The sequence below is a fragment of the Rhizomicrobium sp. genome (assembly GCA_037200385.1).
Taxonomy (GTDB): Bacteria; Pseudomonadota; Alphaproteobacteria; order Micropepsales; family Micropepsaceae; genus Rhizomicrobium.
Genome location: JBBCGL010000001.1, coordinates 1 through 115,343, shown reverse-complemented (window position 1 = coordinate 115,343; position 115,343 = coordinate 1). Strand labels below are relative to the sequence as shown.

Annotated in this window: 75 protein-coding genes (1 of these 75 running past the window's edge); 21 read left to right on the top strand and 54 right to left on the bottom strand. The window is 65.1% G+C overall.

Annotated features, from left to right (window positions below; translation table 11 throughout):
• From WDM91_00375 to WDM91_00345, 7 genes are all read right to left on the bottom strand, one after another.
• On the bottom strand, nucleotides 1-949 hold the start of the coding sequence (locus WDM91_00375) for a prolyl oligopeptidase family serine peptidase (GenBank protein ID MEI9993018.1). The gene continues 1,571 nt to the left of window position 1, outside the view; the window shows 949 of its 2,520 coding nt (coding positions 1-949); it begins with the start codon at nucleotides 947-949; the stop codon falls past the left edge of the window.
• Nucleotides 946-1,500: an FKBP-type peptidyl-prolyl cis-trans isomerase gene (locus tag WDM91_00370; protein ID MEI9993017.1), complete on the bottom strand. Its 555-nt coding sequence runs from the start codon at nucleotides 1,498-1,500 to the stop codon at nucleotides 946-948. Before WDM91_00370 ends, WDM91_00375 begins: the two co-directional genes overlap by 4 nt.
• 5 nt (nucleotides 1,501-1,505) lie before the next feature.
• The gene (locus WDM91_00365; protein ID MEI9993016.1) at nucleotides 1,506-4,031 is read right to left on the bottom strand and encodes a prolyl oligopeptidase family serine peptidase; all 2,526 of its coding nucleotides are present in this window, start codon (nucleotides 4,029-4,031) and stop codon (nucleotides 1,506-1,508) included.
• 76 nt (nucleotides 4,032-4,107) lie between these two features.
• A complete protein-coding gene (locus tag WDM91_00360; GenBank protein ID MEI9993015.1) occupies nucleotides 4,108-6,639 on the bottom strand; it encodes a TonB-dependent receptor in 2,532 nt (843 codons plus the stop codon).
• A 94-nt stretch (nucleotides 6,640-6,733) separates the two neighbouring features.
• Nucleotides 6,734-7,696 (bottom strand): FecR domain-containing protein, encoded by a 963-nt coding sequence (locus tag WDM91_00355; protein ID MEI9993014.1) that lies wholly within the window; start codon nucleotides 7,694-7,696, stop codon nucleotides 6,734-6,736.
• Nucleotides 7,693-8,181 (bottom strand): sigma-70 family RNA polymerase sigma factor, encoded by a 489-nt coding sequence (locus tag WDM91_00350; protein MEI9993013.1) that lies wholly within the window; start codon nucleotides 8,179-8,181, stop codon nucleotides 7,693-7,695. The genes WDM91_00355 and WDM91_00350 overlap by 4 nt, the downstream gene beginning before the upstream one ends.
• Before the next feature lie 133 nt (nucleotides 8,182-8,314).
• Nucleotides 8,315-10,612, bottom strand: coding sequence for a TonB-dependent receptor (locus WDM91_00345; GenBank protein ID MEI9993012.1), 2,298 nt, complete (start codon nucleotides 10,610-10,612; stop codon nucleotides 8,315-8,317).
• A gap of 161 nt (nucleotides 10,613-10,773) precedes the next feature.
• Between WDM91_00345 and WDM91_00340 the strand changes: the two genes are divergently transcribed.
• Nucleotides 10,774-11,490 (top strand): TetR/AcrR family transcriptional regulator, encoded by a 717-nt coding sequence (locus WDM91_00340; GenBank protein ID MEI9993011.1) that lies wholly within the window; start codon nucleotides 10,774-10,776, stop codon nucleotides 11,488-11,490.
• Nucleotides 11,491-11,508: 18 nt separating this feature from the next.
• On the top strand, nucleotides 11,509-12,651 hold the full coding sequence (locus WDM91_00335) for a DUF3089 domain-containing protein (GenBank protein MEI9993010.1): 1,143 nt from the start codon (nucleotides 11,509-11,511) through the stop codon (nucleotides 12,649-12,651).
• A 90-nt stretch (nucleotides 12,652-12,741) separates the two neighbouring features.
• Here the strand turns inward: WDM91_00335 and WDM91_00330 are convergent, their stop codons facing one another.
• From WDM91_00330 to WDM91_00270, 13 genes are all read right to left on the bottom strand, one after another.
• On the bottom strand, nucleotides 12,742-13,818 hold the full coding sequence (locus tag WDM91_00330) for a TIGR03032 family protein (protein MEI9993009.1): 1,077 nt from the start codon (nucleotides 13,816-13,818) through the stop codon (nucleotides 12,742-12,744).
• Nucleotides 13,815-14,276, bottom strand: a complete 462-nt coding sequence (locus tag WDM91_00325) for a hypothetical protein (GenBank protein MEI9993008.1) — start codon at nucleotides 14,274-14,276, stop codon at nucleotides 13,815-13,817. Before WDM91_00325 ends, WDM91_00330 begins: the two co-directional genes overlap by 4 nt.
• Nucleotides 14,277-14,278: 2 nt before the next feature.
• Nucleotides 14,279-15,070 (bottom strand): SapC family protein, encoded by a 792-nt coding sequence (locus WDM91_00320; GenBank protein MEI9993007.1) that lies wholly within the window; start codon nucleotides 15,068-15,070, stop codon nucleotides 14,279-14,281.
• On the bottom strand, nucleotides 15,067-15,702 hold the full coding sequence (locus WDM91_00315) for an OmpH family outer membrane protein (GenBank protein ID MEI9993006.1): 636 nt from the start codon (nucleotides 15,700-15,702) through the stop codon (nucleotides 15,067-15,069). Before WDM91_00315 ends, WDM91_00320 begins: the two co-directional genes overlap by 4 nt.
• A 34-nt stretch (nucleotides 15,703-15,736) precedes the next feature.
• Nucleotides 15,737-28,807, bottom strand: coding sequence for a filamentous hemagglutinin family protein (locus WDM91_00310; protein MEI9993005.1), 13,071 nt, complete (start codon nucleotides 28,805-28,807; stop codon nucleotides 15,737-15,739).
• 58 nt (nucleotides 28,808-28,865) lie between these two features.
• Nucleotides 28,866-29,336: a hypothetical protein gene (locus tag WDM91_00305; GenBank protein MEI9993004.1), complete on the bottom strand. Its 471-nt coding sequence runs from the start codon at nucleotides 29,334-29,336 to the stop codon at nucleotides 28,866-28,868.
• A 45-nt stretch (nucleotides 29,337-29,381) separates the two neighbouring features.
• Nucleotides 29,382-31,160, bottom strand: coding sequence for a putative porin (locus WDM91_00300; GenBank protein MEI9993003.1), 1,779 nt, complete (start codon nucleotides 31,158-31,160; stop codon nucleotides 29,382-29,384).
• Nucleotides 31,161-31,226: 66 nt separating this feature from the next.
• Nucleotides 31,227-31,907 (bottom strand): TonB C-terminal domain-containing protein, encoded by a 681-nt coding sequence (locus WDM91_00295; protein MEI9993002.1) that lies wholly within the window; start codon nucleotides 31,905-31,907, stop codon nucleotides 31,227-31,229.
• 4 nt (nucleotides 31,908-31,911) lie between these two features.
• Complete coding sequence (locus WDM91_00290; GenBank protein MEI9993001.1) at nucleotides 31,912-32,322, bottom strand: biopolymer transporter ExbD; 411 nt, start codon at nucleotides 32,320-32,322, stop codon at nucleotides 31,912-31,914.
• A 3-nt stretch (nucleotides 32,323-32,325) separates the two neighbouring features.
• A complete protein-coding gene (locus WDM91_00285; protein ID MEI9993000.1) occupies nucleotides 32,326-34,071 on the bottom strand; it encodes a DUF2341 domain-containing protein in 1,746 nt (581 codons plus the stop codon).
• Between the two features lie 21 nt (nucleotides 34,072-34,092).
• A complete protein-coding gene (locus WDM91_00280; GenBank protein ID MEI9992999.1) occupies nucleotides 34,093-35,736 on the bottom strand; it encodes a ShlB/FhaC/HecB family hemolysin secretion/activation protein in 1,644 nt (547 codons plus the stop codon).
• Between the two features lie 281 nt (nucleotides 35,737-36,017).
• Nucleotides 36,018-36,983: a FecR domain-containing protein gene (locus tag WDM91_00275; GenBank protein MEI9992998.1), complete on the bottom strand. Its 966-nt coding sequence runs from the start codon at nucleotides 36,981-36,983 to the stop codon at nucleotides 36,018-36,020.
• A 99-nt stretch (nucleotides 36,984-37,082) separates the two neighbouring features.
• A complete protein-coding gene (locus WDM91_00270) occupies nucleotides 37,083-37,565 on the bottom strand; it encodes a sigma-70 family RNA polymerase sigma factor (GenBank protein ID MEI9992997.1) in 483 nt (160 codons plus the stop codon).
• Nucleotides 37,566-37,928: 363 nt separating this feature from the next.
• On the opposite strand from WDM91_00270, the gene WDM91_00265 reads away from it, so the two are divergent.
• The 3 genes from WDM91_00265 to WDM91_00255 all read left to right on the top strand — a co-directional run bounded on the left by WDM91_00265 (nucleotide 37,929) and on the right by WDM91_00255 (nucleotide 39,697).
• Complete coding sequence (locus WDM91_00265) at nucleotides 37,929-38,633, top strand: hypothetical protein (GenBank protein MEI9992996.1); 705 nt, start codon at nucleotides 37,929-37,931, stop codon at nucleotides 38,631-38,633.
• The gene (locus WDM91_00260) at nucleotides 38,602-39,378 is read left to right on the top strand and encodes an energy transducer TonB (GenBank protein MEI9992995.1); all 777 of its coding nucleotides are present in this window, start codon (nucleotides 38,602-38,604) and stop codon (nucleotides 39,376-39,378) included. The genes WDM91_00265 and WDM91_00260 overlap by 32 nt, the downstream gene beginning before the upstream one ends.
• A gap of 154 nt (nucleotides 39,379-39,532) precedes the next feature.
• Complete coding sequence (locus WDM91_00255; protein MEI9992994.1) at nucleotides 39,533-39,697, top strand: hypothetical protein; 165 nt, start codon at nucleotides 39,533-39,535, stop codon at nucleotides 39,695-39,697.
• An 82-nt stretch (nucleotides 39,698-39,779) separates the two neighbouring features.
• On the opposite strand, the gene WDM91_00250 is transcribed toward WDM91_00255, so the two are convergent.
• On the bottom strand, nucleotides 39,780-41,696 hold the full coding sequence (locus WDM91_00250) for an asparagine synthase-related protein (GenBank protein MEI9992993.1): 1,917 nt from the start codon (nucleotides 41,694-41,696) through the stop codon (nucleotides 39,780-39,782).
• A gap of 123 nt (nucleotides 41,697-41,819) precedes the next feature.
• On the opposite strand from WDM91_00250, the gene WDM91_00245 reads away from it, so the two are divergent.
• A complete protein-coding gene (locus tag WDM91_00245) occupies nucleotides 41,820-43,496 on the top strand; it encodes a tryptophan halogenase family protein (GenBank protein ID MEI9992992.1) in 1,677 nt (558 codons plus the stop codon).
• Nucleotides 43,497-43,502: 6 nt separating this feature from the next.
• Here WDM91_00245 and WDM91_00240 read toward each other — a convergent pair whose 3' ends face one another.
• From WDM91_00240 to WDM91_00215, 6 genes are all read right to left on the bottom strand, one after another.
• Entirely contained in the window at nucleotides 43,503-44,780 is a 1,278-nt protein-coding gene (locus WDM91_00240; protein MEI9992991.1) for an MFS transporter, read from the bottom strand.
• A 76-nt stretch (nucleotides 44,781-44,856) separates the two neighbouring features.
• Complete coding sequence (locus WDM91_00235) at nucleotides 44,857-47,334, bottom strand: TonB-dependent receptor (GenBank protein MEI9992990.1); 2,478 nt, start codon at nucleotides 47,332-47,334, stop codon at nucleotides 44,857-44,859.
• Between the two features lie 116 nt (nucleotides 47,335-47,450).
• On the bottom strand, nucleotides 47,451-48,464 hold the full coding sequence (locus WDM91_00230; GenBank protein ID MEI9992989.1) for a FecR domain-containing protein: 1,014 nt from the start codon (nucleotides 48,462-48,464) through the stop codon (nucleotides 47,451-47,453).
• A complete protein-coding gene (locus WDM91_00225) occupies nucleotides 48,461-49,009 on the bottom strand; it encodes a sigma-70 family RNA polymerase sigma factor (protein MEI9992988.1) in 549 nt (182 codons plus the stop codon). Before WDM91_00225 ends, WDM91_00230 begins: the two co-directional genes overlap by 4 nt.
• A 208-nt stretch (nucleotides 49,010-49,217) precedes the next feature.
• Nucleotides 49,218-50,651 (bottom strand): DHA2 family efflux MFS transporter permease subunit, encoded by a 1,434-nt coding sequence (locus WDM91_00220; protein MEI9992987.1) that lies wholly within the window; start codon nucleotides 50,649-50,651, stop codon nucleotides 49,218-49,220.
• 13 nt (nucleotides 50,652-50,664) lie between these two features.
• Nucleotides 50,665-51,675 carry an LLM class flavin-dependent oxidoreductase gene (locus WDM91_00215; GenBank protein ID MEI9992986.1) on the bottom strand — a complete coding sequence of 337 codons (1,011 nt, stop codon included), beginning with the start codon at nucleotides 51,673-51,675 and terminating at the stop codon, nucleotides 50,665-50,667.
• A gap of 256 nt (nucleotides 51,676-51,931) precedes the next feature.
• Here WDM91_00215 and WDM91_00210 point away from each other — a divergent pair, with 256 nt between their 5' ends.
• Nucleotides 51,932-52,210 (top strand): PqqD family protein, encoded by a 279-nt coding sequence (locus tag WDM91_00210; protein MEI9992985.1) that lies wholly within the window; start codon nucleotides 51,932-51,934, stop codon nucleotides 52,208-52,210.
• A gap of 42 nt (nucleotides 52,211-52,252) precedes the next feature.
• Here WDM91_00210 and WDM91_00205 read toward each other — a convergent pair whose 3' ends face one another.
• Genes WDM91_00205 through WDM91_00190 form a run of 4 tightly spaced genes read right to left on the bottom strand, consistent with a single transcriptional unit; the run spans nucleotide 52,253 to nucleotide 59,561 of the window.
• The gene (locus WDM91_00205; GenBank protein ID MEI9992984.1) at nucleotides 52,253-52,927 is read right to left on the bottom strand and encodes a 4'-phosphopantetheinyl transferase superfamily protein; all 675 of its coding nucleotides are present in this window, start codon (nucleotides 52,925-52,927) and stop codon (nucleotides 52,253-52,255) included.
• Nucleotides 52,924-53,739 (bottom strand): thioesterase domain-containing protein, encoded by an 816-nt coding sequence (locus WDM91_00200; protein MEI9992983.1) that lies wholly within the window; start codon nucleotides 53,737-53,739, stop codon nucleotides 52,924-52,926. Before WDM91_00200 ends, WDM91_00205 begins: the two co-directional genes overlap by 4 nt.
• Nucleotides 53,740-53,742: 3 nt before the next feature.
• Nucleotides 53,743-57,750, bottom strand: a complete 4,008-nt coding sequence (locus tag WDM91_00195) for an amino acid adenylation domain-containing protein (GenBank protein ID MEI9992982.1) — start codon at nucleotides 57,748-57,750, stop codon at nucleotides 53,743-53,745.
• Nucleotides 57,747-59,561: a non-ribosomal peptide synthetase gene (locus WDM91_00190; protein ID MEI9992981.1), complete on the bottom strand. Its 1,815-nt coding sequence runs from the start codon at nucleotides 59,559-59,561 to the stop codon at nucleotides 57,747-57,749. The genes WDM91_00195 and WDM91_00190 overlap by 4 nt, the downstream gene beginning before the upstream one ends.
• A gap of 16 nt (nucleotides 59,562-59,577) precedes the next feature.
• Here WDM91_00190 and WDM91_00185 point away from each other — a divergent pair, with 16 nt between their 5' ends.
• Nucleotides 59,578-62,319, top strand: coding sequence for an AMP-binding protein (locus WDM91_00185; GenBank protein MEI9992980.1), 2,742 nt, complete (start codon nucleotides 59,578-59,580; stop codon nucleotides 62,317-62,319).
• 209 nt (nucleotides 62,320-62,528) lie between these two features.
• Here WDM91_00185 and WDM91_00180 read toward each other — a convergent pair whose 3' ends face one another.
• Nucleotides 62,529-62,696: a hypothetical protein gene (locus WDM91_00180; GenBank protein ID MEI9992979.1), complete on the bottom strand. Its 168-nt coding sequence runs from the start codon at nucleotides 62,694-62,696 to the stop codon at nucleotides 62,529-62,531.
• 361 nt (nucleotides 62,697-63,057) lie between these two features.
• Between WDM91_00180 and WDM91_00175 the strand changes: the two genes are divergently transcribed.
• Nucleotides 63,058-63,948 carry an FkbM family methyltransferase gene (locus WDM91_00175; protein ID MEI9992978.1) on the top strand — a complete coding sequence of 297 codons (891 nt, stop codon included), beginning with the start codon at nucleotides 63,058-63,060 and terminating at the stop codon, nucleotides 63,946-63,948.
• 13 nt (nucleotides 63,949-63,961) lie between these two features.
• Here WDM91_00175 and WDM91_00170 read toward each other — a convergent pair whose 3' ends face one another.
• The 6 genes from WDM91_00170 to WDM91_00145 all read right to left on the bottom strand — a co-directional run bounded on the left by WDM91_00170 (nucleotide 63,962) and on the right by WDM91_00145 (nucleotide 71,950).
• Nucleotides 63,962-66,544, bottom strand: coding sequence for a TonB-dependent receptor (locus WDM91_00170; GenBank protein ID MEI9992977.1), 2,583 nt, complete (start codon nucleotides 66,542-66,544; stop codon nucleotides 63,962-63,964).
• Between the two features lie 198 nt (nucleotides 66,545-66,742).
• Nucleotides 66,743-67,378, bottom strand: a complete 636-nt coding sequence (locus WDM91_00165; protein MEI9992976.1) for a TetR/AcrR family transcriptional regulator — start codon at nucleotides 67,376-67,378, stop codon at nucleotides 66,743-66,745.
• 170 nt (nucleotides 67,379-67,548) lie between these two features.
• On the bottom strand, nucleotides 67,549-68,583 hold the full coding sequence (locus tag WDM91_00160; GenBank protein ID MEI9992975.1) for a hypothetical protein: 1,035 nt from the start codon (nucleotides 68,581-68,583) through the stop codon (nucleotides 67,549-67,551).
• Nucleotides 68,580-70,094: an MFS transporter gene (locus WDM91_00155; GenBank protein MEI9992974.1), complete on the bottom strand. Its 1,515-nt coding sequence runs from the start codon at nucleotides 70,092-70,094 to the stop codon at nucleotides 68,580-68,582. Before WDM91_00155 ends, WDM91_00160 begins: the two co-directional genes overlap by 4 nt.
• 38 nt (nucleotides 70,095-70,132) lie before the next feature.
• Entirely contained in the window at nucleotides 70,133-71,038 is a 906-nt protein-coding gene (locus WDM91_00150) for an SDR family NAD(P)-dependent oxidoreductase (GenBank protein ID MEI9992973.1), read from the bottom strand.
• A gap of 9 nt (nucleotides 71,039-71,047) precedes the next feature.
• Nucleotides 71,048-71,950: a phytanoyl-CoA dioxygenase family protein gene (locus tag WDM91_00145; GenBank protein MEI9992972.1), complete on the bottom strand. Its 903-nt coding sequence runs from the start codon at nucleotides 71,948-71,950 to the stop codon at nucleotides 71,048-71,050.
• 114 nt (nucleotides 71,951-72,064) lie between these two features.
• On the opposite strand from WDM91_00145, the gene WDM91_00140 reads away from it, so the two are divergent.
• From WDM91_00140 to WDM91_00125, 4 genes are all read left to right on the top strand, one after another.
• Nucleotides 72,065-73,810, top strand: coding sequence for a thiamine pyrophosphate-binding protein (locus WDM91_00140; protein MEI9992971.1), 1,746 nt, complete (start codon nucleotides 72,065-72,067; stop codon nucleotides 73,808-73,810).
• Nucleotides 73,811-74,104: 294 nt separating this feature from the next.
• Nucleotides 74,105-76,198 carry a serine/threonine-protein kinase gene (locus WDM91_00135; protein MEI9992970.1) on the top strand — a complete coding sequence of 698 codons (2,094 nt, stop codon included), beginning with the start codon at nucleotides 74,105-74,107 and terminating at the stop codon, nucleotides 76,196-76,198.
• A gap of 57 nt (nucleotides 76,199-76,255) precedes the next feature.
• Nucleotides 76,256-77,464 carry a protein phosphatase 2C domain-containing protein gene (locus WDM91_00130; protein MEI9992969.1) on the top strand — a complete coding sequence of 403 codons (1,209 nt, stop codon included), beginning with the start codon at nucleotides 76,256-76,258 and terminating at the stop codon, nucleotides 77,462-77,464.
• On the top strand, nucleotides 77,454-78,839 hold the full coding sequence (locus WDM91_00125) for a trypsin-like peptidase domain-containing protein (GenBank protein ID MEI9992968.1): 1,386 nt from the start codon (nucleotides 77,454-77,456) through the stop codon (nucleotides 78,837-78,839). The genes WDM91_00130 and WDM91_00125 overlap by 11 nt, the downstream gene beginning before the upstream one ends.
• A 4-nt stretch (nucleotides 78,840-78,843) precedes the next feature.
• Here WDM91_00125 and WDM91_00120 read toward each other — a convergent pair whose 3' ends face one another.
• The 3 genes from WDM91_00120 to WDM91_00110 form a co-directional block, all read right to left on the bottom strand.
• Nucleotides 78,844-79,860 (bottom strand): DUF4384 domain-containing protein, encoded by a 1,017-nt coding sequence (locus tag WDM91_00120; GenBank protein MEI9992967.1) that lies wholly within the window; start codon nucleotides 79,858-79,860, stop codon nucleotides 78,844-78,846.
• A gap of 148 nt (nucleotides 79,861-80,008) precedes the next feature.
• Nucleotides 80,009-80,545 (bottom strand): hypothetical protein, encoded by a 537-nt coding sequence (locus WDM91_00115; GenBank protein MEI9992966.1) that lies wholly within the window; start codon nucleotides 80,543-80,545, stop codon nucleotides 80,009-80,011.
• Nucleotides 80,542-81,441, bottom strand: coding sequence for a hypothetical protein (locus tag WDM91_00110; protein ID MEI9992965.1), 900 nt, complete (start codon nucleotides 81,439-81,441; stop codon nucleotides 80,542-80,544). Before WDM91_00110 ends, WDM91_00115 begins: the two co-directional genes overlap by 4 nt.
• A gap of 144 nt (nucleotides 81,442-81,585) precedes the next feature.
• Here WDM91_00110 and WDM91_00105 point away from each other — a divergent pair, with 144 nt between their 5' ends.
• A complete protein-coding gene (locus WDM91_00105) occupies nucleotides 81,586-82,134 on the top strand; it encodes an OmpA family protein (protein MEI9992964.1) in 549 nt (182 codons plus the stop codon).
• 18 nt (nucleotides 82,135-82,152) lie between these two features.
• Here the strand turns inward: WDM91_00105 and WDM91_00100 are convergent, their stop codons facing one another.
• The 4 genes from WDM91_00100 to WDM91_00085 form a co-directional block, all read right to left on the bottom strand.
• Nucleotides 82,153-83,676, bottom strand: coding sequence for a DUF4384 domain-containing protein (locus WDM91_00100; protein MEI9992963.1), 1,524 nt, complete (start codon nucleotides 83,674-83,676; stop codon nucleotides 82,153-82,155).
• A gap of 77 nt (nucleotides 83,677-83,753) precedes the next feature.
• Nucleotides 83,754-84,116 (bottom strand): hypothetical protein, encoded by a 363-nt coding sequence (locus tag WDM91_00095; protein MEI9992962.1) that lies wholly within the window; start codon nucleotides 84,114-84,116, stop codon nucleotides 83,754-83,756.
• Between the two features lie 55 nt (nucleotides 84,117-84,171).
• Nucleotides 84,172-84,696 (bottom strand): hypothetical protein, encoded by a 525-nt coding sequence (locus WDM91_00090; protein MEI9992961.1) that lies wholly within the window; start codon nucleotides 84,694-84,696, stop codon nucleotides 84,172-84,174.
• Between the two features lie 82 nt (nucleotides 84,697-84,778).
• Nucleotides 84,779-85,102, bottom strand: a complete 324-nt coding sequence (locus WDM91_00085) for a hypothetical protein (GenBank protein ID MEI9992960.1) — start codon at nucleotides 85,100-85,102, stop codon at nucleotides 84,779-84,781.
• 485 nt (nucleotides 85,103-85,587) lie between these two features.
• Here WDM91_00085 and WDM91_00080 point away from each other — a divergent pair, with 485 nt between their 5' ends.
• On the top strand, nucleotides 85,588-87,423 hold the full coding sequence (locus WDM91_00080) for a RiPP maturation radical SAM C-methyltransferase (protein MEI9992959.1): 1,836 nt from the start codon (nucleotides 85,588-85,590) through the stop codon (nucleotides 87,421-87,423).
• Between the two features lie 106 nt (nucleotides 87,424-87,529).
• On the top strand, nucleotides 87,530-88,978 hold the full coding sequence (locus WDM91_00075; GenBank protein ID MEI9992958.1) for a class I SAM-dependent methyltransferase: 1,449 nt from the start codon (nucleotides 87,530-87,532) through the stop codon (nucleotides 88,976-88,978).
• Nucleotides 88,979-88,985: 7 nt separating this feature from the next.
• Here WDM91_00075 and WDM91_00070 read toward each other — a convergent pair whose 3' ends face one another.
• The 3 genes from WDM91_00070 to WDM91_00060 are packed head-to-tail and all read right to left on the bottom strand — an operon-like array spanning nucleotide 88,986 to nucleotide 91,426.
• Nucleotides 88,986-90,920, bottom strand: a complete 1,935-nt coding sequence (locus WDM91_00070; GenBank protein ID MEI9992957.1) for an asparagine synthase-related protein — start codon at nucleotides 90,918-90,920, stop codon at nucleotides 88,986-88,988.
• A complete protein-coding gene (locus WDM91_00065) occupies nucleotides 90,917-91,255 on the bottom strand; it encodes a PqqD family peptide modification chaperone (protein MEI9992956.1) in 339 nt (112 codons plus the stop codon). The genes WDM91_00070 and WDM91_00065 overlap by 4 nt, the downstream gene beginning before the upstream one ends.
• A 21-nt stretch (nucleotides 91,256-91,276) precedes the next feature.
• On the bottom strand, nucleotides 91,277-91,426 hold the full coding sequence (locus WDM91_00060; GenBank protein MEI9992955.1) for a hypothetical protein: 150 nt from the start codon (nucleotides 91,424-91,426) through the stop codon (nucleotides 91,277-91,279).
• A 263-nt stretch (nucleotides 91,427-91,689) separates the two neighbouring features.
• Between WDM91_00060 and WDM91_00055 the strand changes: the two genes are divergently transcribed.
• From WDM91_00055 to WDM91_00035, 5 genes are all read left to right on the top strand, one after another.
• Nucleotides 91,690-92,550 carry a cupin domain-containing protein gene (locus tag WDM91_00055; protein MEI9992954.1) on the top strand — a complete coding sequence of 287 codons (861 nt, stop codon included), beginning with the start codon at nucleotides 91,690-91,692 and terminating at the stop codon, nucleotides 92,548-92,550.
• A 35-nt stretch (nucleotides 92,551-92,585) separates the two neighbouring features.
• Nucleotides 92,586-95,276, top strand: coding sequence for an alpha/beta fold hydrolase (locus WDM91_00050; protein MEI9992953.1), 2,691 nt, complete (start codon nucleotides 92,586-92,588; stop codon nucleotides 95,274-95,276).
• A 94-nt stretch (nucleotides 95,277-95,370) separates the two neighbouring features.
• Nucleotides 95,371-96,576 (top strand): putative 2OG-Fe(II) oxygenase, encoded by a 1,206-nt coding sequence (locus tag WDM91_00045; GenBank protein ID MEI9992952.1) that lies wholly within the window; start codon nucleotides 95,371-95,373, stop codon nucleotides 96,574-96,576.
• A 51-nt stretch (nucleotides 96,577-96,627) separates the two neighbouring features.
• Nucleotides 96,628-97,824, top strand: coding sequence for a putative 2OG-Fe(II) oxygenase (locus WDM91_00040; protein MEI9992951.1), 1,197 nt, complete (start codon nucleotides 96,628-96,630; stop codon nucleotides 97,822-97,824).
• 415 nt (nucleotides 97,825-98,239) lie between these two features.
• Entirely contained in the window at nucleotides 98,240-99,166 is a 927-nt protein-coding gene (locus WDM91_00035; protein ID MEI9992950.1) for a hypothetical protein, read from the top strand.
• Here the strand turns inward: WDM91_00035 and WDM91_00030 are convergent.
• The 6 genes from WDM91_00030 to WDM91_00005 form a co-directional block, all read right to left on the bottom strand.
• Complete coding sequence (locus WDM91_00030) at nucleotides 99,163-100,935, bottom strand: ShlB/FhaC/HecB family hemolysin secretion/activation protein (protein MEI9992949.1); 1,773 nt, start codon at nucleotides 100,933-100,935, stop codon at nucleotides 99,163-99,165. The genes WDM91_00035 and WDM91_00030 overlap by 4 nt on opposite strands.
• A 20-nt stretch (nucleotides 100,936-100,955) precedes the next feature.
• Complete coding sequence (locus WDM91_00025) at nucleotides 100,956-108,182, bottom strand: MBG domain-containing protein (protein MEI9992948.1); 7,227 nt, start codon at nucleotides 108,180-108,182, stop codon at nucleotides 100,956-100,958.
• A 507-nt stretch (nucleotides 108,183-108,689) separates the two neighbouring features.
• Entirely contained in the window at nucleotides 108,690-110,414 is a 1,725-nt protein-coding gene (locus WDM91_00020) for a CocE/NonD family hydrolase (protein ID MEI9992947.1), read from the bottom strand.
• Complete coding sequence (locus WDM91_00015; protein ID MEI9992946.1) at nucleotides 110,411-112,363, bottom strand: serine hydrolase domain-containing protein; 1,953 nt, start codon at nucleotides 112,361-112,363, stop codon at nucleotides 110,411-110,413. Before WDM91_00015 ends, WDM91_00020 begins: the two co-directional genes overlap by 4 nt.
• Before the next feature lie 55 nt (nucleotides 112,364-112,418).
• Nucleotides 112,419-114,572: a TonB-dependent receptor gene (locus WDM91_00010; GenBank protein MEI9992945.1), complete on the bottom strand. Its 2,154-nt coding sequence runs from the start codon at nucleotides 114,570-114,572 to the stop codon at nucleotides 112,419-112,421.
• 96 nt (nucleotides 114,573-114,668) lie between these two features.
• A partial coding sequence (locus WDM91_00005; protein ID MEI9992944.1) for a TetR/AcrR family transcriptional regulator occupies nucleotides 114,669-115,343 on the bottom strand: 675 nt, incomplete at its 5' end.

Genomic DNA, 115,343 nt, shown 5'->3' with positions numbered 1-115,343 from the left:
AGCGCGCGAAGAAGCTGACGCGATGGCCGGCCGGCCCCCAGGCGAAGTCGGCGCGGCCGCTGAGCTGGCAGCCCTGGCACATTGCGACCGCCGCGCGCCCATGCTGGAGATCGATCAGGAACGGTTCGAGCCGGTGCGGGTCATAGGTCTCCTTGCCGCTGTCGGGCGCGAATGGCAGATAGCGCCCCTGGCGGCCGACCGCGAGATAGCGCTTGTCCGGCGAAAGCGACGGCTCGACATAGCGGCCCTGTGCGAGCACCGCGGCCTTTCCGCTGTCGGCATCTACCCGCAGCAGCGTTCCCGGACGCCATTCGGGCAAGAAGCCCGTCGGGTGGTTTTCGAGAACGGACGCCGATACGCCACCATGCCAGGCGGTCTGCTGCCCGGCGCTCTCGATCAGCGCCGCGCGACGGCGGAAGTCGATGCGCGGCGAATAGGCGCCATCCGTATCGGTCGCATAAACCAGCTCGGTGTCCGAGATCCAGAGCGGCGCGCCGACCTCGAAATCATAGGCCGGCGTGAAAGCGAAGGGCGTGAGCTTGCCGCTGCCGAGATCGACGACGCCGGCCTTCACGTGGTCGTCGTCGAGCCAGTAGATCGCCAGCTTGCCGCCGCCCGGCGAGACCGCGCCGATCCAATTCGGAAACGCAAAACCCTCGAGCAGGCGCTTCACCGTCCCCAGCGTGCGGTCGAAGACATAGATGCGGCTCGACGCAGCCTGGTCGTCGATGCCGTAGTCGGAAAAGCCCTCCTTGGGTCCGCCTTTCTCGAACAGCACGAGCCGGCCGCCACCGCCGATTCCGACCTGTCCGAAGCGTTCCATCGCCAGCATGTCTTCGATGTCGAGCGGATGCGGTGGTGCTGGCGTATCCGCAGCGTTCGCCACGCAAGAAAACACGGCGGCGGCGACAAGCAAGACGCACTGGCGGATGGCCGAAGACAGTCTCATGGCGATTTCCTCTCGCTCTCGGGTGGCGGCTCGGCGACGGCGATCAACTCGATCTTGAACAACAATGCGGTCCCCGGCGGGATCGAGGGGATCGCGGCGGTGTGCGACGTCCAACCCTTCTCGCCGTAAGCGAGTTCGGGCGGCAGCACGAATTCCCAAGTCTCTCCCGCATGCATCAGCAACAGACCCTGCTGCCAGCCCTTGACGAGCTTGGCGAGCGGTCCGATCAGCGGCTGGTCGGGCGTGGTGGCGAAAAACAGCCGCCCGTCGAGGAAACGCCCCTCGCATTGCACGGTGACGATGGATCCGGGATGCGGCGACGCGCCGGAGGGATGCGGGTCGTCTATGCGGTGATAGCGCAGGCCGCTTGCCGTCACCCCCCATCCCGGCCGATGCGCGCTCCAGTCCAGATAGCGCTGCTGCATCGCCTGCGGCGCCTCGCCCGGCTGCGGCGTGAAGGAGTCGTCATGCGTACAGCCCGCCAGCGCGATACATGCAACGCCCACCGCCAGCCAACGTGCCGGACGGCTCTGCATTTCGGGCTTTCGCATCCGCATCATCGCGCTTGTAGCTTCTCGCCTTTGACGTAGTGGCCGAACCAGGTCGTCATCCGCAGCCACTGGTCGCGGATCGCCCAGTCGTCGCCGGCGACGTGGCCTTCACCCCAATAGCGCACCAGCGTCGGCGTCTTCCCGGCGCGCAGCATCGCGTTGTAGAGCCGTTCCGCACCCGACAGGCCCGTGACCGCGAGATCGAGGTCGCCGTGCAGCAGAAGCAATGGTGCGTCGATCTTGTCGACGCGGAAGATCGGGCTGTTGCGGATATAGGCGTCCGGCATTTCCCAGAACGGCTTGCCGAACCGTGACTGTCCGGATTCGAGCAGGAAGGTCTCGTGCGACAGCATGTTGCCGTCGTCGTCGAGCATGCTCTCCATCGCGCGCAGGCCATAGCCGTGGATGAAGTCGTAGACGCCCGCCAGCGCCACGCCGGCCCGGAACCGGTCGGAGCGCTCCGCCAGAACCGCCGCCGTGGAGAAGCCGCCGAAGCTCTGGCCGGTGATGCCGACACGCGCCGGATCGACGATGCCCTTCGCGGCCAGCGCATCGACGGCGGCGGTCGCCTCGCCCGCCAGCGTCGCCATCATGTCGGTATCGGCGCCGGCGCCCAGCGGCGTGCTGGGATAGATCACCGCATAGCCCTGCGCTGCCCACAACTGGCCGCTGAACAGCGGCAGCGGCATGTCGGTGCGCGCGTAGAACGGCGGCTGATCGCCGTACACCGAGCCGCCATAGATCGAGACGATGGCCGGCAATTTCGCGCCGGGCTGCGTGCCGGGCGGCAGGACCACCCACCCCGTCAACTGCGCGCCATTGTAGGGAAAGGTGAATTTTTCGGCCGGCGAGACTGCTTTCTCCTTGAGACCGGCATTCAGAACGGCAAGGTCGCGAACATTGGCGCCGTTGAAGTGCAGCGTCGTCGTCCAGGTCTCGATGCTCTTGCTGATCGTGGTGAGCTGATCCGGCGCCGTCGCCACGATGTCACCCGGCGGCGACAAGGTCTGCAGGCGTCCCGTCGCAAGGTCGAGCACCAGCCGCCCGACATGCCCATCGGCGACCGTCGCCAGGGAAATCCGCTCGACGCCGGCGGACCGGTAATAGGCCCGCTGCTCCGGCGTGGCGGGATAGCGGCTATCGGTACCGAAGCCCAGGACCGCCGTCCCGTCGGGCGACGCGCGCCGCGCCGCCGCGCCGGACTTGACGCTCCACAACGCGCCGTCGGCAACGACATAGGCGGCATCGCTCCCCTCGGGTACAAGGAAGCGATTGACCGACGCATGCGCGAAGGCGGTGAGATTTTCGCTGCGCTTGCCGTCGAAGGCGAAGAGGTCGAAGCGGATGTCGCGCGACTGGCCGTAGTCGAGACGGGTGTGCGTATCGACGCCGGCCGCGGCTACCGCACCCGCCACATGATGTGCCGCAATGGCGATGGGGCGCTCGCCGAGCCAGCCGGTCGGCAACACGGTAAGATCGTCCCAACTGCCATGCGACAGGCCTTCGGCCGACAGGAGGTGGGGCGACGCGCCCGTCGCGTCGGTCTCATAGAGGCGCATGCCGCCATGCAGGTCGCGGCCATAGGCGATCGGCTGATGCTGCGCATCGCGTAGCGGCCGCCCGACGAAGATCAGCCGCTTGCCGGACGGCGACCAGGACAGGCTGCCGTAAGGCGACAGGTCGATATCCGGAAACCGGCGCACCAGACGCGCCTTTCCGTCTTCCAGCACATAGATTTGCAGTTCGCTGCGCCGCCCCTCGCCCTCGACCGCATCGGGCAGGCTTTCGGCGGCGGTGATCACGGCGATGTGGCGATCGTCGCCCGAGGCCGCCAGGCCGAAGACATCGGCCCGCACCAAAGGCTGCGCCTTGCCGGTCTTGGGGTCGCCCAGCATCAGCGTGCCGGTCGGCGAAGCATCCTGCGGAAAAACGGGATTGGGCGTACTCACCGTCACCTGCGGCGCATGACCATTCCAGGCGGCGTGCCAACGCGTGTCCAGTCCGTCGAGCAGGGAACCGTAGAGGTCGCGCTGCCGCACCCCGTCGTCAAATACCGGGTAGAGGATGCGGCCGTCCGGCATCCAGGCGTTGAGCGAATAGCGTGTCCGTCCCGGCAGCGACGTCAGTGCGCCCGTCGCCAGATTGTAGGCCGCCAAGCCATAGCTCTCGCGCTTGGCGGCGATGAGAAGAAGATTCGTGCCGTCCGGCGACCAGGGCGTGCTGTATGGAAAGGAATACCGGGTGTCGGCCGGCCCCACAATCTCGCGCACCCCGCTTCCGTCAGCCTTGCCGACGAAAAGCCGCGTCCGCACCCGGCTCGGGTCCTCGTAGCCCCAGCTCGGCTGTCGGGTCGCCGGGACGCTCCGCGTGAAGACCAGCCATTTGCCGCCGGGCGAGAATTCGGCGGTTCCCAACGTCTCGGCGTTCAACAGATCGTCGAACGTGATGGGTGGCGCCGCGGCGGCAAAAGCTTCGAGGGACAGACCGCCGGCGACCACCACCGCAAGCAACCAGGAGATGCCAGTCTTCATGCCGTCCTCATACAATCGGGAAAGCCGGCGAGCGGGCGCAACCAAAGGGGACGCACGCCGCGCTCGCCGGGCAGGCTCACCAGCTCTTGGTGATCGAGAAACTCACGAACCGTCCGATGGCGGAGTAGTTCGTGGAGTCGTAGTTCACGATGTACGGATTTCCGCTCGAGAAGAACGGCGGCTTCTGATCGAACAGATTCGTCACCGAGAGGTTGAGTTCGAGATCGTCGATCGGCCCCCATTCGCCGATCTTGTAGTCGGCGACCGCATCGACGGTGGTCATGCCGTCGCCCGCGACATTGGGCATGACGGTCGTGTTCTCCACGCCGCCGATGTAGTTGGCGTATGCCGTCAGCGCCAAGCCGTCGCGCGTCCAACCGAATCCGCCGCGCGCGCGGAATTTCGGCGGATTGTAGATCGTGCCGGCCGTCTGGAGGAGGCCCGATGTCGGCGTGGTCAGCTGGTTGCCCTGCAGCCAGGCGAAATTGCCCGATGAGGTCAAGGTGCCGTCGAGCAAATCCATCGCATAGTTGAAGGCGAGGTCGACGCCGCTGACGCGCTGGCGCGTCGCATTCGTGTAGCGGTCGTCGGCGATGGCGACCACCGATGCCAGATTGAGTGGCGATACGCCTGTCTGGTTCAGCACGTGCTGTGCGCTCGCAACCAGTGATGCGACCAGCGCAGGTGCCGGTGCCAGGTTTATGAAGTCGGTATAGGCCGGATTGGTGAAGGCGAGGCCGGGATTGTCGATCGGCGCGAGCACGCGATTGGTATAGTTGACGCTGAAATAGTCCAAGCCGATGTGGAGGCCCGGAATCCAATCCGGATGGAATTCAACGCCTCCGCTGTAGGTGTTGGCGCGCTCCGGTTTTAAATTGACGCTGCCGCCCTGCAGCAGAAGGCCGGTCGCCCCCGCCGGGCCGGTGCCACCGAACAATCCGATGGGAGCGAGATCGACGACCGACGGCTCGTATTCCTGGAGCAAAGTCGGCGCCTTGAACGATTGTCCCCACGTACCTTTGAATTCGAAATCGGCAGCCGGGCCCCATACCACGCCGACCTTCGGCGTCACGACGGAGCCGAAATCGGAATAATTCTCGAAGCGCGCCGCGGCGTTGAGCTCCAGCCGGTCGACGAACGGGATGTTCTGGTCGGGCGACACGAACGGAAAGTTCGTTTCGGCGAAACCATAAAACGCATGACGCGAACCGCCGATGGAACCGGACTTGAAGCCCGTATTGCGATAGCCCGCGCCGACCGATGCCTGCGCCGGACCGCCCGGCAACGCGAAGAGCGGGCCTTCGGCATCGAGCTCCACCGACTGCGCGGTATTGCAATAGCAGGTCTCGATGTTCTCGAGCGGTATGCCGAGGTAGGATATGTTCTGCGCCGAGGTCGAACGATCCTCTGCCACGGACCCGTTCAGTGCCAGCGACCATTCGCCCGGCAATGTCAGGCGCAGGGTCGGCGACACCACCCAAGTTTCGCTGTTCGACGAAACCAAGCTCAACTCGCCATACGAATTGGCGGCGCTGTGCGAGTTGCGATAGCTGTAAGCCGCGTCGATGTCGAATTCGAGGTTCGAAGTGATCTCCTGATGACCGCTGATCAAGGCACTCTGGTGCATGATCGACGGAAAGATCGTGTTGTGCGGCGCGAGGAAGCTGGAGAACTCACGCTGCGGCGCGTCGATGCCGGAGTCCCATTCGCCGGTGTAGGTCGCGAGAAAGCCGCCGCCGTCCCAGGTCGTCCCCCCGACGGCCGAGAACTCGCCCTGCACGTCGCCGCCCTGGGTCGCCGCACCGTAGCGGCCGGTGACGGACACGCCGTCATAGTCGCGCTTGAGGATGACGTTCGCGACGCCGCCCACGGCGTCCGATCCATAGATTGCGGACGCGCCGTCCAGCAGCACTTCGAGCCGGTCGACGGCCGCGACGGGAATGACCGATATGTCGACCGCCTGCGTGAAGCCGTCTGACGCCAATCGGCGGCCGTCGAGCAGCGTGAGGGTGGCATCGGCGCCCAAGCCGCGCAGATCGACGCTCGAGCCCGAGGTCAGGTTCTGGTTGCTGAGCCCGGGCGAGCCGGGAACGACACCGGGATTCTGGCCGCCATTGTAGCTCTGCGGCAGGCTGCGCACGACGTCGCCCAGATCGTTATAGCCCTGCTTCTTGATTTGATCTGCTGTGACCGTGATCACCGGTGACGCTACGACCGCGCCTGGAATGCGCGAGCCCGTGACGATGACCGTCTCGGGTGCCGCCGCATCGGCGCGCTGCTGCGACCGCGGCGCGTCTTTCTTGCGCACGATCAGGCCGCCATTACCGTCCGAAACGACCTCGAGGCCGGAGCCCGAGAGAAGTTGCTCGACGGCGGACTGTGCACTCATCGTGCCCTGCAGCGCGTGGGATTTGAGTCCCTCGACCGCCTCGGGCGTAAAGAGAATATTGGTCCCGGTCTGGTTGGCGACGGCCCGCAAGGATAGCGCGAGCGGCTCTTCCGGTATGTTGATGGCCGCCGTTTGCGCCTGTGCGCCGGCCACAAAAATCGCCATCGCGGCCACGCCATTGAACAGCGCAGCGGTGAAACTCATACGCCTGTTACGCATACTGACCCCTCACAACTCCGCCCGACGAGCGGAGCGCCCCTTAGTGCCTCTTATGAAGGACGTATGAACGTGGTCGCGACCTCACTCCCTTTCGTCAGCTTCCTTGCAAGCGTGCCGGATCGGCAACAAGGCGCACCTGGTCGCCGACGATCTCCATCTGGACGGGCAGCAGCGACGCGACGGAGCGCGCGAACGCGGAGGTGTCGCCGACGCGATAGACGCCGGACAACCGAAACCGGGCGGCGAGCGGATCGTCGATCACGAGCTTGATCGTCGAATAGCGGTTCATCTCCGCCGCGGCGTCCGCGAGCGTCTCGTTCTCGAAGATCGCCTGGCCGAACTGCCAGGCGACCAGGGGCGTGAGATTGGGCCGGTCGGTGCGCACGGCATACGCGGTCGCGAGCAACCTCTCGCCGGCAGTCAGAGTTTTCGGCGTTGCGGTCTGCGCGGCCTTGTCGGCGACCGATGCACTGCCGCGCAGCAACACGACCGAAAGCCTGTCGCCGTCGCGATAGACGTCGAACGTGGTTTGCGATGCGATGATGCGGCGATCCGCGACGTCCACCACAAAAGGCCGGCGCGCATCCCGCGCGACGCGGAAATTGACCCTGCCGCGGTCCAGGCGCACCGCGCGAATTTCGTCCGAATAGGTCACGCGAATGCGCGTATCGGTATCGAGAAAAGCCTGGGTGCCGTCCTCCAGCGCCACATGCTCCTGCCCCCCGACATTGGTCTCATAGACGCCGGCATAGGCCGCGCGCCATCCGCCGATCGTGCCGCCGGCGAACACCAGCGTTCCGAGAGCCGCCAGCACCGCCCGGCGCCGGGGCCGGGCTGCATCCGCCCGCACGACCGCTGGAAACCCGCCGCGCAGGCCGCCGACCAAGTCCCAGGCCGCCGTGACGGAATCGAAGGCGCGGGAATGTTCCGGCGACTCCGCGAGCCAGGCCTGGAACGCGCGTTCGTCCGTCGCCGAACGATCGTCGGCGTGCAGGCGCGCGATCCACGCCGCGGCCTCGGCCTTCAGGGCCGATGGTATGGCGACCGGTTGCCTCATTCCCAGCCTTCCATCCATTCGGTCAGGAACAGGATCGCCTTGGCCATTTCCTTTTCGATCATGCTTTGCGACAGCCCGAACTCGGTCGCGATCTGACGGTAGGTGAGGCCTTCTATACGATTCATCAGGAAAATCTCTCGGCGCCGGGCCGGCATGGCCGCGAGACACGCCTTCACCCTCTCTAGACGTTCACGGGCGGCAAGTACCTCATCGGCCAGCGGTCCGTCGTCCACGACGGTGAGGATTTTGGCCTCGCCATCCTCCGAATTGCGGCGAGCCCGGCGGTGTTCATCGACGCTCAGATTGACGGCGGTCCGGACCAGGAAGCCGATCGGGTTGTCGACCGTCTCGCGCGTCCGGTACGCCTCCAGGCGCAAATAGGCGGAATGCAGCAAATCCTCGGAATCCGGGTTTCCGTGCGTGCGGCGCAGCACCTGTTTGAGCGCGCGCGCCCAAAATCCCGCCTCCGATCCGTCTTCCGCCATCGACCGCCCACTCCCGCCGCGACTGTAGCGGGCGCGAGGGACACTGGGGACGAAATAATTCGAGTCCGGACGTTGCGGCAGAGTCGACGCTTGTTCGTCTAGCACATCCGGGATCCGTAACCGCCGGGCACCCCTAAAGATCGAAATCCACGGAAATGCCCACGCGACGGAACGAGTCCGAGCCGAGATACTGGGAATGCGAACTCGGCGCGCCCAGATAGGATGCGATCGGCGTGTCGAACACCGCCACCGGCACGCGCTGATCGAGCAGGTTCCTGGCGAAGACCGCGACGCTCCAATGGCCGTCCGGGCTGCGCAAGCCCAGGCGCCCGCCGAGCAGCCAATAGCTCGAAGCGGTGTCGCCCGGATCGTACACTGCCGTATAGGTCACCGCGTCCGAGTAGACGAGGTCTGCCTGCAGGAAGCCTTCGGCGAAGCCGAGCGATCGATGGTACTGGCCGAAGCCGACCAACTTCCACTTTGGCGAACCCAGCAGCTGCCGGCCCCGGGCATCCGCGACCAAGGCCGCATTGCCGCCGCGCACGATCAAGTTGCAGCCCGCCTGACCGACGGCCTGCGTAGGCCCGCAGCCGAAGAAGGTGCCGGACCCGAATTTTCCGTCGCTGTAGTTGAGTCCGCCCGAAAGATAGAGAGTGTCGGTGACGTTGCCGAAGACGGATAGGTCCAGGCCGCGCACATTCACGGCCCTGGCGTTGCCGAAATAGGATCGCGCCGTCGCGGTGTCCTGTATCTGCATCTGATAGTCGCGGATGTCTTCGTAGAAGATCGTGGCAGCGACCTGCAAGCGGTCGCCCAGCAGGCTGCGCTTCGTGCCGATTTCGTAGTTGTAGACGAACTCCGGCTTCACGACGAGCGGCACCGTCGGGTCGGGCGCCTGGTCGTTGATCGCCGGCCCCTTATATCCCTTGCTTGCCGTGGCGTAGAACATCCAGTCCGAGTCGACCGCATATTGCACGCCCAACTTGCCGGACAAGTCCGAATGGCCGGCCGAACCCGCGAGCGGGTCGACGCTTCCGATCGCGCCGACGGAGCCGGGCGTCACGAACTTGGCATTATCGGCAGACACCGCATCGTGCGTGAATCGAAGACCGCCGATCAGTGAGAGCGCATCCGTCAGCGGGTATGTCGCCTGACCGAAGATCGCATAGCTCTCGGAGTTGCCGTGCATGGCGAAGCTGTTGCCGAACGTGTAACCGCAGCAATACAGATACGGCATGTTGAACGAGCCGGCCTGGTCGCCCGACGCGGTCAGGTGCGAGTCGACGAAATAGGCTCCCACGACATACGCGATCTTCGCGTCCGCGGGGGAGACCAGACGCAATTCCTCGCTGAAGCTGTTTTCCCGCGTGGCGGCGTCGTTCAGGTTGAAGATGTCGTTTATCGCGACGCTGTCGCTGTCGAACTGGTTCCGGGTCGCGTTCACGCGGTCGGCCGTGATCGAGGTCAGCGTGGCCCCGCTTGCAAATTGATAGTCGACCTGCGCCGATGCCCCGTAGTCTTCATATGCGATGAACGACGGCGCATCGACGCAGTCCCGGTCATTGTCGCGCGACGGCGTCACACCACACGCCGCCAGCGCGCCGTTCAGGAACGTTCCCACCGGCGCATCGACGACGGCCCAATTGGAGCCGCTGCCGTGGTCCTTGTTGTAGTCGACGATCAGATTCACCTTGAGCCGGTCGCTCGGCGCATAGAGAAAGCGCGCGCGGCCGCCGATATTGGCGCCGCTGTTCCATTTGTCGTTGAAATCGTTGCGAAGGACGCGCGGTTCGATCGTATCGTGGCCGCTGATGCGCAGCGCCGCATCATCGCCGACGGGGAGGTTGACCATGCCTTGTGCCGTGACCCCGCCGCGGTCGTCGGCGTCCAGATGCGCCACGGCCTGCAATCCGGAAGGATCGGGCGGGTTGGTGACGATATTGATCGCTCCCACCGCCGCGTTCTTTCCGAACAACGTGCTTTGCGGTCCTTCCAGGACTTCCACCTGCTGAACGTCGAACAGGCTCGCCGGGTCCTGGGGATTGGCGCCGCCCGAAAGCGCCACGCCGTCGAGCAGCATGGCGACGTCACCCTCAGCCGAACGCGCGAAAGATTGCGTGCCGACACCGCGGATCGTGAGATAGCCGCCATTGCCGGGATGGCTCGTGAATGCCGGCGTCGACAGCGACAGTTGCGAGATGTCGTCGATCTTCTGATCGTGAATTTGCCGGTTCGACACCACCGTCGCGGCAAGCGGCAGATCCTGGAACCGCTCGACTCGCTTTTCCGCGGTGACCACGACCGTCTCGATGGCCGTGTCGGCACCGGAGACCGCGTCTCCCGGCCCGTCCGTCGTCTGGGCGGCCCAAGCCGTCGACGCATGAAGCGCGAAGATCGCGCAAGAGAGCAGCACGCGGTTCGTGTAACGCATATTTCCCCCGTAATCCCGCCCGGCTCGAAACCGGATCGCGTTATCGTAGTTTGGATATACATGTGGATAATGAAAAACACAAGCCGACTCCGCCGCATGGACGGAGCGCTTGTGTTGTCGCCGGGATTTGTCCAAATACGCGCGTTGCCGCGGAGCCAGCCATGCCCCCATCGCCGAGCGAGAAATCGACGCGGACGCGTGCCGCAAAGCCTTCCGAAAAAAAGCGCAGCCTTGCGAAGACGCCGAAGCGGCCGCACAAGGCGCGCGCGCCGCTCAATCGCAAGCAAAAGCTCGATCGAACGCGCGTGGCGATCCTGCAAAGCGCGCTGGAGCATTTCGGCCGGATGGGATTCGAGGGGGTGTCGCTGCGCACCATCGCCACCGCCGCGGGCGTCAATCATGGGATGATCCGGCACATCTATGGCGACAAGGACGAACTCTGGCGCCAAGCGGTGACCTTTCTGTTCGAACGGACGAGCATCGAGCTGAGCCAGAATGCCGAAGTGCTCGCGGGACTGGACGATCGCGATCGCCTGAAGGCTTACGTAAGACGCTACGTCGAGTACTGCGCCCGCCACCCCGAACATGCGCGGATGATGATCCAGCAATCCATTCTCGCCGGCCCCGAGCTGACTTGGGCGGCCGAGCAGTTCATCCGCGTCCGGCACAGCCGCGACCTGCCCTTTCTCGAGCGGCTCAAGCAGGCCGGTGTGCTTCCCGATGTGGACACGATCGCGCTTCACTTCATCATCGTGGGCGCTTGCCAGATGATCTATCTGCTGGCGCCGGAAGTCCGAGCCGTGAATGGCCGCAATGTGTTCTCGCCCGATGCGGTCAAGAAGCATGCCGACGCGGTCGTCGGCATCCTGTTCCGGTAGTCATTCCCGAGGAGCCCCATGAGAATTTTCATATTGGCGGTTGCGGCGCCTGTCACGCTCGTCGTCGTGGCGCTTGCCGCCTTCTATTTCTCCGGCAATCTGCGCGTCATCCTGGGCTTGTTCGGACCGTGGCATGGCTGGAACCTGAGCCTGAAGGCGCCGGCGCCCGACTATACAGAAGAGCGAAACTGGGCGGCATTGCCAGCCAGGCCGGGCCTGGCCGCATCGGTGCCGGCGGGTGTGGATGCGCCGCCGGCGCATCCGCAAATCGATGTCTTCTTCATCCATCCGACCGGCTATATGGGCGGCGCGGATTGGAACTCGCCGCTCGATCCCGACAGCCAAACCGAGGAGAACACGAACTGGATGCTGGCGAACCAGGCGAGCGCCTTCAACGGCTGCTGCGCCGTCTACGCGCCGCGTTATCGCGAGGCATCGATCTTTCGCTATGTCAGCGCGACGCCCGATCTCTACGAGAAGTCCGGCGCGCTCGCCTATGCCGATGTCGACCGCGCCTTCACCTATTTCCTCGAACATTATTCCAAGGGCCGTCCTTTCATCGTCGCCGGCCACAGCCAGGGCACCGAACACGGCCTGAACCTTGTCAGGCGCCGGATCGACGGCACGCCGCTCGCGGACCGGCTGGTCGCCGCCTATTTGATCGGCGGCGCAATTACCGACAAGGACGTCGACGCCTTGAAGACCGTCCACGCTTGCACCTCGCCGACCGATCTGCATTGCATCATACATTGGGCGACCTACGGCGAAGGCAGCATGCCCGTGCGCGAAGACACGAAGGACAAGCTGCTATGCGTCAATCCGCTGACCTGGACGCGAGATGGCGGCCTCGCGCCGGCGAGCCTGCATCGCGGCGCGGTGCCAAGCAGCGGCGCGTTCCAGATCAAATTCTGGGGGCGTGACAAGCCTCAGGGGATGAGGTTTCCGCCGCTGGGAGCGCCGGTCCGGAAGTGGACGACGGCGGAATGCCGTGCGGGCTTCCTCTTCGTGCAAGAGCAGACCGACGGACGATTCGGCAGCACGACATTCGGGAACAAGAACTACCACGGCCTCGACTATCCGCTTTTCGCGATGGACATCCGCGAGAATGCGATCGCGCGTGCGGCGGCGTATTGGCGGCTGCGCGGCGGAACGATTCCCTGATCGGGTGCATCGCGCGCTTCTCGGTCCAGGATCGTGTTCCGCGATGCGAGTTCCGCTTGTGCGCGAGCGGGCCCGGCGGAGCTTAGCCGTTCATCGCACGATCGGTTCGTGCGCCCAAAACGCACTGTCGGGCAATTCGATCGCCTGCTGCTCTCTCCATTGATCGGAGTTCCGGATGTCCGCCCTGCGGACACCAGGCAAAAGCTGCAGATCGTAGATCTCGTGGATGCCGGTCCGGATTTCGAGTGTCCCAAGCAGCCGGAAGCTGGCGGCATCCAGCGCGAGGATGCCGCAGATGGGTTCTCCACCGCCGTCTTCGAGCGGAAGCCTGCGTTCGGGCCGGCGCGACCGCAGCTTGGACACGGCGATGAAAAGGACACCGCGATATTCGAGAAGTCCGTGCGCGAATCCTGGTAAGCGTGCCAGGACGGTGCGCTGTCCGTTTCCTGCGTCGATTCCGAGCAGTTCGCCGCGGCCGCTGTCCAGGCAGAACAGTCTGCCGCCGATGACACGCGGCGAATGCGGCAGCGACAGGCCGCTTGCGACGATGCGGCCGCTCGGGACTTCCACGACCAATCCTGCATCATCGAGATAGATATCGCGCCACCCCTCCCGCCGATCGGACTCTCCGAGCAGCGTCGCATAGCGGATCTGGCCGTTCTCGATCGCCATGCCGTTCAGATGGCAGCGATCCTCGGGCAGCAACTGCGTGATGAAGGGCGGCTTCCACAGCGGGGTGAAACTGTGGCGCCCGTCGACGGCGCAGATGCACGAATAATGCGTGTTTACGGCGACGATCGCGCCTCCGACGAACGCCATGTCATGGAAATCGCAACGACCGGTGAAATGCACGGCCCGCGGCATATAGACCGCGTCGAAGCGCTGGGGCGCATCGGGAACGAGCGGAGCGAGCCCAGGGACATCCTTGAAGACGACCACTGAACTGGCGGTGCCTGCAGCGATGTAGGAACCTTGCACGCCGACGCCGCGCAGAAATGGAAGGACCAGAGCGCGGAGCGTCGGTTTCCGCTCGCTGACCCCGATTGCGACAAGACGATAGTCGTCCGTGCTGAGGAGCAGCGAACAGCCGAAGCGATCGAGCAGTGCAAGAAAGGATCCGGTGCCGTCATGGAGGGTGGCGCTGGCGGCATCGTCCGGAATGTTCATCGCGGCCCCTGGCCAGCGCCCGCCGGCGGCAGGTCGCCGCCTATCGCGGACGGCGGCGCGGGCGCGACATGCAGGTTCAGATGGATCGGCAGGAGAATGCCCGACGGCGGTGACGACGGGAGCTTCGTGCCTTGTAGTATCTCGTTCAAATCCGCGTTGGCCTGGGAGTCGAGAAACGGCGCGAAGGCGACTTTGGAGACCGTACCGTCCGGGCGGAGCCATATGCTGGCGGCGATCGTAGCACCCGTAGCGTGCGTGCCGGCCAGATAGCTGCGCAGCCGACCGGCCGCGGCACCGCCGTCTGCGAGTCGCACTTCGAACTGATGCTGCAGCAGACCGGCGTATTGCACCCACGCGGCCGGCGCCTGTCTGGTGGATACCGGTGAACCTTGCTGCGCCTGCGCAGCCGAAAGGAGGCTGGCGAGCGCGGCGCCGAATGCGGCAAAGCGTTTCAACATGATCAGTTTCCCTCGCCGGATTTGACTTCACGCTCGCCGACACGGGCGACCAGATCATGCCAGCATGCAAGGGACGCGATGTGCGCATGGATCAGCGCGAGCCAGCCCCTTTTCTGCCAATCGATCACGACGGCGTCCGGCAACGCCGCCAGTTTTTTCGCATCGACGATACGGAAGCCTTGCAGATCGTAGTTGCGGCCGCTGCCCGAAACCGCCCTCGCCGATTGATCGACAAGAATCTCGTACGCCGCCAGCGCCTCGGCGAAGGTGCGCGTTGCGATCTGCTCGCCTTGCAAGGCGCCGCAGAAACGCAGCGCGTCCTGCGTGAAAGGCGTGGGCTTTCCATCTTCGAACAGGCGCCTTACGTCGTTGGAGGCCTCGCCGCCGGAAATCAGCCGGTCGCAGGCCATATCGATCCCCAGCGCAAACACGCCTTGCAGCGCGATGAAGGTGAAGGGATAGCGACGAACATAGGCGGGAATATAAGTGCGCGGGCCATCCCAGGCGCCCGCGTCGTCGACGAATACGTTTCTGCGTTCCAGGCCGAGCACCGCGACCGGCATGATGGGCTCTCCCGCGAACACCACCGGATAGAACCGCGCCGCCTGGACGAACTCGCCGGCCATGATGGGCACCGCATTGGTGTCGCGCGCAAAGCGAAAATCCGGCGTCATCAGCATGCGCAGCTTGCCGTGCCGTTCGGGCACAAGCAGTTCGGGCTCGCGATAGAAAAGCGGCAAGCCCGGCGGCAGCGCCTGTTTCGTGCTGCCCGTCGCGGCATCGGAGCCTGTCATTGTGCGGCCTGCGGCTGCGCCGCTGCATGCTCGAGGTTGAAAGCGAGCGTCGTCACCTTTGCGTCGAGACCCCGGACAACATCGGGTGTCAGATCCATGCCGGAATTCCCCGCCAACATCATGTCGCGCGAGAACAGGACACCGCAACGATGCGACTTGTAGACGTCCGCGATGACGGGATTGGCCAGAACCGCAATCTGCTTGAGTGCCTTGACGCGCGTAGCTTCGAGGTCGCGCGAGTCCTGTGCATTGGCGGCCTGGAGCGCGCGAATGCGTTGTGCGAGGTCCTGTTCGCGCTGCTGGAACTGGGCCGGCGGCATGGTGCTCCGCGCGGCTTCGAGGGTCTTGGCTGCATCCTGGATCGCCGCCTGCTCCGGCGCCAGTTGGCCGCGCAAATCGGCGGCCAGCTGCCTGTAACGCGCCGTCGCCGCTTGCCCCACGCGCGCACCGGCATAGACCGCATTCTGGCCGAGCACACACAGTCCCGGCACTGCCGGCCCGCCCGACAGCGACGCCACGCCTTGCGGCGACGGCAGCGCGTCGGCATAGGCCGCGGCATCGCCATGGCGGCCGAGATAGTAACCGCCGCTGACCGCCACACCGATCACCGCCACGGCGGCGAGCGCGGTCAATATCCTGTCACTGCGGAACATCATGTGTCCTCTCTTACGGGTTGGATGGCGGGCATGGGCTGGTCGCCGTCGGGATGCAGACATCCGGCTCGGCAGCGCTGCCGCCGAAGCCGGTCACCTCGACCGAGATCACCGATTGATGCTGCGCCGCCAGCTTCTTCACCACGGCCGCCGCCTCCGTGGCCGCATTGCTAGCCGTGGTCAGCGCCAGATTTGTGACAGGCTTCGGCGGCAAGCCGAAAGCCTTGCCCTGCACTTGGATATTGGCGGCATTCACGATCTGCAGCGCGGCGAGATAGGCATTGCCGGAGACGCGTACGCCGGCCTCTCCCGCATCAATGATGCCGAGCGGTGCGACCAGAAAGACGTCGCCCGGCGGCACTTGCGGAATGGGCGCCAGCGTGCCGATGCCCGCGCCCTGGCTCGGAACGGTCGGCGACAGGGTGATGTTGCCAAGATCGTCATAGCTCAGGAGCGGCGGGCTGTAGACCACGGCGGTCTTGGCGCCGCGGCCCGCATTGATGTCGCCGGTCGCCGACCAGATCGTGATGTCGCCACCGAACGTGGTGAAGACGCGGCTCTGGCCGAGCTCGACGCTGCCGAGGCTGTAGATGCCGATATTGCCGGAACCTTGCGTGATCACGCCGGCGGTCGGTGCCGGTGTCGGGCCCTCCACGCCGATGGTCGTGAACCCGCCCGGCGTCAGGATCGAGACGTCGCCGCCGAATTCGCTGCGGATTCCCGAGCCGCCATACATCGTTATGGCGCCGTCGTAACTGCCGGACGCGGGGAACAGCGTGGCGATGGCCGTGCGGCCGCGGACATAGCTCTGGAACAGCGGATTCGACGGGTCGTTGTACTCGACGTCCGCCTGGTTGAGTTCGTTGAAGAACGCCTGGCGCAGGAACACGTCCTGCTGCGGCTGCGACAAGGCATTGAAGAACGCCATCTCGTCCGCTTCCGTTCCGGCATAGCCATAGCTGCTCTTGAGCCATGCGTAGAGCTGGTCCTGGTAGGTCTGGACCACTTTCCCCTGGTTCTGCGGGAAGTCGAGCGGATAGGCGGGATCGGCCTGTTTGGCGGGGTCGAGATAAAGCGCCTTGAAGGCCGCATAGTCGGGCCCGTTCGCTCCCTGTCCCGCCACGACAGCGACATTCGCGCCGCCAGACACGGAGCCGGATTGTCCATACCAGAGGCCGGTGCTGGTGAAGCTGCTGCTGCTGGCGCCTTGCGTGAAGCCGAACACCGGGTCGGCAACAAATTGCGGCGCCTGCGGCCGCGTTCCCATGAAGATATTGCCCTGCGCGCTCACCGCCAGCGTGCCAGGCCCGCCGATCGCGACATCGGGAAAGATGATATTGCCGCCGGCCGCGATGATCGAAACGTCATTCGGCTTGTCGTTACCCAGTTGGCCGGTCAGATAATCGATGTCGCCGCCCGCCACGATATCCGTCGGCTTGGCCATGATATTGAGGCCGAGACTGGTGATGTCACCCGTTGCCGCATAGATGCGGTTGGGAACAGCGTCGCCCGCATGAACGTCGCTCGTGGGAACGTCGGATTCGAAGGCGAAAGGATTGAGATAATAGGAATTCGCCAAGCCCGACGGATCGGCCGGCCGGAACGGATTGGGCAGATCGTTGGGGCCGGCGCCGGCGCCGGACATGGCAAAGCTGAAATCGGGGAATTGTCCATAGGAGGTCTGGGCCGTGCCATCGGCATTCAGCAGGCCCTGTCCCTGAATCGAGCCTGCGGCAAGGAGCTGGAGTTCGCCATTGGGCGACGGCGCAAGCTCGACGACCTCTTGGTTGTAGTTGCCGAGATTGCTGGTCCCGCGCAGCAGGATGTCGCCATTCGCCGCGACCACGGAGTAGCTGCCCGGCGCCATATAGGCGGAGAGCAAACCGCCGCTCAGCAGGACATTGGCATCCTGGAGTTGGCCGATCACGGCCGGACTGACATTGCCGCCAGCGGACACCATGGCGATTGCCGTCTGCGGCGTCCAAAGGGAGAAGTAGCTGTCGGGCGCCGCAGCGACGGTGCCGGCTTGGGGTCCGGAATAGAAGATCGCCTCCGGCGTGCTGACCGAATTGAGATAGCCGGGATTGGCTTCGCCGGTCACCACGAGATCGCCGCGCGTGTCGATATTCGCAGCCGCATCGCCTTGAACGACCGTGAAGCCCATGGGAAGGCCGGCCCCGTCGAACTGCGGCGTCTGGTAGGCGTAAAGTTCGCTCGGCAAAGCACCTTGGGCGTTCGAGCCGGGATTCGCGAGGTCGCCGACGGTCTGGGCGTTCACAGCGATGGTGCCGCGGGTGTCGGTGACCGTGCCGAAGACGTCGCCGTCCGCCTTCACCGTGAGCAGACCGCCGCCGGTCTCCATGATCGCACCGCCGGTGACGACGTTGCCGGAATGCGTGACAGCGGTGACGCGCCCGGTGCTCGCGACGGCCGCATTGAGATAAAGGATGTTGTTGCCCGACAGGATGGTGGCATTGCCGCCACCCAGCGTGCCGATGCCGGTGAATCCGACCAGCTGCGGTCCGGCACCCTCGGGCGTTATGCTGCCGGGGTTGTTGACATAGGTGCCGAAATTGATCCACCACGCCGCGGGCTGCCCGGTGTCCGCGCCACCCTGCGTCCAAAGCCAATTGCCGACATTGTTGCTCGCCGGCGTGGTGAAGACCCCCCCTAAGGTGACCGGCGCCGGCGATACGATGTCGCCCTGTGCTTTCAGCAGCAGATCGCCGCCGCTCTGCGGATAGTAGGCGCGCTGCGCTTCGACCGCGGCTTCGAAGAGCTGCACCTGGTCCGCATCGATACTCGGATAGGACAACTGCCACTGGGCATTGTTGTCATACCAGTCGCCGAGGATCGTGCCGGAGCCGTCCGAAGAGCGGCTGCGTGGAATGTCGAAAGCGTTCACCATCTCCGGCTGGCCGGGCAGGTTCAGGCCGTCCGGACCCAGCGGATTGACGATCATTTGGTTCACGTCGGGCGACTGCGTGCCCGCCGTATAGACGCCATAGGGCGACTGCTCGCTGAAATCGCCGCCTGCCAGCAATTCGAGGTCGCCGGTGCCCGTGCGCAGCACGCTGAAGCCGGCCGTATCCTGCTCGCCGTAGAAGCTCCAGTTGAGGGCCAGCGCGACCGAGGGATCGTTGAGCGTGATGTTGCCGGCTTGCGAAGCGGGCGCGGCCGCCAGGGCCGCCTTGGTCTGCAGCGCGCGCGTGTCTGCGGCTTGCAGGTCGGCGCCGGCGGCGAACCGCATCGACCATGAGAGCGATCCCGGCGCCAGCATCTGCGCCGCCGCGGGAAGCGCCGTGACCACGGAGATGCTCTGCGTGCCGGTCGACGACGTGATCGTTTCGACGCCGTCTGGCGTATCGACCGTCGTGGTCGTGGAGCCCACCGGCGTGCCGGGCGCGGCGTGCTGCGACACGGTGGAGAGCACCCGCGACGACGACCCCGTGAACAAGACCGTGCCCTCGCTTTGTCCGGCAATCGCGATCACCGTTCCGGCGGCAAAGGTGGTACCGCCATAGCCATTCGCGGTGAAGTAGCCGATCTGGTCGCCGGGATTGAAGGTATGGCCGGTGACGTTGTCCTTGACCTGACCAGAGACGACCGTGGCGTCGCTGCAGAACGCGCCGCAATAGCCGGGGAAATAGAACCAGCCACCGCCGGAATTCACGCGGGTCCCGACGGCGTCGTTCGGCGTGGGCAGGTTGATGAACGTGAAGGAGTTCGCCAATGCCACGCCGTCCTCCAGCGCGGCTTCGGTCGCAATGGCGGTGGTGACCGTCGTGAGGAATTCTTCCTCGATGATCGGCACCTCCGGACCGGGCTGGAATCCGTCGCTGATATTGCCCTGTATATTGAGACTGCCGCCGGCACGGAAGATCACCGCACCCGGCTCGCCGGATCCGTAGATGCCGGTCTGCTGGCTGTTCGGATTGACGCTGGCATAGCGGAAGCCCGAGAAGTCCAGGTCGCCGACCGTGGTCAAATTACCGTCCGGCGTGGCGCTGTCGATCTCCACGCCGGGGCGCAGATGGAACGCGTCGCGATAGGCCGAAAGCCCCTGGATCCGGTTCATGAGATCCGGATTGGCGAGAGCCGCGTTGATGAACTGCCGGTTGCGCGCGTCGACCTGGTCGAGGCCGACATATCCGGCATCGTCGCCGGTCACGGCCACCGGCGCGCCGCCCGGATCGAGATTGTCCTGGATGATGCTGCCATTCGCATCGGTCGGGACATATGTCCAGAAGGCATTCACGGCGATGTTCTGCGCGCCCTTGATCGTCACCGGTCCCGCCGCCGAGATGCGGGCGTCGCCGCCGGTCTCGCTGTCGCGGCCGACGTTGATCTCGACGTCGCCTTGCGGCGCCGCCTCCGGCGAACTCACATCGATCGCCGCATGCGGCATGAGCGTCAGGGTACCGTTGTCGGAGGTCAGCTCGACATGGGCCCGGTTCTCGGCATCGATGGGATTGCCGTAGCTGTCCTTCTGCAGCACCGTGCCATGGGCGTCGAGCAGGCTGTTCGAACCCAGCGTCAGGTCGTCGGCCGCCGTCAGCCGGATCGTTCCCGGCGCCGGGCCCGAGGCGTCGACAAGGCCGTTCACCGTCAGGCTGCCGCCGTCCAGCGCGATCTCCACGTCGGACGCCTTGACCGTTCCCGCGATGACGAGATCGCCGCGCCGCAGGTCGAATGCCCGGCCGCCCGTGAAGCCGCCCGCGTCGAGCCTGCCGTTCACGTCGGCGAAGCCGGCATCGAGCGCCGCGGTGCCGAGCGTCTGTGCGTCGATGGTGGCGAAGCCGCCGGCATGGGCCGCCATGCCTGCTCCGGCGATCGAAGCGCCGCGCAGCGTGCCGTCCAGCGACACATTGCCGGCGTCGGCGCCGATGGCCTGAACGGTCACGCTCCCGGCGGTATTGTTCTGCGCCGAGACGTCGATGACGGATCCCACGGCCTGGCTGATATTGCCGTCCGCGCTGAGCAGAGAGAGATCGCCGCCCCAGCTATATTCGACGGTATCGAGGATCGGAATCGTCTGGCCGGAGAGATCGATGCGAGCCCCGGCGCCCAGCGCAATGTCGCCCTGGGCGGTCATCACGACCTTGCCGCTGTTGGCGACGATCGTGCTCGATACGTCGATCGCATGGCCGGAGAGATCGATCTCCGCGCCCAGGGCGTTCGGTGTCGCTGCGCTCGGCGCGGTCCCGGCCGGCGCCTCCAGCGTGAGCGTGCCACTCGCCGCATAATCCGCCACCGAACCGGCCGTGCCGGTCAGCAGCGGCGTGACGAGATCGAGATCCGCCGCCGAACCGTCGGCCTGGCTGACGGACAGCGAGCCATGGCTGTTCGATACGATGCTGTCGCGCGCGGTGAAGGTGACGTTCGCGAAGCCCGAAGCGACACGCGCCGTCGGTGTACTCTCCTCGAACTGCCCCTGCCCCGGATCGACGGTGCCGGACGGATAGAATGTGGAAGTCGACAAGGTCTTGAACGTTGCAGGTCCGTAGTAAGCGGTTCCCGGCGTCGCGGAGCCGAAAATGACCTCGTCGGCGGTGACCGCGAGACGCCCCGATCCGGTTCCCGGTCCTCCGGCCACGATGTCCGGCGCCGTCGCGGCGACGTTGGAAACGAACGGCATGCTCCAGATCAGCGTGCCGGCGTTGATGGCAGCCGTGTCGCCGGTCTCGCCCAGGCCGTAGATCGCGGGGGTGTCGATTTCCAGCGTTGCGAGCTTGGTCGTATCGAAATCGACCGTTCCCACCAGGTTCAGCGAGCCCGTCGCCGTGAGCGTCAGGGACTGCAATGCGGGGATATTGGCCGAAGCGTTGCCGGCGAGCAGCGCATTGAGCTCGGCCTGCGTCACCGAAAGGCCCTCCGGCAGCGCGCCTGCGCTTTCGGCGGCGGCCAGCGAATCCGCGGTTCCGATGTTGATCTCGGGCGCCGAGAGCGAAAGCCCCTTGCCGCCGATCAGGGCGCCGGAGTCGATATTGAGGTCGCTCGTGTCGAAATAGAGGGTGTCCTGTGCGATCGCCGTGCCGCCCGCGTCGACGAAGATCGAACCTCTCGCGTCGGAAAGGATCAGGTTGCCGCGCGCGTTCACTCCCGCGCCGCTTTCGATCGTGAGGTTGGGATGTTCGTTCAGCACGCCCGAGCCCGAATAGCCGGTGAACAGCGCGATTCCGTCGCCCGTCAGATAGGCGCCGGCGCGGACGGTGATGTCGCCCGCTCCATTGTTCCCTCCGACATCGGCATTGATGACCAGGTTCGGCGTGTTCAGTGCCGCGAGATCGCCGGTGCGCAGGCTGAGTTCGCCCTGCGTCGGTGTTCCGTCGTCGGCGATGATCTCGATGGGAACCATGCCGCTGATGCTGATGGTCGTGCCCCCGTCCTGCCCACCCTTGGCAGGGGCGAAGAGAGCCGTCCCGTCGAAGGTGAAGTTGAACTGCGGATTGCCGACATTGCCATACAGGAACGAAAGCGAGCCCGCATCCGCGAGGAATCGCGGCGTGATGACCGAGAACGGCAGCTTGACCTGGTCCGTTCCGGTCTGCGCGATCTGGTTCAGCAGCGTCGCGGTATAGGTGGTCTGGTCGTATTGCGAGTAGTCGAGCACCGCTTTGCCGGAGCTGATGACGATCTGGGTCGGCATGTCGGCCTTGATCGCGGTATTGGCGACGCCGGTGTAGCCGTCCACCAGGTAGCTGCCGTTGTTCAGCGCCGTCGCGCCGGAAGCGGCGCCCTTGGCCGGCCCCTGGAGCTCGACGCGATAGGCGCCGGGCAGCAGCGCATAGTTGGACGGCAGCAGGGTATAGGTGCCCGCAGGCAGGCCCGGCACGCCCTCCGGGATCGTGATCTGCTGGCCGACACCGGGCGCCGGATCGGGCGATCCATCGATCGTGCCGCCCGAGGCGGGCGCATAACCGGGCTGCGCCCCCGGCATGATGGCATAGACCTGGTTGGCGCTGTTGGTGCTGTAGGTTCCGGCCGTCGGATTGAACGTCAGGAACGGATTGAGCAGCGTATCCACCGAGCCGCCGCGGCCGCTGATGAAGCTCTTGCCCTGGAATTCCCCGCCGCCCGACACGTCGATGACGGCGCCTTTTTCGACGTCGAGATCCTGTTCCGCGCCGCTGTAGAAGTTCGCACCGATCGAGACGCCGACGGGCAGAACGACGTCGGCCAACGGCACGCCGTTGATGGTATAGTTGAGGTCGTCCGTCGTCCCACCGAAAGGCAGCAGGATGCCTGCGGCGCTCGTCGAGGTCAGGCTGCCTGGCTGGAGGTCGACGCTGCTGACCAGCGCCGCGCCGCTGGCGCTGAACGCGATCACGCCTAGCGGCGCGAAGATCGCGCCGCCCTGCTCGATCGTGCTCCCGGTCAGGGTCATCGTGGTGAAATAGCTGTCCGGGATCTGCGTGTCCGCGCTCGCGCCGTAATTGTGGATCGCCAGATCCCCGGTCGCCGTGACGCTGTCCTTCGCGGTGTAGATGATCGGCGCGCCGCCGCTGCCGCCGGGCTTGCTGACGAGGGTCGGAAGCCCATAGATCCGCGCGGCGGTCAGTGCGAGATCGCCGCTGGCGGACAGCGTGCTCTGATAGTTGTAGCTGGCCGAGGGCGCGAGGAAGCGAATGTCGCCCTGGCTTACGAGATCGACGGTGGCGAAACCTCCGAACCTTTCGGATTCGCCGAGCTCGATGAGACCGCCGCTCGTGTTCGGATCGCGCGAGGCGGCCGTGACGGTGAAGCTTCCCGCGTCGCTTGCGGACCCGATCGCGGCGCCGTGCGGCGCGTAGTGATAATCCCCCGCGGATACGAAGAGACCCGGCAGCAGCGCGACATAGGGCGCCGAAACATTGACCGCCGCGCCGGTCGTGGTATCCGAGAAACCACCGGCCAGCGAAAGGCTCCGCCCGACGTTCAGGTCGACGTCGCCGTCGAACAGCAAGCCGCCATTACCTTCGAGATAGACGCTGTCGAAGCCGCCCGTTGCGATCTGGGCGACGCTGACGCGCCCATGGCCGACCACCAGCGACGGATCGGCGGTTCCGGCCGCCAAATCATCGGGAAGCGTTCCCGCCGGCGTCTCCTGCGAGACGGTGAGGACTCGCGAAGACTGATCGTCCAACGGCACGTTGTCCGGCCCGGTCAGGGTCTTGATGCTATAGACCGGCGTCGACATCGTCACCGACAGAAGACCGCCCGCGGCGCCAGCGCCACCCGCGCGGGCCGTGGCGTCGCCATCATTGTAGATGCCGCTGAAGGACGTCAGCGTGATCGCCCCGCCATTGCTCGCGACAGGCTGCGGCAGCAAATCGCCCGTGCCGAAGGACGTCGCGTCCTGCGACGGGAATAGCACCAGATCGGCGCTGGCGCCGTCGGCGTCGAGCACCGCGCCGGGGCGGATGACGACGAATGCGGACGTGCTGGCCGTTCCGGTATTGCCCAGCACGATCGATCCACCGTCGGTCACGGTGCCGTAGGTCTGGCCTGCATGGTTGACCGCCGTGACCGCCTGGCCGGAGACATCGATGTCGCCGGCGATCCAGATCGAAAGGCCGTCGACGTCGGGCGTCGTATAGGAGTTGTCGCCGTTGATGAAGCTCAGCGGCATCGTGTTGGTGACCGTGACCTTCCCGGCATGGGCGGTCAGGTCGCCCGAGACCGTGATCTGCCCGGGCGAAGACAGCGTGATCGCCTGCTTGGGATCGACGGTGATGCCGCCGCCGGCGCCGATCAGGATGGTGCTGCGGTTGTATTCGTATTGGACGGGCAGCGGAAACGACGGGAAGACGGAGGCGGGCAGCACGGTGCCGCCTTCCAATCCGAAATAGGCATTGGCCGTCCAATCGCCGCCCGGGATCGAGTAGCCCGCCGGTATCGTGTCGCCTGCGCGGAAGTAATAGTCGTTCCCTTGCGGATCCTGGGCGTGCATGTAGTTCAGGCCGACGTAGAACGGATCATTTGGGATCGTCCAATCCGCCTTCAGCGTGATACCGGTGCCGCCGATGCTGGCGACGCTCGTGATGCTCACCGGCAATGGCGTGCCGGGGACGTAGTCTTCGTACAGGCCCTGTCGAGCGGCAATGGACGCCGTCTGCAGCGTGATGCTGGCGCCCGGCCGCTGGGTGATGGTGCTCTTGACAGGATTGTCGAGATAAAGCGGTTGCAGCCCGACGGCGAAGGCCGCCAGCGGATCGCTGCCGGTGGGCGTCATGATCGTCGCCGCCGTCACCTGGTAGGTCGGCTCGGTGACGTTCACCTGCGTTCCCGGCGTGATCGTGATGTTGCCGAGATTGGTGAGCGTGTAGTTCGAGAATCCCTGTGCGAAGAAGTCGGGCTTCAACTGCAAGGGCGCGCGCACCGTGACGTCGGCCGGCAAAAGGCTTCCCAGCGGAATATCCGTACCCGGAGCATAGGTGACGTCCGAGCCGAGAACGGTGCCGGCGGCATAGGTCGTGTTCACGGGCGTCGGCGGGATCGCCAGTCCGTGCGGGAATACATCGGCGGGCAGGACATAGCCTGCCGGAATGCTGCCATAGCCGCCCCAGAGGATGGCACCGGCCGGTATGATTTGGCCGGTCGTCCAGGACCTGTTGTAATTTGCGGAATCGATCGTGTAGAGGATGCCCGCGCCCGGCGGCACCGTCCAAGGCGCAGCGAGGACGATGCTGGTCGGCCCCGGCGCGCTGCCGCCAGGCGGAACGAGCGACACGGGCATCGCCATGCCCGGCGCGACCACGGAGATGACCGACGTTTGGGTCAGCGCCAGCGGCAAGGGCTGGCCCGCCTTGATCGTCAGCGACTGGTCCAGCGTGAGACCGGCCGGCGCCGCGGTACCGGCGGCAAGCGTCGAGCCGTTCACGACCGTCGTGTTGCTGACGATCAGATCCTGCGGAAACTGTAAAGTCAGCGCACCGCCGGTCGATCCGACCGAGCGCAGCGTTCCATCGATCGTCAGTGGCGCGTCGAAATTGGATACCACGCCCGTCGTGCTGCTCAGGAAATCGTATTGATCGGCGAGCAAGCTGATGTCGCCGCCCTTGCCGGCCGTCGCGGCGCCCGACGCCGATACGAAGCCGCCTCCCGACGCATCGATGACGCTGCCGGCGGCAAGGGTGATGCCGTTTATCGCGGTCAGCGAGACGCCGCCGCCATTGACGAACGCTTCGCCGGCCAGATCCGAAGGGTCGAGGAACGCGTTGGTGAACAGGCCCCTCGTGTCGATGGTCGCGCCGGCCTCCAGCGTGACGTCCACCCCGCCTTGCGGCTTCAGCGTGACGGCGCGCAGCACGCCGCCATTGATGGAAACGCTGCCGGCACGCGCCGTGACGTCCGCCGCGATGTCGGCGGTCGACGCGTTGACGATCAGGCTGCCGCCGGGCGCTAGGGTCAGCGGCGCGGTGATCGCGAAATCGCCGACCGTATTGATGCTGAGGCCGCCGAGCCCATCCGCATCGAGCGCGCCGGCATCGAGCCAGACCGTATCGAGCCGATCGCCGGGAACAAGCGACGCCGCGTCGAGGCTGCCCGCCAAGCCCGGCTGACCGGTTCCCACCACCACATCGGTCCCGGCGGGATTGAAGCCGCCGTTGAGCACGCTATCCAACGTCGTGTCGATCGCGAGCCGCCCGGGCAATGCGGCGACGTTCTGCGGAACGCCGTAGCCGTCGGCCACGCCCGCGGCGCGCTGTTTCACCTGGCCCGAGCCGGTGACGACGCCGGCGGCGATCTGGCCTTCGAATATCGCTGTCGGCGTGTCGATGATGAGCGTGCCCGCATCGCGGCCGTCGATATAGCCGGGCTCGTAGAGCTGCGATGGCGTGAGCAGTCCCTGGGAATAGTTGTCGGTTGTGACCCAGCGGCCGTGGTCGACCTGGAAGGTGTTGCCGAGCGCAGCGTACTGGATATCGGCCGGTGCGGTGTCGAGATTGTAGAAATTGCCGTCCGACCCGAGCAGCCACGTCGTGTTGACATACCCGCCCTGGTAGTCGATCGCGCCGCCCGAAAGATTGAATATGGCGTCGGGCTGCACGACGACATCGCCGGCGAAAGCCGAGACCGGCACCGGCGTGCCGTCGCGAAAATCGGCCAGCGGCCGCGACGGGTCGGACTGGACGGGAAGCCCGCTCGACAAGGTGATCGTTCCGCCTTCCGCCGTCCACTCGCCGATCGTATGGCCCGTATTGGCGAGCCAGCCCGACACTTCGAGCAGGCCGCCGGCGGTGTAGTACCGGTCCGTGGCATATCCGTCGGTGCCGGCCGGCACCAGGATGAGGTCGCGCGTGTCGACATAGACGTCGCCGTTCTTCAGGTCGCCGGCGTCGCGGTTGACCGGCGCGTCGCGCAGCTCGTTGCCCTGTATGTTGACCGTGATGATGTTGCCGGACACCGGCAGCAGGACGTCCAGCGAGCCCGACACGTCGAGATTGGCTGCGCTCTCCACCAGAGTGCGCGTGACGCCGGAAACGGCGATCTGTCCGCCCTGCGCCATCGTCAGCGAGCCGCCTTTGAAGTCGGCGACACCACCGGTCACGATCTCGACGCGCGATTGGTCCTCGCGGTCCGCCAGCAGGCTCAGATCGTCGAATTCGCCGAAGCGGTAAGAGCGGCCGCTGTCGGTTCCGGCATCGGCGATCAGCTGGAACAGGTAGGGATTCGAATAGTCGCGCAGCCCATCCTGCTTGGTGGAATTGGTTATCAGCGTCGCGCGCTGCGAATCAAGCGCCGTGGTCGTGTCGCTGAGATCGGGCTGGATCGTCGTCAGGCTGTCCGCCGTCAGGGTGACGCTGCTGGTCGCATCTTCTTGAGACGTCAGAAGATGGATCGTTCCCCGCGCCGCCACGGACGTCGTCGCGAAGGCAACACCGTCCTGCAGGACCATCTGTCCCGCCATCGTGATGTCGCCCGTGGTCGCCTCCAGCAGGCCGGTATTGCTCACCGTGCCGCTGCCGGAATTGGCATCGAGCGTGTAGGCGACCTCGTTGCCGCGCGTGGTCGACGTCGTGTTGTTGTCGGCGATGGAGCCTGCGGCGCTGCCGGTCGAAAAGCCCGGGCGGATGTAGAAGTTGTCGCCGGCGGCTAGCGTCACTTGACCATCAGGCGTCGCGATCGTTCCGGCATTGCTTACGTTCGCCCCAAGCAGAAGGACGAAGCCGCCGCCAGCCGTCACCGAAGCCGGCGCGGCCGTGGTGATTTGCGCTCCTGCTTGCACGACGACTGCGCCGCCAGAGCCGGTGAAGGCGGGCGTGTAATCGTAATACACGCCACTGCTTGGATCCGAGACGCTCGTGACCGGACTATAGAGACCGTAGGTCGAGAACTGCGCGGCAAAGGCCGCCGGGTCGTCCTGGATGTCGGGCGTACCGTAATTGGCGGCAGCCGCGACGAGGCTGTGGACGTTGACCTGCGCGGTTCCGCCGAAGATCACCCCGTTGCGATTGAGCACATATACCGAGCCCGGTGCGTTGATCTGGCCGAGGATCTGCGAAGGCCGCGCATTGGGATCGTTGACCTTGTTGATCGCCACCCAGGTCGACTGGTCCTTGCCGGAGGTGTCCTTCTGGACGAAGTTCACCGTCGTCTTGGCGCCGACATTGAACGTCTGCCAGTTCAGCAGCGCTTGCGACTGGTGCTGCGTGATCGTGACCGTGGTCTGCCCGTTCGCGGCAGTCTGCGTCGGCTGGTCGGCGCCCGACCAATAGAGCGGGCTGTAGCCCGGCGCATTGGGATCGGCGGCACGCGGATCGACCTGCAATCCGCCACTGCCCAGGCCGTTGGGCACGGTCGAGCTCGCCGCCTGGGCGGCGGCACGGGCACTTGCCTGGGCCGTCAGCGTCGCCTGGAGGCGCGCCGCGGCCTCGTTGAGATTGGCGGTGGTGCGCGCCTGCTGTGCCGCAACCTGTTGCGGCGTCGTCACGACGCCGGAAATGGTCGGTGCCGGCGTCGTCGGATTGACCTGCACGGCTGCACCTCCGACGCGCTCGCTCAGGGGACCGGCATAGGCGTTGTCGCCCATCACCAGGGCAAGGACGCTCGAGCTTGCGAGCAGGAACGCTCTGGCGTTCGGAAGGCGGATCGGGTTCATGACGTCCTCGCGGAGATGGCGGTATGGGTCGGGCGATGGCCCTTGGGATGCGTGGCGATCACGGCCGCGGCGCTCCCACTGGCTGTGCGTAAACGGATGACGGGCGTTGGGGCGTTGCAGACCTGCCGAAGGCCGCTCCCATGCGGATGGCCGTGCCGGCATGGCTGAATATGCCGACCCGGTTGGGTTCGGCATTGCCGACGACGGCGGCGATCGCGGCGGATGGGCCGCCAGCCGCCGATGCCTGTTGCAGCTGGCGATTGAGGCAATCGAGCGGTGGCCGTCGCTGCCCCTCGACCTCGACCTCGACGCAGGATTGCTGCGCCAGGGCCGGATGTCCCAGGAGACCAACGCAAGCGAAAAGGAGAACGGCAAGACGCGTCGCCGTCCCACGATGCGGCCGGTGCGGCGCGCCGGCGGCGGGCCGGCGCTGTGGCGTGCCGTACAGTTCCGTCATACTGCGCGGAGGAAGGGCCATGAGGAGCAATCCCGACCAACCCGCACGCGGCATCTGCGCGGACATGTCCATCACCCGTTCATCGATTGCTGGCGAACGCGACACAGGCCTGTGCCCTCAGAAACGGGTGTTGAGGTCGAGCTGGAAAACGTCCACCGAGAAGGGAGGGCCATAGACCGCATCGGCCGACAGCCATTTGGCCGCGAGCCAGCTGTCCTGCGCGACGCCGAGATTGGCGCCGAGGATCCATCCCTTGGAGTTCGTGCCGCCCAGGCGGAAGTCGCTGTCGTTGAAGGCGTCGACGACCGCATCCGGCTCGATATAGGCGTAGGCGAAATTGACGTTCCAGTCCCAGCGATTCCGCATGACCGGCGCGCCGACCTGAAAACGGGCGAGCCAGGCCGTGCTGCCGCTCTTGAAGACGTTTGTGCCGCCGCCGGCGACACAGCTCTGGCCGGGCGCGAGCGACGTGCCCGGCGGCAGGACGCAGGTCTCGTTGTTGTTGGCGAGCCCGCCGACGCCGCCCGCCTCCGCGAGAATGGCGCCGCGGTCGTAGCCGAGATTGTTGGCGTAGTCGCCAGTGAACGTCAGGTGCAGCCTGTCGCTGACCGCATAATCCGCGCGGCCGATGAGGTCGAGCACGTGAAACTGCGACGCGAGGCCGTAATATTCCGGCATCGCACCCGTGGTCGGGTTGGTGATGTCGGGATTGAGCGGGATGTAGGTGTTGCCCTTCTGCGCGAAGCCCGGCTTGGTGAAGTCGGTGAAGCAGAACGCGTCGGTGTAGACGCAGGGCGACGGCGTGCCCTCGGCGTTCTCGAACCAGTAGATCGCCGCATTGCCGGAAATCGTCCAGGACGGCGACGGATTGTAGTCAAGGCCGACCTGGCCGGCGAACAGCCACTTATCGTCGCCATTGCCCGCCTTGAGGTTCGACGGCGCATTCGTCGGATAGTCGTCTGGCGTGTATTGGACCGGGAAGGCGCCGGCGGTGGCGCTGAACGACAAGTCCGCCGCGACCTTGCTCGCATAGCTGGCGGAAATGCCGTCGAGCGCGAGGTCGTCCTGCTTCCATACGATCTCGGTGGAGCGGAACGGATTGTCCATGCGGCCGAAGGTCATGGACAGGCCACCGCCCGTCCATGGCGTCCAGCGCACATAGGCGCGATCCAGCCAGATGTTCTTCTTGCCGAAATCGTTGCCCAGGGTCTGGTTGGTCGAGACGGGTCCGTTGTCGTTGCCGCTCGCCAGACTGATCACCGTGCGGAAATTGTCGTTGATGTCCGCCGCGATGCCGAGGCGGGCGCGGAATTTGAGCAGGTTGCGGTCTTGCGTCGAGTTCAGCACCGGGAACGGACCGCTGTTCTGGTCCACCGGCGAGGAACCGGCATTGATCGCGGGGATGTTGACGAAGGTGTAGGCGTTGCCCTTGTCGAACAGGCGCTCCTCGTCGCGGAAGCGGAAATCGCCGAAGATGCGGATGCGCTTCGTCCAGCTCGGCACCGCCTCGGGCTTGGCATAGCCGCGGGCTTCTTCCTCGGCGAGAACGTCCTCCTTGACCTTCTTTGCGATGTCGGCGCGCACGCTCTCGGGCACATAAGGTACGCGCACCACGCCCGGCGCGACCGGCGTTTCCGCCGCCGGCACGGCGGCCGTCTGCGGCCGCGGTTCCGCGGCGCGAGCCCGCGCGGTGTCCGCCTGCGCCTGTGCGATGATCGCGTCGGCCTGTTTTTGCGTCAGGACGCGCTGGGCGACCAGGGCGCGCACGATGTTGATGGAGAGATTGTCGGACGGCGCCGCATCCTGGGCGATCGCCGCCGCCGGCAACAGCGCGGCGAACAGCGCAAGCGCCGATACGTGACCCAGCATACGCGTGCGGTGGAAATCAACTCGCATGGCATTCCCCTTCGGTGATTGAAACGGCGCGCACCCGGCGCACGTCCTTGTCGATGTGCGAGAGGCTCATAGATGCCTCTCGTCGATGGTGAACTGGATCGGCATCTGCGCGACCACTTCGGGCGACGGCGGCGTGAAGCCGGAAAGACCGTCCAGCACGTGCGCGATCTCGGCATCGTAAGTGTCGACGCCGGTCGGCCGCGTGATCTCGATCTTGGCGATGGTGCCTCGGGCGTTGAACCACAGGCGAACCACCGCGATGAAGTCCTTGTCATGCAGGACGTCGCTGCCCTTGACGGCCGCCATGATGCGGCCCCGCGCATACTGGCCGTAACTCGCCGGCGTTTCGGCGAATCCCGCGAGACCGGCGCCCCTCATGCCGCCGCCGGAGCCGGCACCGATATTGAAGGCGTCGGCCGGACCGGCCTGCGCGGGCGCGTTCTCGGTGATCGCATTGTTCTGTGGCGCCGCCGGCGCGGGCGGCGGCGGTGTGTTGGTCGGCTGCACGATCTGCTCGGGTACGGGCTTGGGCGGCTCGATCGGCTTGGGCGGAGGCGGCGGAGGAGGAGGCTGCTCGACGGGCAAAATCGTCGAGATGGTGCTGGCCTGCCGGATCACACCGGCCTGCTGGCTGGCGAACCACGCTATGGCAAGGACCAGCACGACGAGAACCGCGACCGGACCCGCATAGCGCAGGAACCGGCCGCCGCCGTCGTTGTCCTCATCCGGAGTGAACGCAGCCGTCATCGCCTCAGCTCTTCTGCGGCTTGCCGGTGACGAGACCGACCTTGGTCAGGTCGAGCCGGCGCAGCAGGTCCAGCACCGCGACGACGCGCTGGTATTGGACGGTGCCGTCGCCCTTCACCACGATCGGGAACTCCGGCGTCAACGCCTTCTGCTCGGTCAGCTTGAGATCGAGCTCGTCGAGCGAAACCGGGAACGCCTCGTAGTAGATCTGCCCGTCATTGGCGATCGTGATGGCCTTGGTCTTATCGGCCTCGAGATGGACCGCGGACGACGCCTTGGGCAGATTCACCTTGATGCCCTGGACCTGGGCGGTGGTCATGATGATGAAGATCACGAGCAGGACGAAAGCGAGGTCCAGCATGGGCGTGATGTTGATGTCGTCGTAGCGCTTGCCGCGCGCGGCCTGGATCTGCATGGCTTACTCCGCCGCTTGCGCGCGCGACGCGTCGCGCTGCACTTCGGCCAGCCGCGTGACAAACTGGTCGGCGAAGACCTGCATCTTCGCGGAGACGTCGGCGTTGAGCGTGGAAAGGTAGTTGTAGCCGAACAGCGCCGGGATCGCGACGAAGAGGCCGGTGACGGTGGCGAGCAGGGCGGCAGCGATGCCAGGCGCGATGGCATTGACGTTCACGTCGCCGGCGGCCGCGATCGCGGCGAAGGTGATCATCACGCCGAGGACGGTGCCGAGCAGACCGATGAACGGCCCGCCTGCGATGGCGATCGTGAGAAGGACCATGTGGCGGTCCAGCGCCTGGTTTTCCTCGACCTGCTGACCGTCCAGCGATGCGCGGATCGCGGCCACCGTCTCGCCGGTGAGGGCGCGGCCGCGCAGGTCGCCGCGGGCATGCAGCTCGGCCATGCCGATCCGGTAGACCCGATAGATCGGCGCCGCCTCGATCAGCCGGCGCTTGCCGCCCGGCGCGGCGAGCGCGCCGTCGAGCGCCGTCAGGTTGCTGCCCTGCTCGCGGTAGCGCGCCAGGAACACGCGATTGGCGCGCGCGGCCCGCGCGACATAGTTCCATTTCGTCCACATCACCAGCCATGACAGCACCGCCATCACGGCGAGGACGGCGATCACGACCCAGGCATCCGGCGTAATATTGCGGAAGATGATTCCGAAATAGCCGAAGCCGACGCCGGACGCCTTTTCGTCCGCGCCATATTCCACAAGCGGCGAACCCGCGCGCTGTGCGGCGTAGTCGGCGGCGACCAGCGACGCCGGCCGCGCGGTGGCGGACGTCCGCAACTCGTCGATCTCGCCGGTGAACGCCGTCGAGGGGGTTGTGCCGTCGGCGCCGAGCGTCGCCGTGCCGACCGTGGCCGGCACCGGAGCATTCACGGTCGCGGCCGGCTTGCCATCGACATAAAGCGTCGTCTTGCCGGCATCGCCGACCACGGCGAAGTCGGTCCAGTCGGCCAGCGGCGGCACCGTGGCGTCGACGTGCTGGCCGCCGACTTCGAGATAGGGCACGCCCTGCTTCAGACCCACCACGAGCGCGCCGGCGCCATGCAAGGCATAAAGCACCGCGTTGGCCGCGGGCGCCTTTTCATGCGCCCAGAAAGACAGCGTGAAGCCCGTCGCGGGATTGACCGACGCGGGAAGGCTGACCGGTTGGCCGGTAAACCCGGCGCCGGCACCGATGGCGCCGGCCGCGGCCGTGGCGACACCCGCGATGTCGGCATGCGCGGATGAGCTGTCGCGACCCGGATTGCCACTGACGAAATGATATACGCCGCGATAGGCCGCATCGAACACCTTGACCGGGTCGGCGCCGCTCTGCGCGGTCTTGTTGCCGTAATACATCCAGATCTGGTGTTCGCTGCCGCCCGGCAATTCGGGCATGTCGACCCAGATCATCGCCAGTCCGAGCGCCGAATCGAAGCTCTCGATCTGGTAGTTGAGGACCGTGCGGTCATCGCTGTCGACGAAGCGCAGATCCTGCCCCGCTTTCTGCGCGTCGTCGAAATTGAACCGGCTGGAATCGAGACGTATCAGGACCGGATAGTGCTTGAGCGTGTCGTCGACCGCGGCGGCCTTGCTGTCGACGGTGATCGCCTTGCGGAAGCTCCAGGCATTGTCGAACCAAGCCGATGCCGGGCTGCTGCCGAGAACGGCGGCAGCGATGACGATGAGGATGGTTGCGATCCGGCGGCGCGAATTCATGGACGACCTCGTGTTCATTGCTCAAATCTGGCTGTAGATGCGGAAGTAGAAACGGTCCTCGCCGCTGCGGGTCGCGGAGCTGTCCTTGAGCGCATGTCCCCAATCACCTTCCACGTTGATGAACTTGATGCGGGCTCGGAGCCCGAGCCCCACGCCCAGAAGACTGAAATCGTCCTGCTGTTGCGGCAGCGGCGAGAGCAGCCAGGAGCGGGCCGCGTCCGTGAAGGCGAACAGGCGCAGTTCGTTCAACAGGTCGGCGTCCTTGTCGACGAGAGGCGCGAGCTCGGGCGTGCGGAACTCGATGGCGCTGTGGATGCCGTTGTCGCCCAGCGCCTCGGCCTGGAGATAGCCGCGCACCGAACCGTTGCCGCCGGCGGAGAATTGTTCGTTCGAGATCAACGGCTCGTTGGAGAACTGACCGTCGCTCTCGAGATACAATTGCCAGCCCGACGCGAAGTCGTGCTGCAGATTGGCCGAAGCCCGCAAATAGACGAAATTCGGCAGCGCGCGATAGCGCTTGGCGTCATAGGCGTCGCTGCTGCTCCCCAGTCCGCGGAACGAGAAATTGACGGCCGCGCTGAGGTTGACCAGATCCTGCTCGCCGCGCCACGACGCATTGTATGTGACCGACAGCGGATAGTAGGTGATGGGGGCATCGTTCGACTGTCCGGTGATGGAGACGACGTCGGTGAAATGCTTGAATGCAAACCCCGCTTGCAGCGATTGGGTGTAATCGCCAAGGCTCGGAAGCGGCGCATTGGCCGCCAAGGTGAGCGAATAGCCCCGGCCGATGACGCCCGTGGAACCAACCGTCGTGACATTGCTGTCCGATTTGAGCCCCGTGAGCGACAGGCGGATGTCGCTCTCGGGGACCGGCATCGAATAGCTCAGGACATAGACCGCCGCGTCGTCCATGTGCTGCGGCGCGTAGTCGTAATAGGCCGAGAAGGCGTGGCCGATGCCCCATAGATTGTCGAAGGAGAAATTCGCCTCCAGCCGCAGCGGATGGGTGTCCTGGCTGTAGTTGTTGTTGAGCTCGACACTGCTGTGGATGGGGGGCGAATCCGCGACGGTGAGATCGACGTCGATCGTATCGGCGGCCGATCCCGGTTTCAGCTGCGGCGTCACCTGGACATCGGCGCTGCGGCCGTTGAGCGCCACCAGATCCTTGTTGAGATCCTTGAAGTTCGGCACCTTTCCGCTGCGGGCCGACGGCAGCGCGCGGCGGATATCGGCTTCCCGCGAATAGTGCTGGCCCGAGACGGTAACGGCGCCGATCTTCGCCTCGATCACCCGGATATGGACCACGCCGTCGCGCACATTCTGCGGCGGCAATTGCACGACGACCGCCTGATAGCCTTTGTCGGCATAGAGGGCTTCCAGCGCCGCGCGCGCCTTTTCCGCGTCCCCCGTCGGACGTTGGGGCCCGAGAAAGGGATACACCGTGCGCTCGATCTCGACGGGATCGAGAAGGCTGTTGCCCTCGACCTGATATTCGTTGATGTCGACGAGGCGCGGCGGCGTCGGAACGGCGGCCGGCGGCGCAACCGGAGCTGTCGGCGGCGCAGCCGCGGCTGCCGGCCCATCCTGTGCCTCCGCGTTCCGCGCCGACAGCATCGCGATCGCGCCGATTGCCAGCACGGCCCGCAAGCGAGGCGCGGGCATGCCGCCGAATTTCCTTGTCATTCAACCCCTCGCCCCGGCGCAGCCGCGCACGCAACTCCACAGCCCATCATCGACCGCCGCGTCACCCGCGCCGGCCTGCGCATCCGGATCATCCGGCAGGATCGTCCGCTTATCGCGGCTCGTCCTTTTCATCCGCAGTCGTCACTACTCCAGGCGCACGACGCATCTGCGTCATGGCCTCAAGAATGGGACGTATTGCGCTGCAAGGTTTGGAACGGGATTTTTGTGAACTTTTTGAGTCGCGGCCGCGGGGTACGCCATCAGCTCAGGATGACGATCCCGCCCGGCAGGCGCGTCGCGGCCGCGTCGGCAACCTTGGCGATTTGAGTCAAGGCTTCATCAAGCCTGGCAATACTGAACTCGCCGCTGAAGCGGCTATCTGCAAGTCGAGAGTTGACGATGACTATTTCGCCGGGCCGGTAGCGGTTGAGTTCCGCGATCACCACCGACAACGTGGCATCGTGAAAGATAAGCTGGCCGTTTTGCCATGCCGTAACCACCGTCGGATCGACCGCAGCGGGCGGCAGGAACCTGTTGCCGGATTTCCATGTCTGCTGGCGCGGGCCGATCGCCAGTTGTCCCGCCGGCCCCTCGATACGGACTGAGCCTTCGACACAAGTGACACAGGTTCCGCGGGCATCGGAGCGGACGTCGAAGGTGCCGCGGCGTGTGGTGAAGCGGCTTCCGGCCGCAAACACGCTAAATCGTTGGGCTGAGGCCAGATCCGCCGAGACGATGATCTCGCCAGCGACGAGCTCGATTCCCGGCTGCGCGCTGCCACGCCGCAGCGAAACGCTGCTGCGGGTGTTCAATTCCAGCGAAATGCCTTGTGCCAGCGCGATCCGGCGGCGCTCGCCGGTGGTCGTCCGATAATCCGACGCCAATTCGGCGAGGGACGGCCACAACCCGAGCGAGGACGTTCCGACCGCATAAAGGCCGATGCCGACCGCGGCGCCGCCCGCAATCAAGCCGCGGCGGGTGGACTTTCGCTCCAGAAGAGTCGGGACGAACGCATCCCCTTCCGGGACCGCATGCGCATCGATGAGCTTGTACATCCTCACGGCGGAGGCGAAGGCGTCTTCGTGATCCCGGCTCTGGCCGCGCCAGCGCGCAAGGGCCGACAGGTCGCCGTGGCTGGGCACGCCCGCCACCATCCGTTCGACCCAGGCCAGAGCTTCGCGCTCGACCGGCGTCAGGTCGGGTGCATAGCCACGGTTGCCGCTCAAAGTCCCCATTCTCCCGTCACACCGCCGCTTGCACGCGATGCTTCCCCCCGAAACAGAGGCTCTCCGTCTTGTAGACGTATCGCAAAAGCCATCCGAGAATCATTTTTCCGAAACTTTGCGAAGTGCCGCGGCACATTGTTCGCGCGCCCGCTTCAACTCCAGGTCGATAAGCCGGATGCTGAGATCGTAACGCCGCGCGATTTCCCGGGACGTCAGGTGCTCCTTCCAGGCCGCGAGGAAGATCGCGCGGCGCCGGGCGGTCATGGTCGCGAGCGTCCGCTCCACGATCGCAAGATCCGCCTTCGCTTCGGCGGTCCGCGACGGATCGGGATGCTCGTCCGGTATGTCCATTGCGGCTTCGATTTGTTCGGCGCTCGCCAGCCCCTTTTCCGCCCGCTGACGGTCCCTGGCAAGGTTTATGGCAATCCGCAGGACATAGCCCAGCGGATGCGCGACGGGACCGATCCGCCCGCCGCGCTCCAGCCTTAGATAAGTATCCTGCAGGGCATCGCGCGCGAGTTCCGACGAACGGAGTCGGCGCGTCAGACGGCGCTCCAGGTCGGCATAGCTCTCGACCAGCACGTCGCGCAGCGCGTTCCAGCCTGTGTCAACCATCCGATAACCCGCCATGCGACCGCGATAGGGAGACATCCTTTGCGAGGAATCTCTGGGCCGGCTGTGTTCAACCGCAGGACATTACGGTTCTTCAAGGCCGTGGACACGCCCTGCTCCACGCGAATTGCCGCAACCTCGTGCATCGCTGCGCCTTGTCGGCCGGTGCTATCACCGACAACACGGCTATGATGGTGCCGGCGGCCGCGGTATCGGCGAGATGCGATTGACACAGGATTGCACTATAAGCGGCTTTCCGGCACGGACGATGGCCGCGGGATGATGGCAACGACAGGAGCGATTTTCGGAGCGTGTCGAAACAGCCCGCTGGGCATGTTGGCGGTCACGCTTGCCCTGCTGGTCGCGACTCCGGCGCGCTGCGACGACTGGATCATCGGTGACGCACAGGCAGCATCGCCTTCCGGCATGCACCATCTGTCGGAGCAGCCACGCCCGTTTGCGATCCGCGCGCAACCACTCGATACGGCGCTGGACGCCTTCGGCGCCGCCACCGGAATCCAGATATTCTACGGAAGCACCTTGACGGCGAAAAGGACGTCGCCAGGCGTCAGAGGCGTCTTCACGCCGTCGCGCGCATTGCAGATTCTGTTGGCGGGAACCAATCTTGCACCCATGACGACCGGTCCCGACGCCATCACGCTCGTCTTCAGTCCGCAAGCCTCGATGTTCGCTGCAGCCCCGCTCGCGAATGCACCGGTGCTTTCGCTCGAAGCACTGCATGTCGACGCGCCACCACGCGACAATTTCCGTCTCTATGCGACGACCGTGCAATACGCCATCCTCGGCGTGCTGCAGCGGGAGGACGCATTGAAGACGCGCAGCTATCGGGCGGATATCAACGTCTGGCTCTCTCCATCGGGCAGGGTGCAGCATCTGGACGTGCAGGTTTCGGACGGCGATTCCGGCGTGGACACTGCGCTACTCCAACTCGTCCGGCGCGTCGTCGTTGGGCGCGCTCCGCCGTTCGATCTGCCGCAGCCGGTGCATGTCCGCATATCGGCAGAGCGTCAGCTTTAGCCGCTGGCGACATGCTGCGAAGACGCTATCGACCATGATGATCGGCCATGCCACCAATCGTCCGTCGACTCCAAGATGGCCTGCGACGCAACGGGTAGTCGGAGCGATCTTCGTTGCCGCCGTTCATATCGCAGTCCTCTGGGCACTGTTGCTTCATCGCGACTCTTCGTCGGCCGATTTGAACGCGTCGCGCCGCGCGCAAACCGATTCCGAGATCGAAATGTCTCTTGCGCCCGCGGGAAGCACGGGAAGCGCCAGAGCCGCGGCACAGCAAAAGCCCGAACCCGCTCGGTCGGTACCCGGCTTGGCGCGACCGTCCAACCCGGCGCCGCCGCGGCAGTCGCCGGGACATTCTCCCGACGAGACGGAAGAAGCAGCTGATCCGTCGACCGCCCGATATCCGGTAAGCGGCCCACACGAAAGTTCACCTGCTCCTGCCGTAGGCCTGTCGGCCGACGCGGCCTCCGACTTCCAGAGGGCGCTGCTCGCGCACATCGAAAGTTATCGGCGGTATCCCGATCAGACCAAGGGCTTGCGTCCCCAAGGCACGGTTCAGATCGTTTTTGCCATGGATCGCCAAGGCAAGGTCCTCGGGATATGGATCGACCGGTCATCCGGTTCCGACGCCCTGGATCGCGAAGCGATCGCGACCGTGCTGCGCGCGCAGCCGCTTCCGGCCATCCCGCCCGATCTGCCCGAGCCGCTTAATATCGTCCTTCCGGTCGTGTTCGGATCGCCGCCCTGACCACTCTGTCGCAACAGCGCATTCGTTCGGGAACACAGCATTGCAACACATGGTTGCGAAACTGCTATATCAGGCGTTGTGAAATCCGAGCGTTGTTGGCTTCGATGAGAGATTGTAATACTGATGCAGAAGCATTCTTGCTTTGGGGAGCGATTTGCCTGAGTCGAAGACAGATGAGCTCGAAACGCCGGCCGATAAGTTGAAGCGCTGGATCACGCCGGTTGTAATCGCATCGCAGGTTCGGCGGTCCAAGGCGCACGTCACCCAGTACACCGACGGCACGGACACCGGCGGCAATCACTCCCAATACGGCTCCTGAACGGCGCTACGCTGAATCGGCCGCGAAGCCGCGCATCCGCTTTGACCGGACGGCCGGTCGGTGAAGCTGAATGTCGTTCCATCTAATCGTTGGAACGTTCGAACCAGGCGACAAACCGCGCCATCGCGATGGCGTTCGCCGCAAGACTCAGCCGGAAGTGATCCGCCTTCCGTGTTTCCTCGACGCCGGCCAGCATCGCGCCCAACTTGTCCAAGTCGAAGAAGCGCGACAGCCGGCCGTCATGATCAAGCTTTCGCACCTCGGCGAGCGCCTGCGCTGCCGAACCATTTGCTGCACGAAACATATCGGGGTCTTCCGCATCGTTCCCCGGGCCGGATGCCAAAAGGCGAGCGGGCAGCAAGGCGCCGAGGGTGCGCCGCGCAAGATAGCGCTCCAAGCCGTTCCGGAACTGCAAATCCTCGGGTAGCGCAAGCCCCAGCTCCACAATGCGCTTGTCGTGAAAGGGCCGCGACAAATCCATGCCATGGGCGGCGGCAAGCTGCGCATGCGCGGGGGTGGAGGCCGAAAATCTGCGCAACAAATGAAGCCAGCGGTCGCGCCACCGGTTGTAGACCGGATAGTTGACGCGCAATCGCGCGGGATCTGCCGCGCCGCGCGCGAACAGATCGCGGGCAAGAGCTTCATTGATAGGCCGTTCCAGCCAGACCTGTGCGGATTTGCGCCGCAAGGAGAAGACCGCCGCAATGGCGTTCAGCGGAAGCAGAGCCGGCACCACGTCCTGGCGCAGCACCTCAAAGCCGGAGCGTCGCGTCGCGCGCATGCGCATGCGAAACTCGCGTGCGAAGCGGCGCAACTTGCCCCGGCGCAGCATCCGCCCCAGCATGTGGCCGGCCCGGACATTGACCGTGTAGTCTCCGCCGTGCCCGTCCAGCACCAGACGCGCACCCGCCGCGGCGGCGATCCTGAAAAGCCCACGCTTCACATAGCGGGTGCCGCCGGCCCCGTCGACCATCGCGAAGGATTCCTCGATGTCGGCGAAGATCGTCTCGTCCCGACGGATGAAGTAGCGGATGTCGAGAAAGGGAAAGACGCGGAACGCCTCGACCGCGGCGCGCGCATCGCGCACCATGCGCGTCTCGCCTTCCTCCAGCACCGAAGCCACTGCGATGATCTTGCGCTTGCGGGCCGCGACGATGGGGCCTGCTAGCGCGGCGATGCTGCCGCTATCGAAGCCGCCGCTGAAGCAGAGCGCCGGTGGCCGAGTCAGGCGCCGCACGCGGCAGGCGACCGCCTCCTCCAGAACCTCGCGATAGGCCGCGAGATAATGGGCTTCGTCGCGTCCCAGATGTTCGGCAGCCGCGCGCGGCTCCCAATAGCGCCGCAAGGTCGCAGCGCCGCTCTCCTCGACCCGCAGCGTCGTGCCTCCCGGCAACAGGCCGATGCCGTCGAAAAGCGTTTTTCCGGTGGAGATATCGACCGCATTCAAAAGGCTCTTGCCGATCTGGTCGGCGCTCAACTCGTGCGGAACGCCGCCCAACGCCCATAGCGCCCTGATCTCGGTTGCGAACGCAATGAAGTCCTTCCCATGATGGTAGAACTGGCATCGCTGCCCCATATGATCGCGTCCGAGCAGCAGCGTTCGCCGACGCCCATCCCAGATCGCAAACGCGAAATCGCCCAATAGTTGTTCGGCGCAGTCTTCGCCCCATTTTTTGTAGGCCTGCAACACCAGGGCGCTGTCGGGCATGTCGCGGAGCTCGGCAGCACCGATGCCGAAGGCCGTCGCGAGCGTTTCGCGATTGTCGATCCTGCAATCGGCGACCAGCGTAAGATCAGCCTCGCGGTCGCAGAGCGGCTGCGCTTCGAACAGGTCTTCCTGATTGACCCGCAACAAGCAGTGTCCGAGGCCGACCACGCCGCCTCCGACGGATCTGCGCCCATCCGGACCGCGATGCGCCAGCGTATTGGCCATGCGCTCCAGATCGCGCGAGGAAACTTCGCCGCCGTCGAACCGCAATATCCCGAAGATCGCGCTCATGCGTTCACGTCGGTCGCTTCAACTTCCAATTCTGTGCATGAACGGCGCTCTCCCATGATCGATTTGTTACATGCGCCGGCGGTTGGAAACAACTTGGGGACGGCCATTTGAAACCGTCTTGCGATGTCGATAAAGAGGACGGAATTGCGTTGGGCGGGGAACGTCGCTTTGGGTCGGCCGATCACGAATATAACGATTGTCGGCGGCGGAACGGCGGGCTGGATCGCCGCCGCGCATCTCAATCATGCGTTGCAGTGGGGCCCGACCGGGCGCCCGGACGTTGCCATCACGCTCATAGAATCGCCGAATATTCCAAGCGTAGGCGTCGGCGAAGGCACGCTGCCCTTGCTCGCGCATACGCTCGAGCTTCTCCAGATATCGGAACCGGAATTCGTTCTGCGCACGAATGCGACATTCAAGTACGGCACGCGGCTCGAGAACTGGAACGTCGACGATCGGCGACAGCCCTATGCCTTCGTCCACCCCTTCCACTGCGGAAGCTGGGTGCGAGGCCTAAATCCCGGCAACTCGTTCCGCGCCCATGGCGTTCCGGGACGGGAGAACCTCCACGGACGGGAGTATGTGCGGCTGGTAAGCCGAAGCGTGGAGGCGATCGAGCGGCGCAAGGCTCCGCGCGACGTCGCCGCCGCGCCTTACAGCAACAAGCTGCGCTATGCCTATCACGTCGACGCGGCCCGCTTCGCCGAATTCCTGTCGGAGGTCTGCCAGGCCCGAGGCGTCCAGCGTCTCGCCGACGACGTTATCGACGTCGAACATGACGAACGCGGCTTCGTCTCGGCACTGAAATTGGCAAAGTCCGGCACGCATGCCGTGGAACTGGTCATCGATTGCACGGGCTTTCGAGGGCTGCTGATCAACGAAGCGATGAGCGAGCCCTTTGTCCCGTTTTCGGATTATCTGCTCAACGATCGTGCGATTCCGATCCAGGTCGCGCACAGGGACCTCAAATCGATAGAGCCGGTCACCGTCTCGAGGGCCCTGGAAGCAGGATGGTCTTGGCGCATTCCGCTCCATTCGCGCCTCGGCACCGGCTATGTCTATTCGAGTGCGTTCAAATCCGACGAGAAAGCGCTCGAGGAGCTGCACACGCAACTCGCGGGCGACCATCTGCTGACGGAACCTCGCGTCCTGAGGATGCGCGTCGGGCGCTCGCGCCGCGCATGGGTCAAGAATTGCGTGGCCATCGGTCTCTCGGCGGGCTTCCTCGAGCCATTGGAGTCGACGGCCATTCAATCCATCGATCTATCGGCCCGCTGGCTCGTGGCCACCATGCCGACGACGGACTTCGAAGAACCGTTGCGCGCCAAATTCAATGCGACGATCGAGAAGTTCTACGAACATGTGCGCGACTTCCTCGCCCTGCATTATACGCTCGGCAACCGTGACGACACGCCCTATTGGCTGGCGGTCCGCAACGAAACGAAGAAGTCGGACGCCGTGCTGGAGAATTTGGCGCTATGGCGCCACGCTGTTCCGGACGGCCTGGACGTCTCGCCCCCCGGCATCTTCAGTTCCTGCAGCCTTCAGAGCGTTCTTTTCGGCAAGGATTTTTATCGGAATACGCCCGCCCCCACCATCGATGTGGTGGCTGGCGACGTATGGCGGCGATATTGCCTGGAATGGGAGGGCATCAAGGACGCCTTGCTGGACAGTCTGCCGGACCATCTCGAACTGATCGAAGCGATGCGCGCCGCCGCACAGATCGGCGATACCGTCGGTCGCCCGCCCGAGACGCAGATGCTCGCGGTCAGCGAGACTCCGCGGCCGGGCGCTGCCTGAGTGCCCTCAGCGGGCCGTTTGCACCGCCTCCATATCCCGGTTCACGGTTCGACTCGCCCGCCACAGATGCCAGCCACCCCACAAATAGCCGGGACACAACGCCAGCAGCGCATACCGCAAGGATTCGTCTCCTGCCCACGGTCGAAGCGCATCGCTCAGGGCGCCGGCCGCCAACGGCCCGAGCCCCATGCCGATCAGGTTCGAGAACAGATAGATGATGGCGATCGTGATCGCCCGCATGCGTTCGGGCACCAGCGACTGGATGGCGCCGAATATCGGACCGTTCGCCGCCGCAGCGCCCAAGGTCGCAATGCCCATCAGCGCGAAGGCCATGTAGCGATCGGGGGAAAGATAGACGAGTGCATAGATCGCGCCGAAGCTGGAGAAAAGAAGTGCGATGACCCTGAGCTGCAGGCGCTCATTGTTGACGGCATAACGGGACGCCAGCGCGCCACCGGCATAGGTGCCGATGAGGCCGCTCACGCCGTTGACGGCGGCGAACCACGTGCCGAGCTCGCCGGTCTTCAGTCCATAGCTGCGGATGAAGAAGGTGGGCTGCCATTGCAGAATGCCGTAGCCGAAGAAGAACACGGCCGAAAAGCAGAACAGCAGGTGACGGAATGTGGCATTCGCCCACAAGGTCAGCCAGACCTCCCTCAGGCTGGGCTGCGGCGCGGGCGATGCGGCGATCCCGTCCGGCGCATCCGCCTTGTCCAACCGCGGTTCGCGCAAGCTGCGCCATGCCAGCACCGCCAGCACCAGTCCGGGCAGGCCGAGCAGGACGAACATGGCGCGCCAGCCGTAGAACTGGTTGAGCCAGCCCGCCAGGAAATAGCCGATCAGCAGGCTCAGCGAGCCGCCCATCATGTAGACCGCGATGGCCTTGGGCCGTTCCCCACGGTCGAAATAGTCGGCGATCAGCGAATGCGCCGGCGGCACGCATCCCGCCTCGCCGACGCCGACCGCCGCGCGGATCAGCAGGAGCTGAACGAAATTCCCCGCGGCGCCGCACAAGACGACCATGACGCTCCACACCGCCGCCGTCACCGCAATGATCGTCACGCGATTGCCGCGATCCGCCCAGCGGGCGATCGGTATGCCGACGATGGCGTAGAACAGCGCGAAGGCGATGCCGGTCAGCAGCCCCAACTGCGTGTCGGTCAGGTGCAGGTCGGCCTTGATGTCCTGCAGCACCAATCCCAGCGCCAGCCGGTCCACCGAGTTGAACGCAAAGAGCAGCAGCAACACGCCGAGCAGGTAATTCTTGTAGACGATCTTCTTCACCAAGCCCTCCGCGTTGTCTCATCGGGAATGGAAGGGCGCGCGGCGGGACGCGATCGCATGCTCCGCCGCGCCGTTCTCAGAAATTGCTGGTCAGGGTTGCGCCGATCGTGCGGGGCTGCCAGACGCTGGCCGACTGCGGACCGGATCCGCCGGCCAGCGATTCGGGTTGCACGTAATTGATCGCGATCTCGTTGCCGACATTCTTGGCGTAGAGCGCGAGCGACCAGCCTTGCCGCTCGATGCCGGCGCGCAGATCGACGATCCCGAACTGCGGCATCTCCTGACGCGGGCCTGTCGCCTGGAAATCGGCATAGCGGCTGCCGTTGAAGCGCCAATCCACGCCTGCGAAGCCGGAGTAATCGTCGAACAGCGGCCGTTCATACTCCGCGCTCGCATAGGTCCCCCACAGCGGAGAACTCGGCAACCGGTCGCCGGCGTGGCCGTTGACGCTTGCCGGCGTCGGCTGGGTCAGATGCGCATCGGTATAGGCGCCGTTCAGTTGCAGCGTCAGGCCGTCGATCGGCCGATAAACGGCATTCCATTCGACGCCCCTGCTCTGCGCCTTGCCACCATTGGTGATGGTGCCGAACCCGCCGACGATCGCGTTGAGCTGGATATCGCTCCATTCGATATCGAAGGCGGAGAGTTCGAGCGTCAGGTTGTCGTCGAGCAGGCTGCTCTTGACGCCGACCTCGTAGTTCAACGTTTTGGACGATTTGTAGGAACTGGGCACGACCTGGTTCGGCACCGCATCGTTAGGCCCGCCGGGCGCGAAGCCGGAGGCGACGCGGGCATAGAACATGTTCTGCGGCGTGACGTGCCAGCGCGCGTCCGCCGAATAGGTGAAGACGCTCTCCGACGAGGCGGTGCCGAAATCAAACCCGCCGCCGAAGATGCCCGGCGCAGTCTCGTGGAAATCCTGGCTGTTCTCGCTGTAGCGGCCGCCAAGGCCGATATCGAAGGTCGGGGTGAAATGGTAGTCGAGGTTCGCGAAGCCGGCATATTCGCGGTAGTGCACCGGTGCGACGAAGCCGCCGAGCCCCAAGGGATCGTCGAACAGGATTTTCCCGGTGGTGCCGTCGATCGGCGGGTAGATCGTGTCCTCGTCGCCGCGTTCATTCGTGAAATAGCCGCCGACCTGCCATTGCAGCGGTTCGTCGCCCGACGACGACAGGCGCAGCTCCTGGGTGAAGGCGTGGACGTACCATTTGCGAGCCTGGATCGCCACGCCGTAGGGCGCACCGAAAATGCCGGTGAGGAGCGGCTCGTAGGAGTCGCTGAAATCCTCGATGTTGTGGTTGTTGTTGCTGTAGTAGCTGGTCGTCGAGACGAGATTGGCGAAACCCACGTCCCAGTTCACCGTGACGTTGTAGAGCTGCGTCGTCAGGCGGCCGGGCTGGGCGATCAGGTGCTCCTGCACCAGGTCGCCATGCAGCGGCGTCAGCGTACCGGCATTCACGTCTTCATTGGGCCAGTCGCCCCAGGCGCGCACCTGGTACAGCGCGTTGAACCGGACCGACAGGTCTGTGGTCGGCGTATAGAGCAGCGAGGCGCGCCCGCCGGTGAAATGCGTGCCGTTGATGTCCTTCACGCCGCGCGACGGATCGTCGATGAAGCCGGGATAGTAGGTATCGTAGCCGACCACGCGCAGGGCGGCATCGTCGGCGAGCGGCACGTTGACCATGCCGTGCAGATCGAAGCCGGTGCCGCCATTCTCGGTGGAGCTGACGCCGGCCGCTAACCGCCCCACGAAAGCGGTCGGATCGGGCGCGTTGGTGACGAATTTCAGAAGACCGCCCAGCGCGTTGGCGCCGTACAGCGTGCCTTGCGGGCCTTTCAGAACTTCGATGCGCTGCATGTCGAAGGTGTCGAGATTTGGCGCGGCGAAGCTCGCGCCGGCAAATGGCCCGGCCTCAGTGAACGGCGTCTCGTCGATATAGGTCGCGACGGAGGTGTTTTCGACGTTCACGCCGTTGGTGATGCCGCGGATGACGAGCTGGCTGCCGACCGCGCCATTGTCGATGACGGTCAGGCCCGGCACCTTGGCGACATAATCCTCGAACCGATACGATTGCGAGCGCTCCAATTGCGCGCCGCCGAGCGCGGTGAGGGCGATCGGCACGTCGAGCGCGGATTCCTCCCGCTTTTCCGCCGTCACCGTGACCGTTTCGATCCGCCCGTCCGCCGTGCCGTTGGGATCCGCCGCCCCATCATTTGAGGCGGCTTCGGCGTTTTTTGGTCGGACCATCATGACGCTGTCGGAATTGCGCTCGACATTCAGCCCGGTGCCGGCGAGGAGCGCGTTCAACGCCGCCGCCGCCGTGTAGCGGCCGTGCAGGCCCGCCGTCCTCAGCCCGTTGGTGACTTCTTCCGAGAAAACGATCTGCTGCGCCGATTCCCGCGAGAAATCCGTCAAGGCCTGCCCGAGTGGCTCCGCCGGGATGTCAAATTGAAAGGTCTGCTCGGCAGCGGCGGCGCCGCCCACGCCCAGCATCGAAATGCCCGCAAGCGCGGACGTGGCAAACAACGCACTACGGCGCAAATGATAACGCATGCGGCCCCCCAACACGGCGCCCCCCGAGCTGGAGGGACGGTTCGTGTTGATAAACGCAACCGCGAAACGCTTCCGCAGCAAAAGAGTCAAAAAAATGTAAAGCGAGATGTTGCCGGTTACGACCGGCGCTGGAGCGTGATCCTGTTGTCGGAGTCCGTGGTCGCCTCGACCGGAAAATAGCCGGTGATCGCGCTGACGAAAGATCCGATATCGCCCGCGTTGAAGACGCCGCTGATCCGGACCGACGCCACCGATGGATCGACGACGATGGGATGGTCGGTGTAGCGGTTCACGCGCTGGACGGCCTCGCCGAGAGGCTCGCCGCGGAACACCAGATGGCCTTCCTCCCAGGCGGTGGCGGCGTCCAGGTTCGCCGGCGTGACCACCGGCGTTGCATTGCGCACCGCCACCAGCTGCTCGCCGGCCACCAGGGATACGGTCGGCTTCGGACCCGGACGGGGCGCGCCGTCCGAGCCGCTCGCGCCTTTGATCAGCACATGGCCCTGGATGAGCGTGACCAGCACGGTCGAGCCTAGCCGCTCCACGTTGAACGACGTACCGACCGCAACCACGGTTTCCGCGCCGGCCGAGACCGTGAACGGCCGCGTCACATCGTGTGCCACGTCGAACCGGGCGCGGCCCCGATCGAGCATGATCGTGCGCGCCGCGCTGGAATAGCGAACCTCGACCTCGCTGTCGGAATCGAGGGAGATACGCGAGCCATCCGGCAACGCCACGACCCGCCGCTCGCCGACATCGGTCGCATAAGCCGTGGGGCGCTGGCCTTGGATGTACCAAAGGCCGCCGCCAATCGCGACAAGCAGCAACGCCGCGGCGGCGATCTGACCGATCCCCTGCCACGGCGCCCACCTCTTCACGCCGGCGTTCCGCAACCGCGTCAGCGCCGAGCGCCGCATATCGAGGATCTTCGGCGTCGCGCCGAAATCGTCGAGCGCCGACATCGTGCTCTCGACCGCATCGAGAGCGCGGCGATTCGCGGGTTGCCCGATCCAGGTGAGGAATTCGGCCGACAATTCGGTGGACGGACTGCTTCGCAAACGCTGCCACCAGACAGCAGCCGTTTCCAGCCTTGCCTGTTCGTCGGAGGGCAAAGTGTCGAACGCGCTCATGATCGAAGCGCCCTTGCGGAAAGATGGGCGACGGCCTTCAGCACATGCTTCTCGACTGCGCTGACCGAAATGCCGTGCAAATTCGCGATATCGCGGTGATGGACGTTTTCCATCCGCGACAGCAAGAATATCTCGCGGGTCCGCGCGCTGAGTTCGGCCAAGGCATCCTCGATGTTCTGGAGCGCGTCCTTGCCCGCCAGAACGCGTTCGGGCGTCCGATCCTCAACCAGGATCGACGGAATGCCGACATCCTCGGTGATATCCGAGAAGGTGCGATGCGCCGCCGCCCGGCGCGACGTACGATAGCGCCCCCAATCGATCAGGACATTGGCCGCGATCTTGAAGACATAGGCGTCGATCGTTTCGCCGTTGTGCCGGTCCGGCCGGCGCGTCAGGCGCACGAAGACTTCCTGGGTCAGATCCTCCGCCTCTGTCCGGTCGTAGACGCGCCGCTGAAAGAACGCCACCAACGGCGCCCGAAACCGGCGGTCCAGATTTGCCCAGACCGCGTCGTCAGATTTGCGGCCATCCGATCGTTCCGACACGCGAAGTCCCCTGCATGATCATATGCAAAGCGCGACCGGATCGAAACAAACTTTTCTAGTGAGGAATGTGGGCTCGGCTACGTTTACCTTCAAATGGCGGGCGCTCGAGACAGAGCTCCGGCAGACACCCGGCGCATGTATTTGTTCAGCCGATCCGGCTTCACCGGCCGGCTGTCGCGTGAGCGCGACAGCCGTGCGGTTTGCGCAGTTATCCCAGATGGATGTCCTTCTGCTCGGTCTCGTCCTCGCCGTCAGAACCCTTTAACCTGCTGAAGACGATCGTCGAAAGGATGGTGAAGGCACCGAGGACGAGGAACGCCTCGTGCAATCCCCGGATCATCGCGCCGGTGCCGATGCTCGGCCCGGCCGGAATGAAGAACACAGTGGTCAGGCCGGCCGCGGCGACGCCGAAACTGACCGACAACTGCTGCATGGTGCTGGCGATCGAGCTTGCGTTGCTTGCCTTGTCCGCCGGGACGTCGGCATACACGAGCGTGTTCATGCTGGTATATTGCGTAGAGGTCAGCGCGCCATAGCAGAAGGCCTGCACGACGATGAGCCAGATGGGCGTGCCCGGCCCGATCGTCGCGAAGAGCATCAGGATGCAACCCAGGATGACGGTGTTCGAGATCAGCACGCCGCGATAGCCGACACGCTCCAGGAGCCTGGGCATGAAAAACTTGGTGCTCAGCGCCGCCAGTGCCTGCGGCATGATGAGAAGGCCCGACACGATGGCCGAAAGGCCGAGCCCCTCTTGATAGAGGAGCGGCAGCAGAAACGGGACGCCGCCGATGCCGAGGCGGGTGAAGAAACTGCCGCTCACGGCGGCGGCGAACGTGCGGATGCGGAACAGGCCCAGTTGCAGCAGGGGATAGGTTGTCCGGCTGGCATGCAGCCCATAGCCGAGCAGCAGCGCAAGCGAGATTGCCAGCAGCCCCAGGACTTCGCCGGTGCCGAGCCGGTGTTCGCCGAAGATCTCCAACACATAGGACAAGAGGGCGATGCCGGTGCCGAACAGGATGAGCCCGACGACGTCGAGCGGATGGGTCGTCCTTTCGCGATAGTCCGGTAGATGCAGGTAAACGAGCACGAGTCCCGCGATTCCGACCGGAATGTTGAGAAAAAAGATCGCGCGCCAGTGCAGGTAATCGACGATGAGGCCGCCGGCGATGGGCCCGAGCATGGGGCCGATCAGGCCGGGAATGGCGACGAAGCTCATGGCGCGCACGAGTTCGAATTTCGGGAAGGTGCGGACCAGTGTCAGCCGGCCGACCGGCACCATCATCGCGCCGCCGCAGCCCTGAAGGATGCGGCAGGCCACCAGCAGGTGGATGTCGCCGGAAAGGCCGCAGAGGAACGAGCCCAGGGTGAAGATGCCGATGGCCGAGGCGAAGACGCGCCGCGTGCCGAACCGGTCGGCCATCCAGCCGCTGATCGGGATAAAGACCGCGAGGCTGAGCGTGTAGCTCGCTAGCACGGACTTCATGTTGAGCGGGGTGACCGCCAGCGCCTTGGCGATGACCGGCACGGCGGTGTTCAATATCGTGGTGTCGAGCGACTCCATGAAGAACGCCACGGCGACCAGCCAGGGCAGCATGCGCTTGACCGCGTCGGAAGGCCTGTCCGTGGGGGCAGTGGACACGAGAAATCCTTCGCTAGAGGCGCGGACCGTCGGTCTTGGTGCCGGTTTTCCAGGCGTCAGCGATGAGCTCGAACGAGCGGAGCCTTCTGGCGTGATCGTAGATGTCGGACACGATCATCAATTCGTCGGCTTTCGTCTCCGCGACGAACGCTTCCAGACCGGCGCGAACGGTGCCTGGCGAACCGATGACCGAGCGGGCGAGCATCTGCCTGGCCTGTGCCCTCTCCGTCGGCGACCAGTAGGTTTCGATGTCGTCGATCGGTGGCTGACTCAGGCCCCGCGCCCCGCGGAAGATGTTCGCAAAGGACATCTGCTGCGTCGTGGCCAGACGACGCGCTTCGGCATCCGTCTCCGCCGCAATGACATTGACGCCCACCATCGCATAGGGCGCAGCGAGCTGTTCGGACGGCTTGAAGCGGCTGCGGTAGATCTGCAATGCGGATATGAGCAGGTCGGGCGCGAAATGCGAGGCGAATGCATAAGGCAGGCCCAATTCCGCTGCGAGCATGGCGCCGAAATTGCTCGATCCGAGAATCCACAAGGGGACATTGGTGCCCGCCGCCGGAACCGCCTGGATGCGCTGGTTGGGACCCGCCGGCGCGAGGAATGCCTGGAGTTCCAGGACGTCCTGCGGAAAATTCTCCGCCGCTTCGGGCGTGCGGCGCAAAGCGCGCAAGGTCAGCTGGTCGGTTCCGGGCGCGCGGCCGAGCCCCAGATCGATGCGATCGGGAAACAGCCGCGCCAAGGTGCCGAACTGCTCCGCGATGACGTAAGGCGCATGGTTTGGCAGCATGATGCCGCCCGCGCCGACCCGGATGCTCTTCGAGCCGGCCGCGATATGCGCGATGACGATGGACGTCGCCGCGCTCGCGATGCCGGCCATGTTGTGATGCTCGGCGACCCAGATGCGGCGATAACCCCAGTTTTCCGCATGGGCGGCGAGATCGCGAGCGTTGTCGAGCGCCCCGCGCGCATCGGTTTCTTCGGTGACGCGAACAAGTTCGAGAATGGAAAGCTCAGTCAACAGATAGGTTCCGGTCGCGCTGGTGGCAAGACAGTACTTTGGCACGAACGGCGGCCTTGCTCATAGCCTGACGATTCGACCGGATCGGGATAGCCACCATTACCTTGGGGTTATCTTCGTCCATTTCTGGCGGCCGGCGCTCATCAAGCATTGGCATGTCTCCAAAGCCGCCTTCGGTCCGGTGTTCGACGCACCAGCCCAGGACTCGCGGCTCCCGCACATTGCCGCAATGGCCTCATTGAGGCACACTTGAGGCATGCTCGAGGACACGAACCTGCTTTATTCCCGCGCGGACGAGGTTGTCGAAACCGAAGTCAACGGCGTGGTGCTGCTGCTGCACTTGGGAAATTGGAACTACTTCGAATTCAATCCCATCAGCAGCGCGATCTGGTCCTTGCTGGAGAAGCCGGCAAGTCTCGATACAATCGTGACCGGCTTGGAACAGCAATTTGATGTCGGCCGGGAACAGTGCCTGCACGATACGCGCAAATTCCTCGACGATCTCGTCGCGGACGGTATCGTCACGCGCGCCTGAGCGCCGCACCAACACCGCCGTCGGCGACGATACGCAGATGTGTCAGTGGCGCACAAATGCGACAGCACAGAAGACGAGGCCTTCCCGGATTTCGTACTGGCCTGCGGGGCGCGTGCCTTCGGGCCAGGAACGTCGGAACGCCCTTTGCGGCTCGACAGTGAATCCGTTCTCGTGGAAGCATAATGCGACGTCCCGAAACCCGAGCATTTCACCCCCGGCTGCGGAATGGCATTTGTAGAATGCCTCTTTGGCGCTGAAGACGAGCGCCGTAGCGCATTGCCTCTTTGCGGTATCCGCCTCCTCGAGGCGCGCCCGTTCCTCGGGCGTGCAGATTGCGCGAAGGATGGAATCGTCCAGCCGCACGATCTCTTCGGCGTCGATCCCGATGCTGGAAATCGCCGATTGTCTTCCGACGGCTGCGCCACAATAGCCATCGGTGTGGGTGATGCTTCCCACGATGCCGTCGGGCCACAACGGACGCCGGCTGGCATCTCTCAGGAGCTGAAAATCCGTGTGGCCCAATTCGGCAAGAGCATGTCGCGCGCAGAGCCGACCGGCCGCGAATTCCGCAACGCGCTTCGGGACGGCCTTTGCCACGAGGCTTTGCTCGCCATCGAACAAGAGCGGCGCCTGCACGAACTCGCGCGTCTCGTACGCCACAACACCCGGCGGCAGCAGCGACCGCCACAATTCGGAGCGTACGATGCCGGCACTCATGCCCGGTCCCGCGGCGTTGCATCGAGCCAGCGCGTCATCAATCGTCCGGTGTCGGCAACATAGGGCTCGCGCACGATCTCGAAATGGTCGCAATCCACGGCCGCGCAGTCGGTACCGCGCGCCGAAAGGTCCGTCCAGGCCATCAGCGTCTCCGGCGAGGAGACATAGGGACCGCGGGTCCCATGGACGATCCGAATAGCCGCCGCGAGCTTGCGACGTCGAAAGCCGGCAGCGGACACCGCGAGGTCGCGGTTCACTTGTGCGACGAAGGCATATTCCGGGCTGAGCGGCGTGATGCTTGCCAGCGCGGCGATCTCGAATCGTCGCTTGAGGCGCGCGAGCGCCGAGCGGTCGTCATCCGGGGGCGTGTCGCCATCCGGGGGTGCCACCGGGTCGATGAGAACGAGGCTCTCGACCGCCTCTCCTGCCTCTTCCAGGCGGGCGGCGATCTCAAAGGCAATGACGCAACCGGCACTATATCCGGCGAGACGATAGGGACCGGAGGGTTGCGCCGCGCGCAAGGCGGCGAGGTACGTGCCGAACGGTTCGGCCCGATTTGCGTGCGCTTCTCCGGCTACCGCTTCGATTCCCCACAGCCCCAATCCGTTCGGCAGGTGTCGCGCGAGCGCATGAAGAAAGAGGCATCGCCCGCCGCTGCCGTGCACAACGATAAGCGGAGACTGGCCTTGCCGGACGACCACGACGTTGGGCTCCAGGGACATCCTGCTGCCGCACGCCATGTCGTCCAACATGAGATCGAGAAGGTCGGCCTGTTGTTCCGTGAGAGCGGCGAGGTCCTTGGCAAAGTCCACCGCCTATCTCCTTTGCCGATACGCATCGCGAAGCGAAGCGGTCTCTTCGGCCGTGAGGTGACCGACGCGTTCCAGGTACCTCTTGAGCCGCGTCTCCTCCGTGTGTTCGTTCTCCCAGCATGCGGCTTCGTCGGGCACGCCGCCGAAAATGGCATGAACGAACCGCTCGCGAGGTTTGAGTTCCAGCAACGATTCGATCGCCGCTTCCTTGGCACTGCCGATCTGACAAAGGCCCAGTCCGCAGCCAGGTGCCGCCGTTTCGAGCAGTTGCGATACCAAGCCCGCCTCGATGGTCGCAAGATGCCAGCCGCGGGGCCCATAGCGTTCCTCCAGCGTCTCCAGCTGCGCCACAAGGAAGAAGACGAACGCAGCCTCCTCGAAGACGGCGATGTTCGACGGCGCGAAGAAAGAACGGTCCGGACGATCCGCCGAGACGCGCTGAAGGGCATGACGGACCGGATCATAGACATAGGAACCCGCCTCGACCCCCTCCACATGGCCGGGTCTTGCCGCCATATAGAGGCGGACGGGATAGAGCGCACTGGCCGAGGCATAATTGCGCGTTCCGTCCGCTCGGACCCGCAACGCTTCGAAAAGCCCGCCGAGCGATACCGCCGAAACGGGACGAAGGGAAAACCGGCGCGTGCTGCGGCGAGACGCGAAAAGCGCGCCGACCGCATCCGGCAAGGCCTTCGGCGTCAGCGGTATAGCCTTGCGCTCGGCGGCGTGCGCGCGGATCGCATGCGCCGGCGGACCCTTGGCAGGCTCCCGGATGGGGCAACCCTGGGCAATCGCGCGAATGGTCGGTGATGCATAGATCGTGTTGATGTCCGGCCGGTAGCCTAGCGCCGCGTCCAGCGCATTGCCGATTCTGATGACGTCGACCGAATTCAGGCCCAGTTCGAGCAGATCGCTGTCGAGAGACGGGATCGGGACGCGGCTGGCATCCCGCACAATGCGCGCGATGTGTCCCAAATTCTCATGCGCGGTCTCCGAAGTGACAAGATGCCGGATTGCAGTCGGCGAAAGCGCCAGCGCACGCCGGTCAATCTTCCCGTTTGCGGTCAGCGGAGGCTGCGAAATCACGGTAAGGGACGGCGGCACCATGTGGGCCGGCAGGCGCGCCTTCAAATGCGCGTGGATAGCGTCGATCGGAGGCACGGCCCCCTCCACGAGAACGATAAACGCAGCCAGCGTGCGCGACGATGAATCTTCCCCTTTGGCCACGACCACCGCTTCGCCGACGGCTTCATGTTCCATCAACACCGCCTCGATCTCACCAAGCTCGACTCGGTAGCCGCGCAACTTGACCTGACCGTCCTCGCGACCGAGAAACTCGATACTGCCATCGGGCAGATAGCAGCCCCTGTCGCCCGTCCGGTACAGGCGCAGGCCGCGCACAACGTCGAAGACGAAAGCTTCCGCTGTCCTTTCCGGATCGTTCCAGTAGCCCCGTGCGACCCCCCTCCCCCCGATATGGATATCGCCGGGAACCCAATCGGGGCAATCGACCGCGCCTGGTCCGAAAACGTACATCGTCTGGTTTCGAAGCGGCCTGCCATACGGGATCGTATTTCGGCCCGAGGCCGCGGTCCCGGTCTCATGAAGAATCGACCAGACCGAAGCTTCCGTCGCCCCGCCCAGGCAGGCGATCCTGCCCGCACACCCTGCGCGGCGCATCGCATCGGGCAGTTTGAGCGGAATCCGGTCTCCGCTGAGAAGCGCAAGACGCAGTGAAGCGAGGCGACCCGGTTTTCCGCCCCGCAGATAATCGATCAGCAGCTCCATCAGCGCAGGCACGGAATTCCATAAAGTCACATCGTGCTGCGACATCAACTCCGCCCAATGCGCCGGATCGCGCAGACGGTCATGCTCCGGCACGACGATTGTGCCGCCGGCACCGAGCACGCCGAAGATATCGTAGACCGACAGATCGAAGGCGAGCGACGACAGAGCCAGAACGCGGTCGGACGGTCCGACGGCATAACGCGTATTGATATCGTCGATCGTGTTCACGGCGCTTCGATGTTCGATGGCAACGCCTTTCGGCCTGCCGGAAGAGCCGGAGGTGTAGATGACATAAGCGAGATCCGAAGCCTTCTGGCAGGGCTGCGGTGCCGCGACCGCGGATTGCCTCGCGGTGGCGTCGACGGCGATGACCACCACACCGTCCGGCACCGCGAGGCGGCCGACCAGATCCGGCTGGGTCAGAACGATCTTCACATTGGCGTCGGACAGCAGAAGCCGCAGGCGCGCGGCCGGAAGATCGTGGTCCATCGGCAAATAAGCGGCACCGCTCTCCAATACGGACAACACGGCTGCCACCTGCTCCCATCCCTTGCGCATGACAATGGCGACCAAGCTGTTGGGTATCGCACTCAAGGACCGCAGCCGTTGCGCCAGGTCGAAGGAAATATTCGCGAGCTCGCCATAGCGGAGCGTCGTTTCCGACGCGATGATCGCGATGCGATCCGCCGCCTCCCGCGCATGCTGCCTCCACATCGAGTGGAGAAGCGAGTCCGGCTGCGCGAATTCGGTTGCATTCGCAGCCCCGCGCGTTGCCCGCATCGCGTCGGGCAGAAGCAGCGTGGCCGTGGCGGGCCAGGACAACGCCCCTGCCTCCCGATCCGTCGAAAGGTGCGCGAGCAGCCTGGCCAGCGCGGAAACCATGTCCACGGACATCCCCGGCGGGAGCATGTCCTCCACGGCATTCCACTGCAGGACAAGTTCGCCATCGGCATCGCGCGCGACGAGGTCGATCCAGACTTGAGGCGTCTGGCTCGAACCAAAGACCTCTTCGCCCAGCCAGGAAACGTCGTCTCCGGCCTCGTCGCCGGATAGCGCGCTCGTGAAGACGATCGGCATGAGAGCGTGCGAATGGCCGCTTCGGGCGCGCGTCATGTCCCGCAGCACCGATACGCCGCCGAAGGCGCGGTGATCGATGTCCCTCCAAAGCTGTTCCTGGATGGCGCGCGCGCGCGCGGCGAACGGCAGGCCCTCCATGCGCCCGATTTCCAGCAGAGTCAGCGACGTGAAATCGCCCACCACATTCGCCGCGGCCTGTGGCCGGTTGAACAGAGTCAAGTTGAGCGTGAATCGCTCTCCGCCGCTCCACAGCCTGAGCACATCGGCATAGGCAGTGATCAGAAGCACGTTCAGTGTGATGCCCAGGCCTCGTGCCACGCGCTCCAGCGGCTCGCGTGCCATGCGCAGCGTGCGCCGCGTGAAGACCGGCGGCATAAGCATGTCGTATCCATCCCGGACCGGCAGCGCAGGCGCTGTCGGCAGATCGCGGCCCGACCAGTATTCGCGCGCACGCCCATACGCCGGTGACGCGCGCGCCGACGCCTCGGACAGCACGAAGTCGCGAAATGTCAGGGTTGGAGCCGGCAAGTCGGCGCCCGGATCGCGGTAGAGGAGCCCCAACTCGCGCATCAAGATCCGCCGGCTCGACATGTCGGCTATGAGAGCATCGAAACTGAAATGAAGCCGGACGCGCGCCTCACCCATGACCGTCGCGCGAATTTCGAAGACCGGCCAGCGATCCGCCGCGAGAAGTTGATGCGACATGCCGTCCCGGCGCGCGCGAAGCCGGACCTCCCGCTCCTCCTCCGACAATGCACTGACATCCTCGATCGCGATGGCGTAGCGTGGAACGCGCTGAAGTACGCGCTGCATGCCGTCCACATCGATAATCGCACGAAGCATATCGTGCCGCGCAATCAAGCGATTCCAAGCTTCGGAGAGGCGATCGAGATCGACCCTGGTCGTATCGAATTCCGTATAACTATGCGTTCCCACGCCGCCAAGGCCGAAGTTCCGCTGCCGCCCAGCCCAATATGCCTGCTGTACTTCCGTCAGCGGGAAGGGATGTCCTGCTTCGCCCGCTGTCGACGATCCGGAGCGGTTGCCGCCGCTGCCGCTGGCGAGCGCCTCTTCGAGACGCGCGCGCTGATCCGATGAAAGGGCCGCAAGCCGTTCGCGCAATCCGTCTGTCCCGCCGCCATTCATGATGCCCGGGCGCGCTCCACGCCGGCCAGCAGCCTTTCAGCCGCGTCGGGCGCCATCGCGATCAAGCGACGCTCGGTGATGACAAGCGACAATTGCACGATGGTGGGGTGGGCCAGGAAATCGGAGAGTGAGATCTCGACGCCCATGGCCTCCCGAATGGCATCGATGATGCGCAGCGCCGTCAGGGAATTGCCGCCGAGATCGAAGAAGTCCTGGTTCACGCCGATGTTCTTCGCTCCCATCGACTCGCGCCAAATCTGCGCGAGCGCATGTTCCTGCGGCGTGGAAGACGCGACGAGCGGCGGCAGCGAAGGCTCTGCAGCAAGGCCCAACATCTCAGCCAGTCCGATGCGAACGAGCTTTCCCGTCGGACCCTTGGGCAGTTCGGGCAGAAAAAGGATGCGCCGCGGGATCTTCGCCAACGACAGATCACGCAGCAGGAACTCCTGCAGATCGCGCGCGCTGCACGCGATGCCGGCTTTCGTGACGATCGCGGCCGCTACCTCTTCGCCGAGCGTGCTGTGCGGTGCTGCGAATACGACGGCTTGCGCGACAGCCGGATGGCCGAGCAGCAGGCTTTCGATTTCGACGGGTGCGATCTTTTCGCCGCCGCGATTGATCATTTCCTTGAACCGCCCCACAAGACGCAGATAGCCATCCTCATCCAGCGTGCCCACGTCGCCAGTTCGGAACCATCCATCGACGAAGGCAGCGGCGTTCGCGTCGGGGTTGTCGAGATACCCGGTCATGACGTTCGCGCCGCGGATCGCCACCTCACCGGCCGTGCCCGGCGCCAGCCGCCGCCCCTGCGGATCGAGGATCGCCACCTCGGGACCGGCGGCAACACCCACGCTGCCGAACCGTCTTTGCGCCGGCGGCAGTGGATTGCTGGTGATCTGATGCGCGGCTTCCGTCATCGCGTAGGCTTCAATAACCGGCACGCCGAACACGCGCTCGAGGCCCTTTGCGACACTTGGCGGCAGGGCCGCAGAGCAGGAGCGCAAAAGGCGCAGCCCCGCGGCAGATGCCGTAGCGGGTTCGCGTTCACTCCAGGCCAGGATCGCCTGGTGCATGGTGGGTACGGCCGTCAGCCAGCTGGGTTTCGCCGTCGAAAGCCATGTCGCGAAATCGCGTGGAGTGAAGCCGCCCGTGCAATAGACGCTGCCGCCGGTCGAAAGCGGGGCGAGCAGTCCCGCCACAAAACCGTGGACATGGAACAATGGCATGATGTGGAGGCCGCGATCCTCTCTCGTCAGCTTCAATGACGCGGCGACATTGCGGGCGGAGGCACAAAGATTGGCGTGCGTCAGCGGGACGAGCTTGGGCCGCGCCGTGGTGCCCGACGTGTGCAGCAGCAGGGCATAATCGTCCGGCGCCGCACCGGTTGATGGCGCGCCTTCGGAGTCGCCGCGTTCGAAGACGCCGGCCTGCTCCCGACCTGCCGCGAGCGCGAGCACCGGAATGCCAAGTCGGCGGGCGACTGCGGCGGCGGTGTCGTCGATCCGCTCGACCATCAGCACTCTGGGGCGAAGATCGCGCAAAAGGCGCTCGAACTCGGATTCCGTACAGCGGGGGTTGAGCGGAGCGGCGACGGCATGCGCCGCAACCCCCAGTAGCGCAACGGCCATATCGGCACCGTCTTGCATCACCAGGGCGACGCGATCCCTGCGGCTGATCCCATGGCCGGCCAGGTATCGGCCGAGCGCGGCAACATGCGCGCGCAACGCCCCATATGAAAGGCTCGGAAGGCCGGGGCCGGCGATCGCGACGTCATCTTGGTTGCCAGACGCGAGCAATCCCCCGAGCACCATTCCTGTCTCCCGGCCGATGTGCCGCTTTCCGCTTGATACTATTGTGTTATACGGGGTAGCGAGCAGCGGAGGCAACGGCCAGCCCCCTCAACCGGACGAGATGAGCATTCCACCACATTCCGAGATCGACATGGCTTCATCGGCCATGCCGGCACCGTCGTCTCCGGATGAAATCGCCACCACCATCGCGCATATCGTCGCCCGGCACGCCCTGGAACATGGCAACGCGGTCGCCGTACAGGACACCGATCGCGACCTGACCTATGCCGAACTCTGCGGCCTCGCCTCCGCGGTCGCCGCGCGCCTGGATGCGGCGGATGTCGGCAAGGGACCCGTCGGGATCCTGTTGCCCGCGTCGGGTTCCTATATGGCCGCGATCCTGGGATTGCTGGCGCGCGGTATTGCGTATGTCCCGCTCGACGAGAGCTTTCCTGCGACCCGGAATGCCGACATTGCGGCCCGCGCCGGATTGCGCGCCGTGATCGTCGATGTATCCACCACGGCAGCGATACGCGAGATGGCGCCGGAACTGACCCAGATCGCCATGCCCACCGAGCCCATTCCGGATCCGCTCGATATCGCGGCGGAGCCGGATGATATCGCCGTGATCTTCTATACGTCGGGCAGCACGGGACAGCCGAAGGGCGTCTATCAGAGCCAGCGCGCGATCCTGTACGAAGTCTTGCGGCATTGCTGGCGCGCCGGGCTGACGCGAGACGACCGGATTGCCCTGCTCTATTCGCCCAGCGTGAGCGGGTCCACGCGAGACATTTACGGCAGTCTCGCGGCGGGGGCGCGGCTGTGCGTGGTCGATGTGAGGCGCCACGGTCTTGCCGCAGCCACCAAGTTCCTCGCGCGATCCGCCGTCTCGGTCCTGCACGTGATCCCGGGCGTGTTTCGCGCCATGTTCGCGCCAGAAAGCGGCGCCGTGCAGGCCCTCTCGCATAGCGTGCGCCTGGTCCATCTTATCTCCGACAGGGTGTTGCACTCGGACGTGGCGCTTTACCGGCAGCGCTTCCCACGCCATTGCCGGCTATGCATCGATCTCGCCACGACGGAGACATACAGCTACGCATCCTGGTATCTCGATCACGATACGCCGCTCGACCGTGCCCTCGTTCCCGTCGGCTATCCGCGTCCGGACAAGCCCATCCGGCTGATCGACGAAGGGGGCGAGAAGGTCCCGGAGGGAACACTGGGCGAAATCGTCGTCACCGGCCGCTCGCTGGCCTTGGGATACTGGAGCGACGAGGCCTTGACGCGATCCCGCTTTCTTCCTTCCCAAATGACGGGCGCGATCGAGTTCCGAACCGGCGATGTCGGGCGGCTGCTGCCGGAAGGCCTTCTGGAATTCGTCGGCCGCAAGGATCGGCAGATGAAGATTCGCGGCAATACCGTGCATCTTGCCGAGGTCGAAGCAGCACTCTCGACGTGTCCCGGCGTGAGCGATGCAGCGGTCGTCGTTCGTCACAGGGAACATTCCGCCGAACTCATCGCGTATTGCGCGCCGCCGGCAGGTGCCGCCATCGCGCCGGCGGCGATCGCGGCGTGGTGCAGGAGCCGCCTTCCCGCCTTCATGCAACCGGCGGGCTTTGTGATCCTCCCGGCCCTGCCGCGCCTCCCCAGCGGCAAGCCCGACAATGTGGCGCTAGAGCAAATCGACCGCGAGCGAAGTGCGCCGGCACCGAACACAGACTTGCCGAAAGCCGAAATCGGCGTATCGGCCGCGATGAGGATCGTGCAGGACGCCTGGGACCGGTTCCTGCAACCGGACACCTTCGATCGCAATGCGAGCTTCGAAGAGGCTGGGGGCGACTCGCTCAAGGGCCTCAACATCCTGCTGTATCTCGAGACCCATCTCGGGCGTCGCGTGGCGCCGGCGGTCCTGGACATGTCCTCGCGCCCTTCCGACTTGATCGCGCGCCTCATGCAGCCCCCGGAAAGCGGCACGACCATCGAACCGGAGAATGGGCGGCCTCTGCTGTTCATCTTTTCCGGCATGTACGGCGCGGACATGACGATCAACGCGTTCGCGGAGCATGCCGGAGCGCATTTCACACCAATCGTCGTCGACTATGCGTGGGGCGGCGACGCGTTCGCCGGGACGTTCACAGCCGAGGCCTATTTCGACAGCATCGTGGCCCTCGCCGGGCGCGCGGCGCATCGCAGGCTCTTCCTGCTTGGGGCGTCATATGGCGGCAAGCTCGCGGCGGAAGCGGCGCGCCGGCTCATAGAGGCCGGACTTTCCGTGGATGGAGTGGTCATCATTGACGGCGTGCGCGACGACCGTTTCCTTAGGCTCCAGGCGGATGCGCGCCGCGGCATGCTCCTTACGGCGCGTCTGAATCAGGGCGCCACCCGCCATGGCGGCATCGCGAATTATCTCGGCGGCAATCTGGCAAGCCGGCTCGCGGTCGGGCTCGTTTCGCGCCGGCATTATCGCGCAGCGGCGGCACTGTTGAGCCTTCTTTCCCCTCCGGCGCTCACGCGCTGGAACCAACAGGCCCGGCGCGGCGTGATGGCCGCGACACGGCTCGCGGCGTTCACAGGGATTCCGAAGGGCCGCGTCGCAACGAGGCTCCTATTGGTCCTTTCCGGTGAGCGGCGCTTTGAACCCGATGCCTATCCCCGTCTTGGCTGGGACGACTGCTTCGACGATATAGAGACGCTGCAAACCCAGACCCCCCACCTCGACTTTTTCAAGCCGGCTCACCGCGACGCGGTGATCGATGCGCTCTTGAAGATGGCGCATCGCTGAACGGCGTCCACGCACAGTATGTGTGTTGCCGCGCTTCTCTCATGACCCCGCAATCGGAGAACGGAGAACGCTAAGAAAGCCACAGCCTCCGGCGAGCTGATCGCACATGCCAAAGCCCTATTTTTCCGGCAAGCTTTCCTGAGAGGCGCTACCCGTGCATCGCGGCACATTCGGGAATGATAGGTACGGCCCGCCAGGACCGCACTATATCAAGACGAATAGTTGGTGCCGTCGAAATTCGAATTCGTATTGGCCGTCTCGGACCCGCGAAGCGGGAACTTCTGGTAGGTCGGCTGGCCCCATGCCTTGAGGGTCGGCCTCGAATTCTGTCCGGCCAGTTCCTCCACGGAGGTCTCGATCTCGCTCTTCGTCGTCATAAAACCAAAATCTCCTGATGTGCGGCCGGTATAGCCCAGAGCTACTTTAGGACACAGTATGTGTGCACTGCAAGATGGAGCACGCCGCCGTAACAACCATGATGCAAAAGGAAAAAATGGTTACGATCAATGCGGAACACCCGTTGGACGGCATCCCTGGGTTGCATCGCCGGGTATTTCCACCCATTCGCGCAGCGGATGAAACGGTGGGCAATGCCCCAGGCATTGCGGGACTATCGAGTGTCCGCAGTCAGACGGGCCAGCCTAAAGCCGACGTGTTGCATTCAGGCATGAAATGTCCATCGTCCGCAGTTGCGTCAGCGGCCAAATCCACGCATGCGACAGAGACATCGGGCGCCTGATGACTTCCAAACAGCCTATACGTCCCGATCGCATCAATGATGGTCGGCGGTTCGGCCGTCATGGCGATGCTGCCTACGATCTTCTGCGACGTCTGGAGCCCGGTTTGTGCCTGGACGTCGGTGCCGCCATCGGACGGGCCACGCGCCGCATTCTGAACGCGAATCCGGCATCGCGCGTCATCGCTTTCGAGCCGTTCGCCGGCAATCATCCTCATTTCGCGAACAATGTCGGCGACGACCCCCGCGTCGCGCTCCGACGCGTCGCGGTGGCCGATCGTCGGGGCACGGAGCACTTCTTCGTGCCGAAGATCATGACGGAAGATGGGGCAGGCTGGGCGAAAGCCCTTCTGGGTTACTCTTCGATGGGTCATCTCTCCACCGACCGCAGCCGTGCGAACGCGACGGTGGATGTCGTCAGGCTGGATGACGAGGTGAACGAACGCGTCCGGCTTCTGAAGATCGACGTGCAGGGCGGCGAGCTGCGCGTGCTGAAGGGCGCATCACGCTTGATGCGCGACGCCGCGATCGACCTCATCCACATCGAGTTCAACGGATCGCTCCGGGTTCTGCGCTTCCTGCGCGCGCACGGCTATGTCCTCTTCGATGGTGCCTATATGGCCTGGGCGACTGGCCGCTATTTTCGAAACTGGCTTCGCCCGCGCCACGATCGCATCATCCCGGACTGGGAAACCGTCCTCGAAGGCCCCTCCTCGATGGGCGCGAAAATCTATTTCGCATGGCCTCCGATCCCATCCCGCCGATACGCGCCCTATTGCGCCTGGTTCTGGGCAACCCGCCTTCTGCGCAGCGGGCTGCAAACCGATCTTCTTTGCGTGCACGAGAATTGCCTGCGGGACTTTCTCGAAAAAGTCGCCATGGACGGCTCGTGATCGCACCGGGCTTTCAGTCGAACTTCCGATGAACCTCAATTCCGAACGTACGCGGCGGGTTGAAATCGTCGATGGTGCCGTAGGCATAGGCAGACGTTCCCGCGTTACGCGTGATCCCGTCGATTTCCTTCTCGTCGAACAGGTTCCGGACGAACGCGATGACTTCCCACCGCTGGACCTCGTCCTGCCACGTCGCGCGCAAATCCACCTGCTGGTAGGAGGGCGCCACATATTGTGCGGAGTTGAAGACGCTGTAGGTCGCCCGATCGTGGAACAGGTAGGTTCCCGACAGCGCGAGCATTCCCCAATCGTTCAGGGCGATCGTATAGACGCCGTTCAACGTGACCTGGTTGTGCGGTGCGTTCGGCAGTTGATCGCCGACCAGGGTCTGCGGCTGGGCGTTCGGCGCGGCCGCAAGCGCCGGTCCGGATGGCTTTGCGCCGGGATCGTGCGCGAACGGATCGTTGAGATCGAGATAGCAGCAGCCCTCACCGATGCGCGTGTTCAGATAGCTGTAGATGCCGGTGAATTGCAGCTCCGGGATCGGGGCCCAGATGGTCTCGAGCTCGACGCCGTAGGATCGTGCGCGCGGTATGTTCACGAAGTTCTGGAACGTCACCACACCGTTCGACACCGGCATCTGCGCCTGGATGTCGTCATAGTCGTACCAGTATGCCGCGATATTGGCCTGCAGATTGTCGAGGATGTTCTTCTTCAGGCCGCCTTCGAAGGCATCGACCGTCTCCGGCTCGACGATCGAGGTCGGCGAGAACGCGCCGAGATTGAACCCGCCCGATTTGTAGCCGCGGCTGTATTTCGCATAGACGGTGGTCGTTTCGTCCGGCGTCCACTCCGGTCCCACGACCCCGCTCCATCCGTCCCATGAGCCTTTGAGGACGCGCGTCGCATCGCCATCCGCCGCGATCGTGACGCCCGGCATCGCGCCGAAGGACAATCTTGTCACGTCGAGCGCCGGCATGGTCGACCCGTAAATCGTGGGGTCGAATTGGACGAGGCGGATGAGCTCGGTGCCCTCCTTCTCGTCTCGCGAATAGCGGATGCCGGCGGTGATCTTGAACGCGTCGCTGAAAGCGTAGTCCGCTTGCCCGAACGCGGCGTAGGCGTCCGCCCTGAGCGTCCCGCCCGTTTCGACGAAGTGCCCGCTCGCATTGGGTGCCGCCGGCGCGAAGGTCAGCGCGTCGAGCGGAGCCAGCATCTGCGGCTGGTCCGGCGTGCCGTAATTCGTCTGTTGCGAACTGTCCTCGTGATACTGATAGAGGCCGACGATCCATTGCAGCGGACCGGCACCGGTCGAACTGAAATCCAGCTCGTTGCTGAAGTCGGTGAGTTTCTGGCGGTAGTCGGAGACGTTCGAGGAAAAGATCTGCGTCGGCCCGATGATGCCGCCGAACGGCGACGGAAATCCCTCATAAGGAGAGTCGTAGGTGTAGGCGGAACGGTTCGTGCCGTCGAGATCGCCGATGCTCTCGAACTTGAACGTCTGAAAGCCGCCGACATATTTCAGCTGCACGTCGTCGCCGTGCCACGTCGCCTGGCCGACGACCGTATGGGCGTTGTTCAGATGCGCCCGCGCGAACGTGTCCGCGCTGAAGTCCCGATAGTTGGATGCGCCCGGATTGGCGGTCGGGTCGAGGTAAGCCGGATTCGGCACGAGATCGCCGCCTTGCCCATCCACCGTCGTCGGCTTCAGGAAGAAGCCGCCGGGCGGAACGAGCGGCGTTCCCGCCGCGCTCAGGGCGGAGAAATTGTACGGCGTGACGACGTTGGAGGTGCGAGGACGATTGGCTGCGTCCGAGTATTCGTATTTGAGCCAGACGTCGAAATTGCTCGTGATGTCGGCCGCGAGCTGGGCTTGCGCGAGCAACGATTTGCCGGCGCCCCCTTCGCTGGGGCCGCCGCTTACGTTCTTGAAGTAGCCGTCATCCTGCTCTGTGCGATCGACGTAGAGGCGGCCGCGGAGCCAGTCGGTAAGCGGCCCAGACACCGTGCCTTCCAGGAAGTTCGAACCGTAGTTGCCGATTCCGGCGCGTGCTTCGGCCGTGAATTCATCGGTTGGGCGCGCCGAGATGACATTTATCGCGCCGCCGATCGAGTTGCGCCCGTAGAGCGTGCCCTGCGGACCGCGGAGCACCTCGACGCGGTCGATCAGCAGTGTGCTGTCGTTCACGCCGGTCGTGCCCGATTGGTAGAATCCGTCGCTATACGTGGCCACGCCTGGATCGCTGCCGATGATGTTGGTCAGCCGGCCGACGCCGCGCACACTAAGGCGGTCGGCGCCTGCCGAGTAGCTGACGCCCGGCGTGAAGTTCGCGACATCGGTGACCGACTTGATTCCCACGAGGTCGCGGGTTTTGCCCGTGAAGGCTGATACGGCGGCGGGAACGCGCTGGAGATTTTCCTCCCTGCGCTCCGCGGTCACGACGACGGTTTCGATCGTTGCCGGCTTGCCCGCCACCCTGCCGTCGGAAGGCTGGCTGCCGCTGTCCGATACCTGTGCATTGGCCGGCGTCCAGATCAGTGCCGCCGAACAGGCCGCGCCCAAAGCAAGGGGCTTCAGCCCCGAAACCGATTTCATACTGCCTCCCCTGCGCGGTGGCTGAACCACTCGCTTTTTTGCAAGCAACGCGTGTCGCATGCGCCGATAGGCTTTGCGCTATTCGACCATCATAGGTAATTATATGGCAGTATAACTGTCAAACAAAATATATTTTGCTAGTGGAATAGCGGTGCGCTGAGTTCGGCGTGCCGGGGATGGTTGTCGCGTCGAGCGGCTTTATGTGCGCGCTTTCAAGGCGCCCTTCACGAGCGCCTCGGCCGCATCCACGGCGGCAAGCGATTCCTTGAGCAAATTGCTTCGACCCTTCGAGTCGACCCAGCGCGCATGCGCGATCGTCGTGGCGGAAATGACCAGGCCCGCGACGAGGATGGGCTCGTAGTCGCGGACGAGATCGAACGTGTATTCGGCGGCGATATAGTCGGCCAGCAGCTCGATCTGCTGCTGCTCGTAGTTTTTTCCGGCCAAGGTCAACTCGGGATCGCCGCGGGAGACCAAGCCGAGAATCACATGCGGCGACGGATTGGCCTGATAGGACTTGGCGGTCGAGGTTATGACCTCGCGGATAAAGCGAAAAAACGGGACCTTGCCCTTCGCCTCGCCGATCAGCTCCGAGAGGCGATCAAGGGATGCATCCGACAGCGCGTCGGCAAGTTCCTTCTTCGAGCTGAAATGCGTGAAGAGCGTGGTGACATGGACATCCGCCTCGTCCGCGATGGACGCCAGTGTGGCCTCCGAATATCCGAGTTCCTGGAACAGCTTCGACGCCGCGGCGACGATCCTTTCGCGCGTCTTCTGCTTGCGGATCGTGCGACGCGGAAACTTTTCCGGCTGTGCGGCAGCGCGACTGGACATTTCCGTTTCCGTATCCCCCTTGTCGAGGCGACCATGACCGATTGTCGGCAATTTGTCACCGATTCGCGGACGGGCGCAGAGCGACCCCTTCGCATGCCGATCGCGCTTCCGTCGAGCGGGCGGCGTGCCGAGCGCCGCCCACCTTCGAATGTTCGTCGTCGATCGCGCAGCTAGTAGCCGGCCGCCTTTCCGTTCGGCACGCCGTCGACGATCTGATCGAGATATTCGCTCAATCCGTAGCCGACCTGATCGCCGCAGCGGTAGCGGGTCATGCCTTCGGTGATCCGGGTGTGCAGCTCGCTGCCATCCGGCAGGGCCCTGCGGTTGCGCAAGGGGATCAGCGACAGGACCTCGCCGGTGATCTCGTAGGTCGCGCCGCTTTCGGTTTTGACCTGGGAGCGCAAGGCGGTCTGATAACCGTCCGCATCCCAATCGCTCTCGATCCGGCATTCGGTGATCAGATCGTAGCGCCCGCCCCGGAACACCATCCCGCCCTGGCGCACGCCGCCGTTTCCATCGCCGATCGTCGACAGCATCATGCCGAAATCACGGCCAAAATTCATCGGGCACCAGCGGTACCATTCGATGGCCTGCCAATGGCGCGGGCCCCAGGATTTGTCGCGCAGGCCGAACCCGTCGATGTCGAAGCGTTCGTCGCCCACCATGAAAAATCCTTTGGCGGCGCAGTGCTGCTCGTAGTGCGCCTTGGCGAAGGACTTTTCCGGATCGATCTCGAGCGGCGAACCATCCTCGCGCACAGTTTCCCCGCCGAACATCGGCGACACGCCCTCATAGTCGAGCTCAACGACGCAGCGAACGCGGGGATTGGTCTTGAAGGCGGTGCGCGGTTCGGCCATGTCCGCCGGCCGCTTCATCAGCAGGACCTCGCCGTCGTAGCGGACCTTCAGCCGCTTGAAAGGCTCGACAACCTCGATGCTCAGGCCACCGGCGGCCAAGCGGTCATTGCCCGCGATCTGCGGGCGCGCGAAGAGGAAGCCGACGCGGCCGTCCGGCAGATAGAGGCAGACGCTGGCTTCCGCATATTGCTCGTTCGGCCGGTTGCCGATCCGGAACCAGCCGCCGACCATGCGGACCGGATCGAAGACATTGAAATACATGCTTTCGTTATAGTTCTTCGCCGAACCCGGATCGTGGGGATACTCGTCGATGGGATCCAGGCGCACTTTCAGACCGGCTTTGCTCACGGCATCACTCCTCTTGTGTTCGGCAGTGCTGCGAGGTCGCGCGTCAGCACTGCGGCGTCCTCGGCAGGGAAATCCCGGTGCGGCGCAAGCGGCTCCGCGGCGAGGCGGCGCAGCGCGTCGGAATGCGCCGTCTTCGAAATCGGATAGAAGGCGAGGCAGGCGATCGCGAGAACCGAGCACAGCGTCGTCGCGCAGATGAACGTCAAGGCCAGGGACGACAGGCTCGCGGTGCTCACGGCATCGACCGATGCGTTGACCGGAAAGTGGATGGCCGCCAGCAGGAGGCCGGAAATGAACACGCCCATGCCGGACACCGCCTTGTTGACGAGGGTCGCGGCCGAGAACAGCAAGCCCTCGGCCCTGCGGCCGGTCGAGAGCTGCACCTGCTCCGTTACGTCGGCGACCATCGAGACCGCGAGCACCGCGCCGGCGATGGTGCACATCGTGGTGAACGCCGTCTGGCCGGCCAGAAGCGGAACCAGCAGCGGATCCCCATTCTGGGGGAAGACGCCCCACAGCCGCAGGGCAAGTGGCGCCGCGCTTACCAGCAGGGCGAGGCCGAACAGCGCCATCGCGGTCGCCTTCTTGCCGAACCGCGCGGACAGCGGAAGCGCCAGCACGAAGGCAAGTCCGATCCCCACGAAGGCCCCGCCGCTGATCGTCGCGATCTGCGCCGCGGTAAGCCGCCAGAGATAGGTCGAGAAGTAGATGCCGAGCGACGAAACCAGGCCGCTCGTCATCGCGAAGAACAGGCTCGCGAACAGGATCGAGGCATAGGTCCGATGAAAGAGCACCTCGCGCATCGACTGGAACATCTGCCGCAGCGTGGCACGCGCATGTCGCGGCAGCGGCGGAAGCGCGGCGATCCGGCGATGGGTCCCGAGACTGGACACCAGGATGGATACCAACATGATCGCCGCCGCAACCAAGGCATAGGTCGCGTAGCCTGACGCGTTGAGCTGACCGATCGGCTGCTCTGTCGTGGGGCGCAGGAAGAATTTGAAGGCCACGATGTTCATCAGGACGCCGGCGACGACGCCGAAGAAGAAACGATACCCCACGAGGCGGGTCCGTTCGTGATAGTCGGAGGTGAACTCCGCCAGCAGCGCGGTGGAGGGAATCTCGTAGAGGCTGATGGAGGCCCGGACCGCGATGGCGACCAGCAGGAGATAGACGAACTGTATCGCGTGCGACGCGTGCGGCGGCGTCCAGAGCAGGAAATAGGAAACCGCCGCCGGCAGGGCGGCGGCGTACATGAAGGGGTGCCTGCGGCCCCAGCGGCTTCGAGTGCTGTCCGAGAGCTGTCCGAGGATCGGATCGATCACCGCGTCGGCAACCATGGCGATCATGATCGCGGCGCCGACCCAGACGGCCGGCAGTCCGACCACCTGATTGTAGAACAACATGAGGAGCGCGCCGAAGCCCTGATCCTTCACGCCGAACGCCACCGTGCCCGAGCCGTACAGCGCCTTGGTGACGAAAGGCAGTCGGGCATTGGATTGGATTGCCATCGTCTCTCCCTGTCCCGACGGATGATTCCGCTCGTATTTCAGCCCGGCCGCGCGCGGCGATGCCGGGAATCGAATTCGACCGAAAGGCCGCCGTCCACGACAATGGTCTGGCCGGTCACGAAACTCGCCTCATCGGAGGCGAGCCAGAGGATTGCATTGGCGATGTCGTCCGGCAGGCCGGCCCGGGGCAAGGGTTGGGCGCCGGCCATCGCCTGACGCACAACCTCCGCATCGAGCGTTCGGCCGAGCGCCGGGTTTTCGTAGATGATCGGCGTGACGATCCCGCCGGGGCACACGGCGTTGACCCGGATGAAATCGGCGGCGCCTTCCATCGCGGCGACGCGGGTCAATTGCAGCACGCCCGCCTTCGAGGCGCCGTAGGCCCCCTGCCCCGGCATTCCCATCAAAGCCGAGATCGATGATGTCGTGACGATGGCGCCACCGCCCCGGGCCCGCAGATGCGGAAAGGCCAGCTTCATGCCCAGCCAGGGGCCGCGCAGATTGACCGCGATCGTCCGGTCGAACGTGCCCTCGGTGCAGGCTTCGATGCTCAGTTCCCCGCCGCCGACGCCCGCATTGTTGACCAGGATATCCAATCCGCCAAAAGCGCCGACCGCGCTTTGGATCACCGCGCCGAACGATGCCTTGTCGGTGACGTCGGCAGCGACGAAGCAAGCGCGCGGACCCAGCCGTTCGGCGATGACGCGGCCGTCCTGCGGCCCGCCCTCCATCCGGCGGGCATGGTGCAGTTTCGCGCCGTCCGCGGTCGCCGCGGCCAGCGCCCGTCCCTGCGCGGGATCGAGATCGCAGAACACCACCTGCGCGCCTTCGGCGACGAAGCGCTCGACGGTGGCCAGGCCGATGCCCGACGCCCCGCCGGTGATCACCGCCACCTTGCCGTCCAGCCGGCCGCCTCGCGCCGCCTCCGCTTTCATCTCCGGCATGCCGACGACCTACACATCCGCGACCGGCAGGCCGTCGCGGAGCACCGGCATGAAGTCGATCGTGGAGGATTTGGCGCCCATGAACCCGGTCGCCGAATGCGCGTAGTGATAGACCAAGGCCGAGCGCCGGGCGGCGGAGACATTGTCGTTCGACTTGTGCATCAGGAAGCTGTGGAACACGAGCACGTCGCCCGGCTCCATCAGCACCGGAACGGCGCGGGAGAAGTCGTAATCGACGACCTCGACATAGCCCAGATTCGCGCCGGGGCGCGCGTCCGGCACATGCGGGTGGATAGGTTCCAGATGCGAACCCGGCGCCACGAACAGGCATCCGTTTTCGACCGTCGCCCGGCTGGTCGCCAGCCAGATGCCCACCTGCGGCATGCGATCGAAGAGATAATAAAGCGAGTCCTGATGCCAGGGCTGCCCCCACACGCCGGGATTCTTGAAGATGTATTGCGAATTGAAGATCGAGACGTCGCCGCCCAGGATGGCATGCACCGCCCGCAACACGTCCGGATGCGATGCGAACGCCTGGAACGGCGCCTTGCGATGGAGGTTGAACAGCTTGGACATTCTCTGATCGGCCGCAGCGCCGCTTCCGACCCGGGCCGCTTCCTCCACGGCGATCACGCCGCTCTCGCCCTTGTGATGGCCGCTGAACGATTGGCCGTCCGCTTCGGCCCGCGCGAAAAGATCGATTGCCGCCTCGGACATCGTTTCGCAGATTCCGGCCGGAACAAGACCGCGCAGGATGAAGAAGCCGTCCTCCGTCCATCCCCTGGCATCCGCGTCGCTCAGCAGCGACAGGTCGAACCGGTTCGCCTCGGGCGCGCAGACACGCCCGGCCTGAAGCTGATTCATGAAGTCGGCCGCGCCCTTGTTGGGCGCCTCGGCCACCTGGTCGTCCATCTTTGCCTCCACGCCTGCTTCCCGTTGCGAGCAGGTTTCGATTATACTACTCCAATAGAATAATCTATAACAGTCGTCAAAATCCAGTGGCTTGACGGAAGAGGAGACATCGCGATGGAACCGATCACAGGCGGCGCGTTGCTCGCGCGCACCCTTCGGGCCGCGGGCGTCCAAGAGGTTTTTTCCCTGCATGGCGGCCATCTGGACGCCTTCCTGATCGCCTGCGCCGAGAACGGCATCCGGCTGACCGACACTCGGCATGAGGCGTCGGCCGGCCATGCGGCGGAGGCCTATGCGCGCGCCACCGGACGCATCGGCGTGGCGGCGGTGACGGCGGGTCCCGGCTTCACCAATGCCTATACCGCGATCGCGAACGCCTATCTCGATCGCATGCCGGTCCTGTTCATCATCGGCGCGCCCTCGACCCGCGAGGCCGATCTCAACACCCTGCAGGGCGGCATCGACCAGATCGCCGCCGCATCGCATGTCTCCAAATGGGCGTTCCGCGTCGGCAGCGGCGCCCGGCTGCCGGAAATCGTCGAGCAGGCCGTCCGAAGAGCGACGACCGGCGTTCCGGGACCTGTCGTGCTGGAAATACCGATCGAGGTGATGTTCACGCCCGTCAAACCGCCCGCGCGAGTCGAAGCCCTTTCCAACTTCGGATTGGAAGCCGGACCGGCGCCGACCGGCGCACAGATCGAAGCCGTTCTCCACCTCCTGCGCGAGGCACAGCGACCGGTCGTCATCGCCGGCGGCGGCGCGGCGCTCTGCGACGACGGCAGCGCGTTGGCCGCCTTCGCGGAAGCGACCCACACGCCCATCGTGACCGCCATGAAGGCGGAAGGGATGATGCCGCAGACGCACCCGCTCTATGGCGGAAGCGCCGTCAGCGTACCCATCGCGGCCGCCATGGGCGCATCCGCGGATCTGGTCGTCCTCCTCGGCACGCGGGTCGGCCTGTTCACCGGCGGGCGATATGGGATCATCCCGAAAGGCGCCAAGGTCGTTCAGATCGACATCGACGGCGCGGAGCCCGGACGCGGCGGTCCCATCGACTTGGCCGTCATGGCGGATTGTCGCCAGGCCTTGCTGGCGCTCAGCGATGCGGCGCGCAATACCGCCTGGCCGTCGCGCGACGAGTGGGCGAAGCGCCTGCAAGCGGCAAGGACGGCATCGCATCAGCGCTGGCTCGCGGCGCCCGTCTATGGCGATGCGGGCCTGCTGCATCCCTTCCATGCCGCCAAGGCCCTTGCGGAGACGTTGCCCGAAGACGCGGTGATCGTCTGCGACGGCGGCGAGTCGTCGGTCTGGATCCGCGACCATGTCCGCCCGCAGGGTCGCGGCGGCTTGCTGATCACGGGCTATCTCGGCACGCTCGGCGTCGGCCAGGGCTTCGCGATCGGCGCGGCTCGGGCCTTTCCGAACCGGCCGGTCTTCCTGTTCGCGGGCGATGGCGGCGTGGGATTCCACATCCAGGAATTCGACACCATGGTCCGTCACGGCCTCAAGGTGATCACGGTGGTGCTGAACAATGCCTGCTGGGGCATGTCGCAGAACGGGCAGGACCTGATCTACGGCAAGGACAAGCGCGCCATCGTGACCCTTGCCGACAGCGCCTATGAGAAGGTCGCCGAGGCCTTCGGCGGTTATGGGGTGCGCGTCACGCGACGCGAGGAGATTTCCGTCGCCGTCCGGGACGCACTGGCAAGCGGCCGCCCGGCCTGCATCAATGTCCGCATCGACGGCGACATCATCAATCCGGTCACCATGGGAATGGTGGGCGTTTCGGAGCCCAGGGACGCGGCCAAACCGGCCAAATCCGACAAGGTCGTGATGCCCTACTACGACAACGTCGAGTAGATCACGTCGTGAATCCACACCCTGGCGGACCCGGGTGTCTCATCCCTACCCATTTTGTGTATCTGTGCAGGTCGGAAAGCAGTAGAGAGAAGTATTCCCTTCAAATTGTCCTTTATGCCATAGTACAAACAGAGGCTTTCTCAGCCGTCGGCTGATAAAAGTGGTGGGCGTAGGGGCATCTCGGGGGCATCTTCTAACTCATTGGAAATCCCCCTCTATTTGCCAAGCAAGACTGAAGACGAGGCAACCTGAGCGGTTGTCTCAATACTGAAACTCGCGCTGAAGGGGGATGTGGTGCCTGAAGAATTTCTGACGGCTTTGCCGAGGGGCAACAAGCTCAACCAGTATGAGATCATCCGCGTTCTTGGGGCAGGCGGCTTCGGGGTCACCTACCTCGCCCGCGACACGTCTCTCGACAAGCTTGTCGCGATAAAAGAATACATGCCGAGCGACTTCGCCGTCCGCGGCGACGGCGCGCGCGTCACCGCGAAATCGACATCCTCGACCAATGACTACCAATGGGGTTTGGCGCGCTTCCTGGAAGAAGCGCGCATCCTTGCAAAATTCCGGCACCCGAACATCGTCGAAATCCATCAGATATTCGAGGCCAACGAGACCGCCTATATCGTGATGGAATATGCCGAGGGCGAGACCCTTGCGCAGCATCTGGAGCGCGTCGGGACGCTGAACGAGGCCGGCATCTCGGTCGTGCTTGGACCGATCCTCGACGGCTTGCAGAAGGTGCACGATCTCGGCTTCCTGCATCGCGACATCAAGCCCGGCAACATCATCCTGCGCGCCTTCAGCGGTCCGGTGTTGCTCGATTTCGGCGCGGCTCGCCAGGCGATCGTAGCCAAAAGCAAATCGATCACGTCCGTCGTGACCGAAGGCTATGCGCCGATCGAGCAGTATGCGTCCACCGGCCATCAAGGGGCCTGGACCGATATCTATGCGCTTGGGGCCGTTGCATATCGCTGCCTGTCCGGCGAAACGCCGCCCGCCGCGACGCTGCGCATCCGCGACGATCCGATGAAGCCCATCGCGGCAATCGCCGCGGGGCGGGCGGAGCCGCAATTCCTTGCCGCCATCGATTGGGCGCTGTCGCCCAATGAGGCAGACCGCCCGCAGAGCATCGCGGAGTGGACGGCCGCGCTGCAGGGCGCCGTAGATGCCGAAAAGACGATGCGCGCCCGGCGAGTCGACGCGACGATGCGAAGCGCCGAAGCCTCGCACGCGCTGACGCGTGTGCCGCAAGCGGCCTCGGTCTTCGCGCAACCCGTCTCCCAGGCGGTCGCACAACCGGTATCGGGGATTCCGGCGGGGCCCGTGGCGACGGGATTGATGAACCGGCCGCTCGCGTCTCTTTGGCCGATGATCGGCGGCGCGGCAGTCGTCGTGCTTTTGCTCGCCGTCGCAATCTGGTGGTTCGTTGCCGGCCGCATTCCGGAGGAGGACAGCAGCCAGTGGCGGCAGGCCGTCGCCGCCAACACGGTCGACGCCTACAAGACCTACCTGCAGGTCATGCCCGCGGGCTATTACGCATCCGAGGCGCAGGATCGCATCGCCCAGGCGACATCCGCTGCCGATGATGCGGACTGGGCGAAGGCGGCGGCGCAAAATTCGTCGGCAGGCTATCAAGCTTACATGGATCAATATCCGGCCGGCCGCCATCTGATCCAGGCGAAAACCGCCGAGATCGCCGCCGAGCATACCGAACAGATTGCCCATGTGCAGGATGGACTTGCAATGGCGGGCCTCTACAAGGGCAAGGCGGACGGAACCGAGACCGAGGCGACCAACGCCGCGATCCGCAACTATCAGCAATCCAAGAACATGCCCGTGACCGGCAGGATCGACGCGGCGCTGCTCGCCGCGCTCGACCAGGACAACGCCGAGCGTCTCAAGGCAAGGCGGGAGGCCGCGCAGCGCGAGACGGATGCCTATGACCACGCCATCGCGCTGCACGATCGCGCGACATACGAAGCCTTCCTGCACGCTTTTGCGGACAGCCCACATAATGCCGATGTGCGTCAGCGACTCGCTCAGTGCCACGTCACCGTTCACATGGAGAATGTCCTCGATCTGCACGACATAACCGCCAAGGGCACCGGACGGGGCACCGGCAACGAAGGCTGCCGCCTGGCGCAGGAGCAAGCGACGCAGCAATTGTCGGCGCAATGCCAAGGACGGCTCATGGGCGTCAGAGTGCTCGACGAGAACCATGACACCTCGGGAAGCGAGGCCGGCTCGACGATCCTTTCCTCGGTCATCGGCTTCGTCACAAAGCGGAACGTCAACGTGAACCTTCCCAGCACCTGTACGACCGACCTGCGCGCACATTGCGCGATGACTCGAGCGGTCCAGAAGCAGGGCGAGGTCTGCGGTTGAGGCCGTTCGGTGCATGCCGGGCGCGCCGATGAGCGCCTGCTGCAGAGGATGTCGAGAATGAGCCGGCAATCCGGCATTGGCGGTGGCCAGATCGTCGGTGAGCGCGAACGCCAGGAAGACGCGATTGCCTCTGCCGCGTTGGGGCGACATGGGACGGTCGCGCTCGTTCTGGCGGATGGAATGGGCGGTCATGCCGGCGGCGATGTCGCGGCCAAGCTCGCCACGCGCACCGTCCTCGCGCATCTGGGCGCCGGCAGCAAGCCGCCCGCCGAGAAGCTGCACAGTGCGCTCGCCGCAGCCAACGATGCGATAAATCGCGCGATTCTGTCGAACCCCGAACTTGACGGCATGGGGTGTACGCTCGTGGCGGCAACCATCTCCCGCGGCCGACTGCGCTGGATCAGTGTCGGCGACTCCGTGCTTTTTCTGTTGCGCGGGGAGCGCTTGTCGCGGCTCAACGCCGACCATTCTATGCGCTCCATCCTCAACGATCTCGTCGCGCGCGGCCAACTCGACATGGCAGACGCCGCGCACGATCCCAGGCGGAATGCGCTGCGCTCGGCAGTATCGGGCCAGGAGATCGACTTGGTCGATGCGCCCGACACCGATATCGTCTTGAAGGATGGAGACCTTGTCCTGATCGCGTCGGACGGGGTCGAGACGCTGGAGGATGCGGAGATCGCCGATATCGCCGCGCGTGCCGCGAGCCATGGCCCGCAACGCGTCGTCGACGATCTGCTCGAGGAAATCTCGGCGCGTTGCACCCGGCATCAGGACAATGCGAGCGCATTGGCTTATGTCCACGCCGATCGCCGCACAACGCATCTTGGCGTCGCCGCCAGCCAGCGGCGCGGAACGACGATGGTGGTCGCTGCCGCCGTGGTTGCACTGTCGCTATGGGCCGCGCTGATGTACGAGTTCCGTGCATATCTCGGCATCGGATTGTCGCAGAGCGGCGGTCCCCATGCGGGGATCGATGCCCCGCCGCGCCCGATCCCGGGGCGTGGTCTGCACACCCGACCGATCGGCGCCGCGCCTGCCCCCGCTGCGCCGTCGACATCGGCGCCTTTGCGGTCGTTGTCCGGCAGCCCGAAGCCGGCCGTCGTCCCGCCATCCGATCAGAGCCTGCTGGATTCCGGGCCGCCGCGGAGCGACGCAACGCCAACGCCTCTGCCCAAGCCCAGCAGCACAGCCAAACCGGCACCCTTGCAGCTGAAAGCGAAGACGAAGCCGAAACGACAAGAGGTCGACGACGATGATCGCTGAATGGCGGAAGGTCGCCCTGTGTTTCCTTATTGCGCTCGCCGCTGCGCTGGCGCCGGCCCGCGCCGACGACGGTCCGGATGCAGACAAGCTGCAGCAAGCCGTCGTCCATGTCTGGGCCTATGGCGGCACGGACGAGGTCAAACTCGATCTCAGGGCCGGGTCCGGCTTCATCATCTCGCAGGACGGCTATATCGTCACCAACTATCATGTGGTCTCCAAGGCCACGAAGATCGCCGTCATCCTGCAAGGTGAGGCAGAGCCGCAATCCGACAGCGCCGAGGAGCTCGATGCCCTTTTCCGCGGCCATCCCGCGAAAGTGATCCTGGCATCCCAGGCCCGCGACCTCGCCATCCTGAGGATCAGCCCGGTATCGATCGATCCGCTGACCATCTCTACCGCCAATCTCAGCAAGAACACGGCGGTCTACGCCATCGGCTATCCGGGTGTCGCCGACGATCTGTTCAAAGCGCCGACCGCCAATCCGACCGTCACGAACGGCGTGATCGGCCGCACCTATTCAGCCCGCCTGGCCGACAGTGACGAAGACGAGACCCTGCCCGTCATCCAGCACAACGCCCCCATCAACCACGGCAACAGCGGCGGACCGCTGCTCGACAGCTGCGGACGCGTCATCGGAGTCAATACCTGGGGCAATTTCGACCAACTCATGAGCGGCGGCGACGGCGCCTACATCAAGACGGCCGCGGGCGTGTATTATGCGAGCAGGGCGGACAATCTCGTCGCCTTGCTGCACGCCGGCAACATCCCCGCCATCGTCTCGGGTGACGAGTGCAGGGTCTCGGCGATCCAGCAATTCCTGCAGCGCGGCCTCATGGACGGCGGCGTCATGCTGCTCATGCTCAGCCTCCTGCTTGTGGGCATCATGGCGTTCCGCCGCCCGCGGCGGATCGTCCTGGATACCGTCAACCGCACGGCCGACGCGCTGTCGCGACGGGTGAGCGGCAACGGCGCACCGCGCCGCCCCGCTCGCGACGGCTTCGCGGCGGCCATGCAAGGAACGAAAAGGAACGATAACCGGAAGGGCGCCAATTTCGAAAAGCTGCACTTTGCCGGGCGCGGCGATGCGGAACGCTACAGTTTCGACATCACCCGGAATCTTCTCCAGCGCACGAAAAACGGCGCGGTCATCGGCCGGCTGCATAGCGGCGTCGACGTCCTGATCGAGAATGACGAGATCTCGCGCCGCCATGCACGCGTCTTTTTCGATGGCGGCCAAGTCGTGATCGAGGATCTCAAGTCGCTGAACGGCACCCAGGCCGACGGAATTCGCCTCCTGCAGGACCTGCCGGCGCCGCTGAAGCCCGGAAGCGTCGTCCGCCTCGGGCCGTTCGCATTCGACGTCAAGTTCGAATAGCGCGTCAGGACGTGATCTTCAGGCAGATCGCGCGTTCCTGCCACTGTCCCGGCGCGGCCGCGAACTCCGGATCGGGTCGCGCGCCGCCGTCCGGTGGATCGGACGTCGCGATGACCTTGAGCATCTCCACGCCTGCAGGCCCCGCCGCCTTCATCGCGAAGCCGGCCTTTTCGCCCGGCGACAGCAGCGCGCCGGCTTGGTGTGCATCGGGAAAGAGCCGCGTCGCACGGCCCATGCGGTCGAGGTCGAACACCTGCACATAAGCCGGTCTCGTCACGCTGAAATGCAGTGTCATCACCTCGCCGACCGCATAGACCGCCGCCCTTCCATTGAGCCAGGCGTCCAACCCGAATTCGCCCTGCTCGCTCGGGCTGCGCACCGCGATCGGGCCGGCAATCTGCGTGTTGCTGCCTTCGTCGATGCAGTCGTCCGCGGTCGTCGGAGCCACCGCGACCACTTGCGGCCTCGGCCAGAATGCAAAGGCCGCGGCCGCCAGCAATATCGCGCCGGCAATGCCGGTTGCCACCGCGAAGCGGAATCCGCGCCGCGTCTGCGGCGAACGCCATATAGGTTGCCGCCACAACCGGGAACAGTCGGACAGGCGCATGAGCGGCATGCATTCCAGCCCGCTATCCTCATAAGCCGCGTCCAGCAAGGCGCGGGTCTGCTCGCTCAGCTGCGGGAGATTGTCCTGCGCGAACAGAAAAATCGCATCCTGGATCTGATATGCCGCGACGTGATCCAGTATGCCGACCGCCTTGGCGTCGAAGCCCGCGACCGGCGCCAGCATACCCCGGCCGCCGCGCGCGATGGCGCCGGTCGCATAGATGCGGCGCCCGGGATAGGTCCGGCCGAAGCGCGCCAGCTTGTCTGCGACGGCGAGTGCAAGACCAAAACTGTCGCCGGAGAAATCCCGCTTCTCCGCCACTACCTGCACGCCGAGCTCCATGGTCGATGGACGCTCGTCGGCACGCGCATCGAGCAGGATGTCCTGCGCTTGCGGCAGGCCCGGCGCACGCACGGGGCGCTCCTTGTTGTCCCAATCCGGAATACGCCGGCAACCAATGCTCAAGAGCTCGGCTTTGCCGTCGCCGATCGTCGGAAACAGCACAGCCTCCTCGTGCGGCGACATATCGTCTTCGGTCGGAATCACGGCCTTGGTCCGGCGCTCAAACGATCTCGAGCCGAAGATTGGTGCGGCGCAGCCTTTCGAGCGGCGACCCGTCATGCGGCCAATCGAGGTCGAGCCCGCCGTCGCTGCCCGGCACGCCCTGGCCCCATATCAGCCCCTCGCCATCGACAAGACGCAATTGTGCCGAGGGTGGGATCAGTGCCGCCACGGCGCTGTCGACCTGCAGCGTAAGCACCCAGTCGTCGCCTGCGACGGGCGTGACGGAAAGACGCCAGCCATTGCCTTCGACGACCTGCTCGCCGGCCTCCGAAGCCGCAGCGCGCAGCGTCACGACGTTGTCATGGCCTCGGTCGCGCCACGCATCGCGGGCCGGCGCAAGCAGCTCATGACGCAGGCGCAGGAAGGCGGCGCGCGCCGACGGCGACGTCCACAGGATATTCTCCTCGCGCGCAGTGAGCCTTCCCTGGCCGAGAATAGCTTGGCGCCATATCGTCGGCGTCGCCTCGGGCGGCGCGTCCTCGACCTGGGCGTTCAAGATCTCGGCAAGAAGCTCCGCCGAATTACGCGAATTCATATGGCGTTCTCCTGTTTGCGTTCGATGCAGAGCTTGATCTTAAGCTGGGCCGAATTCAGGTGTTTGTAGTATTGCCGGCGCGCGAGTCCGTGATCCCGACAGAATCTTTCGACGCGCCCGTCGCCGTCGGGACTGATGTCGACCACCTTGCTCCGCAACAGCACCGTTTGGATGATCTCGTTTTCGACCCCTCCGAGCTGGCGGCTGCACTCGTCGAGGAAGGCCAGGCGGCGGTCGAAGCCGGGAAGGACCGCCACGTCCTGCACACTCACCTCCTCGGCATCTTCGACTTCGACCATCATTTGTTGGCAGTCGGAGCAGAATTGTTGGAACAGGTCCTCAACCGAGACGAGGGTACGCGGCAGATTGTGGTCGTTCGGATGCCGTTCCCGCAGCCGCGCCAGCAATGCCTCGAAATGCTCCGCTTGACAGCGATTGTAGGGGCGAGAGATTCCGAGGCCGGCTTCCTTGAGCAAGTCCCGGCTGACTTTATCGAGGCGTTCCCAGACGGCGAGATGGCCCGGCGACCGGGCATTGAGCAACGGCCAGCGCATCTTGCGCAGCGCGCGGCTCGCGATCGTGCGGAATGCCGACTTGGGATTGCCCCGCGCGAACATGGCTTTTCCGTCCCGGAGCGCATCCTTCAGCAGATCGCTCTCAGCCATCAGACTGATTGCCAGTTCCCAGGTCTGCGCCCAGTCTCCGGCCCGGTTGCGGCGGTGCTCCAGATCGCGAAGCGTCTCGTCCAGGAAGAGCGGCCAGACCGCGTCGAATCCATCTTCGCCCATCTCCATGAGCGCGCCGCAAAGCGTCTCCGCGTGCTCCCAGAGCACCCTGAGCAGCTTGGACGAAATCCGCCCCCAATCCCTGGTCAGTAAGATCTCTTCCTTTTCCATCGCGACTTCCAATAGTGTAGAATTTCGTTGTGAAGAGTACGTCTGGAAAAACACACCGTAATACCCTTAGTATTCTGCGAATCTGTTTCGATAAATCCAGCCCCGTAACCCACTTTTACACGGATGATCGTAATGGTCGGAAAAATGCAAAAACAGCTCGCGGCGATTCTCGCCACGGCTGTTGCGATGATTGGCGTTCCTGCTCTTGCGCAAGTCAAACCCGCTGACGAGATTGGCAGCGAACTTCGGCCGGGCGGCCAGCATCGGGCGCACGGCGATCCGCACAACCTGTCGCTCGAGATCGTCCAGCCGGGCCAGGCGCCTGAACCCGCTGCGCCCCCACCGCCGCCGCAGGCGAACGCGCCGCACTCAGACATCACGGTCTACTTCGACTTCAACTCCGCGACGATCAAGCCGGAATCGATGGCGCAATTGCGCGAGCTCGCATCGGCGCTCAACAAGCCCGAGCTTGCGAGGTATCATTTCGCCATTGTCGGCTACACGGACAGCAAGGGAAGCGACGCCCAGAATTTGCGGCTTTCGGTGCTGCGTGCCGCTGCCGTGTTCGAAATCCTGGCGACCAAGTTCAGCACGGCGCCGTCGCGGCTCTATGTCCAGGGCCTGGGCAAGAGAGGTGCCGGTGGATCCGACGCGGCGAAGGATCGCCGCGTCGAGATCATCAACCTGCTCTGAGCGATACCGGGCAACGCCTCACGGATTGGCCGCCACGGGATAGATGTTGTTGGCCGTTTGAAGATCGCGTCCCAAAGCGGCGGACAGCTGGCGATATAGCGCGCTGAGGCTGTCTACCGGCAGCGGGGCGAGCACGGGTCGCGAGAGATTCTCGGGCAGCGCCGCGAGAACCGATCGGCTCGACGAAAAGCAGGTGAATTGTTCGCGTCGCCCGGCCGTCGTTGGACGGATGCGGAAGAAATCCCCGGCGCCGGGGATTTGCACTTTGCGTCCCTCGCCGACGAATTCGCTGGGCTGGGTCGGGTTCGGATAGGTCCGGAACACCCGACCGTCGCCGTCCTGGTAGAAGCACGCCAGATAGCCGTCATGCGCCAAATCCGCCGTGAAGGTGATCGTCTCGCCGACATAGACGCCGCCGGTGACGGCCGACAGCCGCGACAACCCGACAGCCGGCACCATGGCTTGCGGTATCTCGGCACCCGGCGCCGGGCCAGGCGTTTCGAGCGGCGGCGCGGAAGCGGCCGCGGGCCCACTGACAAGAGCGTAGTAGAGCTCGAAGTTCAGCAAGCCCAGCGCCGGCATGTTGTTGTCCTGTTGATACCGCGCTGCGGCAGCGCGCAACTCGGGCGTGAGCACGGTGACCGCCGGGCCGCCGTAGTAGCCCGCGCTCTTCAGCGCCGACGCGATAAACGAAACGCGCTGCTCGTCGCGCATGGAGGTGAATTGGTCGTAGGCCACGGTCTTGGAGCGCGGATCGGTCGAGGCCAGGCCGAGGCATTGCCAGTACGGCACCTTGGCATAGCGGCCCAGCATCTCGATCGCCGTCAGTTCGATCAGCGTGCGCAGGCCCGCATGGGTCCCTTCCTGCTCATTCATGCTGACGCTGTAGTCGAGTCCGACCGAACTGATGCGCGCATCGAGATCGGCGCCCTTCGAACGCCGGCCGATCGCCAGCGTGTTGCTGACGCTGGTGCCCGGCAGAACGGTGCGCGACGCAATGTCGTCGAGACTCATGTCGACCGTCATCAGCGACGACATGTTCTGGCGATTGAAACCCGCGCCCAGGGAAGTCGAAACCGTGATGCCGCCACCGGACGAGTCCTCCGTCACACCCTGGTCGAGTTCGCTGATGGAGCCGCGGATGAACAAGCCGCCGGCGAGGATACGCTGGTTCGGTCCGAATACCTCCTGGAAGCTGATGTCCTGGTCGACATAGCGAAACGAACCCGACCGCAAGGACATCGCCGAGACCGCGGCGATCAGCATGTCTCGCGTGCCCGCGTTCACCTTGCCCGTCCTGTCGAGGATGCCGACCGAGGTGATTGGAATATTGTAGCGAAATCCACGCTGCAGAAACATGTCGTCCATGCAGCGGAGGGCTTCGGTGAAATTGGTGACCGTCGCGACCGGCGTCTGTTGCGGCTGCGCGACAACATAGGCGGCATCGGGCGCATGCGTGGCACAGCCGGCCAGCAACGAGCCGATGAGCGAGAGCGCGGTGAACTGCTTCCAGGCGCGCCCGCCGATAATGCGATCGAACATCTTTCCCTCCTCATGGACCGGCGATCCCGCCGCCGGTCCGTCTTCCAGTTCGCAATGCTTCGCGATGGTCCGCCTTGTCACGGGCGCGCGAAGCACAGATCGTTGATCACGCCGGTCACGACCGTCGTCTGCAGCGGGTCCTGCTGCACTACGGCGTTCTGAGGCGCGTCGGCCGCGCGGGGCGGCAACATCGCACCGCTCGCGTCGTAGACATCATTGGGCGACGGGCCGGTATTCGACCCCAGCGTGATGTCGGAACAGTTGAAGTTGTTCGTCGGCGTCCAGGTTTGCTTGTAAGAGTCGCCGAACGCGCGCAGGCGGTCGACCCTGGCCTCCGTACCTGCATCGGCCGACGCGAAGGTGTTGATCTCCTGCGCCTGGGCGGCGCCCGCAAGCATCACGAAGAAGGTGCATGCCAGCAAGGTCTTGGGCGAAATCATGGGATTTTCCTTTCGTTGCGATGGGTGCGCGATCGATTCATGGGGCCGGGCGCCATCAGCAGGCGCGGCCGAGCGAGCCCAGCGTGACGCGGCCGGGCCAGAACGTGCCAATTCCGACATTGAGGACGCCGCCGGTCACGACCGTCGACCGGAAGCTGCCCGCCGTCGAGCGATTGACGGAAGCGATGCTGGTGCAAGCGCTGGCGCCCCCGCCGAGAGCCACCGTGGTCACGTCGCCGGATTCTGCGGTGAGTGAGACGTTGCCGCCGGTGCTGGCGTCGTTGACGCTCGCCTGTACGGTGCGCGCCAGCGCACCGGCGCCGAGCGCAACCGTCGTTTCGCTGCCTGTCACCGTCCGACCGGCGAAGCTGCCGCGGACATGGCTTCCATCCGTCACGCTCGAGTCGATCCCCGAAACCTGTTCGGCGACGCCGATGCCCACCATGGTGTTGCTGCCCTGCACGACGGACATGGACGCGCTGCCGTCGACGGCAGTACCGCTGTTGAAAAATTGCGCCTGCGCTGCGCCTGTCATCAGGAGCATCAATGCGCCTGCGGCGGCTGTCTTGTTCTTGAACATACCGACCTCCTCTTGGTCCGATGAAGCGGGACGATGCGCCCGGCTGCCGGATGCCGTCCGGGCGCATGCCTGGGTCGCCCCGTCAGTTGGATTTGGCTCCGCCGATCGAGCCGATCTGCTGGTTCTGGTGGATATCATCGCCGATACCGACCTGGGTCACCTGCTGCAGCTGGGTGTTGATGGTGACGTCGCCCTTGATGGACGTGCCTTCGGCGATCGAGCTGATCAGCTGGTTCTGATGGATGTTGTCGCCGATGCCGACCTGCGTGACCTGTTGGGCGTTCGTCGTGATGTTGACGTTACCCTCGATGTTCGTGCCCGTGGCGCTGCTGTTGAAGAACTGCGCGTTGGCAGCCGAGGTCATCAGGAGGCCGGTAATCGCGGCCAGAATGAGCGTGTTGCGCATGACAATCTCCGTTTGCGTTATGCTTGAAAGCGACCCTGCGCCGCCTCCTGCCCGTGTAATGGGCGGGAAGTGGCGGCGTCCGTACCGCTTCGGCTTCACTTTTTTTGGAAAAAACCGCCCCGTACCCCACCTGCAAATATCCTAGGCGATTTGTGAAATATTGTCGCGACGACCAGCATAGTATTCACGCGAAAATGCAGTATTTGTGGAATCACAAGAAATCCAGAGAAATATCAATATTTTGAGTATCTTATTGTCCGGCGCATTGGCGTTCGCCCACCCGATTTGAGGTGGTTTGGTGATTGCCGCCCACAGCGACTGTGCCGGACAAACAGCGAGGGAACCTGGACATCGGATCGCAGGCAGCACCCTCTACGCGCTCCCGGGTTTGGCCGGTCGGGGGCGGCCTTGCGCGACCAACTTTAGCGATGGCTCTGCTGGTTGCGATGCAATAGTGTCACCGGTGACTTTCAGCAGAGGTTTGGGTGGACCGAAGCGGCCCCGAGAACGACGCGCAATTGGACGTCTGTCTGGTCGTCCCGCCTTTCGACGCCATCAATTTTCCAGCGCTCGGAACGTCGGTCCTGGCTTCGGCTTGCCGTGCGCGCGGCCTCAGCGTGGAAATCGTTTACGGCAGCATATTGCTGGCGTCGCAGATCGGATATGACGCCTACAAGGCGGTTTGCGATTCGCCCATGAGCGCGCTTCTGGGCGAACATCTCTTTCGGCCACACGCGTATCCGCAGGACAGCAAGTCGGCCGCCGCCCCGCCCGCGAGATTTCCGCGGGAGTTTCAACAACGCTACGACGGGCTTGCGCCGGAGATCGGTCCGTACCAAGACGCGATGACGCGCCGGATCGTTGCGCGCAATCCGCGCATTCTCGGCATCTCGTCCACGTTTCAGCAGAATTTGGCGGCCGCCGGATTGGCGTGGCGGGTCAAGGCCGCGGCGCCGCACATCATCGTCGTCATGGGCGGTGCGAACGTGGCCGGCCCCATGGGCGCCGGTCTTGCCGGCGCCTTCCCCTGGATAGATCACTTCTTCGTCGGCGAGGCGGATTCCGAATTTCCGGAGTTCTGCGAACGGCTGGTACGCGATGGTGTCCGGCCGCCAAAACAACTGATCGCGTGCGAGCCGATCAGCGATTTCCGCCGCGTTTTTGCGCCCGATTTTTCCGACTATTTCTTGGCGTTGCGGCAGGAGCAGCGCGACGGGCGTCTGCCGCCGGAGCTTCCGGAATTTCTCACCATGGAGACGTCACGCGGCTGCTGGTGGGGCGAGAAGCACCATTGCACCTTTTGCGGCCTCAATGGCGAGGGCATGGAATTCCGCCAAAAACCCGCCGACCGCGTGCTGAGCGAGATCGAGGCGTTGACGAGCGCCTGGGATGCCAAACGCTTCTTCCTGGCGGACAACATCATGCCGCTCAACTATTTCAAGACGCTGCTGCCGAAACTGGCAGACTGGCCGGCGCGCCCCAGGCTCTTCTACGAAGTGAAGGCCAATCTGCGCGACGACCAGATCGAAAGCATGGCGCGAGCGGGCATCGACGCAATCCAACCCGGCATCGAGTCGCTGTCGTCCCATGTGCTGAAGCTGATGCGAAAGGGCGTTTCCGGACTGCAGAATCTGAGCCTCCTGCGGTCATGCAAATCGATGGGGGTCAGGGTCGCGTGGAACTATCTGTATGGGCTTCCGGGCGAAACCCTGGAAGATTACGAGGCCGTTCTGCGGCTGTTGCCCAAAATCCCGCATCTGCAGCCGCCATCCGGCCTGAACAGGATCATCATCGACAGGTTCAGCCCGTATCACAACACGCCGGAACAGTTCGGCATCGAGAACGTCGTTCCCGTACCCGGCTACACCGGCCTCTATCCCGACGACGCACCGCTATCCGATATCGCCTATCACTTCTCCGGCAGCTATTCGACGCCGTTGCTGGAGGACAAGGGCACAATCGACAAGCTGCGACTGGCGATCGGCGTCTGGAAGCATCAATGGCACCGGCCCGATCATCTTCCGGTGCTCCGCGTCGTGGATGGCGGCGGAGGGCAGCTGGCGATCGCGGACACGCGCAGCGTCGCAGTGCAGGGGCTGACCGTCATTTCGCGCGAAGCGTTCGAAACGCTGAAACATTTCGAACGTCCGCAGCCGCGCGACGCCCTCGAAGGCGCAGCGGCGCATATCGTCCGTTTCCTCCTCGATCGGCATTTCCTGGTCGAGCATGAAGGTCTCCTGCTGAGCGTCGTCACCAGATCCCGGACCGCGGCGAGCACGGCAGCGCCACGCCGGGAAGCGGCTCCCGCAATGGCAAGCTGATCGCCGTGGGGCGCGCGCACTGCCAAACCTCGGCGGGAAGATGTCGCCTATGCTCTCCCCGTTGCCGCCGGCAATGAGCGGCCCTGACACGACACGATCGGAAAGCTTGGCGCATGCGCTGGAAGCATCCGGGCGCCCCCAAGAGGCCCTGGCGGCAGCGTGGAGCGCGTTGACGGCGGCGCCCGGCAGCCGCGCCGCGAAGGGACTGGTCGCGCGTCTGCTCCGGGACAATCCGGATCTCGTGACCGCCGACATGGCGCAGTCATTGCGAGGGTTGCTCGCCGATCCCCAGGTCGATCCCGGTTACATCGGTGCTGCCGGTTGGAGACTGTTGTTGCGGGAGTCTGCGTTGCTTCGCGCCGGCATCGCGGCAGATCCCCGCGACTTGGCGACATGGCTCGAACATTGCGGCCTTGCGCTCGATTTGCTCCGGGAAACCTTCGTTCGCAACCTCGAGGTCGAGTTGCCCCTTACTGCGCTGCGCCGATGGCTGCTGTTGCGCGAAAGCTGGCGCGAATTCCCCAATGCGGTCGAAGCGCTGGCGACGCAGGCCGTCCACAATGGCGGAGCCTGGCTCATCGATGAGGCCGAACAGGCGCGGCTGGAGGCCGATGGCGAAACGCCCATCGCGCATGCCTATGCGCCGCTGCGCCATGACAGCGGCAGCTCGCGGGATTTTGCCGACCCGGTGACCGGCGCGGTGGCGAAGCAATATGAAGGTTGGCCCTACCCGCCGTGGTCTCGCATCATGGTATCCAAGCAGGGGACCCTTCCGGCACTGGTCAAGAAGCTGGACCCGGATGGACCGGACAACATTCCGGTCGCAGCCGATATCCTGGTCGCCGGCTGCGGCACAGGACGCGAAACGGCGATCCTGGCCTCGCATTTCCCCGATGCCCGCATCACCGCCATCGATATTAGCGAAGCGAGCCTGCGCTACGGCACGGAGAGATGTGCGCGCATGGGGCTGCGGAACATCGAATTCCGGCCGCTGGACCTGCACGATGTTTCGGCATTGGACCGCCGCTTCCACGCCATCGTCAGCAGCGGCGTGCTGCACCATCTGCCCGATCCCGAGAAAGGCTGGGGCGCTCTCGCCGACGCCCTCGTGCCCGGCGGCGTGATGCGGGTCATGCTGTACAGCAGGACCGCGCGGCTACGCATCCACGCGGCGCAAAAGATCATCGCAGACCTGGCCCAGCTTCCAGTCGACGCAGATTTGCTGCGGACGGTCCGCCGCCGGCTTATCGCACAGGCGCCCGGCCTGGTGGCCGGCTCGCTGGACTTCTACACGCTTGCCGGGATTCACGATCTGCTGCTGCACCGGCAAGAAGTCTTCTTCGACGTGCCGCGTATCTCAGCGGCAATCGCGCGGGTCGGACTTCGCCTGCTGGCCTTCAGCCTGCCCACGCGCGCAAAAGCCGAACGGTATCGCGCCGAGAATCCGGCTGATGTCCTGTTCCGCGACATCGCCGCATGGGCGGAGATGGAACGGCGCGAACCTCTTCTATTCTCGCAGATGTACGATTTCTGGTGCCGAAAGCCCATGCCATGAACGCGTTCTAGCGGTTGCCGCCGGACGCCTTGCGCAAAAAATGCCCGACGGCCAGGGCGCGCGTGAGCACAATGCGATGGGAAAGCGCGACGGCGTCGCCATCCCAGCCATCCTGCGGCCATGCGTCGGTCAGAGCCCGCAGGCGCGCGAGATCGAGCGTTTCCGCCGCGGCAGAGCAATCGTCCAGCCGGGCGATCTCTTCGGCAAACTCGGCGTGAAGGGTGCGAATACCCTCGTACCAGTCCGCGCCCTGAAGACCGCGGCGGCGTTCGTTCAGCACCGACGCCGGAACGCGGTCGGAAAAGGCACGGCGGGCAAGCGCGCGCGAGATGCCGCCGGACAGAAATTGCTCGGTCGGCGTGGCGAGGCAGAACTCGACGAGCCGCCGATCGGTCGTCGGATCGCGATGATCGACGCCCCAGCCCCCCAACGAGCCTTTGTTGATGTTGCCCATATCCGTGCGGCGCAAGGCCCAGAGCCGTGTCGAAAAGCCGTCCTTGCGCGGACGGTATTCGAACGTCATGTCCCGCGCCCGCGCCCGTGCCGCCAGATCGAGCTCGGCAAGCTGCCGCGGGTTGATGCCCGTGTGCGTGAGCACGCTCGGCGCCCGGCCTTGGATGGCGATCTTCAGCCAGCGCCACAGCCCGGGCGGGATATGCGGGCCCAGGCTCGCGGCAAGGGCGGCCAGCAGTGTCATGTGCCGCTTGCGGACCACGCCGGCGACTTCGCGCGACCACCGCAGCCAATGACCGCCCGCGAGATCCTGCGGCAGGAGCTCGAAGCCATTGTAGCTGAAACTCAGATTGCCCATGTATGCGGGCAGGAACACCGACAATTTGCGGTCGCGTGCCGCATCGTTGATCGCGCAGAACCATGTCCCGTTGGGCAGATCGCGGACGGGCTGTTCGAACAGGTAAAAATAGCGATCGAGCAGATCGAGCGCCGATGCCATGTCGCCGCGGACCAGGACATGCTCGACATTCGAATAGCGCGCCGCCGTCGCCGCTGCCAAGGGCCCCTCGTCGGCGATGCGGACATCGCCCGGCCGCGCTGCGAAGCCTTCGCTGGGGACCGATGTGAACGCCACGATCCGTCCGCCCGTCGCCGCCATCTCGCGCGCCGCGGTCGCCGTGACGACGGAACTGTCGAGACCCGCACTCAGATGCGTCCCGGCCGCGCGGACCGCACCACGCAGCCTTGCCCGCACCGCTTGGTCCATATGCCACCGCACGCCCTCGGCGTAATCGCCGGCACTCCTGGGCCGCCCGCTTGGCCGCGACGGCTCCCAATAGCGGCGGGAGGATATGCCTCCGGCGTGAAACGTGACGATGTGGCCGGGCTCGACGCGTTCGATGGTCTTGAAATTCGTCTGAGGTCCGGTCTCCGGCAACAAGACCAGGAATTCCGAGACGCGCTCCACGTCCGGCGCCCGTTCGATCTCGGCCAGCGCGTGCAAACCCTTCGGCATGCTGGAAAAGGCGAACAAACCCGGCGCGCGGTGATAGTGCAGCGGCCTTTGTCCCAAGGGATCGCGAGCCAGCAGGAAGCGGCGCCGGGCCGAGTCCCAGACGACGAACGCATAGTCGCCGACGATGCGTTCGAGCATCGCTTCGCCCCAAGTCTCGAATGCGGCCAACAGGATCTCGGCATCGCACAGCGCGCGTCCTGGCGCGATGTTCAGGGCGCGCGACAGCTCTTCGCGATTGTCGAGACGTATATCCGCAACGAGGACATACTTGCCGCCTGCACCAACGAGTGGCTGCCGATCGTGAATGTCCTCCGGCAACAGGCGAAACAAGGCCCTGCCGAGGGCGACGAAACCGTCATCCCATTGGTCCGTCGCATGCGGTCCATATAATTTTTGTGCGGCCAGCATGCGCGCACAGGCCGCCGCGGCGTCGTTGGGACCGCCGATGCGCCACAACCCGGCGATGGCAGTCATTGCTCTGCGGTCGCCTGCGATATCACCTCGACCGTGACCAATCCTTCCGAACGCAGACCATCGAGCAGCTCAAGGACATCCCGCTCGCAGTCGTCGGGAACATCCACATATTCGCTCTGGATCGCAGCGACGATGTCGGCGACCGGCATCGGCGAAGCGATGAGTTGCCAGACGCGCGACCCAACCGTATTCAGGCCGTAGCAAGTGCCCAGTTCGACATGCAATATGACTATCTCGCCGTTGACCTCGGCTTCGACCATCTTGCCACTGCGCGAGACGCGCGAGTCCGGACGCAATGGAGCGACGTTCCCCATCTCATCTGCATCCACTGCCACGAGCTATTACCGCCGCGGCGATCAACTCAAGAGGATCAGAATCTCGGGACCGAACTGGATGCCTGTTTCCGCCTCGTCTGCGCCAATGCGGTGAAAGGACGGCTTCGTGTAGGGTTCCTTGCGCACGGGCACCACGTTTTGCACGTCCGACTTGGGATGATTATCCGTCATGCGCTTGGCTCCTAGCCTTGTAACTACATTGCCGTCCCCGTGCGATGTGGACGGCGTTAACGCAGATAAGCATATTACACAAAACTCATACCCATCCAACCGACACTACGCCTAGTTGTGTAATCCGGCAGCATGCAGGATGGTTCCTACGGAAGCCTGGTATTTTGCGCAAGAAAAATCACAAGCGTCTGCCGTGAACGATGCAGTTCTGCGCCGGCGTGCGCCTCGCTGTGGTATTTAGGTCTCAAAGTGGCGGTTATACGATGGAAACGGTCCGGAACCTTGCGGAATTGGTCGCGCCGCTGACCGTGGCTGAGTTCCTGGCTTTGCTGCGCCGCCGCGAATTGCTGTTCTGGCGCAACCCAGGCGGGAACCGATTCGCGGGCCTCCTCGATTGGACGACGCTCCGCAAACTGCTTTCAAAGCCGGACTTTCCGCTCGACAGCCTCCGCGTTCAGCGCGAATCGGTCGTCGTGCAGCGGATTTTCTATTCGGACAACAAGCGAATCGATCTTGGGCGGCTGGATACGCAGATGCGGGGGAACACCAGTCTTGTCGTGGTGCCCGTGGAAACGCATATCCCGGCATTGGCAGCGCTTTGCGACGATATCCGTTCGCATATTCCCGAGAAGATACAGGTCGGCGTCATTGTCACAGTCGGGGCGGGCGGCGCCTTCCAGCAGCATTATGACGACGAAGATCTCATCATCCTGCAGCTCGAGGGGAGCAAGCGCTGGCAAATCCACCACGCCACGGCGGCCAATCCGACAAAGGGAATGCCGAAGGCCCCACCCCCCGAAGGGGCGCCCATATTCGATGAGGTGCTGCAGCCGGGCGACTTTCTCTTCCTGCCCGCGGGCTCCTGGCATCACTGCGAGAACGGACCGGAGCGGTCCCTTCACCTCGGGATATTCTTCGAGCCCCTGGTGGCGTGGCGGCCGATCTACGACATGGTTCTCGGGATGCTGTCGGAGGAGTTGTTCCGGCAGCCCGTAACGCGGCTGGCCGATCCGTCGGAATTGGACACGGTCGAAGCGCACGTCAAAAGACGGCTTCTGGAGAAGATCGACGCGCTATCGTTCGGCGACGCGATCATCGCAGGGGTGCGCAAACCGAAGGCATAGCGCTCCTGCGGCCGCCATTGACGGGCGGAACCGCCATGTCTGGCAAGTGGGTCGATCGGCATGTTGACACGCATATACGCATGTCCCGTAATCGCCACGACCGTCATAAGAGCCAACCCTTGGACCGCATCTGGCAGGCCGAAAACACGAATGCGCTCGCATCGCGGATTCTCGCGCGCGCCGCGACACAGCCGCGGGCCGTTGCCGTCGACGATGGCGAAACGGCCATCACTTTCGGCGAGTTGATCGCGCATGCCGGTGCGTTGGCCGGGACACTGTCCGCGTTCGCCGATCCGATCGGAATTCTACTGCCCCTCTCGACCCAATATATCGTCGCCATCGTGGCGATGCTGCTGGCCGGGAAGACATATGTTCCGATGGACAGCGGCTTTCCCGAAAAGCGCAACCTGCGCATCGTTACGCATTCGGGGATGACCGGCGTGGTCGTAAACGACGCGACGGCCGCCATTGCCCGGGCGCTCGACCCTTCGGTCCGGCCGATCGCAATCCCGCCCCCGTCATCGGGATACACGCCGCCACCCTCGCCTGGCACCGCCGCCGACCGGATCGCCACGATCTTTTACACGTCCGGCAGCACCGGCGAGCCGAAGGGCGTCTGCCACAGCGAATCCGGCCTTGTCTACGACATGGAGCATTTCATCGATCTCATGGGCCTTGGCCCCGGCGACTGCCATTCGCTGCTGTTTTCTCCCAGCGTCAGCATCTCGAACCGCGATATTTTCGGTGCGCTTCTGAGCGGCGCAAGGCTCGCCATCGTCGACCTGAAGCGTCTCGGGCTTTCGGCGGCGTTGCGCGAGCTTCGACGGCAGAACGTCACCGTGTTCCATTCGGTCCCCAGCGCATTCCGTGCCCTGTTCGGCGGCGCGGAGACCGACGGCGACGCGGCCGGCGATATCCGGATCGTGCGGCTGAATGGAGACCGGGTGACGCGGCGCGATGTCGAGCTTTACCGAAAGGTATTCCCGCGAACGTGCCGCCTCAGCCTCGACATCGCAACGACGGAGACACGCCCCTATGCCGCTTGGTTCGTCGATCACGAGACGCCGCTCGAACGTCCTCTCGTGCCCGTCGGCTTTCCGCGGGCCGACCTGCACGTCGCGCTCATCGATGAAAACGACGCGGCCGTGGCGCCCGGCGAGGTGGGCGAAATCGTCGTGGCCAGCCAGGGGCTTTCGCCAGGCTATTGGCGCGACGAGGCGCTGACGAAGACGCAATTCGTCGACTCGGCGCGGCATCCCGGCATGACCGAGTATCACACGGGCGATTTCGGCCGCGTGCTGCCGGATGGATTGCTCGAATTTATCGGCCGCCGCGACCGGCAGATAAAGGTGCGCGGCAACACCGTAAACCTGGGCGCGATCGAGGCCGTCATCGCCTCGCATCCAGCGGTCCAGGACACAGCTGTGATCGCACGCATGACCGGAGCCGAGACGAAGCCTATCGCTTATTGTGTCTGCGAAGCTTCTCCCGGTACGGAATCCATCCGTGCGTGGTGCGCTGCGCATCTGCCGCCCGCGTTCCATCCTGCGGAGATCATCCGGTTGGACGTTCTGCCGAAACTGGCCACCGACAAGGTCGACCTGATCGCGTTGGAGCGCATGGATGCCGAGCGCGTCCGCGGCACGGCCTTCGCTGCCGCCACCGAGGCCAGGCTCAAAGCCGACATCGTCGGAAAGGCGTGGAGCGACTTGTTGGGCGCAGATGCGTATCGGCGCGATTTGCCGTTCGCGGAAGCAGGCGGCGATTCCCTGCAAGGCATGATGCTCCTCCTGGCAATCGAACGGCGCCTCGACCGCCATCTTCCCAACGATCTGTTCGACGAGACGACGCGGCCGAGCGAGTTGGCGATGCGTCTGTCGGCACTTGCCGGAAAGACGCCCGCGCGCGGTACGGATGGGCGCCCGACCTTGATCCTCTTTCCGGGGATTTTCGGCGCCGATTTCACGATGGCCCGTTTTGCCCGCAAGCTGAGCGAGCATTTCAACGTCGTCTTGATGGACTACCGTCACGCCGGGCCGGATCTGCTGGGCCCCGCGGACCGCGGCCGGGTTTTTGCGGAGTTCGACGGCGCCTTCGAGGCGGCGGGGCGGCCAGCCCGGCTTTGGGTGGTGGGCTGCTCCTTCGGCAGCCGGATCGCCGTCGAAGCCGCGCGGCGCTTGCTCGAACGCGGGATCGCGGTCGAATTCGTCGGTGTGATCGATGGTCCGACGGACGCGGCCATCGACGCTCGCAATAATCAAAAGGCCATGTCCGCCGCGTTCCGTCCGCCCCTGGAAGAGCGCATCGCGCTGGCCGGCGGGCGGGTCGGCTTCGCGATCATAGGCGTGGCACGTTTCGCTGCAAACCAGATGGTCAATCGCCGGATGCTCACGCAGCTCCACGCCTTCATCGCGCTGCTGTCGCGTTTGGGGCTCAAGGAGGCGGCGCTCGACGCGCGGAGGATCGCGATGGGACGTGCGCGCGTCAGAGCGTTCAAGAACGTCCTTGCCGCGCCGCTGCCGGCGCCCCTGACGCTGTTCGTCAGCACGGCTCCCTACAGCTTATCGCGGCACATTCCGGACCTGGGCTGGAGGGCGTGGTGTTCCGAGCTTCGGATCATCGAGCTGCCGGGAAATCATTTCGAGATCGTGACGGAGCCGACGTCGGCGCAGATCGTCGCGACCCTCGTTGGGGCGGACCGGACGCAACACAATCAGGCCGCGTAGAGAATCGAAAGGCCTAGGGCGGAACCCCTGCCGGGCCCGTGCCGTATCAAGACCAGGATATGCCGTGCAAGATTTCGAAGGAACGACCGTTTAGATGCGCTGGCAAATCGAACCAGGTTGGGGCGTTCTCGACGGCATGCTGAAACTGGCGCAAATCGCGGCGGAGCGGAATCCGGGCAAGGCCGACAATTGGAGGACGCTGGTCCTCACGCAGCACCAGGCCGGGCGTGCCGCCGATATCGAAGACTCACTGCAGCGCGCCGCAGCGGCGCTTGGCGGAGATCTCGCGGGTAGAAGGTCGTTCATCACGCTCCTGCTCTCCACGGGCGAACTGGACCGTGCCGTCGACGAAGCCGAAGCGCTGTTCGCGGATGCACCGCAGGATGCCGAGACATACGCCCTGCTCAAATCCGCGCTCACCGAGGCCGGTGCCCGGGACCGCCTGAACGAACTCGGTGTGCAAAGAGACGAGATCTTGCAGATCAGCCGCTTCGCGCTGAATGAGGCGTGGGAAACGGCGAAGTCGGACGCCGACCTGCGGGCGCTTGTCGCGAAATGCCGCGCGGCGCTCGCGACCAACCCTGCCGACGCGGGTGCGCGCTGTTTCCTGGCGCATGGTCTCGCCCAACTGGGCGAACGGGCGGAGGCGACGGCCCTGATGGCGAGCACCAACCTGCTATCTGTCGGAGATTTGCGCATTCCGGGGGAATTCGACTCCCGCGAGTCGTTTTGCGCCGCGCTGGCAGACGAGATCCGGCACAATCCGACATTGATACCGGATCCGAAGCGCAAGGCGACACGCAACGGCCGTCAAGCGATGCATATCGGTCTCAAGGGCGAGGCGGCACTGGATATCCTCTTGCGCCAGATCAAGCATGCCGTCGACGACTATGCGCGCGAGCGACAGGGCGGCGCGGACCCTTACGTCTCGCAGCCGCCGGCGAGCGTGCGCCTTTCGTCCTGGGCCGTGATCTTCAACGGCACGACGGGGCGCCAGACGGCGCATATGCATCCGTCGGGCTGGTTGAGCGGCGTCTTCTACGTCACCGCGCCGCGGGAACCGGAGACGGAACGCCATAGCGGTGCGCTGCTGGTCGGGTCGCCCATCCGCGGCCTTTCGGCAGCGGCCCCCTGGGACATCACGCCGATCGAGCCGGTGCCGGGGCGGATCGTCCTGTTCCCCTCTTTTGTCACGCACGCCACCGAACCCTGCAAGGTGCCCGGCGAACGCATATGCGTCGCGTTCGACGTCGTGCCGACCCAAGCCGGCCATCCCGCCGGGGAGACCGTGGTGACATAGACGCGTGAGCGCGACCTTGTCTGGCTCGTGGAAGTTCCGCATTGTCGGCCCATGCATTGGCTGACCACCGAGACGAGCCGAAGCCTTCCGACCGGAATCACCATCTCGCTGCTGCACAAGGCGATCGCCGTTCGGCCGGACGATGCGGCGCTTTTCGCATCGCTTGGCGAGGCGTATGTGGCCACGGGCGATTTTCGCGCGGCCGCGCAAGCCTTCGAGCAGGCCGTAGCGCGAGAAGCGCGCGATCGCACCGCCTGGATTTTGCTGGCGCAATGCTATCTGGAGCTCGGCGAAGGCCAAGCGGCGCTCGACGTCTGCATGCGGAGCGACGCGGTGCCTGCGACGGCGGAGATCGCCTTTCATCGCGGCCAGGCGCTCTCGCTGCTCGGCCGTTCCGAAGAGGCACGGCAGGCGTTTCTGTCCGTGCTCGAACTGGGCGACAGACGGTTGAATGCCATGCATGCCCTGCTTGCGCCGCTCGCGCCCGATCCGGATCCGACGACTTTGCTTGCGTTCTGCGACGGCCTGGCTCGGCGTTATCAGGACACCGCGATCGTACGCGCGCACCGCGCCATCGCGTTCAGCCGGCTGGGCCGCACAAGCGAGGCGTCGAAGCTCGTCGACCTCGACCGCCACGTCGTGGCGATGTCGTTCGATCCGCCCGCCGCGTTCGGTGGCCTCGCCAATTTCAACAGACTGCTGGCGGAGGAGATCCTGGCGGACGTCAGGCCGGCCCGCGCACAGCGCGATGGCCTCGAGATCGACTACGCGCCGCAAACGCGGTCGCAGCCCGCCATGACGGCGCTCCTGGCTTTCATCCGGGACGCCATGGACTCCTATATCCGGCAGCTATCCGCCCTGGGTCTCGATGCGGTCATGCCGCCGCCCGAAGCGGGAACCTTGTTCAGCGCCAATGTCGTCCTGCGCCGCGACGGCGCCAATGGCGAACACATCCATCGCGCCGGTTACATCTCGAGCGTCTACTATGTTCGCGTTCCCCGCATCGTATCGGAGGCGAACGACGAGAGAGGTTCCCTGGTGCTTGGAAAATGCGAGCGCTACACCGGCGGCTATCGGCCGTGCTGGGGCACGAGGTTCATCAAACCGGTCGAAGGCCGGTTGATCCTCTTCCCCTCGCACCTGTTTCATGACGTCGTGCCGACGGGCCTCGAAGAGCCCCGGATATCCGTGGCGGCCGACCTGATCCCGGCGTCAGAAGCACAGGCCCAATCTGCCGCGGGACGGTAGTCCTTGACATCTGCGACCTGACGCGTCGCGGCGATGCCGGCAGCATGCGGCGTGGTGGATATGCTTATTCGCGCTTTTCCCGCATGGAGAGGAAAAGACGTCTGGCAGGCTTCAAATTTCGTCGGGCACCGTGACATCCGGCGCGGGTGAGAACGCCGCGGCGAGAAAGCCCGCGACTGAGAACACCAGATGGGAACGTCCTCGAAGAGCGTCAAGAGGTGGAAGAATTTTTTTCATCTTGCGAGTTCGGCCGCATGCCCCGCGGCCGATCGCATCCCCAGAGCCTGTTGTGATCCGATGGAGTCACCAAAAAAAACGTGACATGGCGCGGGAATGTTGCGGTGCAGTATCGCTGCGGCGGACGCACGAACAAGGCTTCCCTCGCCTGTCCGGCCGCGATGGGTTAGAACCCATTATGGGTAATGCTGCCGCAAAAACCGCCGAAATCGAACCCAGGGGGCTCGGCTACTGGGCCGACGCGATCGTCGGCAGGGTCAGAGCGGACGACGAGGTCTTGGCGCGGATGGTCGGCCATCCACGTTTCCGCGAAGCCTGCGAAACGATGATGCGCGACACGCTGGCGATCAGCCAAGCTCATCCGAAGATGGCGCGGGTCATGATCGACATCCATCGCGCATTGCTGGGCCTCTTCGTCCTGTATCTCGATGCGCGCGGCATCGTCACCCATGCCACGGTGCGCGACTTCTGCGTCGAAGTCGGGCTGACGAATCCCGGCCGCGCCACCGCGATCCTGATCAACCTGCGCATGGTCGGCTACATCGTGCCCGATCCGGTGCAACCCGACCGCCGCTCCCGCCGCTACATCCTGAGCCGCGAGACGCGCGAGTTCTTCAACGAAGTGTTCCGCCGGCAGATGATCAGTCTTTCGCTGATCGAGCCGCAGGCGCTCATGATCGCCGACCGCTTCGACGATGCCAGAATCTATAAGAGCTTCGTGCTCATCGTCTGCAACGGGCTCGCCAATGCGTCGCGGCGGGGCGACACCAGCGAGATATCGCTGTTCGACAGGCGCAATGCCGGGCTGGGCATCCTGTTCCGGCTATGCGTCTCCGGCAAGCCGGACGACACGTTGCCGCCGTCCCGGCCGATCCCGCTCTCGATCAACGCCCTGGCGAGCGAATTCCGGGTGTCGCGACCGCATGTGCGCAAGCTGTTGCGCGATGCGGAAGCCGCGGGCCTGGTACGCCGCAATGCCGGCGACTCCACCCTCGTGCTGGAGACTGTCTTGCGGGACACCGTGATCCGCTATCACGCGTCCATCTTCATGGGTCTTGCCCACGCCGCGCGCGCGGCCCTGCGTGCCATCGGCGAGATGGATTAGTAGCCGAGCGTCACCGAGACGGTGGCCAGGTTGCCCAATCCCGCGCCGGAAACCGGCAGCTTCTCGATCTGCCAGCCATAGTCGAAGCGCACATCGAGATAGCGGCCGACGCTATAGCGCGCGCCGACGCCGACGCTTTGCAGCTCCGCGGCTCGCGGACCCGACGCTTGCGCGTTCTTGAACGAGACGTTGCCGTAGTCCCAGAATGCCAGCGGCTGGAGCTGATCGGCTGCGGACAAACCCAGATCGTGCAGCGGCGCGATGGTGGGACCACGCAGCTCCAGGCTCGCAAGGTAGCCGTCGCTGCCGTTGGCGGCGCGCTCTTCATAGCCGCGCACACTGTCGATCCCGCCGGCGCCGAGTTGTTCGCTCGGCAGAAGCTCGGTCGAGGCAAACTGGCCGTCCACCCGCGCCACGAGACTGAGATGCCAGGGCAGGAAGACGAGGCGCGTCAGGCGCAGATTGCCGTAGAGATAGCTCGCATGCGCGCCGGTCACGCCGGAGGCCTGGAACACCGCCGTGGAGTTGCCCGCCGAGAGGCCGCCGGGGCTGTAGACCAGTGTGCTCTCGATGCCGGTCTGTCCCAGCGCGTCGTCGAGCGTACCGTCATAGATCAGCAGGAACTGTTCGGTGTCGGTCGCACTGGCGAAAATGCCGGTGCCGCCGAACGCGAGGTTGTTGTCGGCGCGCTTGTAGTCGAAGCCGAGCTGGAGCTGCTGGGTGAAGCGGCTCGAGCCCCGCAGCGGCATCTGATAGCGCGCGCCGAACTGCAGGCTGTGGCCGGTCTGGCCGAAATCGGGCCCGAGGTCGGGCACCTGCGTGACGTAGGAACCGAACAGGTTGAACAGATCGCCCCAGGGCAGCGGTGCGACGTAATTGACCGAATGCGCGATGAAGCGCGGCGCGCTCGACAGGCCCGGCCCGCGATCGCGCTCGCGCCACAGATCGGGGCTAGTGATGAACTGATAGGAGAGCTGCTGATCGAGGCCCAGGACGTTGCCCCAGTTGAAACCGGCGCTGTAGCGGTCGCGGCCGGTGATCGCGACGCCGGTGTTGTCGAAGGATGCGTACAGGCGCAGCGGAAGCCGCTCATCGACCGTGAACGCGAGGTCGGTGGCGCCGGCTTGATCGCTCTTCTGCAGCACCACGTTCACGGCGCGGAACGGATTGCGGTTCAGCACATTGAGGCCGGCGCCCAGCACGCCGAAATCGACCGGATCGCCGCGCCGCATGCCGAGTTCGCTCGCGAGCAGACCTTTGCCGAAGTAGTAGTTGCCCGAGAACCGGACCCGCCCGACGCGCGACTCCGTGACCACCGCCTGCACGACGCCGGTGCTGACGTCCTGCTCGGGAAAGCTCACCTCGACCACCGGCCGGTTGTGGGCGCGATAATGGTCCGTGACGATCCTGGCGATGGCCGTCAGGTCGGCGGTGTACAGCGGGCGGCCGATAAAGGTCTGGAGGATTTCGCGCAATTCGGGGTCTTCGGCGAAAGGCACCTCGATGACGACGCCGGCCGTGACGACGCCGTTGCGGTTGATGCGGTCGATGGACGGCTCGAGCGTCAGGCCTTTGAGATGGCCGATCAGCTCGACATTTTGCGCAGGAGGCACTGCAGCAGGCACCGCCGCACGCGGCTGGGGCGCGGCGGCTTGTGCCGGCGCCGCCGGCTGATGCGGCGCGACACTGCCGAAATCCTGCGCCGCGGCGGGCGCGAGCGGCAGAAAGCCCAGCAGCAACGCCGTGAACGCAACGCGCAAGGCGGTCATAGCCTCGGCTCGCCGCCGCTTCACTGCGTCGCCGACGTGCCGTCGTAGACGTAGCTTGCCTGGCGGATGGCGTTGTTGACGGCGCGCGCGTCCACCGTCAGCGTACCGTTCGCGAAGACCAGCGTGTAGTTGTCCAGGCCGGTGCCACGCGCGGCCGTGCCGACGATGGCGTACCGGCCGGGCCCCGCCGCCGCCGATGCGCCGGTGCTCGTCATATTGACACCGCGGACCGTGTCGCCGTTGACGAGACCGCTGGCGGTGAAATTGGCGCCGCTGAAGACGAGCAGGGTGCCTTGCATCTTGCTCATGTTCTGCACGGTGAGCGTCAGCGTGCGCGGATCGACGGTCAGCGTGCCGCTAACATAGGTGATGGCGTAGTTGTCCAATCCCGTGCCGCGCACGGCGCTGCCCGTGATGGCGTATTGGCCCGTCGCCGCCGTGGCGACGTTGCCGGGGCTCGTCATGTTCACACCGCGAACCGAATCGCCGTTGACGAGGCCATCGGTGTCGAAGTCCTTGCCGCTGAAGACCAGCGTGTCGCCATAGACCTTGCTCAGGTCGCGGATCGTTATGGTCAACGCGCGAGGGGTGACGGTCAGCGTGCCGCTCACATAGGTGATGGCGTAGTTGCCCAATCCCGTGCCGCGCGAGGCGCTGCCCGAGATTGCGTATTGGCCGACCGTCGCCGTCGCGAGGTTGCCGGGGCTCGTCATGTTCACGCCGCGAACCGAATCGCCGTTGACGAGGCCGTCGGTATCGAAATCCGCACCGCTGAAGATCAACCCGTTGCCGTAACCCTTGCTGAGGTCGCGGATCGTGATGGTCAAGGCGCGCGGATCGACTGTCAGCGCGCCGTTCGCATAGCCGATGGTGTAGTTTCCGAGGCCCGAGCCTTGCGCGTTGCTTGCGACGATGGCGTAGGGACCGCCGGCCACAGGCGCCGTGGACGCCGCGCCGGTGCTGCTGAGATCGACCGACGCAACCGTGTCGCCGTTGACCAGGCCGTCGGTGTCGAATCCCGCCAGCGTGGCCGTATCGCCATAGGTCTTGCTCGCATCACGCGCCGTGATCGTGAGCGCCTTGGGATCGACGGTGATCGTGCCGCTCGCGGCGATGGTGTAGCCGTGCAGCGCCGTCGCGCTGCCGGGCGAAAGCGTGATCGTATAGGGCGAGCCCGTCACCTGCGCGGTGGCGGCCGCGCCATCGGACGTCAGGACCGGCGTGCCGTCGAGGATGTCCGACGCCCGGTCGCCGAGGAAGGCGTTGGCCACGCCGGCCTCCAGGCCGGAGACGGTGTAGCTCGCCAGCGCGCTGTCCGCATCGTCGCCATAGGTCTTGTGGATGTCACCCGCCGCCAGCGTGAGTGTCGGCGCATTGGCGAAGACATAGATGTTGCCCGCCGGGATCGTGCCGGGCGCGGCCGTGTCGTAGGTCGCGCCCCAGATCGCCGTTTGTTGGCTGTCCATCGATGTGCCGAAGGTGTCGCCGTCGGGATCGGCGGAGTAAACGATCCAGCGCGCGCCGGCCCCCTCGCCGACCGCCTGCAGATCGGTGACGTCGTTGATGAAGTGGCCGGCCGTGGCGAGCACCAGCGTCTCGCTCGGATCGAGGAGAATGTCGCCGGCCAAAGTGAGATCGCCGGCGCTGCGCAGGGTCAGATCGCCGCCATAGCCGGTGGAGTCCAGGCCGGCGGCGCCGACGGTGAGCGCGCCGGTGGTGTAGAGCGACAAGGCACCGAGATCGCCCTGCACCTGGCCGATCGCGTTGCCGCTGTCGGTCAGCGTGGTGGTGCCGGTGAGGGAATTCAGCATCAGCAGGCTGGCGGTCACCGGCTTGCTCTGAGTCACGGTGCCGAGCGACGGATCGACGATCTGCAGCGTGCCGGTCGAAAGCGCCTGGTCGATGTCGAGCGTCGCGCCGTTGTCGACCTCGAGGACGCGGTCGGTGCGCGTCGACAGCAGGCTCGACAGCGCGGTGTTGGCGCCGATCAGCGTCGCGGCGTCGGCGGAGAGCGCGGACAGCGTGGTGCTGCCGCCGGGCGCCTCGACCTGTGTCAGGGCGTTGGCGGTGATGGTGCGGTCGGCATAGCCGGACTGGTCGTTGACGAAGGTCGCGCCATCGGCGGTCGAGAACAGGTAGTCGTGCGTCGCGGCGATCGTGCCGATGGGCAGGTTGATCCAGAAGCGGCCGTCCTCACCGCTCGAACCGACGCCCGCGGCGGCCGCGAGCGCGGTGCCGGAGAGGCCGCTGACGCGCGCCTCGACGCGCGCGCCGGCGACGACGGACGTGCCGCTGCCGGTGTCGATGCCCGATTGCACCGTGCCCCAGAACGTCTCGGAACCGGAGGGATAGAGGAATTTCAAGACCGGGAAGCTGCCGCCCAGGGACCAGTCGCTGGAGCTGAAGCCGTAGCCGCTGAGCGACATCGCGGCGAGCGTCGCGGTTGTCGCGCCATGGGTCGTGGTCGTGGTGCCGTTCGCGGCGCCCACGCCCTGCGACTGGCCGGTGGACGTGGTGTTGAACCAGGCGCCGGAGATCGTCGCGGGCTGGCTGTGACCGGAGCCGTCCGCCGTGTTGCTGCCGGCGAAGCCGCCGACATTGGTGGCGCCCTGGACATAGCCCATCGCATACGACCCCACGATATGGCCGAATGCGACATAGGAGGTGAAAGAATTCGTGGGCGAGACCTGAAGCTGCGAGTCGTTCAGGCCGGCGAAGCCGCCGACATTGGTCGTGCCGTCGACCGCGCCGGTGGCATAGGCGTTGAAGATGCCGTTGAGATTGTAGCCCACGAACCCGCCGACATTCGTCGTGCCGCTCACGCCGCCTTCCGCGAACACATCGGTGAGATTGGACTCGTTCGTGGTCGCGCTGCCGTTGTTGCCGACGAAACCGCCGACGTTCATCACGCCGCTCACATTGCCCGTCGCGAAGGACTGCGTGATGTCCGCGCCGTAATCGACATAGCCGGTGAAGCCGCCGACATTGTCGTTGCCGGTGACGCTGCCGGTGGCATAGGCCGCGCCGTCCTGGGGCTGGACCTGGCCGCTGGTGAAACCGGCATAGCCGCCGACATAGTCGTGGCCGCTGACATTGCCGCTGGCATAGGTCTGCCAGCCCGCGCCGTTGGTCCACATCGTGCCGTAGAGCGCGCCGACCAGGCCGCCGACGTAGTCGTTGCCGCTGACATTGCCGGTGGCGTAGATGTTGTAGATGGGGACGCCGGATGCCTCGTTCGTATAGCCGATGAAGCCGCCGACATAGTTCCGGCCCGAGACGTTGCCGGTCGAACCCATGATGTGCGTGAAGAAGTCGTTGATCGTGGTGTTATCGGCATAGCCGACCATGCCGCCCGTGTAGTCGCGGCCGGTGACGTTCACCGCGGCGTTGGTGCTCTCGATGTCGGTGGTGTGGGTGAAACTCGGCTGATAGCCCCCGTCGCCGACGATGCCGCCGGTGAAGTCGCGGCCGGTGATGTTGCCGGTCACCGTCAGGTTCTGGATGGTCGCAGCATCGGTATAGCCGAAGAGGCCGACGAAATCCTGGGTGGGCCGGTTGATGTAGAGATTCGAGATCGTGAAATTCTTGCCGTCGAACGTGCCCGACGTGTAGGGGTTGGTGGTGGCGTAGACCACGAATGACGGGGTCGAGGTGGGATCGGATGTCGCGCTGCCCAGCGGCACGAAGCCCTGCCCCAGCCACAGGCCCGAGGCCTTGGCGATGCCGACGGCGTTCATGTCGATATTGCCGCCGAGATTGTAGCTGCCCGACAGCTTGAGCGCGACGAGCTGGAGCTGCAGCCCGTTGGTGATGGTGGCCGTGCCGCTGCCCGTCGCCGCCGAGGCGAGGAACATCGGCCGCGTGCCGCCGGCGGCGCCGCCCGCATTGTTGAGCGTGCTGTCGGTGTCGACGATCACCCAGCCGGCGGCGCCCGCCGTCGTGCCGAAGGTCCAGCCGGCGAAATTGCCCGCGCTGGTGAACTGCGTGCTGGTGAGACCCGAGGCGCCCGACGTCGCGCCGCTTGCGGTCGCGGCGAGCGTGGGGTCGATCGTGGTGTCGAAATAGCTCGCGGCGGTCGTGCCGCTGCCGAGCGTGCCGTAGAGTCCGCCCGCCGCCGCGCCGGTGACCGCGCCGCTGGCATAGGCCTGGCTGACTGCGCCGCTGTCGAAGGCGCCGATCAGCCCACCCGCCATGCTGCCGTTCACGTCACCGGTCGCGAACGCCGTCGTGATCGTGCCGCCCTGCATATGCCCGACGAGACCGCCCGCGGCGCCGCCGCTGCTTGTCACCGGAACCAGCGAGAAGACGGTGCCGATCGTGCCGCCCAGATTCTCGCCGACGATGGCGCCGGCCGGACCCGCGCCCGAGATCGAGCCGCTGACGATGCCGATGTTCCTGATGCTCGCGCCCGAACCGATGGCGCCGAACAGGCCGACCGCGTTGCCCGAGATGTCGGCGATGCTGAGGTTCGAGATCACGTGGCCCTGGCCGTCGAACGCGCCGGTGAAGGGATCGGCCGCGGTGCCGATCGGCGCGAAGTCCCCCGCCGCGCTCGCGTCGATGTCGGCCATCAGCGCGTAGCTGCCGGAAAGGTTGTTCGCGATGTTCTCCAGGCCCGCGAGCGTGGAGATCGTGGTGTAGGGGTTGAAGCTGCCGCTGCCGGAGAAGGACGGCGTCGTGCCGCCATAGCCGTTGGCGAAGGTCGTGATCGCCGCATTGCTCGACAAGGCGCGCTGGCCGGTGCCGCCCCAGGTGATCGTGCCGGTGCCGGTGTGGCCGGTGTCGGCGGTGATCGCGATGGCGCCCGTGCCCGTCTCGCTGATGTCCTGCGCGACCGTGATGCCGCCCGTGTCGCCGATGGTGACGGCGCCGGCCGCGACGATGCCGCTCTGCCCGCCGACGGTGCCGATGGTGAGCGCGTTCGCATCCTGGAATGTCACGCTGCCGGTGTTGATCGCGATCGTATCGACCTTGTTGCCGGTGTTGGCGAGCGTGTAGCTCGAACCGGTCGAGCCGAGCATCGCGAGGCTGCCGACCTTGATGGCGTTGGCCGCGGTCGTGGACTGCGTGACGGCGCCGGTGGGCTTGAGCACCAGCGTGCCGGCGGTCGCGGTCGTCGCTGCATTGAGCGCGATGCCGGCGGCGCTGGTCAGCGTGAAGGTGTTGGCGGTCGTCCAGCCGATGGCGTTGGTTTCGGTGATCGCGCCTACGGTGGTGGTCAGCGACGAGTCGCCGGCGACGGTGATCCCGGTGGTCGTCACGGTTCCGACGGTCAGCGCCTTGTCGTTGGTGAAGGCGAGGCTCGCGACCGAGGCCGCCAGCGTGGTGATCGCATTCGACGCGCTGCCCAGCGTGAAGCTGCCCGAATTGGCCTGCGCGGTCGCGGCGCTCCACAGGCGCAACTTGCTGGCGGTGATCGAACCGCTTGCGTTTTCCGTCACCGTCGCCGCGGTATTCGTGTTGTCGCCCGCCTTGAGCGACACGATGCCGTTGGTCGTGGAGAGCGCGCCGTTGATCGCGATGCCGGCCGGCGCGACGATCGCGATACCGGTGCCGGACACGCTGTTGGCGGTCAGCGCGCCGCCCACCGTGACCGCGCCGGTGGTCGACAGGGTGATGCCCGTGCCGCTGCCGTTATACGTGGTGGTGATCGCCGCCGAGGTCGTGATGCCGCCCGTGCCGGCGTTCAGCGTGATGGTCTTGGTGCTGCCCGCTGTGCCGGTCGCGGTGATCGCGGCATTGACCGCGATGGCACCACCGGAAGCCGAGGTCAGCGTCAGGCTGTGGTTACCGGTCCAGTTCACCGCGGCGCTGACCGTTATGTTGCCGACCTGCGATCCGCTCGAGCCGGTGGAGACCGTGACGTTCGCCGACGCCAGCGCATTCGCCAGCGTCGTCGCGCCGAGCTGGGAATCGTCGACTGTCGGCGCATAGCTGCCGCTGCTGATCGTGCCGCCCGTCCCCGAGACGATGGTCACGTTGTGCGGATCCAGCAGCAGGCTGCCCACCGTGCCATGCGCGGCCGACAGATCGGTCGCGCCGAGAAAATCGAGGAGACCGTGGCTGGAGACTTCCGCGAAGCCTCCATCGCCGCCCGCGACGCCGCCGCGGGCCGAAAGCAGCCCTTCGAAGTCCGTATGCATGTCGGACCACACGACGACCGCGCCGCCATTGCCCGCGCCGGACCCGTCCGCGTCGGCAGAGAGCTGCGCGCCGGCCGCGACGGTCGTGGTTTGCGCGCGCGCGACCGGAGCCTTGACTCGCTTCGTCGCGGGATCGTTGCCGCCGCCCTGGTCGCCGCCGATCAGGATCGTGCCGCCTTGCGCACCATCCGCGGAGATCCTCGCCGTCGCGCCGATGCTCACGTCATGGCCGGCGACCACCACCGTGCCGCCGCCGCCGTCGGCGTTCTTGGCCGCGATGGTGCCGGAGACCTGCGCGGTCCCGCCTGCCGTCAGCCAGACATGGCCGCCCCGTACCGCCGTACCGGTCGCATTGATCGCGCCGCCATTGCCGGCGATGGCGTAGACATTGCCGTTGGCGGCCGCAAGCTCGGCCTGCGCCGCCGCGATGCTGCCGCTCTGCGTCACGCTGCCGGTACCGCCGGAGACCGCGATGCGCGGATCGCCGTCGGCGGGCCTCAGCAGGAGCGTGTTGCCGGCGGCGAGTCCCGCCGTGCCGTTGGGCGCGCTGATGCTGCCGCTGTTGGAGGCGTTGCGGCCGAACAGGATGACGTCGCCGTTTGCCGACGCGATCGAACCTTTGTTCGCGACGTCGCCGGCCGAGGCGCCATGCGCGCTCAGCGCACCATTTTTCATGAACGTGTCCGCGTCCACGCCACGGGTACCGGCGACGAAGGAGCCGTTGGTGACGACCTTGCCACCCGGCCCGATCACCACGCCTTGCGGATTGATGACATAGACCGAGCCGGTTGCGCCGAGCCGACCCTCTATGGAGGAGAGGCTGCCGCCGGTCACGCGGTTCAGAGTCGCGCCATTGCCGTTGTTGAACTGCATCGAATTGCCGGCGCCGATCGAGAATCCCTTCCAATCGATGATTCCGCGAGTGGTCGTCTGGTCGACGACCATGTTGCCGTTGGAAGCGGCGATGGTGCCGTGGCCCGCGACGTAGCGGCCACCGCTGGGCAGTGTGTCGCCCGCCCAGGCGGTGCCGTGCACCAGCGCAAAAGCCGCCGTCAGCGCCGCAACGCGATGCGACAGGCGGGAAGATTTGCTTTGTAAGCGCACAGCTGACCTCTCTTCCACCCTGCGCAAGTCCGATCACGGACCACGCATGACGAGCCGACGAACATCGCCATAGATGCGGGTCGAAGTATGTGAACGAAAAGCGATGCGCCAACTGGAGAAAACCGATCCGATGCGTTGCCGGCGCGGCAAGTGAGGCTGCCGTTGCGGTGTGCCCCCTGGAGAAAACCGATACGATCGGGCAATTCACGGGAATTCGCAGATGCCGAACGCACAAGCCTCGCGTCGCCGCGAGAGCCATCGCAACGAAAACGAAGCGTCCGCGATCGGCTCATCAGCCGTCCGGCCCCGGACGGCAACACGTCGGCGACCTGCGCGCAGATCGAGTCCGGCATCCGCCGCGATAGATCACGCTGATCGCCTCATCCCGCCCGCCATCTGAGCGCCCGGCTTTCCTTCCGGATCTTCATGCGCGAGGCGACGCCGGCCGTTTCGCAAGCGTGGTCGCCGCCGTCGCGATGGATCGCAGCGGCGGCACGGACAGCGCCTTCATCGCGTCCACGCCGCCTGCGGGATGTCGATGTAGGACGTCGCGCGGAACAGCGTCCATGTCGGATCACCATCCGGCGGATAACGGCCGAACGTGTCGCGGTCGGCCCCCGCCAGCGCGAGCCGCAGGCGATAGCCCTTCGGCACCACCGCCGAGACGTTGTGCAGGCGGATCGCGATCTCGATCGCACGGTCCGGCGTCAGCAGCGAGGTGTCGGCACGCAGGAAGGAGGGGCTAAACGGATCGGCGCCGCCGCGCAGCGCCAGTCGCAGATCGCCCTCGGACAAGTAGATCACCTTTCCTTCCGGCGACACGGCTTCGAGATAGGCGAACACCGCGCCGTCGGGGTGCGTCGATGCCAGGCGCAGCCCGACCGTCGCGGCGCCCGTCACCTCGATCGCGTGATCGAGCGGCGCGGAGGTGTAGGTCAGAAGATGGCGATCGGCGGCCGCTCGATCGCCATAGGCGACGGGCCCGCCACCCATCTGCGTCGTCCAACGATTGGTCGTGCCCGTGCTCGCGTCGTAGTCGGTGCGATAGATGTCGGTGCCATTCACGCCGTCCGCCCGGTCGCGAAGCGTGTTCTGCGCGCCGAGATACCGGCGCACCGGCACGATTCCCGCCGGTGGCCAGGCCTCCGTCTTGCGCCAGACCGCAGCGCCGCCTGTATAATAAGTGATCCCGCGCGCCGGCGTGCCGGTCCCGCTCGCCGCGCGTTGCGCGAAATCCAGGAAGACCTGCGGCGGCACCGGCGCACCTGGCTCATCCTCCGCCGGCGACGGCAGGAAGGGATCGACGCGCTGGCCGCCGCCATGCGTCCAGGCGCCGAGATAGAGCGAGATCGGCGCCGACGGCGCGGCGGCATACCAGGCGAGCGCGCTGTCGGCCGTCGCCGCGTCGAACCAGCTGCCCCAGAGCTGCACCGGAACGGGCGACGCACGCAGCCTTGCGACCTGCGAAGACAGAAACCCGTCACGCAACGGCCGGCCCGATGGCACGAGATCGTCTTCGAAGTCGTAACGGGCGGTGCCGACGGTCGCGTTCCAATCTTTCTGGTGATCATGCAGCGCCGCGCGCAGCAGGCTGAAGTCCGTGTCGCCGTCCAGCGGCGCCAGATTCTCCATCGCTGCGCAGCGCGACGCGTCGATCAGGCACGGTCCGCCGCTGTTGAGCGCGCCGGTCAACGCGCCCCATTGGCGAAGCAGCATCTCGTTGCGCACGCCACCCGGCACGGCGAGATCGCGATAGGTGTCGAAGTCGATAAAGCGCGGCACCGCGCCCACGACGACCGGACTGCCCGACGCGACGGCGAGCGCCGCCAGGTTGGCGTCGTATGAGACGCCTGTGGTCACCACGCGCTTGTTCGACCAGGGCTGCGCCGCGATCCAGGACAGGATCGCTGCGATATCGCCGCGCTCCTCCGGCGAGAACACCATGTCGATGTGTCCCTGCGACGCGCCGGTGCCGCGCGTGTCGACGAAGACGAGCGCAAAGCCGGCGGCCGTGAACGCGCCGATCGCGCCTTTGCCGAGCCGCGAGCGGCGGCCATAGGGCGTCATCACCAGGATTGCGGGCGCCGGGCGCGCCACCGGCAGGATGACGTCGGCCGCCAGGTTCACCGTGTCCGGCATCGTTATCGCGAGCGCATGCCGTTCCGGCTCGGCCGGCGCGGCAGCGCCGACGATCAAAGCCGCGAGCGCGGCGGCGACAAGGCGCTTCGTCATAGCCTGCCCAGCAGATTCCAATATCCCGCCAGCAGCACCAGCGCCCAGCTGCACAGCGCCATCAGGCCGAAATGCAATGCCGCCGCGATGCCACCGCCCGTCCGCGCCGGCGGTGCCGTCCGCCAGCGCAGGAGCAGCAGCACCGGCCATAGGGCAAGGCCGAGGATCGCGAGCTGCAGGATCGCCCGCCAGACAAACGCCAGCCACATCCGGTTCGCCACCACGGCGTAGGTTGCATACTGCCCTTCACAGAACAGGCAGACGGCATAGACCAGGGCAAGCGACGCCGCAACGACACCCAATCGGCGATAGACCGGATTGCGCCCAAGGCCATAGAACGCCGCGAACAGCAGGAAAAGCGGCAGCAGGATCAGCGGCAGCACGACCAGCAGCGGCGTGTCGTACCAGGCGACGCGGCGCATGATCCACAACGCCGCCGGTCCCATGAACGCGCCATAGCGCGTGACACGGAACGCCTCGCGCAGATGCGTCTGCGGATCCTCGAACAGGCCCGGTTGGATCTGGCGGTAGAGTTTGCCGCCGATCCGCATATCGCCATGGCCCGCGGGCGCCACGGCGAGACCCTCGATCAGGCGCACCTGCAGATTGCCGACGAAGCTCGCGAACTGCGATGGCGTCGAGACATAGGTGCCGGCGAGCGCGGCGATCTCCGCATCGCTCAGGCGGTGGATGCCCTGCGTGCGCACGGCTTCCGGCGGCGCGGGCGGCAGGAATTTCCTCGCGAACGCCTCATGGATCTTGAGCAGGCGCAGGAAATCGTCCAGCGACACTTTCGGCCTTGGATCGAACAGGAACATCCTTATGCCGGTGGCGACGCCGGTCAGCGTCTCGCCGTCGAACGGATTGAACGGCCGCGCATTGATCGCGAAGAACACGCCGACCTGCTCGGCGGGATAAAGCACCATCGACGATGCCGAGCCGGCCATGCCGCCATCGTGGCGGATCGCGTCATGCCCGGCCTCGCGATCCTCGTAGAAGGCGCGGCCATAGCCCGGCAGCATCGGATGGATGCGGTGCGCATCGAAATCCGTCAGCGCCGCGAACTGCGCCGGCGTCAGGATACGCTTGCCGTCGATCCGACCGCCCTGCAGCAGCGCGGTCATATAGCGCGCCATGTCCGCGCCGGTCGCCGACGCGTCGCCGGCGCCCTGCTCCATCGGCTTGAGCAATTGGTGTGGGATGCGGCGCACCGTGCCGTCCGGCATCACATAGTGTTCCTCGATGACCGTCGCCATCCGCGAATCCGGCACGCCGATCACCGCATGCGTCATGCCCAGCGGACGGAATATCCGCCGGTCGATCAGGTCGCGGTAGCTCTCATGGCTGACGTTGGCGAGCGCCAGGCCGAGCACACCCCAACCATTGTTGTCATAAGCCATGTATGCGCCGGGCGGACGCACGCGCGGCACCAGCAGGCGCTGCATCTCCGCCGGCGAGATGTCCGCGCCACGGTTGGTCGGCGCGTCGACGCCGCGCAGCTCGGCGCCGAAACCGCCTTCATGCAGCAGGAGATTTCCGATGGTGACCGGCCCGAACCTATCGGGGACCTGGATCTGCGTGAGGTCGCGATTGACATCCTCAGCCGGGTCGATCCGGTGTTCGCCGATCATCTGCGTCGCGGCGATCGCGGTCAACGTCTTGGTGATCGAACCGAGGCGAAAGAGCGTCGTTTGCGGATCGATCGTCTTGCCGCCGATCCCCGTCACGCCATAGCCCTTGAGCACGACGATGCGGCCATGATCGACCACGACCAGGATGGCGCCGGGAATATGCGTCTTGGCCATGACGCCGCCGAAATAGGAATCCATCCAGGCGCCGACGGCCTTGGGATCGAGCGCCGGCGCGGCGGCCTGGCCGGCGGCCGTCGCTGCGCCCGTCACGGTCCATGCCAGCAGGACGCCGAACAGCAGGCGCCAGGTTGCGCGCATCACACCCTCCCGCGAGACCGGCAGCGCAGACAGGATAGCCCCGCGCCCGCCACGGCTAGAAGTGCTTGTTCAGGGTCAGGCCGATCGTACGGGGGCGGATGAGCACCCACTGGTCGGTTCCCGTCTCGCTCTGCGATGCGCTCAACTCGCCTTTCGTGTCGCCCACATTGTCGGCGAACAGCATGAGGTCCCAGTCGTCGCCGACCACGCCCGCCCGCAGGTTCACCTGCGTATAGCCCTCCGAGACCGAGTATGGCGCGTTCGAGATGAGCGAATACGTGCCGGAATTGCTGAACACGTCGGCCCGCACGCGGCCGGCAAAGCCGGTGCCGAACAGCGGGAAGGTATATTGCGCGCTGCCGGAGGTCTTGAACCACGGCACGAAGGGCAAGGTCGAGCCGGCGGTCGCCGCCGCGCCGGGCTTCACGCTGTCGAGCGTGGCTTCGGTATAGGTCTCGCCCAGCGAGAGTTCCAGCCCCTCGACCGGGATCGCGGTGAGTTCGAGCTCGATGCCCTGGCTATGCGCCTTGCCGGCGTTGAACGAATAGCCGAACAGCGGGTTCGGCGTCGCCGCATCGACGATCAGGTCGCTCCAGTCGATATAGAAAAGATCGCCGTCGGCCACGAGCCGGTCGTCGAACCAGCTCGTCTTGGCGCCGATCTCGTAGTTCCACAGGCTTTCGGGCCCGAAGCTCGTCGGCGCGCCGGGGAACATGAAGGCGTATGGATTGATATCGCCGGCGCGGAAACCGCTCGACGCCGTCGCATAGACCAGCGCCTTGTCGGACACGTCGTAGCTCACCGACACCTTCTCGGTGACATGCGAGACCGACGCCTTCTGCGAAAGGTCGGTGAAGTTCACGCCGGTGAAGAGGAGCGGCACCACGCCGCTCACGCTCGCCTTGGTGTCGCGGTCCTGCTCGAAATAGCGCAGGCCGCCCGTCACATGCAGGGCGTCGGTGATCGCATAGCTCGCCTCGCCGAACACCGCATATTGCCGCGAGGTGTCGCCGACCTCGAGGTCGAACACCCCGGGCTCGGCCGGCGACGTGACGGTGGAATTCGCGATGAACAGGTAGTTGTTGTCGTAGAAGCCGCCCAGCGTCCACTGGAACGGGCCGTCGCCATTCGACACCAAGCGCAGCTCTTCGGTGAACACCTTCTGGTCGTTCGGGCGCAGGATGGCGACCGTGTCGATCGGCGTCCCGAAGATGAAGCTCGCCAGCGGCGCCTCGGTCGAGAAATCGTTGCGGCTGAACGAGCTGCGGACGAAATAGCCCGTCGCCGAGGTCAACGTCGCGAAATCCAGGTCGCGCGCCACGGTCAGATTGTAGATGTCCACCTTGTCGTTGCGCGGCTCGGCCGTCGGCGCGGCGTAGACATAATCGAGGTCGCTGACGCTTGGCCCGTCCGACCGCGAGTATTGATGGATGTAGCTCGCGTCGATCGTCCATTTCGGGTCGGGCGTGAAGCGCAGCGCGAAGCGCACCGTCGAGCTCGTGTTCTTGTTGTAATGCGTCGCACCGATGTCGGGATTGGTCGTCCAGCCGTCGTAATCCGACCACAGCGCGACGGCACGCAGCGCGAGCACGTCGTCGATGATGGGGATGTTGACCATGCCGGCCACGTCGCCATTCGCGCCGCCATGGTCGGTGTCGGAGACGGTCGCGCGCAGGCCGGCCGAAAAGCCGGAGGCGTCGGGCTTGTTGGTGACGACGCGGATCGTGCCGCCCTCCGAGCCTTCGCCGTACAGCGTTCCCTGCGGCCCACGCAGCACCTCGATACGGTCGACGTCGAAGGATTTGAGGTTGATCTGCTCGCCCGTGAAGGCGGTAACCGGGATTTCGTCGATATAGATGCCGACCGACGGCGCGGTGCCGCCGATCTCGGAGATGCCGCGGATGGTCGTGCGGTTCTCGCCCGCGCGGTCGTTCTGGAACGACAGGCCCGGGATCGCGCCCGCGAAATCGGAGAGGTCGGAGCCGCCCATCTGCTCCATCTTCGCGCCGGTGAGCGCCGTGATCGCAACCGGCGCCGACTGGAGCGCTTCCGGCCGCTTTTCCGCCGTCACCACCACCGTCTCGACCTTGTCGACCGGCGCCGCGGCGTCGGCAAAGGCCGGCGTCGCCAGCGGCACGGCCGCCGCGCCGGCCAGAAGGGCGCATGCCAGACGCCCCGTCGAAAGTCCGCGATATGCCCTAGCCCGCATCGATGCCCCCAAAAATGACGCAACTCGGTCATCAGACTGACCATAAACCGAATTCTAATTCTGTTTTTTAGGGGGAGTCAAACGGCACAAGAGCGATCAGACGCCGACGTTGCGATTCGGCAACGCCAGCCGCGCCGGGACGGGCGAACGGCCCGTGAGCGCGCGATACCAGAGAACGGCGAGATTCTCCGTCACCTCGTCGGTGCCTCCGGCCGACGCGACCAGCCCGGGCTCCTTCTCGATGAAAAGCTCGAAAAGGAAAAGGTCGGCGAAGCTGAGCAGGCCATAGGCGCTGGCGCCCTCGGGGCGGCCGGTCGCCGCACCGGCCGCCGCCATGTCGTCCAGCCGGGCGGCCCATACCGTCGCCGCGTCATCCCACAGCTTGACATAGACGCGGTCGATCATCGCGAGCTGGTTGAAGCAGCGCACCAGACCCGGCGAGTCATAATAGGCGCGCACGAGCGCCGTGCTGGCGGCGAATATGGCGCTGTAGAGATCGCGATAGTCGAGCGCCGTCATCAAAGCCGCCCAGAAGCTCGCATTGTGCTCGCGCACGACCTCCTCGATGAGATCGGCCTTCTTGTCGTAGTGGAAGTAAAAGCCGCCGGTCGCCACCCCTGCCCCGCGGCAGATATCGGTGATCGTCATGTCGAAATAGTTCTGGCTGTTCAGCAGCGCGATGGTTGCCGCCTTGATCTTCCGGCGCGTCCGCTCGCTGCGGCCTTGCCGGCGTCCGTTCCCGATACCCACGACATCCTTCGGCGCGCTCAT

Excerpts from the sequence above, each read along its gene's own strand:
- WDM91_00365 (MEI9993016.1), bottom strand. The coding sequence starts at position 4,031 with ATGAAGACTGGCATCTCCTGGTTGCTTGCGGTGGTGGTCGCCGGCGGT.
- WDM91_00105 (MEI9992964.1), top strand. The coding sequence starts at position 81,586 with ATGCAAAAACAGCTCGCGGCGATTCTCGCCACGGCTGTTGCGATGATT.
- WDM91_00280 (MEI9992999.1), bottom strand. The coding sequence starts at position 35,736 with ATGCCCGCGCCTCGCTTGCGGGCCGTGCTGGCAATCGGCGCGATCGCG.
- WDM91_00145 (MEI9992972.1), bottom strand. The coding sequence starts at position 71,950 with ATGGACGACCAGGTGGCCGAGGCGCCCAACAAGGGCGCGGCCGACTTC.
- WDM91_00015 (MEI9992946.1), bottom strand. The coding sequence starts at position 112,363 with ATGCGCGCAACCTGGCGCCTGCTGTTCGGCGTCCTGCTGGCATGGACC.
- WDM91_00245 (MEI9992992.1), top strand. The coding sequence starts at position 41,820 with ATGTCGATAAAGAGGACGGAATTGCGTTGGGCGGGGAACGTCGCTTTG.
- WDM91_00325 (MEI9993008.1), bottom strand. The coding sequence starts at position 14,276 with ATGTTGAAACGCTTTGCCGCATTCGGCGCCGCGCTCGCCAGCCTCCTT.
- WDM91_00265 (MEI9992996.1), top strand. The coding sequence starts at position 37,929 with ATGTTGGCGGTCACGCTTGCCCTGCTGGTCGCGACTCCGGCGCGCTGC.
- WDM91_00070 (MEI9992957.1), bottom strand. The coding sequence starts at position 90,920 with ATGACTGCCATCGCCGGGTTGTGGCGCATCGGCGGTCCCAACGACGCC.
- WDM91_00150 (MEI9992973.1), bottom strand. The coding sequence starts at position 71,038 with ATGCCGGAGATGAAAGCGGAGGCGGCGCGAGGCGGCCGGCTGGACGGC.
- WDM91_00195 (MEI9992982.1), bottom strand. The coding sequence starts at position 57,750 with ATGAATGGCGGCGGGACAGACGGATTGCGCGAACGGCTTGCGGCCCTT.
- WDM91_00300 (MEI9993003.1), bottom strand. The coding sequence starts at position 31,160 with ATGCGAGTTGATTTCCACCGCACGCGTATGCTGGGTCACGTATCGGCG.
- WDM91_00010 (MEI9992945.1), bottom strand. The coding sequence starts at position 114,572 with ATGCGGGCTAGGGCATATCGCGGACTTTCGACGGGGCGTCTGGCATGC.
- WDM91_00360 (MEI9993015.1), bottom strand. The coding sequence starts at position 6,639 with ATGCGTAACAGGCGTATGAGTTTCACCGCTGCGCTGTTCAATGGCGTG.
- WDM91_00355 (MEI9993014.1), bottom strand. The coding sequence starts at position 7,696 with ATGAGGCAACCGGTCGCCATACCATCGGCCCTGAAGGCCGAGGCCGCG.
- WDM91_00290 (MEI9993001.1), bottom strand. The coding sequence starts at position 32,322 with ATGCAGATCCAGGCCGCGCGCGGCAAGCGCTACGACGACATCAACATC.
- WDM91_00050 (MEI9992953.1), top strand. The coding sequence starts at position 92,586 with ATGTCTGGCAAGTGGGTCGATCGGCATGTTGACACGCATATACGCATG.
- WDM91_00125 (MEI9992968.1), top strand. The coding sequence starts at position 77,454 with ATGATCGCTGAATGGCGGAAGGTCGCCCTGTGTTTCCTTATTGCGCTC.
- WDM91_00370 (MEI9993017.1), bottom strand. The coding sequence starts at position 1,500 with ATGCGAAAGCCCGAAATGCAGAGCCGTCCGGCACGTTGGCTGGCGGTG.
- WDM91_00345 (MEI9993012.1), bottom strand. The coding sequence starts at position 10,612 with ATGCGTTACACGAACCGCGTGCTGCTCTCTTGCGCGATCTTCGCGCTT.
- WDM91_00185 (MEI9992980.1), top strand. The coding sequence starts at position 59,578 with ATGTGCCGCTTTCCGCTTGATACTATTGTGTTATACGGGGTAGCGAGC.
- WDM91_00350 (MEI9993013.1), bottom strand. The coding sequence starts at position 8,181 with ATGGCGGAAGACGGATCGGAGGCGGGATTTTGGGCGCGCGCGCTCAAA.
- WDM91_00295 (MEI9993002.1), bottom strand. The coding sequence starts at position 31,907 with ATGACGGCTGCGTTCACTCCGGATGAGGACAACGACGGCGGCGGCCGG.
- WDM91_00095 (MEI9992962.1), bottom strand. The coding sequence starts at position 84,116 with ATGATTTCGCCCAAGACCTTGCTGGCATGCACCTTCTTCGTGATGCTT.
- WDM91_00035 (MEI9992950.1), top strand. The coding sequence starts at position 98,240 with ATGGGTAATGCTGCCGCAAAAACCGCCGAAATCGAACCCAGGGGGCTC.
- WDM91_00165 (MEI9992976.1), bottom strand. The coding sequence starts at position 67,378 with ATGTCCAGTCGCGCTGCCGCACAGCCGGAAAAGTTTCCGCGTCGCACG.
- WDM91_00100 (MEI9992963.1), bottom strand. The coding sequence starts at position 83,676 with ATGTTCGATCGCATTATCGGCGGGCGCGCCTGGAAGCAGTTCACCGCG.
- WDM91_00115 (MEI9992966.1), bottom strand. The coding sequence starts at position 80,545 with ATGAATTCGCGTAATTCGGCGGAGCTTCTTGCCGAGATCTTGAACGCC.
- WDM91_00235 (MEI9992990.1), bottom strand. The coding sequence starts at position 47,334 with ATGCGTTATCATTTGCGCCGTAGTGCGTTGTTTGCCACGTCCGCGCTT.
- WDM91_00020 (MEI9992947.1), bottom strand. The coding sequence starts at position 110,414 with ATGACGAAGCGCCTTGTCGCCGCCGCGCTCGCGGCTTTGATCGTCGGC.
- WDM91_00130 (MEI9992969.1), top strand. The coding sequence starts at position 76,256 with ATGAGCCGGCAATCCGGCATTGGCGGTGGCCAGATCGTCGGTGAGCGC.
- WDM91_00170 (MEI9992977.1), bottom strand. The coding sequence starts at position 66,544 with ATGAAATCGGTTTCGGGGCTGAAGCCCCTTGCTTTGGGCGCGGCCTGT.
- WDM91_00285 (MEI9993000.1), bottom strand. The coding sequence starts at position 34,071 with ATGAATTCGCGCCGCCGGATCGCAACCATCCTCATCGTCATCGCTGCC.
- WDM91_00320 (MEI9993007.1), bottom strand. The coding sequence starts at position 15,070 with ATGACAGGCTCCGATGCCGCGACGGGCAGCACGAAACAGGCGCTGCCG.
- WDM91_00305 (MEI9993004.1), bottom strand. The coding sequence starts at position 29,336 with ATGGACATGTCCGCGCAGATGCCGCGTGCGGGTTGGTCGGGATTGCTC.
- WDM91_00180 (MEI9992979.1), bottom strand. The coding sequence starts at position 62,696 with ATGACGACGAAGAGCGAGATCGAGACCTCCGTGGAGGAACTGGCCGGA.
- WDM91_00060 (MEI9992955.1), bottom strand. The coding sequence starts at position 91,426 with ATGACGGATAATCATCCCAAGTCGGACGTGCAAAACGTGGTGCCCGTG.
- WDM91_00175 (MEI9992978.1), top strand. The coding sequence starts at position 63,058 with ATGACTTCCAAACAGCCTATACGTCCCGATCGCATCAATGATGGTCGG.
- WDM91_00190 (MEI9992981.1), bottom strand. The coding sequence starts at position 59,561 with ATGGTGCTCGGGGGATTGCTCGCGTCTGGCAACCAAGATGACGTCGCG.
- WDM91_00335 (MEI9993010.1), top strand. The coding sequence starts at position 11,509 with ATGAGAATTTTCATATTGGCGGTTGCGGCGCCTGTCACGCTCGTCGTC.
- WDM91_00055 (MEI9992954.1), top strand. The coding sequence starts at position 91,690 with ATGGAAACGGTCCGGAACCTTGCGGAATTGGTCGCGCCGCTGACCGTG.
- WDM91_00260 (MEI9992995.1), top strand. The coding sequence starts at position 38,602 with ATGTCCGCATATCGGCAGAGCGTCAGCTTTAGCCGCTGGCGACATGCT.
- WDM91_00085 (MEI9992960.1), bottom strand. The coding sequence starts at position 85,102 with ATGCGCAACACGCTCATTCTGGCCGCGATTACCGGCCTCCTGATGACC.
- WDM91_00030 (MEI9992949.1), bottom strand. The coding sequence starts at position 100,935 with ATGACCGCCTTGCGCGTTGCGTTCACGGCGTTGCTGCTGGGCTTTCTG.
- WDM91_00040 (MEI9992951.1), top strand. The coding sequence starts at position 96,628 with ATGCATTGGCTGACCACCGAGACGAGCCGAAGCCTTCCGACCGGAATC.
- WDM91_00230 (MEI9992989.1), bottom strand. The coding sequence starts at position 48,464 with ATGAGCGCGTTCGACACTTTGCCCTCCGACGAACAGGCAAGGCTGGAA.
- WDM91_00090 (MEI9992961.1), bottom strand. The coding sequence starts at position 84,696 with ATGTTCAAGAACAAGACAGCCGCCGCAGGCGCATTGATGCTCCTGATG.
- WDM91_00310 (MEI9993005.1), bottom strand. The coding sequence starts at position 28,807 with ATGAACCCGATCCGCCTTCCGAACGCCAGAGCGTTCCTGCTCGCAAGC.
- WDM91_00045 (MEI9992952.1), top strand. The coding sequence starts at position 95,371 with ATGCGCTGGCAAATCGAACCAGGTTGGGGCGTTCTCGACGGCATGCTG.
- WDM91_00110 (MEI9992965.1), bottom strand. The coding sequence starts at position 81,441 with ATGGAAAAGGAAGAGATCTTACTGACCAGGGATTGGGGGCGGATTTCG.
- WDM91_00205 (MEI9992984.1), bottom strand. The coding sequence starts at position 52,927 with ATGAGTGCCGGCATCGTACGCTCCGAATTGTGGCGGTCGCTGCTGCCG.
- WDM91_00155 (MEI9992974.1), bottom strand. The coding sequence starts at position 70,094 with ATGGCAATCCAATCCAATGCCCGACTGCCTTTCGTCACCAAGGCGCTG.
- WDM91_00340 (MEI9993011.1), top strand. The coding sequence starts at position 10,774 with ATGCCCCCATCGCCGAGCGAGAAATCGACGCGGACGCGTGCCGCAAAG.
- WDM91_00140 (MEI9992971.1), top strand. The coding sequence starts at position 72,065 with ATGGAACCGATCACAGGCGGCGCGTTGCTCGCGCGCACCCTTCGGGCC.
- WDM91_00250 (MEI9992993.1), bottom strand. The coding sequence starts at position 41,696 with ATGAGCGCGATCTTCGGGATATTGCGGTTCGACGGCGGCGAAGTTTCC.
- WDM91_00210 (MEI9992985.1), top strand. The coding sequence starts at position 51,932 with ATGCTCGAGGACACGAACCTGCTTTATTCCCGCGCGGACGAGGTTGTC.
- WDM91_00330 (MEI9993009.1), bottom strand. The coding sequence starts at position 13,818 with ATGAACATTCCGGACGATGCCGCCAGCGCCACCCTCCATGACGGCACC.